The sequence below is a fragment of the Sphingobacterium sp. UBA3519 genome, assembly GCF_002377215.1.
In the GTDB taxonomy this organism is placed as follows: domain Bacteria; phylum Bacteroidota; class Bacteroidia; order Sphingobacteriales; family Sphingobacteriaceae; genus Sphingobacterium; species Sphingobacterium multivorum.
The window spans coordinates 115,343-230,685 of sequence record NZ_DFPI01000018.1 but is presented as its reverse complement, the minus strand read 5'-3'; the positions used below and the strand labels follow the sequence as shown (position 1 = coordinate 230,685).

The following is a 115,343-nucleotide window of genomic DNA, read 5'->3' as shown; positions in this document are numbered from 1 at the left end:
ACTTGTTTGCACCTCATAAGATAAACGCACCTGTACTTCTTCCAGGAGCCAATTTTTGCGGTCCGCATACATTTTGACGGTAATGGCTTTGCAACTCCCTAAGGATGATAACAGTAATGGAGTAGGGTTTATGCCCTGATCTTCACCGCCTATATCTTCAGGTTCATCGACCGTTATTTGATGCTTACCGTATTGTACTGTCGTTGTATAGGGGATTTTCCCTATTGAAACGATTACTTCATTGTCCATAAGCGATAGAAATTAGGATTCAACGTCTTCTAATAGACCTTCAATGATAAGGCTTCCAGTTGCAGGATTTGTTGCCAAAGGGACATTGTAAAGATCACATACACGCATAAGCATTTGAATATCTGGTTCATGTGCATGTTTTCCTAGTGGATCGCGAAAGAAAATAATGCCGTCCACTTTTCTTTCGGCGGCTAAAGCTGCGATCTGTGCATCACCACCCATGGGGCCACTTAATTTCAATTCTACAGGCAGTCCTGTCTGCCTGACATAAGAGCCTGTAGTACCTGTGGCAATGATATTGGCGCGCTCCAATAATTCCTGGTGGTCTTTGACAAATGCGACCATTTCAGGTTTTTTGCCGTCGTGGGCTATTAGTGCGATTGTTTTTTTCATCACAATATAATAATTTGTAAATAGTTGACATTGTTATAACAGCAGACCTTTCTGTAGTATAAGTATGTTATTTAAAAAATATGTATGAGATAATTATTGCTGCGATTACACCGGCTAATTCGGCTAATAATGCACATGGTAAAGCATGCCTAGTACGTTTTATGCCCACTGCACCAAAATATACGGCGAGGACATAAAAAGTAGTTTCTGTCGATCCTTGTATAACACAAGCAACCCTGGCAGCGAAGTCCATTGGACCTTTGGCATTCATCAAATCGACCATAAGTCCACGTGCACCGGAGCCGCTAAGCGGTTTCATAAAGGCTACCGGTAAAGCGTCTACAAAAGATGTGTCTAGACCACATAATGCGATGGCTTTGGAAATTCCAGCGACCATATAGTCCATCGTTCCTGATGCTCTAAATACCGCAATACCAACAAGCATGGCGACAAGATAGGGGATTATTTTTACAGAAACTTCGAAGCCCTCTTTGGCACCTTCAATAAATGAATCGTACACATTTACTTTACGGAAAAGAGCCAAACCTATGAAAGAGGTAAATAAGCTGAATAAAATAACATTACCAAATACTTTGCTGAATATTTCAATTTCTGTTTGTTGCAGTCCCGAAAAGTAATAAAGTAGTCCACCGATAAATAATCCCATTGCACCCAGGTATCCAAGAATTACACGGTTAAATAAATTGATTTTTTGATAGATGGAAACGAGAATCAAAGCCACCAATGTGGAAAAGAAGGTTGCGATCAAAATTGGCAGAAATACATCTGAAGGGTCTGGAGCACCAGCTTCCTTCCGATAAGCCATAATTGAAATAGGCAATAGGGTTAAGCTAGATGCATTGAGGACAATAAACATGATCTGTGCATTGGTAGCGGTTTCCTTATTGGGATTGAGCTCCTGGAGTTCCTTCATCGCTTTAAGTCCCAATGGCGTTGCCGCATTATCTAATCCCAACGCATTAGCCGAGAAATTCATCAGAATTGAGCCAAGTGCTGGGTGATTTCTGGGTATTTCCGGAAATAGTTTATGGAAAAAAGGGCCCACGATTTTTGCAAAAATATTGATCATACCACCTTTCTCGCCAATTTTCATAATTCCAAGGGCAAAACTCATCATGCCGATCAGCCCTAAAGAGATTTCCGCCCCCGTTTTTGCACTGTCAAAGATTGAATTTACAATTTGCTGAAAGATTTCCGTATCTCCGAAAAAGATTAGTTTTACAAGGGCTACGGCAAATGTGATTAAAAAAAATGCAACCCAAACGTAGTTTAATGCCATATAGATTTAAAATATGCGTAAAAGTAATCTTTTAGAACTTATCCATCAACTGGCTCCATGGATTTTTCTTCTTATTTTGACTCTTTTCCTTAATGAGGTGTGCAACGATATAATCCAATGTATCCTCGTGCTCACTGATCATTTTATCGGATAGGGAAATCAACTTCTGTATATTATTGGGCGAGGCTGCATCTAGCGACGCATTGATACTAGACAAGTTGGAAGGCTCTATGCGCAGATAATTTTGTTGCTTACCATTATTTTGGAATAGTTGCCGAATAAAAAATTCGGTACTCTCGGAAGATGCACTTGTCATAATGTCAACTAAAGCGGGGCCGATTTGTATAGCAAGTTTCTTCTTAAAATGTTCGTAGTTATAAGCTGTCTTTGACATTCCAGTACCTAAGGATACCATAAACATGTCGTTTATCTGCGTGCTGTTAAAAGCCTTTAAAACTTCAAGTAAACCACATATGGAGGGGTTTTGAGCAAACACACCGCCATCAATCAACGGATATCTTGTTTTTGAAAGGGAATAGATCTCTGCAACAGGAAAAAATGTGGGCGCAGCGGATGTCGCCTTGCAGACGTCTTTGAGGTAGAAATCCCGTGCTTCGCCATGCGTAATTGCTTTTTGCTGCCTGAAAAAATGATTTTTCCGTAATTCAATGTTATATGCAGTGATGATACATGGTTTGATAAGATGGCTCAATTGTGCATTTTGAAAATATTCATCCAGGACATTCGATAATGGATTCGACGAATACAGCTCACTGACCAGACCAAATCCACTCAGAAATCGACGCCATTTGGAGGCCGTGAAAATTTCAGTTCCATGGTTGACGAATAAGTTTAAAGCATCTCGAGCTGAAAATTTAGGATGCGTGGGATTGCCTTCTTCCGGATACAAGAGAATGCTCGTTAGAATTCCGCCGCTGCTTGTACCCGCAATAAAGTCAAAGTAGGAGGCAATCCGTGCATTAGGATCCATCGTCTGCTTTTGCAACTTCTCTTCGAGAGCCACAAGAACCATTGCAGGAATGATACCCCGGATACCACCGCCGTCAAGCGCGAGAATATTCTTCATAAGCTAAAAACTGATTTAGTTAACGATATGTAAATATAACAAATGTCTACAATTGGCAGGAGTCATATATTGGTGACAATTGTCAGCGATCCTGTGCTTCAATGCATAGCGAATCTATTTGTAAATACTTTTACAAATTTGCCCTAAAAAAAAAGCTGCCTCAATAAAATTTGAGACAGCTTTTTTAGCTAGCATAAATACCGATTTAATTAAACCAAGCAAATACTTCGTCTTTCGTTGGCATATTGATATCCAGTTTAAGTTTTTTACGCATACCACCAAGGTCATTAAAAACCTTGTTCGGATTGGCTTCTTTTAAAGCTTCAATGGTTGTAAAGCCCATTTTTTGTAATGCGGGAACCCAGGCTGCAGGAATACCTTGTTCTTCATAATCTTTTACTTCTGCTACTTTGACGACTTTTTCAGGTCTCATTTGTGGGAAGAAAAGAACTTCTTGGATTGACGCATTATCGGTCAAGAACATGATTAAACGGTCCATACCGATTCCAAGTCCAGAGGTCGGTGGCATTCCATATTCCAATGAACGAAGGAAATCCTGATCTATAAACATGGCTTCATCATCACCTTTTTCAGAAAGACGTAATTGATCTTCAAATCGTTCACGTTGATCAATTGGATCATTAAGTTCTGAATAAGCATTGGCAATCTCTTTTCCACAAACCATCAGCTCAAAACGCTCGGTTAAATCAGGATTATCTCTGTGTTTCTTCGTTAAAGGAGACATTTCTTTTGGATAATCCGTAATGAATGTCGGCTGGATGTAGTTTCCTTCACATTTTGCACCGAAAATTTCATCAATCAGTTTGCCTTTACCCATGGTTTCGTTTACATCGATGCCCATTCCTTTGGCAGCGATACGGATTTCTTCTTCAGATTTTCCAGTAATATCAAATCCAGTGAATTCCTTAATGGAATCTGTCATCGATATCCGTTTATATGGTGCTCTAAAGTCAATTTTATGTTCACCGAAGGTTGCTTCAGTCGTACCATTTACAGCCAACGCACAATGTTCTAACAAACGTTCTGTAAAATTCATCATCCAGTTGTAGTCTTTATAGGCTACATAAATTTCCATTGCGGTGAATTCCGGATTGTGGGTGCGGTCCATTCCTTCGTTACGAAAGTTTTTAGAAAACTCGTATACACCATCAAATCCACCAACGATTAGTCTTTTTAGATAAAGCTCGTTGGCGATACGAAGATATAATGGAATATCTAAAGCATTATGATGCGTGATGAACGGACGTGCCGCAGCACCGCCTGGGATGGATTGCAGGACCGGTGTTTCTACTTCCATATATCCAGCGTCGTTAAAGAACTGACGCATCGCATTGAAAAGCTTCGTACGTTTGATAAATATGTCTTTGTTACTTGGATTTACGATCAAATCTACATAACGCATTCTATAGCGTTGTTCTGGATCTGTAAACGCATCAAAAGTTTTACCTTCTGCCGATTTAACAACAGGTAGGGGGCGCAGCGATTTGGATAAAACAGTAAATTCTTCTACGTGTACTGCAATGGCCTCGGTTTGTGTCGTGAAGACATAGCCTTTGATACCAACGATATCGCCAATATCCAATAGCTTTTTGAAAACTACATTGTAAAGGTCTTTATTCTCATCAGGACAGACATCGTCACGCTTTATATAAGCTTGAATACGTCCGGTTGAGTCTTGAATTTCAAAAAATGAAGCACTACCCATGACACGACGACTCATGATACGTCCCGCAATGGTGATGTTCTTATAATTCAATTTATCTCTATCGTAATTTTCTAAAATATCAGCAGCATGTGCATTGACGACAAATTCGTTGGCTGGAAATGGATCAATTCCCATATCCAACAACGATTGCATCGCTTGTCTTCTAAGTTGTTCCTGTTCGGATAATACAGTACTCATTCGGTATGAATAATATTTAAAATGTGAAAATCACGCAAAAATAGCCATTTTTTTCAATTCTTTTTATGGATTTTTTTTGAAAACGCTGTAGCGAAAGGAAATGGCATTTCGTTATATGGATAAAAATAGTTAAATAGTGATATTATTACAAGGGGACATTCGGCTATTTGATGTTGAGTTTTATAATTTTAATTTCGTTATCTCCTCGAAAAAAACGTTCATCTTGAAAGGGAGAATTCGATAGATTGTTTACATGGCATATGTTATTGATTGCATATGAAAGGCAATTTGTCTAAGTTTGAAACTTAATAATTAAATGGTTTAAGTGGGTATAATTCGGTCATATTTTTATAACAAGAAGCTATCATCTTTACAGGATGCCTTAGAACGTTGCTTACGCGATCGTGAGGACGGCAAGGCCTTCGTTTATAAGAAGTATTATGGTTATCTCATGGCTATTATTATTCGTTATGTTAAACAGGATGTGGACGCGGAAGAGCTTGTAAATGAAAGTTTTGTTCGGGTATTTCGGAAATTAGAATCATTTAATAGGGATATTGATGATGAAAATCTCGAAAAATCATTTAGAGCCTGGATAGGGCGAATTGCTGCCAATATTTCGATTGATTTTTTACGAAGTAAAAAGCAGTTTTATTCGGTTGAAGATTTGGGAGAAGGGGATATGCATACTCCTGCAGTACAATTGGACAGTCGACTAGAGGTCAATGAGATTATGCGTCTGCTCGATCAGCTCCCCGAAATTCAAAAAACTATTTTTAATCTCTATGAAATTGAGGGTTATTCGCATGATGAAATAGCCCAAATGCTTAACATACCAGATAGTACGTCAAGGACTTATCTGACGCGAGCGAAACAAAAACTTAGAAAATTATACTTGGATTATACAGGCGTAGTTCAAGAAATAAGATAAATAGTGTTGTTACGATGAAAGACAATAAGAAAAAGGAATTGATAGAAGAGATCATTGGACAATTAAAGGACCATGAACTACCTTATAAAGAAGGTTCCTGGGAGAAATTTGCCTCAAGTTATGGCGTTTCAGCACATCGTTCTTCGAATTGGAAATACTGGAGTGCTGCTGCGGCCGTGTTATTGTGTTTTGGTGTGGGGTATTGGGGGCTAAAGAAGAATGTGGAGACTGATTTACCGGAAGTAGTGTTAACACATCTGCCGGAACGAGAAGATGTGTTAGGCGACAACAAAGATTTAAAAGAATCCATCCAGCGTTCATTATCGGATATTAGGGGCGGTAGGGCTTTAAGTCCAGAGGTATTAGCACTGCAAAAGCCCTATACCTATTCTGTACCAACGGCTCATCCGACAGAAAGTTTGGGTAATCACCACTTGATATTAGGTGCTGGGCGATTAATGCAGGGGCAGGATGTGACTGTATCAGCCGATTTAGGAAGACTGCAGTCCATGCAATTGAAAAATAATTCATTTTCAGCGCAGGTTGGCGTACCTGATAATGAAGCGGAACGGGCAAGCGCGTCAACAAATAACACGTTGACGAATAAAACCGTTATTGCATCGACCAATTCAGGGCTAATCCCGCCTGTTAATCAAACGCAACGTGACGCTGTAAAACTCGCGCAATTGTATGATGCGCAACAAGGGAGAACAAGAACTAGTGTTGTTCACACGAACATTCCTCAAGATAAAAAATGGGAAATGGGCGCTTTTGTATCCCCAGCCTCTACATCGGAAAGCATAACGCTCGGTGGTGGGGTCGCGCTAGCCTATAATATTTCGAGCAAAGTAAGTCTTCGTTCAGGAGCTTCCATTCAACATTATGGAGCTGTTTCGGGTAATTCACCCATTACTCCTGCAATGGGATCAAATTCTCTTAATGCAGATGCGCCAAATTATATTTCTCAATCGAATTTGAATAATTCCTTTGCGATGCGGGCAGCAGATGCAAAAGATGCAAAGAGTAATGAACGGGTTTCAGGTAAAATCCTAACAGTTGATATCCCATTGGATGTTAGATACGCGATAAACAAGAATTTCTATACCTCAGTCGGTGTATCCTATGTTGGTGTATTGGATCAGGAACGGGCAACGATCTATGAAACAAATAATACGGAGTACAGACAAAAATCTCAAGACAAAAATGTTGATGATAAAGGTGTGAACGGCTTTATTAATTTTTCAGTTGGTCGGAAACAGAAAGTTGGAAAATTATCCATTTCTGTAGAGCCTTATTATAAAGCTCCAATCGGAAATTTGAAATCATCCGATTTGAACTATAGCAACGGGGGAGTGAAAATAATTACTAGTTTTTAAATAGCATAATGTTATAAAAAAAGCCGCAGTAAGCTTGAAGTTTACTGCGGCTTTTTTTATAGTCTGCAAATTGGGGTTTATTAAATTTCATCAACGCGAACCCAACCCATTCCTGCGGCTTTCGCACCTTCAACTCCAGAGGTCCCGTCTTCGTAGACCAGGCATCTTTCCGGAGCAATATTCAATTGAGCAGCTGCCAAAAGAAAGGGTTGTGGTGAAGGTTTTCCCTCAGCTGTATCTCCAGCACAAACCAGTGTTTCCAAATCATCCCATACACCAATGGTGGTTAATGTCATGGATAAGGTTGTTCTGGTTCCTCCTGAAACGGCAGCGATGTGTTTTTTACCTTTCTGATATTTTAGATGTTCAACAACGTAATCTACAGGCTTAGTCTTGAAAACATACTCGTCTCGAAAAATAGTAGACTTTAGTGTGGAAAATTCTTGATAATCGAAATCTACCTCATAGCGTTTGCTGATTTCCTCTGCAACAGCCACAGTGGGCCATCCGGCAGTTTCATCAATCAAATTGACATCCAACTCGACTCCGTATTGTTTGGCTGCAGCTTTATAGGCTTGTTTATGTGCGTCCATATTATCTGCCAGGGTACCATCGACATCAAATAATAGTGCGTCGTAGGATTCGGCAAGAAGGTTTAGTAATTCAAATTTTCGTTGTGATTCAGGTGACATATACTTTTAATAGTGAGCAGTAAAAATAAAAAAATATAATTGGACGAGCAAAAAAGAAGCCTTTCCCTTGTTACAAGGAAAGGCTTCTTGCTGTTAGCTCCGTGGGGATTCTTCACAGAGGCAGCGTATAATTAGTGTGAACTTAAATTTTTCGCTTTCTCTTCATCGAAATTCGCTTCTAATTCAGCCAATTTTTTCTTACCGTATGCCATACGTGTAATCACAACGAATAGTACCGGAACGATAAAGATCGCTAGGAGTGTGGCTGCAGTCATACCACCAAATACCGTCCAACCGATTGTTTGGCGAGAAATTGCTCCAGCTCCATGAGATAGCATTAATGGAATAATCCCCAAGATGAAGGCAAAGGACGTCATGATAATTGGGCGTAGACGCAATTTTACAGCATCTAATGTCGCTTCATAAAGGTTCATCCCGATATCAACCCGTTCCTTAGCAAACTCCACAATTAGAATCGCATTCTTGGCAGCAAGTCCAATGATGGTGACCAGACCAATCTGTGCATAGATGTTATTATCCAATGTAGGGATTAATGTTAGGGTTAATATGGCCCCAAATACACCTAAAGGAACAGATAATAAAATAGAGAATGGTACAGACCAACTTTCGTATAATGCGGCTAAAAGCAAGAACACAAACAGGATACACAACGCAAAAATTTGGACAGTTTTTGATCCCGATTGCATCTCTTGCAGCGACAGACCGGAGAACTGATAGTCAAAACCTTCTGGTAATGTTTGTGCAGCTACTTCTTGTAAGGCTTTCAAAGCATCTCCTGATGAGTAACCAGGGGCCGAACTACCATTGATCTCGATACTTCTAAAGATATTGTAGTGATTGATGATCGAAGGCATAGTCATCAATTCATACTTAACCAGCGTACCCATAGGTACAGGGTTTCCCGACACATTATTGACATACAATTTGTTGATGTCTTCAATATTCATACGGTACGGGATATCAGCTTGTGTGACGACACGGTAACTACGACCATACTTTGTAAAATCATTCACATAGCTACTACCCAAATAGGATGATATCGTCGAATAAATACTGGAGATAGGCACGCCCATGCGTTTTGCCTGTTCGCGGTTCACTTCCAATTTGTAGTTGGGAGAGTTGGTATTAAATAGGGTATAAGCCATTCCAATTTCTGGACGTTGGTTGGCAGCCATCAAGAATTTGCCGACTGTCGCTTCGAAATCTTTGATATTTACCGTCTGTAAATCCTGTACCTGCATAGAGAAACCTCCAGATGTACCTAGACCCGGAATTGCTGGTGGCGTTACCGCCAACACCCTTGCTTTGGTATAGCCCTGGTATTTACCCATAATCATACCAGCGATATCGTTTGCCGTGCGTGTACGGGTTTCCCAAGGTTTAAGCGAAACGAACACTGTTGCACCATTGGATTTAAACGCGCGGTTCAAAATATTGATACCGGAAATTGCAGTAACATACTTGATTTCTGGAAATGTCTTGTGTAGATCGGCTTCAATCTCTTTAAGAACTTCATTTGTACGCGCAGAAGAAGAACCTTCTGGCAATGTAATACCGGCGAAAAATGCACCACCATCCTCTGAAGGAATAAATCCAGTTGGTTTGGTTGTAAACATCCAGCCTGTTCCGATAAAAATACATAACAGAATAATCAATACCAGTGGTGCTTTTTTGATAGCCTGTTTTACACCATTTGAGTACCTGATGGTCACTTTTTCAAACCAAATATTAAATTTGTAGAAAAATTTATTCAAACCTTTAGCGCCTTCATGTACTGCTGTCGGCTTTAATAAAATTGAACATAATGCTGGGGTTAACGAAAGTGCGATAAATGCAGACAGCATAACGGATACTGCAATGGTGATTGCAAACTGTTGATATAATTTACCAACCATTCCAGGGATAAAACCAACCGGAACGAATACCGCAGCCAAAATTAATGCAATTGCAATAACCGGAGCAGTGATATCGCCCATGGCACGACGTGTCGCTTCTTTTGCATCCAGTTTATAATGGTCAATATAGTGCTGGACGGCTTCCACCACAACGATGGCATCATCCACCACAATACCGATGGCCAATACAAAGGCAAGCATGGTCAGGTTGTTGACCGAAAAGCCAAACATTAGGAAGAAGATGAAAGTACCGATGATGGATACGGGGATTGCCAGTACGGGAATTAATGTTGCTCTCCAGCTTTGAAGGAAGAAAAATACCACGACCGTTACCAGAATCAATGCTTCAACCAAGGTGTGGATAACCGAAGAAATAGAGGCATTCACAACCGACACCGTCTCATAACTGATCGTATAATCTACATCCGTTGGAAAAGATTCCTTTAATTTTTCCAAAGCATCGACAATACCTTTTGCGGATTCTACGGCATTTCCTCCTGGGGTTTGATTGATCATCATCGCAGATGAAGTCATACCATTTACGGTAGATGATGTACCATAATTAAATTGACCCAATTCAACACGCGCAACATCCTTTAAGAGTACGATAGATCCATCTTTATTGGTTTTTACAACGATGTTTTCAAAGTCCTCGGGATTTGAAAGATCACTATCGGTAATGATCGGATATTCAAATACCGTCGAAGACTCTTGTGGACGTCCACCAACGCTACCACCAGGTATACGGGAGTTTTGTTCGGCAATTGCTGTGGATACATCAGCAGGAGTCATGCTCAGGTTGGCTAATTTATTTGCGTCAAGCCACACGCGCATCGAGAATGGTTGCCCGAAAGCCGTTACATCACCGACGCCTTTCACACGCAAAAGTGCATCTTTAACGTATAAGTTGTTGTAATTGGCCAAGAAATTTTCACTTCTAGTTCCTTTTGGTGAAGTTAAAGCAACCAACATCAAGATATCGTTATTGGCTTTACGGGTTGTAATCCCCAAACGTCTTACCGCTTCCGGAAGGGCTGGTTCAGCGATTCCCACACGGTTTTGTACGTCTAAGGTCGCAATATCGATATCCGTACCTACTTCAAATGTCACCGTAATTGTTGCTTGACCATTTGACGTACTATTGGACGACATATAAATCATGCCAGGTGTACCATTGATCTGACTCTCGATAAGAGTTGTCACGGTTTGTTCAACCGTCTGTGCATCAGCTCCGGTGTAATTGGCCGTAACCGTTACTGTTGGAGGTGCAATAGAAGGATACTGGCTAATTGGCAACGTGGATACTGCAATGATCCCGATAATTGAAATCAATATCGAAATAACGATTGCGGTAACTGGCCTCTTAATAAATACTTCTGAAATCATTCTATATCTTTTAGATTCTCTTTAAAAAATTAATGGTGTTATTTTCCTTGAGGTGCGCCTTTTGCAGCCTGTTGGGCAGCGACAGCAGCGTCAACTACTTTAACTCCATTTTGGACATTCATGGCACCATCGACAACGATTTTCTCACCATCTTTAACACCTTCTTTGATCACAATTTTGTCACCGGCTTTAATACCTAATTTTACTTGGCGAATTTCAGCTTTACTGCTATCATTTACGGTATAGAGGTTAAATACGCCAAGCTGTTCGAAAACGGCTTTGTAAGGAACCACAACTTCTTCCGTAGCTGAGGTTGTCGATACATTCATCGTAATATTCATACCGGCCCGCAATTCGTTGGCATTGTTGGGGAAAGTAGCGCGCACTTTGATCGTCCCGGTTGCAGGGTCAACTGCGCGGTCGATGGTTGTGATTGTTCCTTTACCTTCATACGTACTTCCATTTGGCAATACAAGAGAAAGATCCGATGATGAATGGCTACTTTGCAGTTGGGTAAATTTGGTAATATCCTTTTCATTTACCTGAAATTCAACAGCTATTGGGCTAGTTGAAGACAAGGTATTCAATAGGGTCGTACCTGGATTGACCAAGGCGCCCAAACGTACCTGTGATATTCCTACGGTACCACTAAAAGGAGCCCGAATGGTCGAACGCGATAAGTTTGTATTCGCGGTGACCAAAGCTGCACGAGCAGACTCTACCTGTGCCTGCGAAGCGGCTACATTCGAAACTGCATTGTCAAATACCTGCTTCGCAATCGCATCTTTATCGGCTAATGTTTGGTAGCGCGCTAGATCTCTTTTTTGGCGGTCCAAATCCGTTTGTGCTACCTGTAAGCTTGCTTTAGCTTGTTGGACAGCCGCATTGTAGCGTGTTCCATCAATTTCATAAAGCGCTTGTCCTGCGGAAACTACTGCGCCGTCAGAAACATATATTTTGGTGATATAGCCGCTTACTTCCGCATATAGATCTGCTTCGTTCAACGGTTTGACTGTTGCTGGATAGCTGATTGTACCTGTAACAATCTCATGTGATGCTACGCCAAAGCTGACAGGAACAACTTTTTCAGCCTGAGCCTGTGCTGCACCTTGCTTTTTTGCATCCTTATTTCCACAAGAGGTCCATACTAATGCCGTCCCAAGGAAGAAAGCGAATAATAATTGTCTTTTATTCATGATTTGTATTAGTTTCCGTTTATTAATTAATTTGTGTGGATTGCCCCAACTGCTTTCTGAACATCTAATTTACTTGATAATAGTGCATAGAGGGAGTTCAAATAATTAAGTTGCGTTGTTTTGAGATCAGTTTCTGCTGTCATTAGATCGAGGTAAGTTTTGATACCTTCGTCATATTGAAGTTTGATGGTCTCGTATACTTCTTTGGAGAGTTCCACATTTTCTTTAGCTGTTTTCCAATCATTTAAGTTAGCATTATAGGTTGCTCTTGCCAGCGAATACTCTGTGTTAATGCTATTTTCTAAATTTTTGATGTCCCAGTCAATTCTTTCTTCCTGCAATCTGGACTTATTGATTTGTTTTTTACGTTTAAATCCGTCGAAAATTGAAAAAGAAACATTTAGGCCGGCAACTGAACCCGGGAAATTATCGGAGTAAAGTTTACTAAATTTATCATTTCGATAGTTGAAAGCGTAATTATAAAAAGCACTTACACTTGGTAAATATGTCCATTTATAGTATTGCGTGCTCAACTGCTGGATTTTTTTGGATGTTTCCAATTGTTGGAATTCAATTCGATTAGAGACATTTATTCCAGCAGTTGTGTCTAACAAAATTTCTGATTCCATATTGTTATTGTCAAAGGATAGCGTCAAATTTTTGCTTTTATCCAAAGCTAGCAATTGTTTGAGGTATTCGTATTTATATTTGCGAAGCTCAACCGTTCTTTTCTCGTCTGCATTCGAATTTGCCAAAGCAATTTGTGCTCGCTTATAGTCGGTCTTATCGACTAAGCCCACATCGTATTGAGATTTTGCATCTTTCAATTGTTTTTGGAGGCGAGCGATATTTTCTCGTACAATCTTGATCTGCTCTTCCGAAGTTAGGATATCATAATAGGCTTTGCTGACCTCTACAACAGCGGTGATCTTTTTGTTCTCCGTATTTTGTTTATTGCCAAGACGTACCAATTCTGCCGCTTTCTTCGCCTGCATTAGCTCTGGATTTAGGATCTGTTGATCCGCTTGAAGCGTTAATGCACTTGCATTGTTCTGCCCCATTTTGATATTATTTCCGCCAATATTTGCTAATGGAACAATGACATTATAATTATAACTTCCTTTTAGACCCAATTGTGGATACCAACCTGAAAGAGAGATGTCAATATCCTTTTCACCGATGGTCTCGTCCAATTGCGCTTGTTTTACAGCGATTTGATTACGTAAGGCGTAATCAATCAGCTGCTGAAGTGTTGCATTTGCCGGCAAGTTTTCAGATTGCTGTTGTGCAAATCCTGTATTACTCAAAAGCGATAGGGCCGCTAAGGAATAAACGATTTTATTAAACTTCATATATGTAATTAATTATTTTTTTCTCTATTAATAGCCCCATCCCAAATAATCCCCATTAAGTCCTCCACATTTTGTTCGGAAAACTTGAGATCTTTAAATTTGATGCTGTGAACAGTTGATAGTGCCACGCCAATGTAACTTGCCACCAAAAGATGGACATCTACCTGCTTCAAAATTTTTCGATCAATGCCTTCCTGTAAAAAATCAACAACTTTGTTTTGCCCCCCCACAGGTTCTTGTATCTCAGCTTTGTTCTTCTCGTAATAAGGAGAGGAAAAAAACTGCTCAAAAAAACTAAAGATGTGCCCGTTCTCTAGATAGAACTTGACAAAGTTGCGCCAAATATGAAAAAATGAGTCTTTATAGTCGAAATCATCTTTTATACCATCAAAAATATACTCATTGAGTAGTGTTCTACAATGTTTGAACAAACCAAAAATTAGATCGTCTTTTGACGGGAAATAATGGTAGATAGTCCCAATTGCTACATCAGACTCTTGTGCGATTTTGCTCATCGGCGTTCCATGGAAGCCGTTTGTTTGTATAAGTTTTAGTGTGCTGGCAAATACTGCCGCAATTTTTTCATTGGAATTCATCAATCGAACGTTCATTCGGTTGCAAAATTAACGATTAATTTAGATCCAAAATGTCAGAATATTGTTATAAATCAATAAATATAAAACGATTTGAATCAATAATACAATAAGGAAAAAGAGATGAAATTGTTTTCGTATTTTTATTTTTTTTGATCGGTGGAGGGGAGGTAGAGGTGAAGGATCGCAAATAGAAAAGCGGTGATTTGATTAAATCACCGCTTTTCTATTTGCAACCTTTTAAACTTTTCTCAACATCTTCCAAAGGATATAAATTTTTCCCTTTGTTGATCTTGGTATTGATATAGGTTAATACATAAGCGATATCAATTGCGGAAAGATTTGAAGCGGGCATGGTATTATTAAACTTTTTACCCGCAACTTCAAGTTCACCAGAAGTTCCGTGCTTGATGATGCAAGCAAGATCTTGACGATGAGTTTGCAGAAAGGTGGTATCGGTTAGGGGCGGATAGAGATTGCCCAATCCTTCACCTTTCTCTCCATGACAATTTTGACAATGTGTTCGGTATACCTTTTGACCGTTGACCGCATATTGCGCAGTTTTGATATCAACTTCATGCTGACAGCTTATCAAGACCGCTAAAATAGCACCAATTGTTATACCTGTTTTTAAGAGAATGTGCATGTTATTTTTTATCCTTGCTCAAGAGTAAAGGTAAGTCGTTCATCAGTTTTTTTACTTGCTCATCATTTGTACCGTCGTAGGCGCCCCGAATTCGCTTATCTTTGTCTATTAAGACAAGGTACCCCTGATGATCGTAACCTCCAGGCGCATTTTTATCTTCAGCGGTATAAACCAGGTATTGATTGGCTAGACCATATATTTCTGCTTTAGTCCCCGAAACAAATTGCCAGTGATTATTGGTTACACCCAATTTATTGGCATAATCTTTCAGTACGTAGGGTTGATCGTATTTAAAGTCTATACTATGGGACAGGAAACGAACTTCTTCATTATCCTTGTATTGCTGGTATATCTTTAATAGGTTGCGATTCATCGTTGGACAGATACTTGGACAATGGGTAAAGAAGAAGTTGGCGATATATACTTTACCCTCAAAATCTTTGTCTGAAATCATTGTACTATCCTGATTGAGCAGTTTAAAAGGCGGAATAGTATGATAGACTGTATCTACGATTTGTTTTCCATCAACTGTTTTTTCTACAGCTTCTCTTTCGCCATAGATGGGTAAGCTTGTCTGGCTATTGTTTTTACAGGAAAATAAACCGAGTAAAAGACCAGTTGCGCAGTAAAATTTAGTTATGGATCTCATGTATTTAATAGTTTTGTTTGTTAAAGCTTGATTCCATCTTTACACGAACAACTTAATGTTAACCTAAAGAGGGGCGGACTGTGTTATTTGAATTTTTGGATTTAAAAATTCTTTAATTTGTCTTGGCTTTCTTTAGCAACATTATCAAATATTTTTTTCATATCACTTACTTTTTGAAGCTCTGTTTCAAAATATTTAACATCTGTTGAATCTGGGTTATATCCTTTCATCCAGTCCATCATATGGTCTGTAGCACTTTCTAAATTAGCTTTCAATGTGCTTAGCTCTTTTCTTGTTAAATTGGTGTCTAAATCAGCCTTAGTTGTTTTTAGGTTTTTTAAATTTGCCAAAATAGAATCTATCTTAACAACATCGCGGTCGAAATGAGCGATTTGAGGCATAATTTCATCATGTATCTTAATAGTTGAATCTTGCAGGGCTTTTACACCTGTTGCACCATTTCCCTGGGTTCCACATGCTGCTATTGCCAAGGATGCGATAGCTACAAACGCGATTTTATTCATGTTTTATGTTTTTTGGTAATTGGACAAATATATTAATTTCTTATGGCTCAATATTTCGATTTCTGGAAGGGAATGTAAAATTCAAGTCACGAATATAGGTTTCACAACGTACCGTGGCACAGAGGTCACCAGACTTATCTTTAATTTCCAGGGTAAAATCCTTAACTACTTTGCCTTTTGTGCGGATAATATGGGCACATTCTTCAAGGATTTCCTCTGAGAGTTGCACAGAATATTCCACGCTGGTTTTGCCGGGTTTCTTAAAGGTGATCTGTGATGATTTTAACCAAGCAACGGTTTTCTTAAAGCCAATTTTTTGAAGGTATTGGTCGATTAGGATAGGGAAGATGGGGTCTGCTGCAGAAAAGATTGTTCCACCAAAGAGTGTTTTGTTGGTATTGATGTTGAATGGTGTTTTATATATTTTTACTTTGGCACCTTGGAAGCCAGGACTAATTTTTTTTACCCAGATTCCTTGAAATAGAAAGGGCGGGTAAATACGTAATAGCCATGTTAAGGCAAGTGGACTATATCTCATGATGCAAAAATAAAACAATGTGTCGGATTATTTTTCGAAATCTTGGTTTTATAGCTTCACTATGGTATTTTTACAGATCAAAAAACCTAAAATGTCAACAATAAAAGAAAAACAACCCAATAAAAAAGTGTGGTTACTGGTTATGATTGCGTCACTGGGCTATTTCGTCGATATCTACGATTTGATTATTTTCTCCATCGTCCGTATTCAGTCCTTCACTGATATTGGCGTCCCTGCGGAAGAGATGCGGGTAAAAGGTGAATTTGTGCTCAATATGCAAATGGGCGGTTTGCTGTTGGGTGGAATTCTTTGGGGGATTATAGGGGATAAATTTGGACGTTTAAAAGTGCTTTTTGGATCGATTCTTTTATACTCTGTAGCGAATATTGCAAATGGTTTTGTACATGATGTGCTTATGTATGGTATTATTCGTTTTATAGCGGGCGTTGGTTTGGCCGGAGAACTGGGGGCGGGAATTACCCTGGTTTCTGAAAGTATGCATAAATCAAAACGCGGTTATGGGACCATGTTGGTTGCCGGTGTCGGTGTTTTAGGCGCTATATTGGCCTATTTTGTCTCGGAAGAATTTGACTGGCGGACGGCCTACTTTGTCGGTGGTGGAATGGGCTTACTGTTGCTATTGTTGCGCATTGGCTCTTTTGAATCAGGATTATTTAAGGAGCAAGATAAATCGGGTGTTGTGAAAGGGGATATTCGCATGCTTTTCACAAATAAAAGCCGCTTAAAACGGTATGTCAACTGTCTATGCATTGGTCTTCCAATCTGGTTTGTTGTCGGTGTTTTGGTTACTCAAGCTCCGGAGATCGGCAAGGCCTTGGGGGCTGCAGGTACACTGAGTGCTGGTCAAGGGGTGATGTTTACCTATATCGGTATTTCTATCGGGGATGTACTGGCAGGAATATTCGCACAGATTTTAAAATCCCGCAAAAAAGTGGTGTTTATATGTCAATTAATTATCATTGGAAGCTCACTATGGTATTTATTGAGTGATGGTATTACAGCGACGAAGTTTTTAAGCCTTGCCTTTATAATGGGCTTAGGAGTAGGGTATTGGGCAACCTTTGTGACTATCTCAGCGGAACAATTTGGTACAAATCTTAGAGCAACTGTCGCAACGACGGCCCCCAATTTTGTACGGGGTGCACTCATTCCGTCAACAATGCTATATGGACTTCTAGTAAATGCATTTGGAATTGTGCCAGCAGCAATTACAATGGTTGTCGTTCTTTCGGGTATAGCAATTTATTCGTTGACCCAGTTAGAAGAAAGCTTTGATAAAGATTTAGACTACCTGGAAGAGTAGTCAATAAATAGCTATTTTTTTCGTCCCGGACATTTTTTACAGCGTTTGCCTTCTTTATATTTTTTGCAACACTTTTTAAAGCAGGCACAAGAAAAGTCAGAAAAAGGGTTCATAGCCGTATTCCGAAACTGAAACAACCCAGCTTTATTTTCTGACTCATCGATCTCCAACACAGATTCAATAACTTCGTTCATAATACAAAGTTACAATTTGTTTAAAACAATTCTAAATAATAGGATTGTTTTTACATTTTTTTGATCAGATTTTCAATTATTTTAGGGAAGTACTGATGTTCGAGTTGCTGTCCTTTAAATTTAATAATGTCTAAAGTATCGTTGGGATCCACTTTGAATCGTGCTTGGTATATAATTTCCCCCTCGTCGAAATGTTCATTTGCGAAATGGATCGTAATGCCATGTTCCTCTTCCTTATTGGCCAAAACGGCTTTATGTACATGGTCACCATACATACCTTTGCCACCATATTTTGGTAGGAGAGCAGGATGTATATTTATAATTTGATTTGGAAATGCTTTCAGCAGGTTATTTGGAACGAGCCAAAGAAAACCCGCCAAAACAATCAGATCAATATTTAAGTTTTTAAGAATGTTGACAACGTTGTCGGTTTTGTAAAATTCGTCACGATCAAATATATGTGCAGGTATTTCAAAATTGTCGGCTCGTTGAATAACGTAAGCATCAGGGTTATTGGATAAAATCAAGGCAACCTCAGCTTCATCTGAATACTTGAAATGTTCCATTATTTTTTGAGCATTGGACCCTGAACCTGAAGCAAAAATAGCAATTCGTTTTTTCACGATTAATAAGTATTAATAGATTTGATCGATTTAAAAATTAGCCCAAACTTACGGATTTTTTGTAAAAAAACTAAAATAATAGTTGACTGAAGCGCATTTTTAAGTATTATTGATTAAAATTAATTGAATAGTCACTGTTGGTTTAAATTTCTTTAACATGAGGTTCCTTTGTTCCCTATTTTTTGTAAGTGTATTTTTCTTATTTAAACCTGTTTTTGCACAGGCACCCAAAACACTTCCATCGTTTACTTTTGAGGAGGTCTATCAGGCCAGCAAGTTTAATTCAGACAGGCTTCCAAAATCGGGCTATATTGTGTTGGATTTTTACGACCCGGGTTGTGGCCATTGCCAGAAAATGGGGGCTGGTATCGCACGCAATTTGTCCAAATTCAAGAATGTATCCTTCTATTTTATCTCCATGAATGATAAGCCTTATGTCGATGGATTTATTAATATGCATGCGAAGGCATTGAAAAGTGCCCCAAATGTCAAATTCTTGTTTGATGCTGGAACTCAATTTATTGAAAAATTTAAGCCAGGCAATTACCCATCGCTCTATATCTATGACGCAAAAACCAAAGTATTGGTACAGCATTTGGACGGCGAAGACGATGTAAACAAGTTGTTAAAAGCTTTAGGTATTACAGGTTAAATGTTTAAAAATTAACAATAAAAAAAGAACGTCCGACAGTACTGTCGGACGTTCTTTTTTTATTGTTCTTGTTTATTGATGAACACAAATTTACCGTCGAATACATCCAGACGAATAATCGAATCGCGATTTACTTTTCCGGATAAAATTTCCTTTGATAGTTCATTTAAAATTCGTTTTTGAATAACACGTTTTAGTGGCCTAGCCCCATAAATTGGGTCATAACCAAGCTGTGCCAACCAATCCATTGCTTCATCAGAAGCCGTAATGAATATATTTTGTTCGGCCAGCTGTTTCTGAACATGTGCAAATTGTAAACGAACAATATCTCCAATTTCGTCTCGACTTAATGGCGTAAACATAATCACTTCATCGATACGGTTCAAAAACTCGGGGCGAATCGACTGTTTTAAAAGATCGAAGACCTCATTGCGTGTTTTGGCGATAATTTCATCCCTATTATCATCGGTCAGATGACTGAAATTCTCCTGTATAATGGTTGACCCCGTATTGGAGGTCATGATGATAATGGTGTTTTTGAAGTTTACCGTACGACCTTTGTTGTCTGTAAGATGGCCATCATCCAATACCTGCAATAGGATATTGAATACATCGGGATGAGCTTTTTCAATTTCATCTAACAAAACAACAGAATAGGGTCTTCTTCGGACTGCTTCAGTCAACTGTCCGCCTTCATCATAGCCGACATATCCCGGAGGCGCTCCGATTAAACGAGACACGGCGTGTCGTTCTTGATATTCCGACATATCAATACGAACCATGGATTGTTCGTCGTCAAATAAGAACTCGGCAAGTGCTTTTGCAAGTTCGGTTTTTCCGACTCCGGTAGTCCCCAAAAATATGAACGATCCTATTGGTCGTTTCGCATCATTTAATCCAGCACGTGATCGACGAATGGCATCGGAAATAGCTTCTATTGCTTCATCCTGACCGGCGACACGTTTATGAAGCTCTTCCTCCAGATTCAATAATTTTTCGCGTTCTGATTGAATCATCTTGCTCACAGGTATTCCTGTCCATTTTGCGACAACATCAGCAATGTCTTCTGAAGTAACTTCTTCTTTGAGCATACGCTTGCTTTCTTGTTTTTCAGCGAGTTCAGCCTTTAGTTTGTCCACTTTTTCTTGCGCTTCTTTAATTCGTCCATAACGAAGTTCTGCTACCTTTCCATAGTCTCCGGAACGTTCGGCCTGCTCAGCTTCGAGTTTGTAGTTTTCAATATTCTCAATCTCTTGATTGACATTGTCAACAAGACTCTTTTCTTCTTGCCATGACGCTCTTAAGGTATCTCTTTCCGCAGATAGATTAGCGATACTTTCCGATAATTCTGCAACTTTTTTATCGTCATTTTCACGTTTCAAAGCTTCACGCTCAATTTCCAATTGCATGATACGACGTTCAAGCTCATCGACAGCTTCCGGTACAGAATCCATTTCAAGGCGCAATTTGGATGCTGCCTCATCAATTAAATCAATCGCTTTATCTGGTAGAAAACGATCGGCAATATAGCGCTGTGACAATTCCACGGCAGCAATGATAGACTCATCCAGAATGCGTACCTTATGGTGTGTTTCGTAGCGTTCTTTTAGGCCACGGAGAATGGAAATGGCATCTTGCGTGTCAGGTTCTTCAACCATAACTTTCTGGAACCTGCGCTCCAATGCTTTATCTTTCTCAAAGTATTTTTGGTATTCGTTTAAGGTTGTCGCTCCAATTGCACGTAGTTCACCTCTAGCTAACGCCGGTTTGAGGATATTAGCCGCATCCATTGCACCTTCACCACCTCCAGCACCCACCAATGTATGGATTTCGTCGATAAAGAGTATGATGTCTCCATTGGAATCGGTAACTTCTTTTACAACCGCTTTTAGACGTTCTTCAAATTCACCTTTATATTTAGCTCCGGCAACCAAAGCGCCCATATCTAAGGAAAATACAATCTTAGATTTTAAGTTTTCAGGTGCGTCGCCTTTAATAATTCTGTAAGCAATACCTTCCGCGATAGCCGTTTTACCAACCCCAGGCTCACCGACAAGTATCGGGTTGTTTTTGGTACGACGGGAGAGTATCTGCATCACACGTCGAATTTCCTCATCACGGCCAATCACAGGATCCAATTTTCCGGATTCGGCATATTCATTTAAATTTCGGGCATATTTTCCCAAAGCATTGTAGGTGGCCTCCGCATTTTGATCAGTTACCCGACTGTTTCCGCGCAATTCTTTTAGGGCGGTCTTTAAGTCTTTTTCTGTAACGCCCTGTGACTTAAGTAATGTTGAGGTTTTATCAGAAGTTGCCAGAATACCCAATAATAAATGCTCTACCGAGACAAATTCATCATTGAATTCTTTGAGATAGCCCTGTGCTTTCTGAAGTGCATTGTTGGCATCGCTACTTAAATAAATATTGCTGCCACTAACCTTCGGAAAACCTTCAATTTGTTTGTCAAGTTCAGTCCCGAGATAGCTGATGTTGACATTTAACTTTTTTAATAAGTGGCTGACAACATTTTCATCCACTGTGAGTAAAGCTTTTAAAATATGCGCTGTCTCAATCGCCTGTTGTTGATGACCAGCCGCAATTTCGGAAGCTTTTTGTATAGCCTCTTGGGCTTTAATTGTATAGTTGTTAAAATTCATTTTTATTCTCTTATTTAAAGTTTCGTTGATACATATTGGTTATAACAATTGAAGTGCCATTCGGGTTTTAAGCTATACTTCGGAAAAAATGGCAATAATTTTTATTGAATCATGACAAATTTTCAGTTGTCAAAAATAATGCGCTTGATTTTTAAATAATTGGCTTAGCAGGGTATAAAATTCTTGAAATCGACTTGCATTTTTGGTTTAAGCTTTCGATATTTGCAGCATCTTAAAACGGTCAGACGTTATAAGATTGAAAAGAAGTAACGCCTCTTTAGCTCAGCTGGTAGAGCAACTGACTTGTAATCAGTAGGTCATTGGTTCGATTCCGATAAGAGGCTCTTTTAAGCAACATGCATTAAACTTCTTTAAAAAGCCTCTTTAGCTCAGCTGGTAGAGCAACTGACTTGTAATCAGTAGGTCATTGGTTCGATTCCGATAAGAGGCTCTTTGAGCGACACTCATTAAAATTCATTTGAAAGCCTCTTTAGCTCAGCTGGTAGAGCAACTGACTTGTAATCAGTAGGTCATTGGTTCGATTCCGATAAGAGGCTCATAAAAAAGATCCCCAAGATTTCTTAGGGATCTTTTTTTGTTTAGTCCAAACTAAGTTTTGCTGCTGTAGCGATTTTCTTTGGTATATCTGTGTTATCCATTTTCTGACTGAATTGCTCGGAGCCAACACCGATCGCATATACCGGTGCATAGGCGGCCGAATGGTTGTTAGAGGCCCAGCTTATTGATCCCATCCGATTTAAGATTGAAATACTCAGTGCGGCTATTTTGTCGTCGCTTGCGTAAAGGCTTTTTGCGGTTTCATTTTGGTGATCGACAAAGCTTTTTTGATAGGCAGCTTCTAAAGCACTACGATCAGTTTCATGGATTGTAATTTTGGAAAATAAACCAGTTTGAGCAGCAATGAGATTCTTGAGATCGTCCCATGTTGCATTTGGATTATTCTTACGAAGGTTGCCTATTGCGTTCGAAAGTTCTGCATGCGAGGTTTTTTGGTGGGACAAGAATTTTGTTTTCAGCGAAGAACTTCCATTACCGACACCTAATCCTCCTGTTTCATGGTCCGCTGTAACGACTATAAGTGTTTCATTTGGGAATTTTTTATAAAAATCATAGGCGAGTTGTACGGAGGCATTGAAATCCAATACTTCCTGAATCGTTGTAGCCGCATCATTTGCATGGCATGCCCAATCAATTTTTCCACCTTCAATCATTAAAAAGAAACCATTTGTATTGTTTTTATGCAGTGAAGTGATAGCTGCAGATGTGATATCTGCCAATTTTAAATCATTTGGCTTTTGGTCTATGGCATATTTAAGGGCATCTATGGGACTGCCATCTGAATTCATCAATATGATCTTATCTGATTTATTTGGTAGTTGTGCATAAGCATCTTTTCCTTTAAGCACGTTATAGCCGGCTTTTTCTAATATGGGGAAAAGCGATGGCGCCTTTTTATGATCAAATGTTGTTTCGGGTTTGAGAAAATTGGATCCGCCAAAAAAATCAAAATTGGAAGTGACAATTTCTTTACCGATTTCATAATACATGTCGCGGTCTGCTTGGTGCGCATAAAATGAAGCCGGGGTAGCGTGGTCTATGCTGACGCTTGTAATAATACCGACTTTCTTTCCTTTTTGCTTTGCGGCATAAGCTATACTCTTATAGGGGACAGTTCCTGTACTATCCATACCGATAACGCCATTTTTGGTTTTTTTTCCAACGGCTAATGCGGTACCTCCAGCGCCTGAGTCCGTTACGCCATTTGAGAGTGAATGTGTGGAGGCAAATCCAACATGAGGAAATTGGGTAAACACAAGTGGGATGGGGTTATCTTTATGCTGTACTTCAGCTTGATGAATTTCGGTGAGATTAACCTGGTTGAGGCCCATGCCATCACCAATTAAATAAAAGATGTATTTTGCTTCTTGGCCAAAAGAGGGGAGAACATGTACAAAAACGAGGAGAAACAGAAATAAAACGTGTTTTTTCATTTGAATGGTTGTTATTTTAAAAAAACACAAATTACAGCCTTAGGATTAGTTTATTGTTAATTCAATATTATGAATTACTATTTAGGCGATTCAACTGGTTTCTGTTGCTAATTTTTGGATATCTTTAACGTTTACAGTGTGGATACCTATTGTGTAGTGATTGATCGCCTGTAAAATTGCGGAAGCAACTTGTGCTACAGACAGTGGCTTATAGGATTTGAATAATCCTATCGTATTAAGGATACGAAGGGCAGTAATGGCTGTTTTTTCACCGAAGCGATCTGTGTTTGGTCGAATTAATCCTCCCGGCTGGAAAATGATAAGCCGATTGAAATTAAGTGCTTTAACATCCTGTTCAAGGGTTCCTTTCATGCGGTTATAAAAAATTTTTGATGCAGGATCCGCAAGAACTGCCGATAATAAGAGAAAGGTAGGAAAACCATTTTTTTTGGCCAATGCCGCAAATTGCAAATTAAGATCATGATCTATTTTCCATTGTGCATCTTTACCGCCTGCATCCTTTAATGTGGTGCCAAGGCAGGAAATAGCGATGTCGCCTTGGATCTCGCGCTCAAAATCCGTTAGATTTTCAAAATCTACGATAACCTGTTTCAATTTAATGTGCTCCTCAAACGACACACGTCTTAAAAGAACAACGATTTCCGTAACTTCCTTAGATTTCAACATCAATTGAATGAGCGCCCTTCCTGTAGCACCAGAACCGCCAATTAAAACTACCTTCATTATTTCATTACTTATTTTCTTTACTAATTATCTTGAATGAATTGCTTCACGGAGAGTTATTGCCCAGATGATTGAGTATGCAATTAATCTTTATAATTAGGCTTGCCAGGAGTAAAGCGAACAATAGATTGATCCAATCGGAGGGTGTTTGCTACAGTGATTAGATCTTCTTCGACAATAAAATTTTGATCAATAGCGGTTTTTATTGTTGTAAAGTCCTCTTGATCGGCATCTTGGAAATAGAGTAGGGATTGAATTGTAGATACTGCCACCAGTTCGAGTAATTCGTCTTCACCTTCGTATCCAACGTAGAAAAAATCTGCCATAATATTGATATTTAATGTTATACGAATATACTTTTTTATTTTTAAAATTTGTCAAATAGCGTGAGAACTTCTTGAAGAGTGATAGACACTATGTCAAAAAGTTGTTGAAATTTGACTTTCTTTTATCCAGTTGTGGGCAGCCAGTGTAAAATACATTATATTTGATATAGTCATTTTAAAGATAATTAACAATAAGTTTTAATAACGATGGATAAAGAGCAGATACAAAATTGGTTAGATAATGGGTATGATATACTTCATCATGGAAGACCAGTGAAGGTTGAAGGTGATTTGTGGGATTACATCGATGGATTGGGAAGTTATGAAAATGTGTATGTTTTACGAGAATTAATCTACTGGACGGAAGAAGAGTTAGCAAATATTGGTAAATAGCGTTGAGACCCTGAAAATCCGTGTTCAGGATCCCTTCGGTTGTTTCTTGTGCTAGAATATAATATTACGTTTGAAAGCACAGCCTAATTCGATAAGGGAGTCTGTCTTCGCAATTCCTGGAATGCTATCGATTTTTTCATAAAGTAGTTGTCGCATATGTTCATGATTTTTAGCAATAATTTTCACATATAACGTGTAGTTGCCCGTAATATAGTAGCATTCTGTAACTTCTGGTATTTTTTTGAGCTCTTCAATAATTCTGCTCGAATCATGATCTTTTTCTAAACTTAGCCCGGTAAAAGCACCCCAATCATAGCCTAGCTTCTTTTCATTCAATACGGGCTTTATACCTGTCAGTATCCCTTGTTCCGTCAAACGGTTGATTCGTTGATGGATCATGGTATTGGATACGCCCATGGCTGTTGCTATTGCAGAGTAGGCCATCCGTCCATCTTCGTCTAAATATTTTAAAATCTGTAGATCAAAGTCATCGATATTATTCATTGTAGAAAGTGGTTTAAAAGTTAATTTTAATATTTATATGCTAATTTAGTGTTAAATTTTATTTTTCAGTCAATAAAAAAGTAAATATTGTATATTTGTTCTTATTAGAAAAAACTGAATTATGAGTACAGTAGCTAAACAAGGTAAGGGCGAGATGTTCATTGCCAAAGAAGAAAAATATGGAGCGCACAATTATCATCCTCTTCCGGTCGTCTTGGAACGAGCTGAAGGAGTTATGGTGTGGGATGTTGATGGAAAGTCTTATTTTGATTTCTTATCTGCATATTCAGCTGTCAATCAAGGACACTGCCATCCACGGATTGTACACGCTTTAAAAGAGCAAGCCGAGAAATTAACATTAACATCCAGGGCATTTTATAATAATAAACTGGGTGATTTTGAAGAAATGCTTTGTCATCTTTTTGGATTTGATAAGGCTTTGGTGATGAATTCGGGCGTTGAAGCTGTGGAAACAGCAATGAAGCTTTGTCGTAAATGGGCCTATCAGGTGAAAGGTGTAGCAGCCAATCAAGCGAAAATTGTCTTTGCCAAGGACAATTTCCATGGTAGGACAATCTCTGTGATATCGGCATCCAATGATCCTACTGCAACACATGAATTTGGTCCCTTTTTAGATGGCATAGTACTCGTTCCCTATAATGATGTTGATGCACTAGAACAGTTATTCAAAGCAGATGAAAATATCGCCGGTTTTATCGTTGAGCCAATTCAGGGCGAAGCGGGTATTGTCGTTCCTGATGAGGATTATCTGATACGCGTGAGACAATTATGTACAAAATACAATGTATTGTTTATTGCAGACGAAATCCAAACTGGTATTGCTCGGACGGGAAGCATGTTGGCATCCTATGCTATTGATGATGCGCAGAGTCAAAGCAAACCAGATGTTCTGATTTTAGGGAAAGCTTTATCGGGCGGTGTATTGCCGGTATCGGCAGTGTTGGCAAATGATTCCATTATGTTGTGTATTAAACCGGGCGAACATGGTTCGACTTATGGTGGTAATCCCTTAGCCTGTGCAGTAGCTATGGAAGCGCTAAATGTTGTGCGGGATGAAAATTTGACGCAACGGGCGCTTGAGATGGGGGCCTTGTTTTTGGATGGATTGCGTCAGATTGCTGCTAAGTTTACGTTAATTACAGAAGTGCGAGGAAAGGGGCTCTTGACTGCCATTGTAATTGATGCGGATGAAGAAAGTGATTTGGCCTGGAATATCTGTCTCAAATTTAAAGAAAATGGACTTTTAGCGAAGCCTACACATGGTAACAAAATTCGATTGGCTCCGCCGCTGGTTATTACAAAAGAGCAAGTCGATACTTGCTTAGGGATCATTGAGCGATCGTTGACTAATTTGAAATAGTGTATGGAGAAAATGATTGAATTGATCAAAAACAGATCGGATATAGGAGCAGGGACTAGGGGTTCAGATCTGGGCATCGACGCCATCGAGATAGCTGCAATTAATAAAGGAAGTCAATATTTCATTAACTATCCATTTGTTGATGTGCCGACTCGAAATAGCTCCATTTATCAGAATGATAATCATCCTTTTGCGAAACATATTCAGCAGGTTTATGAACAATGCAAACAAGTAGCTTCCACCGTTGAAGATAGCTTATCTTCCGGCAATTTTCCATTGGTGTTTTCAGGGGATCATTCCTCCGCAATGGGGACGATCAGTGGTTTAAAGTCCGCTTATCCTGATAAACAACTCGGTGTGATCTGGGTAGACGCGCATGCCGATATTCATTCTCCGCACACAACACCTTCTGGTAATATGCATGGAATGCCTTTAGCGGCGATGTTGAGTGAGGATAATATCCCGTGTAAAATCAATAAAATAGACGAATCGACACAAGAATTTTGGAATAAACTAAAACGAATAGCTGGCCCAGTAGGTAAAATACTATCCAATCATTTGATTTATTTTGGTGTAAGGGATACGGAAGAACCGGAAGATCAGGTCATTGAACGACTTGGCATTAAAAACTATCGTGTGGAAGATACGAGACAGCGCGGAATAACCGATTGTGTGGCTGAAGCATTGAAAATCCTAGAAGCATGTGATATGATTTATATCTCTTTTGATGTGGATAGCATGGATAGTGAATTGATCTCGGATGGCACCGGAACACCAGTACCGAAGGGGTTTTTGCCAAGGGAGATTGTGTTGATTTTAGAAGAGATCATCCGATCGGGTAAGGTGATTTGTTTTGAAATTGTTGAAGTTAATCCACTATTGGACAATAAGGGTAACAAAATGGCAGAGGTGGCATTTGATATATTAGAACGGATCACTCCGCTCATTGAATTGAAATCGAGTAATTAACCGGTTTTGGGATTGTCTATTTTCAAGCCCTTTTATTGATGTGTATCGTCAATAAAAGGGCTTTTTTAATAGTATATCGTTGAGCTTGGTGGATAAAAATAAGTCAGCCTTCCTTATGTTAAAACTCGTATTACTCTATGTGATTTAATATTGTGTTAACATGTTTCATGTACATTTGCAATTCGATTATTTACATGAAATATGAGGATTTCTGATAAAATTATTTTGTTTCTACTTTTTTTAATACAGCTTTTTTTGTGGCAGCCAGGTACTGCGCAGGTTAAATCCTTTAAAGATATCAGGGCGTTAAGTCAAAACCATCCGGATTCTGCAATTATGCTCGTAAAAAAACGTTATGCAAAAGCTGTTACGGATAAAGACTTATTATTACAAGCCAATTGTTTACAGGCGATTGGATGGTTATGTGTTAATCAGGGGCATTATGGACAGGCGCAGGACTACTATTTTCAAGCTGATCGAATCTATACGCAATTAAATTCAAAACAGCATCTTGCTTCGAATTGGAGTGATATCGGGGAGCTCAATATTTTCAACAAACAACATGATCTAGCGAAAGTTTATTTTAACAAGGCGCTACATTCTTTCCGAACAGAAGGGGATAAAAATGGAGAGGCAGGTACATTAGGGAATATAGGTCATTTATTTGAAAAGGAAGCGAACTACGACTCCGCCTTTGTCTACCAGAATCTTGCTTTGTCCATTTATAGCAGTATTGGGAATAAAAATGGAGAAGCTAAGATCCATGAAAATTTAGGCAGTATTTATGAAGATCTTGCAAGATATGACAGCGCTTTTTTTCATTTTGAAAAAGCACGTACCCTCTATACGGAAACAAAAGACAATTATGGAAAAATTGTGGTCATAAATAATATGGGCGATATTTTTAGGAAGACCAATAAATATCCAGAAAGTATCAAACTCACGCAATTGGCTTATCAGATGGCGGAAAATTTGGGTGATGTGTATCAAATGGCTGCTACGACAAAAGATTTGAGTAGGACCTACGCCTTGCGCGAGCAGATGGATAGCGCCTATTTTTATGCAGAAAAGAGCCGTAAGTTGGTGCTTGAGCTTTATAGTGTGGATGGTGCTCGCCATACTGCTTTTTTTCAGGCACTCTACGATATGAATCAACAAGCCGAAGAGATCGAGAAATTACAAGTAACCAAAAGAATCAACTTAATCATGCTCTGGGGAACAATCGTGGTTTTAATTTTGTTAATTGTGCTATCCTATGTATTGCATAGTCGCCAGAAAATTAAGATTAAAAACCAGATCTCCGATTCCCGAAAACAGGAGGCCGAACGCGAGTTGACCGAAATTGCACTTAAAAACCAGTTGCTTGAAGATAAGCAGCTCAAACAAGAACTGTCGCTCAAGCAAAAGGAATTGACATCCCATACCTTAAATTTAATCCGTAACAATCAATTTTTGGAAGAACTTCGTGATGAACTGAAAGGTATGGTTAAGGACGAACGCCGGGATCAAAAACGACAGATGCAGAAGTTGGTGTTGCAGATCAATGAAAATATCACACAGGGTATTCATTGGAAAGAGTTTATGGGAACTTTCGAAAAGGTGCATCACAGCTTTTTTGAAAAACTTATTCAACGATTTCCAGATTTGACGGCAGCGGATATGCGGTTAATCGCATTGCTTAAAATAAATTTGAATAATATCAATATTGCCGTCTTATTGGGCATATCACAAGATAGCCTTCGTGTTGCCAGACATCGATTGCGAAAAAAACTAAGACTGGAACAAGGAGAGGACCTCGCGGGCTATCTTGTTGGGATTTCATAATTTTTTAACACAGGAGTAAAAGAATGTTAATGGCGCTTGAATTGCATTTAAACTGCTGTTTATTAGTTGTTTAGTAGTGCTTGTTTCCTCGCTGTATAGCCCACTTTCTACCTTGTTTCCTCATTGTAACGCTCGATATTTTGTGTGATTAAAGTTGGCTGCCATCTTTGCGACAACAATCAAAGATTCATAATAATCTAAGCAAAATGAAAAACTTTTTAACAGTATTACTTGCCTCCAGTATTTCGGTCAGCGCTGCTTATGCGACCAAAATCAAAGGTAAGGTATTGGATGGTCAGACTGGTGAAGCTGTTGCTGGTGCAACAGTTTTCTTGGAACAAAGTGGGCTATCGACCAAAACACAATTGGATGGTTCGTTTGAATTCAAAGGATTATCTGCAGGTGTGGATAAGGTCCATATCAAGCATATGGCTTACGCCGAACTAATTAAAGAAATCGAGATTCAAAAAGAAAATACCCCTCATTTTATTTTTCAGCTGACATCGACCGAACAAACATTAATGGAAGTAACTATAAAAGGACGTCGAAACGGTGGGGATGACGATCCTAGCGCGCGGCGTTTGGAAAAGAATGCGTCACAAATTATGAATGTTGTTTCGGCGCGCGCAATAGAGATTTCTCCCGATATCACCGTCGCAAATGTTATACAGCGTGTTTCGGGTGTATCCATAGAAAGAAATTCGAATGGCGAGGGGCAATACGCAATTCTGAGAGGGATGGATAAACGTTACAACACGACTTTGGTGAATGGCGTAAAAGTTCCGAGTCCAGATAATAAATACCGTTATGTGCCTTTGGATTTATTTCCTTCAGATATGTTGGAACGCTTAGAAGTCTACAAGTCGCTAACACCAAATATGGAAGCCGATGCAGTGGGTGGGGTTGTCAATATGGTTATGAAATCGGCGCCGACAAAGCTATTGCTTCAAGCAAATTTGGCAACGGGTTATAGCCAACGTTATTTTAATCGGGATTTTGGAAGCTTTTCAACAAGCGGAACCTCGGCAAAATCGCCATATGAACAGCATGGGAAGAATTACAATGCAACCGCTGCTGATTTTAATAAAGGTGCATTAGATTATACTTATAAAAAGCCCCTTCCAGACCTTGTCGGCAATTTGACAATAGGCAATCGGTATTTGGATGATAAATTGGGCGTTATTTTGGGTGCGAGTTATCAAAATTTACATCGTGGCAGTCGTTCTATTTTCTACAAATCGGCTGTCGTTGGCGTAAATCCCAATGCGGTAATTACTGAGCAGAGTGATCGTCAATATGATGAACAGCAACAACGCTTAGGTTTGCATAACAAGATCGACTATCGATTTAATCTGAATCATCGGATTAGCTTCTATCAAATGTATGTGAATTTAAATAACATGCAATTGCGTGATGCTGTGAATACGATATATAATGGCCAGTATGATCCCAGTATTGGTAAAGCCGAACTGACCTATGTGACAAGAAGTCGAAAAACACAGCAACAGATCTACAATGGTACCCTACAGGGGGATCATCATTTTTTAGATAATCGGCTGAATGTCCGTTGGTCAGGTGTGCTTTCTTCAGCGCGCAATCAATTGCCACAAAATACGATGATCAGTTTGGATGGCGTAGAAGAAAATTTTGAACGTAAAAGAACTTCTCTCGTCAATAAATCTCCTGTAACCTATCGTTTGGAGCGTAATACGGATAATGATCATGCAGGTTATTGGGATGTAGCTTATAAAGTTCCAATGGAAAACAGTAAGCTGGAGCTATCGACCGGAGGTCTGTATCGTGATAAACAGCGTAGTAGTTTTTACAATAACTACAACTTATCACCAGCTTCTGCAGAAGAGGCAAAGTATAAATACGGTATGGATTTTCAGCGCTATACCGATCTCAATCTGACTGTCACCAATCCTACTGGAGCTGTCGCAAATCCACTAACTTACGACGCTGGTGAGAAGACCACAGCATTGTACGGCATGTTCAATTATGAGAATGACAAATGGCAGATGATCGGTGGAATCCGGATGGAACACAGCAATCAGAATTATAAATTATTGTTTCCTGCAGGAGAAAAAAGACCGGAGGGATCACAGATTTATACAGAATGGCTGCCAAGTTTGACCATGAAATATCATTTGGACGAAAAACAACAGCTTCATGCGGCTTATTATCGCGCGTTAAACCGACCTGGATTTTATGAAATTGTACCCTCAAGTGTGGTTAATGAAGAGTTTTTAGAAAAAGGAAATCCAGATTTAAAACATGCCTTAGCAGATAATTTCGATTTAAGGTATGAATTATTCCCTGAAGCTTCTTCCCAATTTCTTGTCGGTATGTTTTATAAGAAAATCAAAAACCCAATTGAATATACCTTTCAACCGGATGAGGTTCGTAAGCAAGATGTATACTACACTCCAGGTAATTTTGGTAATGCCAACAACTTTGGTGTCGAGGTTGATTACATCAAGTATATCCAGAAATTTGGTGTTAAGGCCAATTATACCTATACACATTCACGTATAACGACCGCTAAGATGTCGCGTCGAATCAATGAAACCACACAGGACCCAGAAGCGATAATCGTGGATCAAACTAGACCATTATATGGGCAAGCTGCACATGTGGCCAATCTATCATTGCTTTACAAAGATGCTAATAATGGCTGGGAAGGACAGTTGGCTGGATCTTATACCGGCTCACGGATCAATACAGTATCGCAATTTTTGAACGATGATTTATGGCAAAAGGGATTTGTTCAGTTAGATGCTTCTATTGAGAAAAAATTTAAAGCAGGTTGGGCCGTTTTTGCCAAAGCCAACAACATCTTGAATACACCCATGGAATTGTATGTGAAAGGAACAAATCCCGAAAATGAGAAGATCGCTGAAAAGCTTATTGAAGACGGAAATACATTGATTAGAAAGGATTTGTATGGACAGAATTATATCCTTGGTTTACGTTATTCGTTTAGTAAATAATAGACCCGCGTAAAACACAACATGTTTTAATCTGAACATGTACGGTGTGAAATAACAACAGTTTGTTTCGGTGAAGCTTTCCCTTTTTTGGAACGATCAAGTTTTGAACAAGTATGATTCGCTTCATCATTAAAATTAAATATATACAGATGAAAAATAAATGTATTTTATCGTTTCTAGCATTTTTTATCGTGGTGTTAAGCGCCTGTGAAAAAGCAAATATTGATGTTGATACTTCTGATGCCGATGGAAGTGCTATCGGCGAGGTCTCCGGTGTGTGGAGTAAGGGGAGTGTGCAGCATATTAAGGGGGATATTATTATTCCCGAAGGTAAGACACTAACGATTGAGGAAGGCGTAACTGTATTGATGGATTCTGTCAATAAGCCTGAAATTGTTGTTTTGGGTAATTTATATGCGTTAGGTACAGCTGAAAATCCTGTCAAGTTTACGGTTGAAGATGGGTATAAGACGAAGACGAATGAATTTGGCAAATTATGGGGAGGAATTTTAGCCGCTCCAAGCTGTCAGGAACTTGTTTTGGACAATACCATCATAGAGTATGGGGGTGCAATTACATCAGACGCGTCGACTTCTGTAAAGATGGGCTTGTATAAAAAAGTGTCTGGTGAAGCTTTACCAGCGCTATGGTTTTCTAATCCAAATGGAAAACTAGTGGTTCAAAATAGTACGGTAAGTCATTTTCACGAAGACTGCACGTATATTGAAGGAGGAAAAATCATTTTTGCTAACAACCGTTTCTTTTCCAATGGGGTGACAGGTGGCGAAGCGATGAATTTCAAATCCGGATGTCTTGCAGATGTTGCTTATAACCTAGTGTATAGTGTAAATACCAATGCATTAAAACTGTCAAATTCAGGAGACCGTACACCCCAGGCTTATATTATTGTTTACAATAATACCATGCTCAACACGGGATGGCGCAGACCGACAGCCAAAGGAGGTTCGATTTGGTTAGAAGCATCTGTCAGAGCCGAGATTTACAATAATCTTTTTGCTAATACGCGGTTTGGAGTCAAGCGCGATCCGAAAAAGCCAGAAGATAACCGTTCTGTGTCAAGTAATAACTGGTACTATGGTTACAGCCAATTGAATGTAGATCAGTTTCAGGTGGGCAAAAATGATATTGTAGGCGGTAGTAATGATATAAGAGGTAAAGTGGCAGGAGATAATAATCCTAAATTTATAGCCTATCCTTTGGAAACCTCAGTCGACAACTATCTGTTTGACTCCACCTGGGATTTTCATCTCCAAGGGAATTCACCTGCATTAAAGGCTGGTACCCTTGCTTTTAAACCTCATTTTACGAGTGGCCTGGTGATGTCAAACGGTCTAATCTATAGTTCTCCCCAGCCAGCAGCATATGTTGGGGCATTCGGTTCCAAATTCTAATTTACTTCATATAATGACAAATTTAAAAACAATACTAACACTAACTTTGGGAGCATCAACCCTGCTTCAAATGGCATGCGAAAATGCGCAAACAAATAATATAGAATCAGTTAAGCCCGTTATTGTGACTGATGCTGTACGTTATGATTCGGATGATCCCGCAATTTGGATCAATAAGAGCGATCCGAGCAAGAGTTTGATTATAGCAACGGATAAAGATGCCGATGGAGCTTTATTCGTGTACGATTTACAGGGTAAAACGGTCAAAGAAAAAGTGGTTTCCAATTTAAAACGACCAAACAATGTTGATGTAGCCTACGGTTTGGTATTGGGAGGGAAACCTGTCGATATCGCCGTCACAACAGAGCGTATGACCCATAAATTGCGTGTCTTTTCATTACCCGATATGAAACCGATCGATCAAGGGGGACTGGATATGTTTGTTAGCGAAACTGAACCGGAATTTAGGGATCTGATGGGGATTGCCCTATATACTTCCCCAAAAGGAGAGATCTATGCTATTGTTGGACGGAAAAATGGACCAAAAGAAGGCTATTTGGGTCAATATTTATTGGAGGATAATGGTTCTGGTACGGTAAAAGCTACATTAGTTCGCAAATTTGGTTCATTTAGTGGAAAGAAAGAGATCGAGGCGATAGCGGTGGACAATGAGCTTGGATATATTTACTATTCGGACGAACAAGTTGGCGTAAAACAATACTATGCCGATCCAGCAAAGGGAAACCAACAGTTGGCATTATTTGCTACAACAGGTTTTAAAGAAGATCATGAAGGTATTTCGATTTATAAATTGACCGATAGTACCGGATATATCTTGGTGTCGGACCAGGGTGCAAATCGTTTTCAGGTCTTTAGTCGCGAAGGAACCCAAAGCAATCCTTTCGAACACAAATATCTGAAGACTGTACCGGTTATGGCAACACAAAGTGATGGTTCAGAAACGACCTCCTTTAATTTAAATGAAACCTTTAAACATGGCTTGTTTGTTACTATGAGCGACGATAAAACATTCCATTACTATCGATGGGAAGATATTGCCGAAGCGGATTTGAAAAAGAAATAGGTTATAGAATAAGTGCTAGAGCAACAGTTGTTATTTGATTTCAGCTGTTGCTTTTTTTTGCTATTGGTAATATTTGTTTGCTATTGGTAATATTTGTTTAAAATACCTCGCGTTATGCTTTATGCACTGAGCGGAATTTTAAACCAAAAGGTTGATCCTTGACCAATCTGGCTGTTGACACCAATTTCTCCTTGATGTTTTTGAATAATTTCTTTGCAAATAAACAGCCCAATGCCAAATCCCGACGCGTAACAATCTGCATCGTCATTTACACGATAGAATTTGTTGAATATTTGTTTCTGATCCTTGTGATTGATGCCTTTTCCTTGGTCTTTGATATCGACTTCAAAATAACCTGATTGTATTGCCACATGCAGGGTAATTGTTGAATTAGTGGGTGAATATTTAATGGCATTGTCCATGAAGTTGATTAGCACTTGTTCGATTTTATCACGATCGGCAATAATCTCCAAATTCGAATCTATTGCTCCAGTATAATGGATGAAGTGCTTTACCGATTTTAAAGAATAGATATTTTGAATATAATCGATTAAAGAGCAAATGTTAAATGTCTTTTTGCGAAGCACTAGCTTACCCTCATTTAATTGAGTAACATTTAAAAAGCCGTCAATTAAACCGCGCATACGCGTTGCTTGCTCATTCGATTGGTGGAGATATTGCATGCGCTTTTCGGTGCTCAGTGTACCTTCTTTGGCCTGAAGTAATTGGATATAGGCAATTAGTGAGGTCAACGGTGTTTTAAGTTCGTGACTTGCGATACTAATAAAGTCTAGTTTTTTCCTTTCTTCTTCCTTGTCATTGGTGCTGTCTATTATAGCGCCGTAGATCATATGTCTTGTTGTATCCGATTCCAATTGACTTCCACCTATTGACCTTAACCATTTTATCTTACCTGTTTTTTTATCTTTTATTTCACATTGACAATCGAAAGGAGATTGTTTATGTGTTACTTCCAGAAAAACATCATGGATGATAGTTCTGTACTGAGGCAGTATTTGGTCGAAAAAGTCAGCTTCTTTGATGTTGTCTTGCTGATCGAAGCCAAATAATTCACGGCAGCGATCATTGAGTTCCATTGTTTTGGTTTCCATGTCAATAGAAAATATACCGATACCGGCGGCTTCTACGATCATTCTAAACTGTTGATCTCTTTTGGCGATAAGTTGATGAATTGCTTCAAGCTTTTCGTGTTCTTGATGCTGGGTGGTAATATCTATAGCGGTACCTGCAAACCATTCGGGTTGTTGGTCTTGGTCAAAGTATACTCTTCCTTTACAGTGCAACCACCGTAACTGAAGATCTTGTGCTCCAATGGTTCTAAACTGTACGTCATAAACACCTTTGTTTTGATAAGTCAGTGATTTTTTTACTTCCTGATCGATTCTATTCCTATCTTCTGGATGAATATATTTAAGGACTTCATTGTATGGAACATACTCACCTTTCGCAAACCCAAAGAGTTCCCGAGTCCGTTCATCCCAATTTACTAAGTAATTTTTACAATTTAAGGTCCATGTTCCCATCTCGGCCGACTGTAAAGCAAAATGATAATGTTCTTCACTCTCAATGATTTTCTTGAGTGCCCCCTTAAGTTTTTCATTGAGATCTTCAGTATGTTTAGATGACAAGGTGTAATTATTCGTTGGGCTCTTATAGTGTTTTCCTGCTATAAGATATTTTTGAGTTAATAAATCTTGTAGCAATTTTCGTTCAATGGTATTTTTTTCCTGCGTTTGTGGGTACTTGTCTTCATTTTCAGGTATCAGTCTAATTTGATTAAATATGCCATAAATTTCACCTTTTTCATCGATGAGCGGATGATATTCAAAAGTGTGCGTATAACCTAGTGAAGCCTGATTTTCCGTTTTGAGTTTAATCCTTATCTTTTCAATGACCGCAGTTTTTCCGTTTATCCAGACATTTTTCAGGAGGGGGATATAGGGTGTTAAATCTTCTCGTTGAAGACAATTTTCAAGACACTGCCCAATAATACGCTGATCACAACCCCAAAGTTTTAACATGTTAGTGCTTGCATAAGAAATATGGAGTTCTGCACTATCCTAAATTGAGCAGGCATCCAATGAAGAGGTGAGAACGGCTAAAATATCTTTATCTGAACATATCATAACATAGCAAAAATTAAGTATTGATTAAAGCGATATCGCTATAGCTTGATTTAATAGCATACAAATATTGTTCCTTTCTCATGAGTTTTCGCTCTATCCATAAATGACCGGAGTTGTCGTAAGGGATGAAATCCACTATTTTATTTGCCAGTTGATCCTGTGGGCTGTTTAATGTGAACTCATCATGTCGACAGTAGACTGGATAGAAAGTTGTATCTTTATTTTGTTTATGCAGTCTGTTTCTTTTTTATTTCAAATAGCGAATATGATAAATTATCGTTGCAGTATAAGTTTGGAAGAAAATAGAATTGAAAGTTTTTATTTAAATGCCATAGAAGATGAATACGGTTAAGATACTATTGGTTGAAGATCACATGGTCGTACGGAATGGTATTAAACTACTTTTAGAATCCCAGGGTGAATTTACGGTGATAGGCGAGGCATCTGATGGTGCAGAAGCGCTGTCTATATTGGCGAATGGTTTAGCTCCTGATATTGTTTTAACTGATATAAACATGGAGCATATGGACGGGATGGAGCTTTTAAAAATCATCAGTCAAAAATATCCATTGGTCAAAGTTGTGATATTGTCTATGCTAAATCAAATTCATTATGTTGTTGAAGGTTTTGAACATGGTCTTTCAGGCTACCTGTTGAAAAATATAGGTTATAATGAATTACTTTTTGGATTAAAGCATGTCGCTGAAGGCGGACGCTATATGAGCGAAGAAATTAGTATAGCCCTGCTTGAACAAGTTTCTTCCGGTCAAGTTTATAGGGATGCGGGCTCGAATATCATCCTCGATCTGGAAATAAACGATCGCGAGCTAGAAGTATTAGAGTTAATCGCTGACGGTTTTACAAATTTAGAAATTGCAGATAAAATCTTTTTGAGTAAGCGTACTGTTGAAGGATATCGGCAGAGCTTGATAGATAAAACAAGGGTAAAAAATACCGCGGAATTAGTAAAATATGCTTTTCAACATGGCTTATTAAAAAAGTCATGATAACCATTTCTGTATTTGGTGAGCATGACGTAGCGGGCTATTATTGGAAGTCCGCGCATGCTATTACGTTATATTCGGTATTCTTTCTCGACAACGATTGAAAATAAATAGACCAGCTCCAATAAGAATGAAGCGTATACTAAGCAGCTGTCCCATATTGATCAATAAGGAGTCTTCAAAATGCTCTTGATTGATTTTCAAAAACTCATCTAAAAACCTGAACGAAAACAGCAAAACCAACAGCAAGGCGAAATAGTTTCCATTGTTACGTCGAAGCTTGTTTTCTTTCCATAAACGATATAACAATACGAATAATAAGAGACAAAATAAGGCTTCATAAAGCTGTGCTGGATGCCGGGGGATAGTATCGATATGGGTAAACACAAAGGCCCAAGGTAAGCTACTTGCTGTGCCAATCATTTCAGAGTTCATTAAGTTGCCCAATCGAATGCAAACACCAGCTAAAGGGACGACCAAAGCAATCCGATCTGCAAGCCAGAGAAAAGGAAGTTGCTGTTTTTTTGCAAATAAATAGATTGCGATTAGTATGCCTATACCACCACCGTGGCTTGCCAGCCCACCTTCCCATATGGCTAATATTTTTAAGGGATTATTGAGGTAATAACCGGGATCGTAAAATAATACATGCCCTAGTCTAGCGCCAATGACAGTACCAAAAACAATATAAATGGTTAGTTGATCTAAAAACTCGGGTGGCCGACCTTCTTTCTTAAATAATGATCCTAATATCTTATAACATAATACAATACCCAATAACCAAAATAGTCCGTACCAGCGAATAGGGTGTTCAATAAGTGGAATAACAAAGATATCACTATCTATAGTCCAGTTTATGTAAGTAAAGATTAGGTTATTTACCATATTACGTTTTAGCGTGATGCTTTATGATATAAGTATGTGGTATGGCTATTTCGTTACACGTTTTGATAAAAAAACGAAATTCTCTTTATCGATGCAAATATTGAGTCATATATTGCGATTATTAAATAGTAAGTTTTCATTGTTGACCAATTTGTATGTTTGTAGGAAGTAAAAGAAAATTAACTCTATCTGCGATCAATAATTGCACTCGGTGTTTTTACTGAGGAAGAATATTAACATAAGTATCAGTGGGGTTAAATACTTTTGAAAGTATATATTGGTTTTTTTGATAATATTCCGATATTCGACAATAGATAACATGATATGGATAGTAGTGCCTTGCCTATTTTTTTATAGCTGTTGATATCTTGTGAAAGCTTATTATAGTTAATGAAGGAGGTAATGGAAAAATATAAGACCTTCATGTAAATTTAAACAGATAGTTATATTCTGATGATACGAAATTTGACAAGATTTACTTTTTGTTTTTTATCTCTCGTGCTAATGGCACAGTTACTTTCTTGTTATCAAAGTGACCGTCAGACGTCTAGAAATAATGCGCATACTGAAGATAAGGCACTTGATTTAACCTATCAGGACACATTATTAAAATTTCTCGCTCTACAGGATTTTAGGGATCAATCTATTATAGCAAAGAAGACAACGGAGTTTGCTAAGGATAGATATTTTAATATTTCTGGCTATAATTGGATTTTTTTGGCGTATAACTACTTGTTGGATGATAAAATTGATTCAATAGAAATTGCGCTGAAAAACCTTGATGGGAGAACAATGTCTCCCGATTTGCATGTTCTGAAGGATTACTTTAAAATAAGAGCTAATTTTAGTTTTAATGATGTGACTACTATTGGCATCATGGAACAAATTATCGATGCGAAAGAATATGCATTAGCAAATAAAAGTAGGTTTAGTTTTCTTTTTTTTAATCTATTGGCCAATGCAAATTATCGCCGCGCTGATTATAACCAGGCACTCAAAGATAACGAGTCGTGGTATTATTATCATCCCAACAGATCCGACCCACATGTTGCACAGGCCTATCAGGAGATTAAATTTATACAGTATATTGAATTGCATGATTTTGAGAAATTAAAATTAACACTGGATAGCTGCAGATATTATGCAAATAAAACGGCTGATTCTGCTATTATTATGCGCATGTATAATTTACAGGCGCAGTATTTTTTTAGCATAGGTAATAGTCGAAAAGCAGTAGAGGCATCCCAAAAGTATTTTAATTATTTATCTTCAAGCAAGGCGCTCAATGCCTATGCGTATGCGAATTTGGCAAAAAATTTTTTGAATAATCATCAAGTGGACTCGGCGATCTATTATTTCAATGCTGGATTGCAGTTTATCAAAACACATAAAGGCAAGCAAAATAAATTATTCTATTACCAGAATCTACAAGTAGCACACGCATTAAAAGGAGATTATGAACGGGCTTATTTTACCTTAGATTCAGCCTATCAGGATTATAAAAATAGCACAAAAAGTATTGAAAATGATCGTATCAATGAGATCAATACACGATATGAAACTGAAAAAAAGGACCAGGCTATTCAGCTTTTAAAAACAACAAATGCCTTCAACCATCAGATTATGGTCCAACAGCGTTGGATTTTTGTTATTTTATTTGCGCTGATCTTTAGTATTGCATTCTTCATTTATTATCGGAATAAACAAAAGTTGTTGAAAAATATTAATCAGCGTATAGTTGCCGAAAACAGACAATTAATTTTAGAGCAAAAGACACGACAAAACCAGCTTAATCCGCATTTTATTTATAATGCTATAGCTAATTTGCAAGGTTTGATCAGTAGTGAACAAAAAGCAAAAGCAAATCAATACCTCATCCTGTTGTCCCGTCAAATTCGTGATATACTCGAATTAAATAGGGAGGAGTATATTTCTTTGGATCAAGAAATTAAATCATTAAAGAATTATATACTTTTACAGCAGATGCGCTATCAAGATGTATTTGATTTTGAAATTGAGAGCGGTAATTTGGATGTGGACGATGTCATGATTCCCCCCATGTTGATTCAGCCGTTTGTTGAAAACGCTATTGAACATGCTTTCAAAAATTTAAATTATCGCGGACAGTTACAAATTCTTTTTAATCAGCAAGCAGATCAATTGCATATTGTTATCAGTGATAATGGTTGGGGAATGCGCACAGATAAAAAAGAGAATGCGCACAAGACATCTCTTTCACAGGTGATTACCAAAGAGCGTCTTGAACTTTTATTTACTGATCCAAAGCAAAAAGCAAGGATTGAAATAAAACCCAATTATAAAGAGGATAAAAGTGGATATCGTGTAGAAATTTATATCCCACTTGTTTTATATTTTAATTAAATACTTGAAATTATGAAAGTTTATATTCTTGAAGACGAGCATAACATCTATCTGTATATTAAGTCTCTGTTAGATGCGATACCCTATGTTCAGATAGTAGGTTATAGTCCCTCTATTGCCCAGGCAGAACGTGAATTGCTTGAATCTAATCCAGATCTTATTTTAGCCGATATTCAATTGAAAGACGGATCCAGTTTATCCTTCCTTTCAGAACTGAAATTGGATATTAATACCATCTTTATAACAGCATTTAACCAGTATGCCATAGAAGCCCTAAATATAGGTGCCATTGCGTATTTATTAAAGCCATTAGTCCCAGAACAATTTATGGAAGCTATTGAAAAATGTTATAAAAAAAATACGGAATTTAAGTTCAATAGCATGCAATTAAGCATGGCCGAAAGCTATCTGAAATCTCCAAGTAGACCTCGTAAGATAGCGCTTCGTACATTTGAATATACCCAGATCGTGAATATTGATGATATTCTTTATTGTCATGGAGATAAAGGGTATACTACATTTTATATCAAAGACAATAAACCGATGATGGTTTCAAAAGTCCTTAAACATTTTGAAACGATGCTTCCTGAATCTGAATTTATTCGTTGTCATCAATCTTATTTAATCAATGCCAATTATATTAAAAAATATTTCAAGGATGGCCAAATAGAAATGTCTGATGGTAAAATGATTCCTGTTGCGACCAGAAAAAAAGATGTCATCCAACAATTCTTGAATGATATATAAGAATTGAAATAGTAAAGATTCCGTTTTAGCACTGTGTTTATTTGCTAAAAAATATAGCTTTCGTCTTTAATACTAAAATATTTAGTATTACATTTGTATGTACTATTAAATAGGAGGGGCTATGATGTTAGATGATAAACAAGCTTTGATTAGCAAACTTAAAAAAGACTTACTGTCGTGGCAGGGAGTAGCTCAAAGTTTGAATGATGAATGCGCTATAGATTTGGGGCCTTTGGAAAAAGCTTTTCCAAATGGAATCTTTCCCAAAGGTGTTATACATGAATTTGTTAGCTTTAACCGCATGGATAGTGCTGCTTCCTGTGGATTTATTGGTGCTTTGCTTGGAAAACTGATGCAAAATGATGGGATTTGTATTTGGATAGGCTCTATTCAAACGGTATTTCCTGCTGCTATCAAATCATTTGGAGTTGATCCGGCCTCGATTGTTTTTGTCTCCATGAAACGGGAAAGAGATGTTTTATGGGCAATGGAAGAAGCGTTGAAATGCCATGGCATAACAGCCGTATTGGCTGAAATACATCAGCTGGATTTTATTCAGTCAAGGCGCCTTCAACTTGCCGTAGAAAAAAGCCGGGTGACAGGATTTATACTTCAACATAACCCCAAGATCTTGTTGGCGACGAGTTGTGCTGCACGTTGGAAGGTTACTTCTTTACCTAGTCAATCGGATGATGGATTACCTGGTATTGGTTACCCCTGTTGGGAAGTAGAGCTGCTTAAGGTAAGAAATGGTAATCCAGCCAAAGGACAAATTATCTGGTCTCCACAAGGATTTAGAACATTCCTCAAAAAAGATGTGCAGATCACAGATTGGACCTATAATTATCAAAATTTAGGCTAGCCATGAAAAAAAGATTTGCGTCCCTTTGGTTTCGTTACTTAAAAACAGATTGGCTTACCGTCTGTAAGCCACATTTGCAGGATGTTCCTGTTGTTTTGTCTGTCGCTGTCCAAGGAAAATTAATCGTTAGTGCGTGTAACGCATTTGCAGAGCAAGCGGGGATACACGCAGGTATGGCTATAGCAGATGCACGGGCATTTATTCCATCACTTAAAATCATCAAAGAGCAAGCTGGATTGGCTGAAAAATTACTCCATTCCATAGCAGATTGGTGCATAAGGTATACACCATGGGTTTCATTGGATGAGCCCGATGGAATTATGCTCGATATAAGTGGTTGTGCACATCTTTGGGGTGGAGAGGCAACTTACTTAACAAGTATTGTTTCTCAATTTAAACAACATGGTTATACTGTGCGCATGGGCATTGCTGATACCATTGGGGCCGCATGGGCTATCACACATTTTGGTTCTGAAAATACGATTATAAATGAACAGGCGCAGTCAGAGGCACTTTTTCCCTTGCACCCTGCAGCACTACGATTGGAAGAGGTTCAATTGAAAAGGTTGCAATCGCTTGGACTACAGTCAATAGGAAGTTTTGCAAAAATGCCGCGTTCAGTCTTGCGTAGAAGATTTGGTGACAGCCTATTGCTTCGACTGGATCAGGCCATGGGGCTGGAAGATGAATTTGTTCTTCCTATAAAAGCTAATTTACCGTATGAAGAGCGATTACCTTGTCTCGAACCCATCTGTACAGCACATGGTATTGAACTGGCGCTGGAAGAGTTATTAAACAAGTTGTGTAAACGTTTGTCGGGAGAGGGGAAAGGATTACGTGCAGCTGAATTGAATTGCCACCGCGTGGATGGGAAATTAGAGACAATCAGCATTGAGACTAATCGTGCTACTGCCCAGGTCAAACATATCCTTCAATTATTTGTCCTAAAGATTCCACAGATTGAACCGGCATTGGGGATTGAATTATTTACTTTGGAGGTTTCTAAAGTTGAAATTGCAGATCCTATTCAGGAAAATCTTTGGAACCATAGAATTGGCCTCAAAAACCCGGCAGTTACCGAACTGTTAGATCGCTTGAAAAGTAGGGACGCCAATTGTGAGATTTCACGCTATGTTCCGTCTGCACATTACTGGCCCGAGCGATCCATGAAAATAGCGACTACACTAGATGAGGTTGCAACTGTTGACTGGCAAATGGCAAGACCACGTCCGACGCGATTATTGAAGGTTCCGGAACGTATTATTGTTACAGCTCCCATACCCGATTATCCCCCCATCTTGTTCCGTTATAAGGGAGACACCTATACGATCAGAAAAGCAGATGGCCCCGAACGTATTGAGCGTGAATGGTGGATTGATCCAGGCGAACATCGGGATTACTATGCGGTAGAAGATCTGCAAGGCCGGCGTTTTTGGCTGTATCGTTCGGGGCATTATGACGGGCATACGGATCAATGGTTTATACACGGTTTTTTTGCTTAAGCATGGGCTATTGTGAATTACAGATAACAAGTAATTTTAGTTTTCTCGAAGGTGCTTCACACCCTGAGGAACTGATCGAAAGGGCTGCTCAATTGGGGTATCATGCTGTTGCAGTAACCGACCGTAATAGCCTTGCTGGGATCGTTCGTGCGCATATCGAGGCTAAAAAAGTAGGTATACGACTTATTCCTGCCTGTCGTTTAGATTTACAGGATGGCCCAAGTTTATTGGCCTACCCAACAGATAAAGAGGCTTATGGCCGACTCTCAACATTGTTAACTCTTGGAAATTTAAGGACCGAAAAAGGAAAATGCGAGTTATATAAAAACGATGTATTTCAATACGCTGAAGGGATTATATTCATTATTTGTCCACCTGAAAAATTGGTCGTGGGGTTTGAGCTTGAACATTCATTTATTGAGTTTGTTCAGGAATGTCAACAGCATCTCCAGGGCTATCTTAATCTAGGAATAAAAAAACTCTATCGTGGGGATGATGCTAAATTATTGTTTCGGATAAATCAGCTTGGCGAACAATTGGATATCCCGAGGGTGGTACTTGGTGATGTATATTATCATGTCCCTGAAAGGCGTGAATTGCAGGATATTTTAACCTGCATTCGTGAAAAATGTACGATACATACGGCTGGATTTCATTTACATCCTAATGCGGAGCGTTATCTCAAATCAATACCTGAAGTTGAACGTTTGTTTAGGCTGTATCCTGAGGCCGTAGCACAGAGTGTAAAAATAGCCAATGCTTGTCGTTTTGCCCTAGATGATTTGAAGTACATCTATCCAGATGAATTATCATCCCATGGTCGAACGACGCAGGAGGAATTAACTTATTTAACCTGGGAAGGGGCAAAAAAACGATTTGATGGTGATATTCCAGCAACAGTTCGTGAAACGATTCTAATGGAACTTGATTTTATCGAACGCAAAAATTATGCTTCTTATTTTTTAACTGTATACGATTATGTCCGGTTTGCAAAGGAAAAAGGAATTTTATGCCAGGGACGTGGATCGGCAGCAAATTCTACGGTCTGTTACTGTTTGGGCATTACTTCTGTTGACCCATCAAAATACAGGCTTTTATTTGCACGATTTATGTCCGATGCACGCGATGAACCTCCGGATATAGACGTCGACTTTGAACATGAGCGTCGAGAAGAAGTGATCCAGTATATTTATGAGAAATATGGTCGAAATCGTGCTGCTATCGTAGCAACTGTCACACAGGTACGCTCCAAAGGCGCAATACGTGATGTTGGCAAGGCGATGGGGCTTTCCACGGATGCGGTAGGGCGTTTAGCAGGGGTAGTGAGTAGCCATTGGGACGATGATATCAATTTGGAACGTTTGGTTGAACAGGGCTTTAATCCCGAAGATCAACATTTGCGAAAAATTCTCGAATTGACGCACCAATATATTGGCTTTCCACGTCAATTGGGGCAGCATACGGGCGGCTTTGTTATTACGCAAGGTAATTTGCATGAGCTTTGTCCCTTAATAAATGCCCGTATGGATAATCGGACAAATCTCGAATGGAATAAAGATGATCTTGAGGCACTGGGTTTTCTAAAGGTTGATGTACTTGCTTTGGGGATGTTGACCTGTATACGCAAAGCTTTTGACCTCGCTAAAAAGCATTATGGAAAAGAGCTTACCCTGGCTGATATTGGGGCAAAAGACGATCCAAAGGTTTACGATATGATCTGTCATGCGGATACCTTAGGTGTATTCCAGATCGAAAGCCGGGCCCAGATGTCGATGTTGCCGCGATTAAAACCGCGCGAATTTTATGATCTGGTTATTGAGGTGGCTATCGTACGGCCTGGACCAATACAAGGCGATATGGTGCATCCTTATTTGCGTCGGCGAAATAAAGAGGAAGATGTCGATTATCCAAGCACAGAGATCCAAACCATTCTTGAAAAAACCTTGGGCGTCCCCCTTTTTCAGGAGCAGGCCATGGAAATTGCCATTGTTGCTGCGGGATTTACACCTGCAGAGGCCGACGAATTGCGCCGAAGCATGGCTACATTCAAAGCCAAAGGGCAGGTGTCGACTTTTCACAAAAAGATGGTCGATGGTATGGTAAAGAAAAACTATACGGAAGAGTTTGCAAATCGAGTTTTTAAGCAATTGGAAGGTTTTGGCAGTTACGGTTTTCCAGAGAGTCACGCAGCGTCTTTTGCATTACTGGTGTATGTGTCCTCATGGCTTAAGTATTACTATCCGGATATTTTTGCAGCATCCTTACTCAATAGTCAGCCCATGGGGTTCTATCAGCCAGCACAAATTGTTATTGATGCACAGAAACACGGGGTAAAAGTACGCCCTATTGATATCAATCATTCTTTGTGGGACAATACCTTAGAAGGAGAAATTGGAAAACCACATGACCTTCGATTAGGCTTACGTCAGATCAAAGGATTTTCAATGGAAGAGGCTGCTGTGCTGACACAAGGTCGGCAGTCTGCTTATGCATCCATTACTGGTATGATGGATGTTGGACTATCTCTTACTGCGTTGGAGAAGTTAGCTGATGCAGATGCCTTTACATCATTAGGTATTGATCGTCGGCAAGCACTTTGGGAAATTACAGCATTGGCGGATCGTCCGATTGCATTATTTGAAGGTCAACCCTCTGAAAGTATAGTAGAAGGACAGATCGAACTGCCATTGCTCACGAAAAGCCAACATGTAGTGGCCGACTATGCAAGAACCTCACTATCCATTAAAGCACATCCCGTGAGTTTCTTGCGCGGTAAGCTTGATCTACTCCATGTCGTGCCTACAGCAAAATTAGGTCTGATCAAAAATAATATACTCGTGAAAATATGCGGATTGATTACGGTTAGACAACGACCAGGAACCTCTAAAGGTGTTTTATTTATCACCATTGAAGATGATACCGGTTTTGCAAATATTGTCGTTTGGAGTACTGTATTTGAAAAATATCGAAAAGAAATTCTTCGCGCAAAACTCCTGATGGTCGCGGGTAAAATTCAAGTTGAAGGAGAGGTTATTCATGTAATAGCAGAACGATGCTTTGATATGTCAGGTTTGTTAAAAGATCTGACAACAGTTGGCGACAATGCTGCAGGTATTTTTCATAAGGGAAGAAATTTTCATTGATCTTTCATTTATTAATCTGATTTTTGATCTAAAATGGTTCAGTGCTAATCGATAGCGAAGCAATCCATAGAAATTAAACGGTATGACTAAAAATATTCTCGTAAATACAATCGAAATTGATAAAGCAACTATTCGTGAATTAATTAAACAGGGCGATGTCAATGCCGCAATTGATCTGGTTGCCACAGCGGCAAATGTAAAGTATAAAGCTGCCCGGGATATAGTGCAAATGTTTCAAGAAGATCATATTGATCTTTTTGATGGTAAAGACTTATTTTTAGGCGATTATGACCGGATTGAAAATCGTGACGATGCTGACAGAGCAGATCACAAAAGATCTACATTTTTGGAAGTGGAAACAAATGAGCATAGCCGGACCAGTATTTGGAAGGCACTTTTTATTTTTTCTGTCCTTGCACTATTTGCTTTTGTTATCTTAAATTACGTTGTTGGTTTTAATCAAATAGGACATCATATTTCAGAACTTACGCAGTTATTCGATAAAAATGAAAGCTCAGCTGCTGCAGATGCTGACACATCCAAACAAAATATCGCCTTAAGTGTTGGAGCCACCCAGGTGGACGATGTTGAAGACCTCCATCCCGTAGATACAAATCTCTTACCAATGGATGTGAGGCAGGCCGAAATAGCACGAATATATCAGGCTCAGTTCGACCGATTGAACCCCGCAAAACATTCGCCAACGGATGAAGATGCACAGCTTGCTTTAATTCACCTTACCAAAGGACGGTTGACGGACCTTATTATTCAACAAAAATTAAGTGTAAAAATAGGGAAGTGTTATGAAAACCTGGCCATGAAAGATAAGGGAACTTGCGTGAGTTGCATGATACTACTTTATAATAGAGCGCAGAAAAAATGGCAAGAAGCACCCGATGGGGAAAATTTCCTGCGTAATGCTTATGACTTTTACTTGTCCCCTGATTCAGATTTGTGGGAAGCTGGTCCCTTGAGTATGCGCATACCCTATGATTATGCTTTAGTGAACAAATATAAGGCAGCAAATTAGCGGCCTTAACCCTTATATAAAATAAGATAAAACAGCTAAACCCTATACAAATTACCTGCTATTTTACCTTTTGTGAAGGTAAATAAGCTATAAAACTTAGGACAAATAAGAGCAATATGACCGATAGTGCGATCGAGTAGCCATAAGCTGATGAAATATGCTGCCAAATGAAAAATTTATTTTCTTTTTGATGTAGAAATACACCGACGATAAATGTGATTCCCAGGCATATTGATAGTTGTTGTATCGTAAGATAGATGGCAGATCCGACTGAAATTAATTTTTCATTGAGGTCTTTTAAGGCAAGAGTCATTAATGCAGGTAGCACACTACCGCAACCAATGCCGTATAAAAAGAACAGGGTATGTATCTGGTAGTTATTTAAAAGCATCCTATTAAAAATGAAAAGATGTGCAACCAATCCCAAAATCATGATGCCTAATCCATAAAGCACCACAATTTTTCCATGACGCTGTATCAACTTGCTGACCATAACGCTTGCCAATACATAACCTATACCTTGATAAACAAAGGCAATTCCGGTCATTGTTGCTGTATAATTCTTTTGATTTTGAAGGTAATTGGAATTTATGATAAAATAAGCGTCCTGTACCATATAGTAGGCTAATGCGGCCAGCAGACCCAAATTGAAAACCCGATTATTGAATAAGGTGAAATTGAGTACGCTAGGATAGCCCATCTTTTCTAATTTACGCTGTTTTTTTAGAAATAGCTGGACAAAAACAAGCGTTGTTCCCAGGACAAGCAGTGACCATATTGGCCATTTCAAGTCAGGCCCCATGATTAATGGAAAAATTATTCCCATTAAAAGCGTAAATAATGTTACCATTGGTTTAAAAGAAACAGCGGATTTAACGTAGACTTGATCGTTAGCTGTATAACGATAGACAGCAAAGCAGGCGACCACCCCAATGGGAACATTAATTAAAAAGATAAGACGCCAGCTTTCATGTATCCAGGTCTGGTCGGGAAGTATTCCTCCCAATAATTGACCGATGACAGAAGCGATGCCTGCTATACTCCCATAAATACCCAATGCCATTGATCTCTTCTCGGGATTTTCAAAACGTAAGGTGATCAATGCGATACCCTGTGGAACCATCAATCCAGAACTAATCCCTTGGATCAATCTTCCGGCCAATAAAATGTAAAGATTATCGGCTAAGCCACATAAAAGAGAGGCTACTGTAAAACCAGCCATGCCAATTAAATATAATTTCTTCTTTCCATAATGATTTCCGGCATTCCCTGCATTGATTAGAAGACTTGTGTAACCAATGATATATAGTATTATGATCCATTGCGTATCACTATTGCGTAGATGTATCGCATGTTGAACCGTGGGAAGAGAAACATTAATGATAAAAAGATCGATGACGAAAAGAAATATACCCGTTGAAAGGAGGAAAATATGAAGTAGATCCTTAATTTGAAAGCGCATATAGAAAGTTTTTAATAATTTTACGATTAAAAATAGTTTGGATATTTTTTGCAATCAAGTAGTTATAAATGATGTACTTGGTATGTTTTTATGAACTAATGGTCAGTATGAGGAGATTATGAAGGAAAAAAAAAGTGAAAATTTTGGAGCCTGTTGTGATGTCAACGGAATTTTTAAGATAATTGGCGGAAAATGGAAAGTTTTGCTCATTAAGGCTGTTGCCAAACAATGCCCCAAAAGATTTGGAGAACTACGGCGGGAAATGGAAGATCTGGCGCAAACGACCTTGACCGTTCAACTCCGTGAGCTCGAACGTGATGGTATTTTATGTAGACAGATTTATGCTGAATCTCCACCACGTGTGGAGTATAAACTTAGCGAATTAGGTAAAACTTTACTGCCGGTCATTGAAAGACTTGATGAGTGGTGGTGTGATTACAAACGCGAAAGGGGATAGGCATTTAGTTTATATTCCCTTTCGCTACTCATTTTTGCTGATGCCTAATGAGACAATTGTACCGATGATACAACAGTTTGCATCCATTCTGTTTCTTTAAAAGGTGCATTTAGCCACAACATTGCTAATAGCGCTACCTCAAAATAAATTTGATGGGAAGTCTTGTTAAAGCATGACCTCGGCGTCAGTGATTCCTTTGGTTGATAGGTCTGAGATGCTCCTTAGTGTTCTTTGCGAAATTTCGGTTAATGCTTCTGTGGTGAAAAAAGCTTGGTGTGCCGTCACTAAGACATTCGGATAACTCATCAATAATTGTATTGTTTCATCTTCAATAATTGTTGTCGATAAGTCTTTAAAAAACAACTTTTCCTCTTGTTCATAGACATCAATACCCAGTAAACCAATTTTTCGTTCTTTGAGTGCTTTAATGACATCTTGGGTGTTGATCAGATTGCCTCTGCTTGTATTAATAATAGTAACGCCGTCTTTCATTTTCCCCAATGACTCGCTATTGATGAGGTAGTGGTTCTCGGAGGTTAGGGGACAATGAAGTGAAATGATATCTGATTCTTTAAAGAGCTCATCCAATGATTTGTAATTGACACCCTGTGTTGTAAGCTGCTGATCGGGATATAAGTCATAGGCAATTATTTCTGCCCCAAATCCCAATGCAATTTTGATAAAGGCCTTTCCAATTTTTCCCGTTCCAATAACGCCAATTTTTTTCTGGTGAAGATTAAATCCTAAAAGGCCATTCAATGCAAAATTTTGCTCCCTTACGCGGTTATAGGCTTTATGGGTTTTACGATTCAATGTCAATAACATTGCCATTGTATGCTCTGCAACTGCTTCTGGGGAATAAGCCGGGACCCGACATACCTGAATGCCAAACTCCTTTGCCGCCTCCAGGTCAACATTGTTAAAACCAGCACAGCGTAATGCAATCAGTTCGACACCTTTTTGAGCAAGTACTTCAATCACTTGTCGGTTTAGTTTATCATTGACAAATGCGCAGACCACTTTCTCATCTTCAATAGCATTGACAATATGTGGACCTAAATGCGTTTCAAAAAAATTAAACTGAAATCCGTAAGCGCTGTTTTCCTGTTCAAAGAATAATTTGTCGTATGGTTTAGTCGAAAAGAAGGCGATTTTCATAAAATTGTTTGTTACGTAATAAAATACCATAAATATACAGTATAAATAGCTTATTTGGAACTTCCGTTGTAGGATGTTTCCCAATTGTTATCACATCATTTAACAAAAAATAAGCTAAATTAGACGCATTACTTCGATCGTTATACAAATTTTAAGACTATTAAATTGTCCCGATATGCAGTGGTCAAATCAACTCACAAGATCAATAGGTATTGAATATCCGATTATCCAAGCTCCAATGTTTGGTGTTACGACACCAGAAATGGTCATTGCAGCCTCGCGTGCTGGAGCGCTCGGTTCGTTATCTTTGGGTGATCTGCCGCCAGAACGTTGCAGCGAACTTATTCGTTTGACTGCCGAAAATCTAAAGCGGCCTTTCGAGGTCAATATTTTTGTCAATAATATTCCCAAGGTTTCATTCGATTTAAGGAAACAGTATAGTGAAACAAAAACTTTCGTGGAGCAATTAGCCGCGCAGCACGACTTGAAAGTAACCTTACCCGAGCTTGATAGTATCCATTTGACCGATTACAGGGAACAGATTGACGTAATCACCACCCATCGGTGTAAAGTTGTGAGTTTTACGTTTGGAAATTTGGATACAGAAAGTATAAAACGATTGAAAGACAATGATGTTACTCTTATTGGTACATGCACCTCGGTGGCAGAAGCAATCGCTTTGGAAGAATCTGGCATTGACATCATCTGTGTACAGGGACTAGAAGCAGGGGGACATCGCGGAAGTTTTGACGAGACTCCAATACCGGCGATTGGCGGACTTTCACTACTACCGCAGGTAAAGGAGCATGTCCATGTTCCCCTTATTTATGCCGGTGGTTTATACAACGCTAGTACATTGCATGCTGCAAAGTTCTTAGGTGCCAGTGGCTTCCAGGTGGGTAGTTTATTACTCAAATCTAAGGAGAGCGCGCTCCTGGACTTTGAAAAAGCGCGTCTTTCAGGCGTTAATGAATCAGACATCGTATTAACGAGGAGCTTTTCAGGGCGCTACGCCAGAGGTATAAAAAATAAATTCATTGAAGCTTTAGAAGCCGCTCAAAAGATTTTGCCCTATCCTTATCAAAATAAACTCACAGGCGAATTAAGAAGAGTAGCAAGGATAAATAGAAATGCTGATTTTATCAACATTTGGACCGGACAATCGATACATTCTTACAGTGAACTTTCTACTGCAGATATTATTCGTTCCTTGATCGAAGAAGTTGAAATTTTACATACTAGTTTAGTTGTTTAACAATAAACACGAAATAAGCTATGTCAATATATTGTCATTTTAAGAGATAACAATCCTTAAAACCTGCGTTTAAATTATTTAAATCCACCTGTAGTTGTTAATCTACAAGACATTTTCTTTTTTTTTCGAAACTTTGTCTCACCGTGAAAAACTAAAAATCTACCGCTATGGAGAACGAAAAAAAGAGAATTCTTGTTATCGAAGATAATGAAATTCTATTGAGCACAATGCAGTTTGTTCTTGTAAGAGAAGGGTATGACCTCTTACTGGCAAAGTCCGGTAAAGAAGCCCTTTCGCTGGTTTCGGATGAAACCATTGATTTGGTCATAACAGATCTGGCATTACCCTTTGCTAATGGTTACGAAATAATCGATCGCATTCGGAAAAGCAGTACGAATAATCAGGTGCCCGTTATTATTATTTCAGGCTATCGAGATGACAACAGCATTGTTGAAGGTTTCGAAGTAGGAGCCAACGATTATATCAAAAAACCTATTTCGCCGTCTGAACTGATATCCCGTGTACGATTAAGAATAGGTCATGCTTAGTAAAATAGAACATACGATTCATAGCATCCGATCCTTTTTTGAGGGTGAGGGTTGGCCTATTTTGGTTACGATAGCGCTTGTGTTGAGCTTTCTATTTTGGGTAAGCTGTCTTGTCGGTATTGCTATCTTTTATTATCGCGACTATCGGTATCGCCTATATCATGCTAAATATATCCTGTATTGCGAGATTTTATCTATGAACACATTTTGATTGATAATAGGAATAGCCATTATCCGGTGGATAAACTAGCGTTGGATCTTCATAAGCCGATCATTCAGAAAGTGGTCCGTCAAATATTGCATGAATATATTTTTACTATCGGTGGAGAGAAAGGAAAAAATATGCGGAGTTTATTTAATGAATTGGGCTTCGATAGAGAAGCCCAATACGAAATAAGACACGAGAGCCACCATGTGGCAGCCACGGTAAGATCTTTGGCCGATTTAGCATTGATGAAGGTCGAGATCCAGGATGCGGTTTTGATGCAGCTGATGAGTAGCCCACGCATTGAAGTTCGGGTAGCGGCCTTTAAATATCTTTTGCAGGTGCGGGGTGAAATATCCTTCGATCAGGTTTTTTCTGGTATTGCAGGAATTACTGACCTGGATGCACTTGATATCTATCAAACAATTGTCTCAACCGATTATGTGGGATCTTACGTCTTCTCTCAATGGCTCGACGGCGCTCAATCTTTTTCAATCAATAGCCTTATGATGGACCTCATGGTCTATTACCAGCAATTAGATGAAGAAAAATTATGGCAGCTCATCGTTTCAGCTCAGGATGCTAAAACGCTACACAAAGCGATCAACTCATTGGGCAAACTCCTGGCGAGAGATAGCGAAAGTCGGTTAGTTGATTTTTACACCGTCGAGCAGCCCTTAAATGTCAAGATAGAGATTGTAAAAGCATTGGGGCGTCTTGGTCAAGGCAAATCGATCGATCTTTTAGAGAATATCTTCAACGACAAAAGTACAGTATTGGCACTACGAAAACACGCTTATTGTTCCCTGCTCGCGCAAAAGCCTTACAGTACATCAAGTTTAAGTAAAATTGAAACTGCTGAAAATTTGGACGATTATAAGCTTATACGTTATGTTAGTCACCCTATGGTTCACTATATATAGATTGCTAGGTATTGGTTCCATAACACAAAAGTATTGCATATGAAACATTTTATATTTTCAATAGAATTTGTTTTCGGATTTTATTGTCTCTTGCTGTTGATTGTATACGTCATGTTGTTTCGGATGTCATCCATATCGATCCGGAAGAATCTTCGGAAGCGAAATTCCCGACGTGTGCAGACATTAATGGAGTCTGAAATTGCTCCAGGGGTAAGTATTGTCGCACCAGCATATAATGAATCGGTTACAATCGTGAACAATGTACGTTCGCTGATGACACTGTTTTACTCCAGATACGAGGTCGTTATTGTGAATGATGGCAGTAAAGATGATACATTGGAGAAGCTCATTAAAGAGTTTGATCTGGTCCAGGTAGACTTTTTGGTTGACTATTTGGTGCCATGTAAGGAGATTAAAGCAATCTACAAATCCAGGGACATCTCTCATAAACGACTAACGATCGTTGATAAAATAAACGGGGGCAGTAAGGCCGATGCGGTAAATGCTGGAATTAATGTAGCTTCCTTTCCTTATATTTTAAATACCGATGTGGATTGTGTGCTCGCTAATGATACCCTCGTTCAATTAATCGAAGCTGTACTGGATTCGAAGGAACGTGTAATCGCTGTGGGCGCAACACTACGGATGTCAAACTCCAGTTATGTGGATTCCGGTATGTTGGTGGAAGCTGCATTACCCAAACCCATATTGGCCCGTTTTCAGGAAATGGAATACATTCGATCATACCTGTTGGGTAAAATGGGCTGGAATTACCTCAACTGTATTCCCAATGTTTCTGGGGGATTGGGATTGTTTGATAAAGAGATTCTCATTGCTGCGGGCGGATATGATTCTAATTCCTTGGGTGAGGATATGGAGATGGTAACCAGAATGTGTATGACCATGTGTGACAATAACCAAAAATACGAGGTCAAGTATATTCCGCAGACGCTCTGTTGGACTGAGGGGCCTGACAGCCTCAAGATGTTAACGCGTCAACGTGTACGCTGGGCGCGGGGTTTGATGCAAATTATGCGCACACATCGTAAGGCCTTTTTTAATCCAAAGTACAAAAGGTTTGGACTCATCGTTTTTCCATACAATGCCATTTTCGAATTTTTTGCCCCTATTATGGAAATTTTAGGTATTTTCTTTTATATCTACCTCATCCTAACACATGGCATTAATTGGCCAATGGCTATTCTTTTATTCATCTTCGTCTATATGTTTTCGGTCTTTCTGACAAGTTTTTCCATTTTACTGGACAATTATGTCTATAAATATTACAAACGGCGAAAAGATATTATAAGCTTATGCCTCACCGCATTTATAGAACCATTTGTATATCATCCCATTATCGTTTATAGCTCGCTGGGCTATGTCCAAGAACTTTTTGGGAAAAAGCATGCCTGGGGGGAAATGACGCGAAAAGGCACCTTAACTCCTTTGCCATCTGATCACATTAAAAAGTAGAAAAATGAAAAAATTAATCCTATCTGCGCTAATTTTTTGTTTGCTATTTTTGTCGCAAGTTGTACATGCGCAGGTTAACTGGCAAAATAAAACATACGACGTTGACAGCTTGGTTCCAAAAGCCGCTGGCTACCTGCGAGCAGGAAGAGTGGGGGAATCCATTGCATTGAGCCAAACCGTATTATCAAAATATCCTAAATACACGGATTTTAGGTATATCTTGGGATTGAGCTATCAGAAGATGGGGCGAGCCGACTGGGCGATTCCCTATTTTGAAGCAGTGGTTTCGAGCGAGCCCAGCTACAGAGACGCGTATCTTTCATTAGCTGCACTATATGAGTCTTCTAATCAGCCTGAAAAAGCAACGATTACCTGGCAATCCGCACGTAAACGGTTTCCGATGGACGCTGAAATCATCAGGTTGTATAGCGAATTTGAACATAGGAAGTTAACACGTGACCGTGATGCGTGCATCGATATCTGGTATAAAAGGGGACGGAATTTCGTCGAAAAGGGAGATGTATTTCAAGCATTGGCTTATTCGGACAGTATACAACATGCCGATCCTGCAGACAATCGTTTCTTATACCTGCGATCAAGTGCTTTTATGACGAATAGAGAATACGGGAAAGCGAAGACAGATTTCGAAACTTTATGGAGCAGAGGTGACAGTTCGATTTTTGTTACCGAACAATTAGCAAACATTGCCGCACTAAACAAAGATTATTCAACGGCATTGGGTTATATGAATCAGCTGGTAGCGAAGATGCCGGAAAATTTACAATATCAGCATTTGACCAAAGTTTACCGCGAGAATATGCCTTATAAGTTTTATGTTGGAGCAAATCATATGCAAAGTTCGCAAGATCGGCCAAATGGACATTTCTTTATTTCAGGTCTGGAATATGGCCAAAAATTAGGGGAGAAAAATACACTTATCGGACAGTTTAATTACGGGAATAGACGTGGTGAGAAAGGTTATCAGGTCGGTTTGGATGCTTGGCTTAACTACAGTAAAAATATATATGCCTATCACCAGATAGCTTGGGCTGATGGCAGTGTTTTTCCAACGTGGCGCGCATCTTATAGCCTGTATCGGGAAGCGGGATTGTGGCTCTTCGATTTCGGAGGAAGGTATGTTCGTGCAAATGACAATACAAATAATTACGGACTTGTCGCTTCGGCAGGCCGATATTTTGGGCCAACTTTTGTCTATTTAAGGGGATTTTTGTTACGTGATGAACAACGATGGAACCAAGCCTACTCCCTCGCGATCCGACATTATTATAACAGTGAAAAACCGGATTCCTATGTCACACTAATCGGTAATGTGGGGACTTCGCCAGATGATCCATCGCGTTATCAATTCCTAAACAACCGTTTCAATTTTTTATCCCGATCAATTAATGCAGGCTGGCAACATCACATAGATGCTTGGGGTTTTACACTCATGGGCGGTTGGAGCTATTACAAAGTTGCTGAAAATAGATTTATGAACCAGTATGATCTAAATCTATCATTAAGGAGATATTTTTAATATGATGTGGAAGTTTATGTTAGGTCTATTGTCTTTGGTAACGATAGTTCAGGGTAAGGAAAGAATGGTATTGGTGGACAATGGGAAAACGGATTATGTTATCCAGGCGGATGCAAATGATCCTGTTGTACAAAAAGCTGCTGCGGTGATAAACACCTTTACAAAAGAAAGCACAGGTGTAGATTTTGCAATACAAGCTGAAGTTGATGGTACACATGCCATTATTTTGGAAAGAAGCCCAATAACAAATGCGTCCCCTGAAGACAGTTATTCGATTGAAGCTGTCGGAAAAAATATTTACATCAAGGGAAGTGGTAGAGGTGTAATATTTGCGGCGTACCGTTATGTCAGGGATGTTATTGGTGGGCGAAAGTGGTATACAGGTAAAGAAAATACCGATGTTCCAAAGTGTACTGCGTTATATGTGGATGCCGATTTAAAAATCTTTTCAAAGCCTAATTTTCAGTTTAGAGAAGTTTATTTCCCTGTGGAATTGGATCAGGAGTACATGGACTGGTATGGCCTACATAATTTGGAAGATAGATGGGGGGACTGGGGCCATACCTTCAGTAAAATATTGCCACCATGGATTTACTTTAAAGATCATCCGGAATATTACGCGCTGTATGATGGGAAGCGTCAACCGAATCAGCTCTGTCTTTCCAATGAAGAAGTTTTTAATCATACAGTCGCTTACTTTAAGAAAAGGATGCTTGAAAATCCAACGGCTATCTATTGGTCCATAGCAGCCAATGACGACATTGGAAGCTGTACTTGCGATCTTTGCCAAGCCATTGATAAGCGCGAAGGAGGAGCACAGGGCTCCTTGATTCACTTTGTGAATAGGGTGGCAGGAAAATTTCCAGACAAGAAATTTACGACGCTGGCGTATCTCGAATCGGCTAATGCTCCAGCGCATCTTCGCGTCGCAGATAATGTTTCGGTTATATTAAGTAATATCGATGCTTTTCGGAAAAATGATATCAGTAGTGAATATTCTGCAACAACTTTCCGTAGACAATTGGGCGCTTGGAAATCAAAAGCGAAGCATGTGTTTGTATGGGATTATTTGACTCAGTTTACCAATTATCTTGCCCCGTTCCCCATTCAAGGAACGATGCAGAAAAGCATGCAATATTTGAAAGGACAAGGGGTAGAAGGGGTATTCTTACAAGGTGGCGGAGCGACCTATAGTGATATGGCGGAGTTAAATGCTTATATTTTGGCTAACCTTGCCTGGGATACAGATGGTCGTTCAGAAGAGCAATTGACAGATGAATTTATTGAGGGCTATTATGGTAAGGCAGCGCCATTTATTAAGAAATATCTCGATCTGCGAAGAAATCACTTGCCTGGAGCGTCCTCCGCTTTGTCGATTTATGGAAATCCAATTGATAATAGAAAGGATTTTTTGAGTCCCGAAGCTATGGATCAATACAGTACATTGTTAGAAAAAGCTGAAATTGCAAGTGAAGGAAATCCTTTATTAGAATCGCGTATTAGACGTGTCGGTTTAGGCTTGGATTACACCTACTTGCAACAAGCACGGTTCTATGGTCCGCATCGGCATGGTATCTTTGAGCAAGACGGCGAACATTGGGTTGTGAGGCCTAATGTAAGCCGTAAAGTGACTCAATTTATTAAAGACGCCAAAAGGCTAGGGGTAATAGAACTTGCCGAAGGGGGGGCGTCACCTGATGCTTATGCAAAAGAGTGGAGCGAAATATTCAATGCTGGAGTCAGAACGAACAAAGCTTCACAAGCAAGTATAAAACTGAAAAATCCATTCGATCCTTCCTTCCCTGCCAATGGTCTGGAAACCCTCTCCGATAGTGTCCCAGGATACATGGATTATAGCTACAACTGGTTGCTATGGAATGGGGAGCCAATGGATATTACGTTTGATTTTGAACAGGAAAAACACATCGATACGATAGAGCTTAATTTTCTAAAGGATGCCCGACATTGGATATTTTCACCAAAGGAAGTCCGCATTTCGGTATCCCAAAATGGCGAAGATTTTCAAGATGTGCTGCTGAGGAAACTTGAATCTCAGGAGGAAGATTATACAGTGGAGAAGGTTCGCTATCGAGCTTTGATAAACGACCGTGTTAAGGTCATTCGAGTCTATGCTGAGCCCTTAGCAAAATTACCTGAATGGAGGTATCATCCGAAACGGAACGCGCTTATAGCCTGTGATGAAATATGGATAAACTGATGTTGAAGATGTATCTATAGAACTGATTTTAATGGTGTGTGGATATTGTTCTACAATAAATTTTTTAGTGGTTTAATTTAATACGGAAAATGATTAAATTAGAGTTAACTAAGTTATAAACAGATTCATATGGAAATTAAAACATCTTCAAAATTTGTTGCCGAACTAATTGGAACATTTGGTTTGGTACTTTTTGGTTGTGGAGCTGCCGCTATTGCAGGGGCCAATACCACAGCTGGACTTTCTGGCCTTGGCCTTTTGGGTATTGCAGTTGCCTTCGGCCTTTCGGTCGTGGTTTTTGCTTATGCGATCGGAAGAATCTCAGGTTGTCATATCAATCCTGCCGTTACGGTTGGTGTATTATTGGCGGGTAAAATGTCTGCTAAGGATGCAATTGTGTATATCATTGCTCAATTTATTGGCGCACTTTTGGAGCATTTGTTCTTCAACAGATTTTGAGTGGACAGCTGGCCGGCTTTACTGCAGGTGAATGGGCCTATGGCTCCAACGGATGGGGAAAGGGTTATCAAAACGAGTATGGTACTGCTTCTGCCTTTCTGATCGAAGCAGTGTTAAAGTTTCTTTTTCTATTTGTGATATTAGCGACAACCTCTAAAGTAGGTAACAGTACAATGGCTGGACTTGCAATCGGTTTTACACTGCTATTAATCCACCTCGTTGCTATCCCTGTAACGGGTACATCCGTTAACCCAGCACGTTCATTTGGTCCTGCCATTTTAGCGGGGGGGCAAGCTTTGTCTCAGCTATGGTTATTTATCGTTGCGCCGCTCGTGGGTGCTGCAGTTGCAGCGGTTGTTTGGAAAGCGTTGGAACCTAAAGACTAATTTTTTTCATTTTATCGGATGCGTCCAATGGGTACAACATACCTATTGGACGCTTTCATTTAGGAGTGATTGATAAGCCTAGAGGCAGGATCACTAAGATTTCAATATGGCCTCCATAAAACTTGCAACCTGCTCCTCGTCGGTGGCCCAGGAGGTAATCAGGCGAATAGCAGCATAATCATTATCTATTTCCTTCCAAATATAAAACTGGTATTTCTGACTCAATGTCTCTATGACAGATTTGGGTAAAATCGGGAAAATTTGATTAGTGGTTGAGTCTGTCAAAAATGAATGGCCTTTTTCTTTGATCACCTGAGCGATCCGCATAGCGTAGGAATTTGCTTTTTGCGCTAGTTCAAAATATAAATCATCTTTAAAGAGCTCGAGAAACTGAATGGATAAAACCCGGCCCTTGGCAAGCAAAGCGCCCTTCTGCTTGATTGCATAGTCAAAATCCAGTGCCAATTCGGGTTTATTAAACACTACGGCTTCACCTAAAAGCGCACCGTTTTTCGTCCCGCCAATATAGAATACGTCAGCATAATTTCCAATGTCTTTCAGTGTTAGATCGTTGTTTTCAGCCATCAAAGCATGCCCCAACCGAGCTCCATCCAGATAAAGTAAAAGATGATGTTCTTGACAACATACATAAAGTGCTTCCAATTCTGTCAGCGTATAGATCGTGCCAATTTCAGTCGAATTGGAAATATACACTATTCTTGGCTTTACGACATGTGGTGCCAGTGCATGTTCCTTTAACGTTTTTGTAATATCCTTCGGCGTTAGTTTTCCATCAAGTGTTTCGACAGTAATGACTTTGTGTCCAGTTGCTTCGATAGCGCCAGTTTCATTGGCCGATATGTGCCCCGTTTTTGCGCTAATTACGGCTTCATGGATACGTAAGAGAAAGGATAGCACAAGTAGATTGGTCTGTGTTCCGCCAGATAAAAAGTAAACAACAGCTTGCTCGTTCGCTATCTTTTTCTTCAAAATGCTTTTTGCTGCTTTAGCATATTCATCTTCGCCGTAGCCGGCTTGTTGTATCAGATTTGTTTCAATAAGTTTATCTAAAATGCGGGGGTGCGCCCCTTCGGAATAATCGTTTTTAAAATTATACATAACGCTGTTTTTTACTTCAGATGCTATTTACTAAGTACGTCAAACGCATTACCAGGATGATAAATGAATCTTGACCGAGTCAAATGTATAAATACAATATCGTTTTTTAACAATCTGAGCAGGAAAAAAATGGGATAAAAGCTATGAATATAACATTCTGAGCGTATAAGAAAAGAATATGTTGTTTTGCACTGTAAATGTTTTTTCAAAACTTATGATTAAATTTGGGAGAGGAGGTAGAAATAAATATTTATCCTTATCAAATTATGAAAAGAGTCGTATTTGTTGCGAGTATTTCGCTGGCGTTTGGAATGGGGTACGCCTTTAATACCATGAGCAATTTGAACCGACCTGTCGAGTTAAAAAGAGTAACTGGTATAGGCGGAATTTTCTTCAAGTGCAAAGATCCTAAAAAATTAAGAGCCTGGTATGCCGATCATCTGGGACTGGCAACAAATTCTTACGGCGCTGTATTTGAGTGGTATCAGGGTGCTGATAGTACGAAAAAAGGATTTACGCAATGGAGCCCTTTTAAAGAGAGTACAAGCTATTTTGGCCCCTCGGAAAAAGACTTTATGATCAATTATCGGGTTGCCGATATTGAACTTCTAACCGATCAATTGAAGAAGGAGGGAGTTACGGTACTTGATAAGATCGAGTCCTTTGACTATGGCAAATTTGTTCATATCATGGATATTGAAGGAAATAAAATAGAGCTTTGGCAGCCGAATGATCTTGCTTATGAAAAGATGGGCATCGATATGGGGGCCAAAACGACAAAGTAGGTCTATTCAGTTCACAACGCAGGGTCTGTTTTTAGCAAATGATTTTTAAGATAATCAAGAAATGCAGCTCCAAGCGCTCCCAAGCAATAAGCCCCTAAATCTGACCAGAGAAATCCTTGTCCAAATACGAGGCGCAAAAGTGAATTGCTCCTTATCCATAAAAATAGGGGCAATTGGACAAGTTGTAAAAATTCAATGGTAAAACAGAATAGAATGGTAATGATACAGTAGGAGAACAGTGATTTTTTAATAAATATTAAGCGTGATAACCAATACACCATCATGGCATAAAGCACATCGCCACATATAGGCGATATGACAGATATTTTACGTGAGATTAAACCCAAGAGTAGAGTTGTCACCATTAGGACCAAATACTGAATTTTTGCCGCGCTTTTCATTTCGTATATCGATGCCAAATTTATTGCCTGGAATAGGAAATTGTTTCAACAGGATTTCCAAAGATCTTTTTGTTCCCCTTTGTCTTCACAAATCTACCCTGTTGTGCTATTGCACTAGCGATGGAGAAAATGACATTTGTGTCGTTTTGGGGGTGTATTGTAGCGAGTAGCTGTCTATTTTGATCGAACAGCTGAAGCTGGTTAACCAAAGCATGGTTTATTTCCATGATGTAGATCTCTTTCAGTGGAATAATGCTATCCTCTTTTTTCGGCTGCCTGATAGATAAGTTCGCACTGTCAACTTGTACTTCAATCTTGGGATTGATCAATTGCAAGATGACGACGAGTGGACCAATGATAACAACCGCAACCAATATCCCTAAGCCCTTCGCCGAACCAAAGTTATTTGCCGCATCGGCCATCCCATTTATACCACCGAAGATCATATAACATAGTATAAATACAACAACTAAATAAATTAATCCAAAGATTAAGCCCTTTTTAACCTGATGTGATTTAAACTGAAAAGTCTTCATACGATACGCTTTGATTTTTTACAAATATATTAATTAAAGATATTTATATTTATGCAATCAGAGAGATATTATGTTAAACATTTTTTCATTTTGTTCGAGCAGGTAGTGGAAAACAGCATTGAAATTAAGAGAACCAACTTCCAACGGAAATCAGATTATTTTCAACTGCTGATGTATATGCTATGCTCAGTGCTGGGTGTTGTCAGTATATTTTGGGATTGGAAAGCAAGTATCCCAGCTGTAATGTGTACAATTTTTGTGTTAATAATACGACGTAAGGTTGACATTTTGTCTAATATGAGCTGGTTTATTTTTGGATTTATTGCTGTTGCATTGCTTTTGTCCTGGATTTTTCATCTGTCTTTTGGTCTGTTTGTGCTTCAGTGTGCATTATTTGCAACCGTTAAACTTGCCATATCAAAATTTAGAGAGATTGGTCAAGATCACACTGATATTATCTTCTCTTTAAATGCCATTGAGTTCTCTTGTCTATGTCCCGAAAACAGCGATTATAAGGGCTATGCAATAAATCCCATGGGCTATAAAAAGCGATTTCAAATGGCAGATATTCGCTCTGTACAACGCGATCGCAAAAATCTACTTATCGTATTAAAAGAACAGATCGTCCGCCCCCGCGAACTTAGACAGGAAGAGATAGAGCTCATTCTTACGTATTTTAGAAAAAATAAGGCCGATCTTATTCATGCGGTAACCACCGAAAGGATCCTCCAGGAAGAGGATCGTGTCTATTGGATCAAGCTGATTGTTTTTGCTTTGCCCTGTCTGTTGGCGGTATGCGCAATCTATATTTTTGCTGATAACGGGCGAAATTCATTAATCAGCGTATGTATCATTATTGGGGCAATACTTGTAGCGGTAATTTTATTAAAAATCACGAATTTGATTTATCATCATGGTGAGAAAAAGTAATTTTTTTATTTTAAGAAGTCCGCATACCAATGCCCAGAGGATTTGATGATACGTTGTTGATTTTTGAAATCAACATACACCAGTCCAAATCTTGGCCGATATCCTTCAGCCCATTCGAAGTTGTCAAGAAAAGTCCATACAAAATAGCCCTTGACATTTATACCTTCCTGTTTCGCACGATAAACTTGTTGCAATGCTTCCTGTAAATAGGAAACTCTTTTAGGATCATGTACTATACCATTCTCGGCTTTATCCGGAAACGCGGCGCCGTTTTCGGTAACAATTAAAGGCGGCATGTTTTGGTAGGTACTGAATTTTTTGAGCATATGATAGATGGACGCTGGGTAAACCTCCCAGTTCATTTCAGTTAAATCAACTTTACGCTCTTTTGCGGATACTATTTTTGCTTGGAGATAAGGAACGAACATGGCGTATCGTATAACCTCCCGCGTATAATTCTGTATCCCAATGAAATCCATATCAAATTTCAGGTCTCTTTCATCATTCAATTTAATATACTTCTCAATTCTATTCAGTATTTTAATCTCCTGAGTAGGATAGCCCATTCCTAAGAGAGGTTCTATAAACAGACGATTGAGTAATACGTCTGCTTTTTTTGCTGCTTTAATGTCCTTGTCTCTCGATGTGAATGGTTCGACATGAGAACATGAAAATGTAGTTCCAACCTGACTGTCGGGCTGGATCGATTTGATGATTCGACCTCCCTGTGCTTGTGCCAATGCCGCATGATGCGCGGCGGCCAAAAAATTACCCAGACCTTTTCGTTCCGGTGCATGCACGCCAAAGAAATAACCTGCGGCAGTGAATACGGTAGGCTCATTGAGAACCATCCAGTTTTTAACACGATCACCGTAGGTATGCACACATTTGGAAACAAATTCGCCAAACCAATCTTTTACATCACGGTTCACCCAGCCACCTTTTTTTTCTAATGCATGGGGAAGATCCCAATGGTATAAGGTAACCCAAGGGGTGATCCCTAGTTCGAGCGATAGGTCGATCAATCGATCATAAAAATCCAAACCTGATTGATTTACTTCACCGATTCCACCCGGGAAAATACGGCTCCATGATAAGGAGAATCTATAATTAGGAATATGCATTCCTTTCATTAGATGGAGATCCTGGACGTAGCGATTATAAAAATCGCAAGCCTGATTACCATGTTGATTTTGAAATATACGGTTCCTTTTTTGTACAAAGATATCCCAAATAGAAGGACCTTTGCCATGTAAATCATGCGCACCCTCGATCTGATAGGCAGCTGTAGACACTCCCCAAATAAAATCTTTGCCAAAAGCATCTTTGGTTAAAAGCATTTATAAAATAAAATTATCGGACCTCAATGCCGTTTAAAAACAATTAGGTCTTGTGGAATCTCAAGGGTGAATAGAATGAACTGAATCGACCTAGAAAGATCCTAAATATAATTCGCTGGAAAAAATAGTTTATCGTTTTCATAATAGATACATTACTCCGTTGATTACATTGAACTATTGTATGATAAAGTAACGAAACGAAAATGAACTGTATATAAACTATGTGTTAAATATACGAAAAAAACACCGCGATGAATCATGGTATTTAACTTAGCCGTATGCTAATTCTAAGCAAGTTTTATTCGTAAGTACGATCTTACCAGAATGTCTAATTGGCGTAGATTCTTAATCCCAATTTTTGAGCTATCTAATTTCAAATTCCGTATATATTGTCCTTTTAAATTCTAAAACTTCGGGGGCTACTTTAAATCCTTCGCCGCCGTAACCCTTGTTGAATGTTTCTAACGCCATCCCTGTTCTAAACTGCGTCGATTGGTTGGATGCGCTTCCGTCGTTCGACAAAAACAGCAGTTTGCCAATTTCGACATCTGCCCGAGATGCAAGTTTTTTTGCAGATTTTAATGCATCATCATAAGCAATAAGATCCGCTTCTCTTAAAATACTGTCTGCTTTGGAATGATCGAATGAGATGGAGCCTATTCCGCTTATTTTGGTCTCTAACAACTTGCCTGTTAATTCTGTAAATTTCGATAAATCATGTAAAACAAAATCGATTGTTTGTTGTGCTTGATAACCAATAAATTTATTGGTATTTCCGATGTATTGATAATCCTTATTTGCTGATACGCTGCTTGTTTTAATGTCTTCCTTTTTATTGCCGTATTTTTGGAGCAATGCAATGACCGTATCGACAGTTGCTTGAGTCTCTCTAACCGCGTCTACCATCCTCGGTTTTGTGAATGCCGTATTGATTGTCAACGTGACTTGATCGGGCATTATCCTAATCTTTCCTTCACCACTGACACGAATTCTATTTTCACCTTCTTTTGCTGCCCGATCACAGGACAATACTACCATAATGCCACTCAAGCATATAAAAAATAAAGTGATTAACTGTTTTTTCATACTTTTTGATGTTCAATCTATTAAATCAATAAGTTGTTCCCTAAATATCTAAATATAATGAATAACTAGGATATCCGCTAGGGTAAAATGCAGTTGAAGAATAGGAAGGTCTAAGTAATGGGAAATAAGATAAAAAAGCAGGCTAAATACCTGCTTTTTTTATCTTGAAAAGAGACCATTTTTTAATCGATACTTTTTGAATAAATCTTTAGGTGTTTTTGCAGTGCTTTCCTGGCCATATGTATACGTGTTTTGACCGTACCCTCCGGGATTTGCAGATGCTCTGCAATTTCATAATATTTAAATCCTTCCAAAAACATTGCAAAGGCGTTATAGTAATCTTTTGATAAACTATTGAGTGCGTGTTGTATATCAGAGGCTATAAAATTATTTTCACCGCGATTGGTTGTTATTTCATTATGATAACCTATACTTACATATTCATTGCGGTAATTCTCCAATCTTTTATTTCGAGTATATTGGTTAATATATGTATTTTTCATGATTATATAGAGCCAGGACATCAACTTTGGATGTTTCAGGAATTTTTCAATAGATCCCAATGACCTTACCATGGTCTCCTGAACCAGATCTTCTCGTTCATCCGGATCGTTTGTAAATTGCGCTGCCAAATATTTTAATGTAGGTCTTTTTTCCTTAAACAGTTGATCGATTGTTAAATTTTCCATATTATCAAGTTTTAAGTGTCTATCTTGCCTATATCACTACAATTAAGGTGCTAGAAAATAATTAAGAGGAAATGCGTTGACGCTGAATGGATCAAGCTGTTTTATTACTTGTTTTATTTTAACAATCAGTTAGTCAATGTTTTATGTAGAATAACTATTCAGCTATCAGGCTGATGCTAAGCGTTATTCTGCATTAATAACAAGTGTTTTCCTGTTTCATTTCCCCCTTTTTTCTTTTTGTCGCACGTATTTATACGTAGTGTTTTAATTGGTACATTTTTAATGGCTAAATAGATGTGAATATTTAAAACTGTTGATACCTTTAAATGGTTATTAGTTATGACATGTAATGAAAAACAATATGGGGGACGAAAACAAAAAACTATATTTTGATCTATCAGAAGAGCCTGTGGGACGGTTGGAGAACCTCAAAGAGCCTTCGGAACTAAAGCAGGTATGGGATGGTAGTCAAGAAGATTTTTATAAATCGATTATTAGGAATCAACAAGATGATATTGGAAAAATAGGACGGTATTTCCGCGATGAATTGGCTCAGGAACTTTACGGAATGCGTATATCTCTTCAGAATTTTACAAATCGCTATGGTGATTTTGAAGAATTACGTTGCTTACGTGATTCATTAAGCACGTTGGTTATGGAGATTCGTAATAAAGCTGTATTGCTCTACAATCCGATACTGAATGATCTTGGCATTTTTCATGCAGTTGATGAGGCTGTGGCGAGTTATAGAAAACAATCGGGTTTTACAATTGACACCTTGCTAGATCCGCATTTAAGAGAATTGCATCATGAGGCACAAGTTCAGCTGTTTAAGTTACTTACTGCTATATTCCAGTATTTAAATGATGAGATTCCTTCACAGGCTATTTCAGTTTCGGTACAGGTGATTGAATTTGAGATTTTAGTTAAAGTGTCACCTTTTTTTAGCCAGGGGAGATCGCTGTCAACAATAAAACATAAACATAGTCCAATGCGTTTGATGAAGATTGCTGAACTCTATAATGCACGGATTATGAATCATACGCCGGAGACAGGTATTTTACTTAAATTAACTATTTAAAAAAAGAATAATGATAAAAATCCTATTGGTTGAAGACCACATGGTTGTACGTAACGGAATAAAATTACTATTAGAATCGCAAGATGGATTTGAAGTTGTTGGAGAGGCGTCGAATGGAAAGGAGGCTCTTCAGTTCTTAAATTCTAATCCTGTTCCTGATATTGTCTTAACAGACATCAGCATGGAGGAAATGGATGGTATTGAACTATTACATAAATTAAAAAAACAGTATCCGTCCATTAAAGTAGTAATACTGTCCATGTTGAATCAGATCAACTACGTTGTTGAAGCATTTGAATCTGGTCTTGCCGGATATTTGGTTAAAAACGTTGGCTATAACGAATTGCTTTTTGGATTAAATCATATCGCAAATGGGGGACGATACATGAGCGAGGAAATCGCAATGATACTATTGGACCAAGTTCGCTCTGGACAAAGCTATGCACAGGTATCAGGCGAGCTACAGACAGATTTTGATATCTCCGATAGAGAGCTTGAAGTACTCAAATTAATTGCAGAAGGATACACAAATATTGAAATTGCCGATAAGATATTTTTAAGCAAGCGTACAGTTGAAGGACACCGTCAAAACTTAATCGATAAAGCGGGCGTAAAAAATACAGCTCATTTGGTCAAATTTGCATTTGAAAGAGGCATTTTGAATTAAAAATTTCCTGATAGCCCCATCAGGAAATTTGAAATCTACACCACTATATTTTATGCAGTTAGTTTGTTACACGCAATTGCGCAAAGTTCACATAATTTAGCACAGTGCTGGCAATGTTCATGTGGATGCATAAAGCACTCCTCTGCACAGAGTGTACATAATTCAGCGCAAGTCTTGATAAGTCGTCGGCTATAGTAACTTTCCATAGCAAGAAGTTCGGCCACTGCTTTACAAACGACTGCGCATTCCATATCCAATGCAATACATTTTGCCATGGCTTGAAGGTCACTTTCTTTTGTGCAAGCATTCGCACAGGTATGGCAAGCAGTAACACATTGCCAACAGGCTTCTATACACGATTGTTCGATTGAATTTATCATAAGTTTGTCGTTTTGTCTCGCTGATTGCGCCTTACATAACTGACTTGGCAGCTTTGATGCTATCTTCTAAATAGCCCATTATACCGTCATGATCAGCTTGGGTAATTTTGCCATTCCTTAAATTTTCCAAAACATCTTTTTTAATTCGAGCGATGGCTTGTTCTTTTTCCATCGCTTCTACTGCTGTCTTTGCATTGATTCGATCGACAATGATTTTGCCGAGTTTGTTGTATATCCTTTCAGCTTCCTTATTGGACAACGCTGGAGCTGGAATCCCAGCAACAGCCTCGTTAGCAGCAGCTATATTTGCATAAATGACTGCTTCGGTATTCTTTGCTGCCGCAGCTTCAGCTCTCGCTATAGCTTGTTCACTGGCTGCCGCTGCTTTATGTTCGGCCTCCTCCATATGACGGGAAGCTTTTTCCTGAGGAGTTTTATGATTACACGATATCAACAGCAGACTGGTTATTAAGGAAAAGAAAAAGATGTTATTACATATCATGACCTACGCTCTTAATTAAGTATTTGATTATTTTAAATAGAACAGGTCTCAGAAGTAAATGGTTTGTCAATTAAATGAAACAGTTGCATTTAACTAAACTTGGTTAGAGAAATGGTTTTATGATACAAAATGATGTTCAATTGATACAATATTACCGGCAATTGAGCGATTAATTATTGAATTTTAGATATCTGTATACCAAATAGCTATTCAATTCAATGAACAAAATATACCTTTTAATTAGTGCCCTTTTTCTGTCTTTTGTACAGACGACAATCGCACAGCATACCACAGCAGTATCGATAGGAAAGGCGAATATTCCAATAGACGGAATTTTTCAGGCTGATCCAACCGTATTCTTTTACGGGGGATATTATTATCTGTATGGTACGAATGGAGATTCTGAAGAACAGCAGGGGTTTAAAGTGTATCAATCTACAGATTTGAAACATTGGAAGGTCCCGGCAGGCACAACTTCAGGTTTTGCCCTTTTAAAAGGAGATGCTTTTGGATCGACGGGATTTTGGGCGCCACAGGTATGGTTTGAAAAGGGTAAATTTTATATGGCTTATACAGCAGATGAGCATATAGCAATTGCAGTTAGTGATAGCCCTGTAGGTCCTTTTAAGCAAACTTCCAAAGCACCACTTGAAGTCGGGCAAAAGCAGATAGATCCATTTGTATTCAGCGATCGCAATGGGAGGAAATACCTGTTTCATGTCAGATTAACGCAAGGAAATAGAATTTTTGTCGCCGAATTAAAGTCCGATTATTCGGGAATAAAAGGAGAGACGCTAAAAGAATGTGTCCATGCGGAATTACCCTGGGAAAATACAGCAAATGCAGAGTGGACGGTTACCGAAGGTCCTACTGTTATCCAGCAAGGCCAGTATTATTATATGTTTTATTCGGCAAATGATTTTCGAAATAAAGACTATGCTGTCGGCGTGGCAATCGCGGATAATGTCTATGGGCCTTGGAAAAAACTGGAAGGTCAGCCGGCATTAAGCCGAAAAAATAGCGGTTTTGCCGGAACTGGACATGGCGACGTTTTCAAAAAAGGAAAGCAATGGTATTATGTCTGTCACACACACTTTTCAGATGAAAAAGTGGCACCTCGGAGAACCGCTATCATACCGTTTAATTTTGCATCAACTGGTGATGGTATTCCGGTTCCTCGGTTTGATACCGCAAAGTTTCGCTTCCTGGCTACAGATCAGGGATTGACCCGTAATGGAAAATCCTATCAAACGGATGTAGCCTTTGGCGATCCCTTTATTGTATTTGATCCCCCTACCGATCGATATTATTTATATGGCACAGGTGGAACTGAAAACGGCTTTATTGCTTATAGTTCCAAAGATCTGAAAACATGGACGAAGGAAAGGAAAGTATATGATGCCAACCAGCCTAATGGCTGGGGAGAAAAAGATTTTTGGGCGCCTGAAGTTTACCGGGTCAATAACAAATACTATATGTATTATAGCGCCCATTGGAAAGATAATCCAAAACAACATATTGAAAACTATCGCATCGGGGTAGCTGTGGCGGATAGTCCCTTAGGGCCATTCAAAGACCTTACTGGAAAACCTATTTTTGATCCGGGATATCCAATTATTGATGCGAACGTTTTTAGAGATACCGACAATAGGAATTATCTGTTTTATTCGCGTTGTTGCTATGAGCATCCGGTGGAGTCGGAGGTTGCGGATTGGGCGAAGCAGAAGTATGGCTATAGCAGGATCGAAGAGAGCTGGGTGTATGGTGTTGAATTGGACAGCAGTATGACTAAAACGATCGGGGACCCAGTCCTTTTAATGCGACCTCCAGTTTCGATGAATGACGCACAGGCTGAATGGGAGAGTAGGTCAGTCACTTCGGGTGAGATAAATAGACGATGGACAGAAGGTTCTTTTCTAATGAAAAAAAACGGACAATATTATATGATGTATTCCGCCAACTATTTTGCTGGAGCCAATTATGCGGTAGGCTATGGAACGGCAACTGCCCCATTGGGAAGCTATGAAAAGTCACCTGCTAACCCAATCATTGAAAAAAATATCCATAGCGGGGGAGTAATTTCGGGTACCGGACACAATAGCCTATTTAGCGATAGAGAAGGAAAGCTCCGCTGTGTGTATCACGGACGTACTATAAAAACGGGTGATAAACGCATGGTGTTTATCAGCGACGTTTTCTTTAATGAAAATGGCCAATTGCATATCGTTACAGATTGACCCACGGGTCAATCTGTCTTTTTGGGTATTGCCGGATTTTCGACATTTTCATCCCAAGCAGCGGACGAGGCCGCTCTAGCACTTGTTCCGTCGCTTGTTTGTGTCTTTTTATGGGCATAATTGACATTTTCTTCTTCTTCAGGATCGGTTTCATCCACGTCCGGTTCAGGACGCTCAATTGGATCAGTATCATTGGGATCCGGAATAGTATGTTGCCCGAATAATCCTTTACGATACCATATGTTACTAAAGTAATAGGCAATAATCAAACCTCGTTTTACTACTGCATGTTGCAATATCTCTTCCATGTTTTCGATTTCGTTTAAGTGGTACAACCCTCTTTATTCGCGTTGTATTCTCTCGAATAATGAACAATATCAGCAAGGAAATAGTTTGCGAGATTTCAGGATGCTGCATCAGGTTAATTGAGCAACATTTGTTCGGGAAATGGCTTAACAATTGGAAAGTAAAGATGAACTGTTGTACCCAAACCGACTTCCGATTCAATTTTTATATTTCCTCCCAACCGCTCCATAATGCGCTTTACGAGTGAAAGACCAATGCCCGTACCGGGTATGGAGCCCACGTTATCCGCCCTTGTAAACATTTCGTATATGTGCGGTAGGTGTTCACTGGGTATGCCAATTCCATTATCCTTGATTTGATAATGGGTATAATCATCTTCATGCGAACTATCTATGGATACCACAGGGCTGTCCGACTGGGCTGAATATTTTATAGCGTTGATAATTAAATTGGAAAAAATTTGATAAGCGGCACTTTTCTCGCCCCAAATAGGCAATAATGTACCAAAAGTGGGCCGACAATTATTGACGTTATATAGAATACTGTTTTCTTGGAATATACGCTGAATGGTGTAGGCCATTGGAAGTGGCTCTTTGTCTAAAATGCTGGATCGGTGTTGACTTAATTGTACCATATTGTTGATAATATCCTCAATGTTGGTGACACTTCGGCTGAAATTCTGATACCATTTATTGATTTTTTTAAAATCGATATTGTCGGGGTGTTGCTGAAGAAATTGTATGCCCATTTTTAAGATGGACAGCGGGTTTTTCAAATCGTGGGAAAGCGTATGGGTAAACATTTCCAATTCATTGTTTAAGCTGAGAAGTTCGTCATTGAGGAGCTGGCGTTCTTTCAATTTCGCAAAGATGGATTCTTTGATGATTTGATTTAAGCGAAGCACAAAGTTAATTTCAGCATCATTCCATGGCTTGGCAACATCATAACGCGTATCTTCCCAGATTTTGAGCTGCTTTTTACCATCCTGTTCTTCTTTTAACTCCATTTGCATGACCTGACTGCTATTTTCTCTTCTAAACCAAACGATGTAATAATCGTTCTCCAAGCCTACCTTTAAATACATTAGACCGGCAAAACCAAGCTTTTCTTTAAAGTTTTCTTGATGATTTAGACGAAAGTTGTAGTCTTTAAAGAGGGCTTTGTCGGTATGTTTCTGCAGGAATTGAATGAGTTCATAAAACTGTGCTTTAGGAGGAGACTGCCCATAGCTAAAAACGTCGCCCTGATTGAAAATCGCCAAACCGTCTGCATCCACAAGCTGAGTTAGGATGTCCATATGTTGTATCAAGGCACAATTTACCATCTTATTTTCAGAGAGACTTTTCTTTAATTCTTCTTCTGCGAGCTTTAGAAGCTCTGTTCTTTCCAAGAGATTCTGTTTGACATGACTTTCATATTTGCTGGTTGCCGCCTGGATGGCAAACGTGCATAGTTTTCGTTGTTGTAGGTCGACCACACGCTTTTCGTTATGCTGCGCAACCACAAGTCCCCAAAAATCATCATCAATACAGATTCGAAAAAAAAGGGCACTTTGAACATTTATTTCTTTCAAAAAAAGTTGATGGAGTTCAGGCAGAGGAGATAATAGGCTCGAAAGGGGATCGATGGACTCATCTTTATAATAGAATTCTTGTCCCTGATCGTCCATGTTGGGAGCGTATCGATACGAATAACCGCGATAATAAGACAAGACTTCCTCGGGCATAAAATCTTTGGAGAATTCCTTGCCTTTGAAAGAAGACCGTCCATTTGCCGTATGCTCAGCAATCACCGAACTATACCCTGTTTCTTGAATTTGCAAAACGAAAACAAGATCATAATTCAATATCTTGTTGATGGCCGAACAAACGCGATTCCAATTATTTGGCTGAATGGTATCCAACAAAAAATTGAGTTCGTTAATTTTTTTAGCGGGAATATATTTTTTATGCTGTTGTTCCCATTCAATGTAAAGATATTCATCATGTCTACGTAATTTTACATAAACCCGGTCGTTTTTAATTTTAATGGGTAAAATGTGGCGCGACTGTCCGTTTTCAAGAAGTTCCATCACAGCATTCCTCACTTTTAACAAAGCTTCGCTGAAGATATGGCCAAAGCTATGAAAAAAATGAGTTCCTAATAGAGCTTCACTGGTATAATGTTCTTTTACGACAGACTCCGTTACTCCGACGATCGTAAAGTGCCGATCTAAAATGACCAGTTTGCCAAAAGATTGAAGCTTAATAGCGGTTTGATTGCTCGATTGGATTGTATGATTCATAGTACCCCAAAACTCCTAATGTATACATAAATGTACGAAAAAAAATTACGACAACATAGATCGAATCTTTAATATTAGAACGTTGGAAAGTAGATAAAATTGCTTTATTGGCTTCTTTTTACTTTGGAATTAAAAATGGTACCATTTTCTCACATGTAACATACTATAAATGGGCATTAAATTCTTTGGCAACAGCATTCGCCATTCCTTTAATTAATGATTTCCACTGCGGATAGGAGGCTCCTATTTTCGCCGCCAAACCGACGAGATAGTTCCGAACATTATCGCTAAAATTTTCATTGTCAACGTTTATGATCTCGTTTCTGCCAGCATATTGAAACAATATACTGTTTCTACGCTGTTCGATCAGGAAAGTTGACGATGAAATTCCTTCGAAAAAATGAGCTGTATTTTTATCGCCGGGATGGCTTGGATCGGGACAAGGCTTTAAGGTTAGGGCAAAAACTTTATAATCATCGGTTTTGTCTAGCATGAGGTTAACGACATGCACCCAGTCATAACCACCGCTACTTGGAAGTCCCGGTCCGGGGATATCCAGTCTGATATAATCATGTAATTCGAGTAAGCGATCTATCGGTGTACCATAACCGCCTGTCAATTGAAATGTGGTAGCGGGTAATTGGGCTAACGTGTACCAATGGTTGACCTTTCTCAGGTTCTCTACGCCCAATTCAAATGCTAAGTTAGCGATATCTTCACTTGCAAATTCAAGTGATTCAAAACAATCAAGTCTTTTCCCTTCTTTTTGTTCCGGTATGATATTTTTCATCGTTTTTCCATTTATGTTTAAAATACTGGATTTCTTATTCCTGCTTTTAGCTTCCTTGAAGGTAGCTAAGCCACCTAGGTTTTTATGTCGGTGCGTCTTAACCCAAGCTCGCTTTTAGTTTGGCAAGGAGATCGTCTGCTTTTGTATGCTCAACTTTCATTTTTCGGATGGTTGGGCGTTTTCCCTTGTCTTTTTGCTTGATAATTTTTAGGAGCTCGTCCATGTATTCATTTTTATATTTACTAATATCAAAGGACTTACTGTGCTGCTCAATCAGCTGTGTCGCCATGTCCATTTCCACCTTTTGAATTTTTATTGTAGTGGGCAATTTAAGGTCGTCCAAGCCCCTAATCTCCTGCTGATAGCGAATTTTATTCAATACCAATGCATTACGATAGGGTTTTATAAGGGCTAGATGTTCGACATTTCGCATCACAAATGCTCCTAAACCCGCCATTTTTGTTTTTTCTAAAGCTTTGACAAGCAGCTGATAAGCTTTCTCACCGCCCTTCTGTGGTTCGAGGTAATAAGGTGTTTCAAAATAAATACTGTCAACATCCATCAGTTTTACAAATGCATGCAGATTGATAAGTTTTGATTTCTCCGGACTTGCATCTTCAAAATCGGCGTCTTCCAAAACTACATAGTGGTCTTTCATAAAGTATCCTTTAACAATATTGTCCCACTTTACTTCTTTACCAGTCTGTTCATTTACCCGTTTGAATTTAATATTGGATAAATCTTTACGATCAAGCATGTCCAAATCGAGACTTGCATTTTCAGTTGCACTATATAATTTTATGGGAATATTAACTAAGCCAAAACCAATAGCCCCTGTCCAAATTGCACGCATATGTTGTCCATTTATTGCTAATACGATAACCTTCGCTATGGAGGAATGGTTTGAAATTTAATAAAATAGCTGGCAAACTATTCCTAAAGGAATCGGTTATATACTGTAAAGCTGCTATTATTATCATGGATTTAAAGTCAAATGAGCCATTTTGGTTGGTGAAGAATGGTCTCTTAAATACCTATCCTTCCTTACAAAAAGATATAAGCTGTGATGTACTTATTGTAGGAGGGGGGATCACCGGAGCCTTGATTGCGCATCAATGTATGGCCGATGGAAAGAAATGTGTTCTTATAGATAAGCGGGAAATTGTGAATGGGAGTTCGGCGGCAACAACTTCCATGTTACAATATGAGATTGATATTCCCTTATATAGATTAAAGGAATTAATCGGCATTCAGGGGGCAATTGCGAGCTACCGAGCCTGTGGAGAAGCGATTGATAAATTAGGTAGACTTGCCAAGAAAATCCGATCGAAAGCTGGTTTTAGAAGCAAACAGTCACTCTACTATGCGGCAAAGAAAAAGGATATAGCTTGGCTAAAGGTGGAGTTCGAAGCAAGGCAAGAAGCTGGCTTCGACGTCAAGTGGCTGACGGAGCGGGATATCAGGGAACGTTATGCAATGTGCGGTGCTTATGGGGGTATACTTTCGGATCTAGGGGCAAGCATTGACGCCTTTTGTTTCACACACGAACTATTGGCATATAATGTTAACCGAGGGTTATCTATTTTTGACAAAACAGCGTTGGAAAAAGTGTTTTATAAGTCTGGTTATAATTCAGCGATTACTTCAACAGGGGCTAAAATCAAAGCGGAAAAGATTATCTATTGTACAGGATACGAAACAACAAATCTCATTTCCGAAAAATTTGTTGACCTGCTAAGCACATTTGCTATTGTATCGGAAGCTGATAAAGAACATAATCAGCTATATCGCGACCTTCTCATCTGGAATACGGCCACGCCCTATTTGTATATGCGAACAACAGACGACGATAGGTTTCTGATTGGAGGAGAAGATGAGACCTTTAGAGATCCCATCAAGCGAGATGAGCTCATTGCAAAGAAGTCTCATAAGTTAGCGCAGTCATTTAATAAAATTTTTGTCGATAAAACCTTCCGCACTGATTTTACTTGGGCAGGTACATTGGGGACGACCAAAGATGGATTACCTTATATCGGAGAACATAGAAAGTTCAAAAATTCATATTTTGTATGTGGCTTCGGCGGAAATGGTATAACCTTTTCTGTTGCAGCAATGGAGATGGTTGCGAGTTGGCTTCATAAGCTAAACCATCCATTGGAAGAATGGTTTAGATTTGGCCGGTAATTTCCTGCTTAGCCATGCTTACGTAAAAATCGGAATACTCTCTCTTCAAGCTTCGCTAGTGGTAATTTATCTTTTATAAAGGGGAACTTTGCTTCCATAAATACCTGTTGTATGGCCGGATGGATATAATAAGTCTGCGAAACAGACTTCGTATTACCAAGTTGCTCTGCAACCTTCTTGATGACGCTATTTAATTGTCTTTTCCGTGCACTGAGTGATTCCGCCTGTTTTATTTGCGCAAGCTGATAAAAGGCTTCACGACTGGCGCCCCAAATGCGAATACTCTTGCAACTGATCTCACCTGTACAATTCTTCCGCAGATACTGATTAAAAGCGGAGCCACAGAAAGTGCTTTCGCAACTTGCACTATCCATTTGGAATATCCTTTTGCCTTTCATTTTTAGTAATTCTTCCAAAAGTTTAGCTTGTTGTTTGTTGGTCCAGGATTTCTGCTGGAAAACCCCCTTTTTACCTTTATAGGCTAGCGATATCTGATTGCCTTCAATGCTGACGTGTCTTTTTTCCAAAGTACTCAGCCCATACGATTTATTTGTCAGTGTATAACGCTTATTGCCAATACGAATCAATGTACTGTCCATTATTTTAAAAGCAACTGCACAAAGTTTATCCATGTCCCAAAATTCGTGTTTGAGGTGTTTGGAACTGATATTTCTCAACTCTTGTAAGTATTTACCCATATAGAGGATATTGCTAAACTTTGCAGCTTGCCGTTGGCCGACAAATTTGGAATGATAGATATATTGTTTGCGTCCTTTTTGGTCGAAGCCAAAAGCCTGTAAATCGCTTTTTGAGCTTTTAGCGATCCAAACATCTGTCCAATTTGGTGGAATAACGAGTTTTGCGATCCGCTCTAAAATCTTTTTATCGGACACTTCCTTTTCCGAAGCGTCGAAATATTTAAAAGACTTACCTACTTTTCTTCTTGTATACCCCGTTCTTGCTTTCATAGTGCATTTACCCTTGTAAAATATGTTGATAATAGGTTAAGACGTAGTGGCCTTGTCTCGTAACGTTTTAATATATTCGTGAGCTTCGAGCTGTATACCAAGTTGTTTTTCGATGAGCAGGAGCAGATCATGGCTGATTTCCCAGTCTTCATGGTCAACAACATCCTTATAGGTATGTGTAAAGGCATCTTCACCTTGCTCACAGCTGCATAGTAAACTCCTTTCATCATTTCCTGAAATGGCGGATTTTATCTCCATCCAAATTCTGAATAGCTTGCCACTGATCATCGTTCCTCCGATTGAGTCGTCTTCCCGCGGAGCTAGGTAGGGTTTTAATTCTTCAATAAATACCTCGGATTGGTTCATAAACTCAATAAAGGTGTTATTTAAATGTTCAAGATGGAGGCGTGTGGCTATTTCTACAGCTTTCTGATAGCCTGCAATCCGATCGTTGTTGATCTGTATAAGGTCGCTGATTAATGTACGATCATTTATCGTATTGTTTTCCATTTAATGTCGGCTTTGTGAATTTCTATTTTTCACTTAAGAACGCCTCAAGTAGCCCTGCAGTTTTGTGAAAGAACAGGATAGGTATAATTTCATCCATGAAGGCGATTTTATACTGCGTACCATCAGTAGATTGTTGCACGATAGCTGGAGCGAAACGCAAAAAAAAAACGGCTGCTTTAAATTGCTAAAGCAGCCGTTGGACGGTAATTGCTATCTTTATTTTTTATTAAAAGAAGTTTTTTTACCTTTTTCCGTATCGACCTTAATCTGTTTCTTGTCTACTGATTCCGAAACTTCTGGTTGAACAATGGTTTTGCTATTTCCTTTTCCTATCGGACCGCCGCAGATAATTAGCGCAATGACCATTGCTTGCTGATCATTTATTTTAACTCTTGATTTCATATGTTTACCATTTAACGAATTGTTGTGATGTCGGTTAGCTGCTTCTAGATAGATAACCCTAGAACCACCTTTTTGTTTTTTATTTGAGCCTGTAAATTTTAAGTTGCTTTTGAAGTTTCTTTCTTGTCATGTGGATCCTGGTTTTTATAGTGCCTTCGGGCATGTCAAAATAAGAGGCTATCTCATGATACTTGTATCCTTCGAGAAATAATTGAAACACTTGATAATTTTCTTCCGATAAACTGCACATCGCTTTTTCAATATCATCCGCGATGAATTTATTGTCACTTTTATTTGTTTCTATTGTGTTGGTACTTTCGAGACCGATGTAGGTTTCGTGGATATCATTCGTACGCTTCGCTTTGCGGTATTGATTGATGTATACATTTTTCATAATAACGTAAAGCCAAGACATTAACTTGGGGTGACGGATAAAATCATCGATCGATTTTAATGCGCGGATAAGTGTTTCTTGAATCAAATCCTCTTTTTCATCAGGATCATTGGTGAATTTTCCCGCGAAATGTTTCAAAAGACTTCTTTTTTCTTCGACTAACAAATTTAAATTGGAATTGTTCATAGTACCTTTTGTTAAATTGACTGATGTGTATTCGATAAACAGAGGTACAATTAAAGTGCTAGTTTTGCGATTTAGAGGTCATCCAAACCTTGTTTAAACAGGTATATGGGAAAAATACGTAACGCTGCGTATCCTTGATTTTGTAGTAGAAACACTACAAAAAAGCGGGATTAAACGTGTCGCAATAAAATTTACTGCCATGAATAGCTTTTTTTAATTGGGTATTTGTTCCTAAAAAAAATGTCTTTATTACGGGTATTACCTGTTTTAATGCCATATACTAGTGTCCATTTTTTTAAGCAAGTTTTTGAATTTTTTGTTTTTATCAGCTTTTATTGAACTAATAAGCTTTGAATGTGGTTCTTATCGAAAAAGATTAACGCAAAATAAAATAGACTATGAAAAAGAGCAAAAGATTCACATTAACTTTAGGAGCGATATTATGCGCTACACTATTCTTTTCGTGCCAAAACTCGACCAAAAATCAAACTGAAGGAAGCGGTCAGTCAGACAACATTGCACCTACTGATGCCGACGAAACCCGGTATAATTTAAGCGAACAGCAAAAAATGACCATGCAGAAAGATACGAGTTTAGCAGACACACTTAGGAAAGACAGTATCAATAATAGTAAATCAAAACCGTAACCATCTCGTCGACCTATCAATATATCTGATAAAAAAACTCCCTTAATTAAGGGAGTTTTTTTGCTCTTTCTTTTGATCCGGATCAGCACCATAAATATCTTCTTCTGAATGGTCCGGTTGCTCTTTCTTTTGATCCTCTTCTGTATTAATTTTTTCTTTATTACTACGATCGCGTTGTTCTTCTTCGCTTGGATCAGGCCCCTCTGCATTTTCAGGATAGTATAGGTCAGGAGTTACGTCTTCTTGGGAAGGGACTTGAGGCTGCTTCCGTACAGAAGTACCATCGTCGGTACTTGGATCGTTGTCTAGAGGGTCTATTTCGTTCATGTACATGGAGTTTCTCCAATATGATTGTGAAATAGAATCACCAAATTGAATTGCTGTATTCATCATCTTTTTAATAAAGAACAGCAATTAAAACTGAATGGTTGTTTTTTTTATTAAAAAGTGGTATCCATATTTTAATGATAAATTTAAAACTTTTCATTTATTGACCTTGTTATTAAATTAAAGTAATTTAGAACATACATATATATGAAAAAATCGACACTTCTTTTATTAATAACTGCAGGTATTGGGTATCAGGCCTATGCGCAGAAAATTGAGACCACGCCACAGATGTCATCGGAGGTAGGCATCGAACCTATAAAGCAAGGAAACTGGATGGTCGGTGGATCGATCGGTAATCTAGGCTACAGCTTTGAAGCAAAATCGTTTAACATTGCACTTCAACCGAGAGCGGGCTATTTTGTTTCGGATGGTTTGGCCATCGGAGCGCAAGCCAACTTAGGTTTGGCCACGGTAAAGGATGCTGATAATGAATGGACATATGGGGTTGCACCTTTTGTACGCTATTACTTCCCCAATGCAGGTTCCACTACAGGGAGATTCTTTGGACAGGGAGACATCGGGATTTCGGGTAGCTCGAAAGGGAAAGATGTTGCACTGGCCGTAGGAGCGAATGTGGGTTATGCACATTTTATTACCAGGACAGTGGCTTTGGAAGCCACCTTCGGTTATAACTACAGTAAAGCCAATATCAATACGGGTAGTGGAGCGAGTGGATTGGGGGTAGGTTTGGGTTTTCAGATCTATCTGCCTGGCAAAAGATAGATTAATCTCGTACAGACTTAATAAAAGCATGTTTTCAAACCATAATGGTGAAAACATGCTTTTTTTATATAACGTGTTTATACTTGATACTGTGTATAAAAGACGCATTTTTGCTGGAATCAGCAAATGATGCAAACATTTAGACAATTACTGATGTTCCCTTTTTAAGAAAGGAGCAAATTACGATGACTGGAACAAAAAATATTGGGTTGGTACTAAAAGATAAAATGGGGAAATGGTCTTCTTATGATATACCATTGCTTAAGGAATGTCATCTAAATAATAAACTGGTCAAAAGTAACGAGCAGGAAGGTATTTTTGTGGTGGGAAGCTTGGCAACAGGATTATATATTTTCTCATTGTATAAGAACCGTTTTATAGATTTAATGGGTAAACAAATTGGGGTGGAAGAAATCTGTGAGCATTTTGATCGCTACAAACAGACCTTAATATAAGCGCCTGTAAATATAAGCACCGATAGCGCTTTCGAATGCTCAAACCGAAGGTGTTAACCTGACTTTTTAACACCTTCATGTTTGTTTTATGTTAGTGAAAAATTGGTTTATCCAATTTTATCGCTAGGCGGTAAACAGCATTCATCAATCCAACGTGGCTATAGGCTTGAGGGAAATTACCCCATTGGCTACCGTTATCTTCCGTAACATCTTCGCTGAACAGACCTAAGTGATTGCTGTAGGTCAGCAAACGTTCGAGAATCTCTTTCGCTTCTTCCACACGCCCTACGCAGGCCAAGGCTTCTACATACCAAAATGCACAGACCAAGAACGTGGATTTGGGGCGGCCAAAATCATCTTGATGCTTATACCGATAAAAAAGTCCATTTTCGCCTTTTAATTCTTTTTCCAGCATCTCGAGGTGATGACGTGCACGGTCCGATTTTGGGTCAAGATAATCCATAACAATAAGCTGTAAGGTGCTTGCATCTAAATTTCGGCTGTCTAATGCGTTTTGATAGACTTTTCGCTCCTCGTCATAACAAGCTTCAATGTAAGCTTCTGCCTTTTTTAGGAGAACATTCGCGCGATCCTCCATATCCTGATAACCATTTTGGCGTGCAATTAATAGGGCAGCTTTGCATCCAACCCATTGGAAAAGATTCGAATAGCAGTGATGGTTGGCAAAGTTCCGGAACTCCCAAATGCCGGCATCTTTTTCCTCGATTGTGGCTTCTATTTTTTCCAGAATAAAATTCACCCAGCCTAAGACATTTTTGTTTTCATGGATTTTAAAACGCTGATCAGTGAAAAGAGGCAACAATGCAATCATAGCCTGACCATAGACGTCATTTTGGATATGTTCAAACGCCTGGTTCCCGATTCGCACTGGACCGCTTTCCTGATATCCTTTTAGATAGGGTAAAATATGTTCCGTAAGCTCGGAATTGCCGAGAATACCGTACAATGGTTGAAGCCTTCCCGGATTACGATGTGTGATGCCGGCAATATAGTTTGCAAAGCTTTCCATTTCTTCAAATTGACCGATATGCGTCAGTGCCGTTAGCACATAGTAGCTATCCCGTACCCAGCAATAGCGGTAGTCCCAGTTTCTGCCAGAACCAGGGTACTCGGGCAAGCTTGTTGTTGAAGCTGCTATAATTGCTCCTGTGTCCTCATATTGATGGAGCTTTAGCACCAAAGCGGATCGAATAACTTCTGTTTGATAGATGTTGGGAATACTACATCTTTTAATCCATCGCTGCCAATAGCTAATTGTCTTATGGAGGAAATCTTCGCAGGTACCTGCGATAGCTGATTCGAAAGCAGCATCATAGGTCAATACAAGGTATTTATTCTCACTGATGATGGTCCAGCTCTCCTCTTGAAAGAAATGAGAAATGGGCAGATCCGTAGTAAGGCGAATTCGTTCCCCTATCTGGTCGTTACTGTACAGGATATGATTGCTTCCACGGGTTGGTTTAAGTGCCAATCGGCCATAGTCGCCAGTAGGATGACACCTAACGTTTACACTGGGGACCCCATATAAAGGTTCGATCTTCCGGACCAACATCAAAGGTTTAAAATATCGTCCGAATTGTTCAAATCGAGGGGCAAAATCCGTAACGCGATAGGCATAGGACGCTGTATGGATTTCCGTGCAGAGCACGTTGGAGTTTTTGATGTAGTATTGCTTGGTTTCGACAATAGGTTCCTCTGAGCTGATCTCAAAGCGCCCGCCTTGCTGTTTGTCGAGCATACTGCCAAATACAAAGCTATCTTCGAAAGAGGGCCAGCACAGCCAAGATATATTGGTATCCATACCGACATGCGCAATATAGGAACAATTGCCAATGATTCCAGATTGATAGGTATGTCTTTTTTCCATTGTATTTTCGTTCATTATTTTATGATAAGTTGATTCAAAAATTGAAGAACATCTTCTTGTTCATCCAGATAATATTTTGCCGCAGACTTATTGCTACCAACTTTAATACTTATCGTCGATTGAGGAAGATAACGGAATAGGTCTTCATCGGTAATGTCGTCGCCAATGGCCAACATAAAATCTGCTTTTATATGACCTGCAATTTCCAATGCTGCTTTACCTTTGTTAACTTCCGTATTTTTAACCTCAATGACCGCATTTCCGTCAAGTAACTGTAAGCCATAATCATTCAGCATCGGGTTTAAAATCTCTTTTAATTCAGTGGCTTTAAGTTCGCCCAAGCCTAATTCTACTTTTCTATAATGCCAGGCCAACGAATAAGGCTTGACTTCAATAAATGCGCCTGGAGTTTGGTCGGCCAATTTTTCCATCAATTTTTTTACTTCGGGCATCCAATGAAGTGCCAGTCCTTTTTTATATGACCAGTTGAAATTTGGGAAATTTGACCAAATGCCATGTTCGGCAACCAAATAGTAAGACCGACCGTCAAACCAAGACGATAAGCTTTCTTGCGAGCGCCCGCTTATGATGACCAAGGTATTAAGTGGGTCTGAAATAATATTATCCAAGAGGTTGTACAATAAGGTCGTCGGAGTTGCTTTTTGGGCGTGGTTCTGGAATTTGACCAAAGTGCCGTCATAATCCAGGAAAAAGAGCCTATTGCTGCTTTTACTGTATCGTTCCGAAATACTACTGAACACTTTATCTGAAATCCGCCTTGCCCATTCATCACGCTGGATGGCTTTGGTTTCAGCCAGGCGATTGGTAAATAGTTGCACCCAATGCTGTACATTAAACTTCTGTATAATCTGAATATTGGCATCGGTACGTTCCTGAACTTCTTCGGGCGGCATTTTAAGCGCTTGGTAAATACTGTCAGCAGTTTCCGTTCGATTATAGGGGTTGATAATCAAGGCGTCAACAAGTTCTTTGGAAGCGCCCGCAAACTCACTTAAAATCAACACACCTTTTGATAACGTTTTACTGGCGATATATTCTTTACTGACAAGATTCATCCCATCGCGCGTCGATGTAATCATGCAGATATCAGATGCAACATATAATCCAACCAGTTCCTCGAATGGAAGTGATTTGTAAAAATATAATACTGGCGTCCAGCTTAAATTTCCATAAATGGAATTGATTTCACTCACCTTTCGGTTAATCTCGTCTTTCAGCTTCTTATATTGCGACACTTTATCCCTTGATGGCACGATAAGCATATATAAGACAACTTTTGTATGCCATTCGGGGTATTTTTCAAGGAAGGTGAGAAAAGCACGTAATCGCTCTAATATCCCTTTGCTATAATCGAGCCTGTCGACCGATATAATAATCTTCTGGTCGGGAAAGTGGCTTCGAAATTGGCTTGCAATGGATTGAATTTTTGGTTGATGGCTGACTTGGACGAATTTATCAAAATCAATGCCCATCGGAAAGGATTCCACAAAGATATGGCGATCTTTATATATCAGCTGATTATAACCAGATGATACATGCAGTATTTTTTTGCAGGCGTTTAGAAAGTTCTGGCTATCAGCGAACGTATGAAATCCGATGAGATCCGCACCCAATAAACCTTCGACCAATTCTTTACGTTGTGGAATGTTCATGAAGAGCTCTTCAGAAGGAAAGGGGATATGGTGAAAATAACCGATGTTGAGTGTTTGGTTTTCTGAACGCAGCAGTTGCGGGAGCAGCATAAGCTGATAATCCTGCACCCAGATAAAATCCGAAAGTTGATCGATGGAAAGAGCGGCTTCGCAAAATTTTTTATTCACTGTGACATACGTAGACCAATATTCGCGATCAAAATGAATGTAGCTCGGCTGATAGTGACAGATAGGCCAGAGAACCTCATTGGAATAACCTTCGTAGAAATTGCGGATTTCATCTTTTGATAAGAAAACAGGAAGTAAGCTCATCGGTTTGAGAAGCTCAACAATCTTTTCTTTTTCCTCTTCATCTTTCGGAACGATTCCCGGCCAGCCAACCCAGAGTATTTCGTCGCTATCAAAAGCGGAGTTTAACCCAGTTGCAAGTCCACCCGCACTCGGCTTGATGATTAATTTTTCTTTTTTTCGTTCTATTTGTATCGGCAGTCTATTTGAAATTATTATTTTCTTCTTTTTCTTCATAAGAATATTAGATCGATTTATTTGCAGTGTGGAAGAGTTATATTGACTATAACGATGGGCTTGTCATCCACTATCTGAACAACCTCGGCGAAGAATAGTTTCGATAAATTCAAATTAGAAGGACGGTAGGGGCAGCTGTTGAAGAAAGAACAAGGTAGTTTATTGGAATAATGCTGGGGAATTTGGGCAGCGGTACGGCCCAAATAGCAACAAAAAAGACCTCTATTTCTACAGGTCTTTTTGTTATCTCATTAACTTACGATATAGGGACAGCAGCAGCTTTTTCGTGATTCAATTTTTTCATAAATTGATCGAGGATGTCTCCTAATCTCCCTGAAATTTCCCCTAAAATGCTTTCCCAATCTTTAACGGTACCATCACAATTGTCTGAAACAATTTTAATGCTATGAAAGGTGAGATTTTTTTGAAAACAGAAATTCGCTAGGGCATAAGATTCCATATCAAATGCCAGAGGATTAAAATGTTTGATATCCTGATAAAAAGCCGTATTTACATTGATAAAACGATCCGATGTCAAGAGTGCATCTTCGTAACGAAATTCATCGCGTGAAATGGATTCCAAAATCCCTTGCCCTTTAAAAAACAAGGTGTTTTCCAGAAAAAAACCATCTGTATACGCGTCTCCTTGCGCATAGTATGCCGGATAAAGAACATGTCCTATCGGATGTCTTGTACAGCCCACAGTGCCCACATTGAGAAGAATAGGATTGATCCCTAAAGCTTTGATGTCTTCATAAAGCGTAGCAACGGCTAGGAGAGCATTTACTTTACCTACACCAATTTCGTAGACAAAAGTCGATTCAATGGTCGGATTAAAAGATAGCTCATTTTTATTTGCTACCAAGATAATCGTTTCAATATCTTTATTCAGGATCATTTAGTTTTCTTCAATATATGGATACTCAAAAGCCAATTCTCCGGCAGTTATCAGATTTAAGAAGTTAACACAAGCCTGCTTTGAGGTGGGAAAATCCATAAATGTGTAGTTTCCGCAGCTAATCGGGTTTTGGAAAGGTACTTCGTATCCTTCTGTAAGAATAGTCTCTAATACTTCTTTCATCAATTCCGCCACATTCTGAGGAGTTTTCGCTGTTCCAGCCAATACAACATAAAATCCCGTGCAACAGCCCATTGGTCCAACATAAATAACCTCATCACCTAAGATGGTTCTAATTTCTGTTGCAAAACAATGCTCTAAGGTATGCATGACTTCAGGCGATAGCATACGCTCAGGAGAATTCGGTCTGATCATGCGAATGTCGTAAGTTGTATAACTTTCAACATTGCTGTTATTGGTGGTAGAAGCTTTAGCGTAGATCCCTTGTTTTAATTTGGTATGATCTACCGTAAAACTATTTACTTTTGCTTTTTCTTTTGTGTACATCTTGTTCTGTTCAAAGCTGTAACGCTTGCGACGCTACAGGGGTTAAAAGTTGAATATCAAAAATTTCTACAAAGATACTAGATTATTATAGAAAAAGGACGATAAAACTACTATTTTAACACTTCATAATGTTCGACTGTTGGAAACGGATCGTAGTAATGATGTAAAAGTTTTTCCCATTCCTTAAATAATGCAGATTCTCTGAAACCGATGGTATGATCTTCCAACGTTTCCCATTCGACCAATAGAATGTACTGGTTGTCTTTCTCAATACATTTACGTAGTGAATGCGTTATATAGCCTTTACTCGCACTAATATACTGGCAAGCTGTTTTATAGTCTCTTTCAAAATTGGATTGTTGTCCTTCAATAATTTGCAATACAGCTACTTCTAAAATCATAATTTGTTTTTTTATCAAGTTTAGTAAATAACTCAAACTTAGAAAATTTGTTTCTGATATGCAATACACGAACAAGCTTACCGAACAATTTATTCTTTATTGTTTTAATATGGACTTAGACCTTAATTATCCCGCTTTGACGTATTATATCCGTATTTTAGTTGTGAAGTAATGATCTGGGTGACCAATGGAATACCCGGGTTGCGATTTTGTGCATTCCAAACTAGAGAGAGCGTTGTTCGTTGTGGTAAACCGTTCAATTCAAGGAAGGTGACATCAACATGGTATCCGTTCTTTAAAGACGAAGGAACAATGGCAACACCCAATCCCTGAGCAACCATATTGAAAATGGTCAAAGCATTCACAGTGCGCAAAGTAACTTTGGGGATAAACTTATGATCACTAAAGATACTCATGACGAGATCATAATAAGAGTGGCTATAGTTTTTGGAAAATAAGATAAATGATTCATCTTTTAAGGCGTCAAGACTTGCTTTCGGCGAATTCAATAGGGGATGATCGTTGGGTAAAACGAGACTAAAATGCTCGGTATGTATAGGCAGGCTACATAGGCCAGGTGGCGTTTCCGAAAGACGAACAAAGCCTAAGTCCAATTCTTTTTTCTCCAGCAGATCCAGCTGGGTTTCATTCGCTAGTTCGTGAAGTGATAACTCGATATCAGGTTGCTGCTGTTTTAAATTGAGTAGTAGTTCCGGCAGGATGGTCTGAACAGCCGACCCAATAAACCCCAGCTTTAAGGTACTTATTTTACCATTGGCAAAGCTTTGAAGTTGAGTTTCAATCTGATCCAAGTGCCTAAAGAGTTCTTTCACCTCCGCAAAGAGATAGATCCCAGCTTCCGTCATTTGAACATTTCGTTTATTACGCTCAAAAAGTGCTACGCCATAGGATTCCTCCAGCTGCTTAATTTGTCTGCTCAAGCCCGGCTGCGCAATAAACAATTTTTCGGCAGCCCTTCTAAAATGCAGCTCTTCTGCCAATACTTTAAAATACAGTAAGTGTCTTAGTTCTATTTGATAATTCATGGTTATCAATTGATGATAAAAATGGTATTTCTAATTATCAAATATAGCAAGTACATTTGAGTAAAGCAGATAGGAAGATGGAAAAATTTTTATACGGCAGTGGGCAGCTAACATGCTCCGTAGCCTTAGCCATAGTAAAAGGAACGGTTACGGGGGAAATATCACCCGGAGTCAAGAATAAGATCGAGCAGAGCGCCAGTTATGTCCGTAAAATAGTCGAGCGTGGTGAGGTTGTCTATGGGATTAATACCGGTTTTGGTCCCTTGTGTACCACACTTATTGACGCAAGCCAAACGCAGTTGCTACAAGAAAACATTCTAAAAAGCCATGCTGTCGGTATGGGCGAACCTATCGCCAATGATTTGGCCAAATTGATGCTTATTCTTAAAGTTCACGCGCTTTCTCAAGGATTTTCGGGTGTTCAGTATGCGACAATTGAACGGATTATTTGGCATATCGAAAACCATATCATTCCTGTGGTACCTAAGCAAGGCTCTGTCGGCGCATCGGGTGATTTGGCGCCATTGTCACATTTATTTTTACCCTTGATTGGCTTAGGAAAAGTCAACGTAGAAGGGGAAATTATGGAAACAGCTACCGTTTTGGAAAAATATGGTATGGCTCCGATGCACTTGGGCGCAAAAGAAGGTCTGGCTTTGATCAATGGAACTCAATTTATGGCAGCCCATGCTGTGATGGCTGTTGCTGAGTTAAATCGTGTACTTCAGAATGCTGATATTATTGCGACCTTAATGATTGAAGGTTTAAACGGCTCAATAAAACCATTTTTTACTGAATTACATCAATTACGCCCGCATGCCGGAAACCGTTATGTCGCTGCAAGCATTTTTAACATGCTTCATGGCTCCGCCATTTTAGAAAGCCACAAAGACTGTTCCCGCGTACAAGATCCCTATTCTTTGCGCTGTATCCCTCAAGTCCACGGAGCATCACGCAATGCTTGGCTTCATTTGAAGGAGACCATAGAAATCGAAATAAATGCAGTGACCGATAATCCTGTGATCATTAATGATGAAATAACCATTAGTGGCGGTAGCTTTCACGGACAGTCAATCGCTTTGCCTTTGGATTATGCCACACTTGCTGCATCGGAAATCGGCAATATTTCGGATCGAAGGGTTTACTTGTCTTTAGAAGGTCAAACCAACGGTGTCCCAAAATTGTTAATGAAATCAACCGGTCTCAATTCAGGATTTATGATCTTACAATATAGCACAGCCGCGATTGCAAGTGAGAATAAAGGGCTTTGTTTTCCTGCAAGTGCAGATAGTATTCCTACCTCTTTAGGCCAAGAGGACCATGTCAGTATGGGATCTATTTCCGGTCGAAAATTACTACAGGTCATTGACAATGTTGATAAAATATTAAGCATTGAACTGTTATGTGCGGCACAGGCAAAGGATTATCATCAGCCATTAAAATCGACTGCAGCATTGGAAGCTATTCATGCGAGAATTCGTCAGTCCATTCCGCATATCGAATCCGATCAACCGATGGAAGAGCTGTTGACTGAAGCATTAAGGCTCGTAAAATCGGGCGAACTGATCACATTGCATCGTCAATATGCGACGGGCGAAATTGCTGCGGATTTGAAACAAAGATTTGAAGAGTTTTAGACGAAGAAGGATGGAAAAAGAGCTAAAATTAGTTGGACCTTTTAGGCAGATATTAACCATGTCAAATATGCCCGTTAATGGGGCGCTCCATGATAAACAAATAGTTATTATTAAAGATGGAGGTATTTTAATAGCAGGTAACGATATCATGGAAGTGGCGGACTTTGAGGGATTACAACTGCAATGGGGAAAGCAAGTGGCACTTGTACATGTAGAGGAAGATCAAGTCGCCTTGCCAGGCTTTATTGATTGCCATACGCATATTGCTTTTGCCGGTAATCGAGCAAATGATTTCGCCCTCCGAAATGCAGGCTCAAGCTACCTGGAGATTGCGGCAGCTGGGGGAGGGATTTGGAGCACGGTATCACACACAAGGGATTGTGATGCAGCAGAATTGATTGATCTCACGATCCAGCGTGCAAATTTTCTGTTAAGGCAAGGAATCACAACAATTGAAGTTAAAAGCGGTTACGGTCTTAATGTTGAAGAAGAGCTGAAGATATTACGTGTCATTCAGGAGTCGGATCGTCGTACGGCATCAGACCTTGTTCCAACTTGTTTGGCGGCACATATGCTCCCGCGAGACTTCAGCGGATCGGCAAAGGATTATCTTCATCGAATTACAACAGATCTTTTTCCGCTATTAAAATCAGAAGGGCTGTCAAACCGGATTGACGCATTTATAGAAAAAACAGCGTTTCAAGGAGAAGACATTGTGGCATATTTACAAAAAGCAAAAGCAATGGGTTTTGACCTGACTATTCATGCCGATCAGTTTTCAACTTCGGGAAGTCAGATTGCAGTTGAACTCGGTGCCCAATCTGCGGATCATCTTGAGGCATCAACAGCAATTGAAATTGACCTTATTGCCCATTCAGATACAGTTGCGGTGGCGCTACCTGCGGCTTCCATCGGACTTGGATGTGGTTTTACGCCAGCTAGAAAGCTGTTGGATGCAGGTGCATGTTTGGCCATAGGAAGTGATTGGAATCCGGGTTCTGCACCCATGGGACAATTATTGACGAGTGCGAGTATTTTGGCAACAGCAGAGAAGTTGACGAACGCTGAGTTGCTTGCTGCATTAACCTATCGTGCCGCCAAAGCTTTAAACCTGTCGGATCGCGGCGTGTTAGCCAAAGGCATGAAAGCAGATTTCAGTATATTTAAAACAGCTAATTATCAGGATATTACTTACTACCAAGGAAGTTTGCAACCTACAGCAGTATGGAAAAATGGTCGGGAAGTATTCTCATTATAACAACATGGAAGATACATTTAAGAACGAGGTGGCGGAAGGTATTCCGACCGTATTGCCCCCAAAAGTAGAGCGAGATCATACCATAAGTCATGCCCCCCGACGAAAGGATATTCTCACCCGGTCGGAAGAGAAGCTGGCTTTACGGAACGCATTACGCTATTTCCCCAAACAATGGCATACCGTTTTAGCACCTGAATTTTTAGAGGAGCTCCGTAGTTACGGCCGAATATACATGTACCGCTTTAGGCCCCAATATGCAATGCACGCGCGACCGATCGCTGATTATCCAGCAGAGAGCAAGCAAGCGGCAGCGATTATGTTGATGATTCAGAACAACCTTGATCCAGCTGTAGCGCAACATCCTCATGAACTGATTACGTATGGTGGGAATGGAGCTGTTTTCCAAAATTGGGCTCAATATCGCCTCACCATGCAGTATCTTGCACAGATGACAGATGAGCAAACTTTACATCTCTACAGTGGTCATCCCATGGGTCTTTTCCCGTCGTCACAACATTCACCACGCGTTGTTGTAACGAATGGCATGATGATTCCAAACTATTCGACACCGGATGACTGGGAGCGTTTTAACGCCTTAGGCGTTACGCAATATGGACAGATGACAGCAGGTTCCTATATGTATATTGGTCCCCAGGGTATAGTACATGGCACCACAATTACTGTCATGAACGCTTTCCGAAAACACTTAGCAGCAGATGATACAATTCAGGGCAAGGTATTTTTGACTTCTGGCTTGGGGGGAATGAGTGGCGCACAACCTAAAGCAGGTAATATTGCCGGCTGTATCACCGTATGCGCTGAAATAAATCCCGCTGCGGCAAAGAAACGGCATGAACAAGGTTGGGTAGACCGATTGATCGAAAACATCGATGAACTTGTTGAACAGGTACGGTTGGTGATGGATCAAAAGGAGACCGTATCCTTTGCCTATATCGGTAATATTGTCGAAGTGTGGGAAGCCTTTGATAACGAAAATATTCACATCACTGTCGGATCTGATCAGACATCATTACATAATCCTTGGTCTGGAGGCTATTATCCAATGGGGCTGACCTTTGCAGAATCCAATGCTTTGTTGGCGAGTGATCCTGACAGATTTAAGCAATGTGTACAAGAAAGCCTTGTACGACATGTTGATGCCATCAATAAGCATGTATCCAAAGGAACTTATTTTTTTGATTACGGTAATGCGTTTCTCTTGGAAAGCAGTCGCGCTGGTGCAGCCGTATGGAATAATGACAAGGATCAATTCCGCTACCCATCTTATGTGCAGGATATTCTTGGTCCAATGTGTTTCGACTATGGTTTTGGACCTTTTCGGTGGGTTTGTACCTCAGGAAAGGCTTCGGATCTTCAAAAATCAGACGAAATAGCCATGACAGTTTTGGAAAATCTCCGAAAAGAGGCCCCAGTGGAAATTCAACAGCAGATGCAAGATAATATACAGTGGATTAAAGAAGCTGGAAAAAATAGACTTGTGGTAGGCTCTCAGGCTCGTATCCTGTATGCAGATTCCAATGGACGAATTGCAATAGCAAAGGCTTTTAATGACGCTGTAAAAAGTGGCTTATTTGAGGCACCTATTGTTTTGGGAAGAGACCATCATGATGTGAGCGGTACCGATTCACCTTATCGGGAGACCAGTAATATTTACGATGGAAGTCAATATACAGCAGATATGGCTATTCATAACGTCATCGGAGACAGTTTCCGCGGGGCCACTTGGGTCTCTATTCACAATGGCGGCGGAGTTGGTTGGGGAGAGGTCATCAACGGTGGCTTTGGTTTACTGCTAGATGGCTCAGGGGAAGCAGCTGTTAAATTGGAAAAGATGCTGTATTTTGATGTCAATAATGGGATCGCTAGGCGTGCTTGGGCTAGAAATAAGGAAGCTAATCAGGCGCTAGATCGTGCAATGGAGGGAAATACGGCATTGCAAGTTACGCGCGCGCAACTTGTAGATGACGATATTATTGAACAATTATTTGATCTGAACGAATGAACTTTTTGTTGAATAATCCAGAAATATACAGCAAAGGTGACCAAGCGGTATGGAAAGGGCGTATCGATGGCCAGGATCGTGAATGGATGCGTTGGCATCAATTAATGGATTGTGTTGATCTTCTCGAGCAGCCTGATTTAAGACAGTCCTTCGCTTTTCTGGGATTCTGTAGCGATGAGGGGGTCGGACGCAATCAAGGTCGTGTAGGAGCCAAGGACGGACCCACAGCACTTCGGAATGTCTTAACAAACCTTCCTGTACATTTTTCAGATAAATTACAACTTAAAGATTGTGGTGATATATTGATAAAAGACAGTGATTTAGAGCTGTCGCAGCAGGGTTTAAGTTCTGCCTTAAATTGTATTCTTGAACAAGAAGGATTTCCAGTCATCTTGGGTGGCGGCCATGAAGTAACCTATGGCCATTATTTGGGTGTTAAAGAATTTCTTAAGAGCCGTGATCAAAGTCTAGGCATTATTAATTTGGATGCCCATTTAGACATCCGTCCATTGCACGACGGCAAAGGGAATTCGGGAACGGGCTTCTATCAAATCGAGCAGGACCAGTCTAATGCAGGTTTGCCATTTCATTACCTGGCAATTGGTATTCAAGAAATTAGTAATACCAAAGGATTGCTCGACTATGCCAAAGCGAAGAAAGTACAGATTATAGGGCGACAGGGTCTGGTCGTTGAGAAACTTGATTTCATTCGCGACAAAATTGTACGTTTTGCCAAATCAGTAGATTATGTATATTTGACGGTTGATCTTGATGCTTTCGCTGCAGCTTATGCGCCGGGAGTAAGTGCATTGGCATTTAACGGTATAGTGCCCGATCATTTGTTCTTTACGATCTACGATATTCTACTGGATCTGCCCAACTTAAAATCTGTCGATTTTGCTGAATTTAATCCCCATTTTGATATCGATTCTAGAACGGCGAAATTAACAGCTGATCTGATCTTCAAGTTGATAAACAAACTTGCCATTAAATTTGATCAGCAACTAGCCAGTAGATAAACAGAAAAAAAGATGGGTAAATTGCGACAGCAATCTAACCATCTTTCTGCATATTGGTCGAGGCCTTAAAAAAGCACATCGGCCAATGTCGGATCCTTATCAAAAACTGATTTTGCAAAAGGACATAAAGGCATAATTTTTAAATTTTCTTGACGTGCATAAGTCACTGCCGCCATCAATAGCTGTTTACCTAGCCCTTTTCCTGCATATTCAGAACTTACTTCCGTATGATCTATAATGAATTTTGTGGGGCCAGCCCAGGTATAAGTCATTTGCGCAACTGATTTTCCTTGATCGATAACCTCAAAGCTACCATGTTTATCGTCATTTTTTTGTATTACTTCCATGAGCATGATTTAATGAATGAAAAGTACAAATTAAACAAAATCCAGCAATATATAACATGACATTAGTTGAGAAAAACAGCTGTTTTACCAGTTAGATGGCATAATTTGCTTTTGTGTTTTGTAAAATTGCAGCGATTCTTTTAAATAGCTAATATTTTTAGTATGTTTGCTTTGCGTTATGAGTGTAAATCAAAGCAAAAGACAAGAATTTGCCATTGTGGACATAGAGACTACAGGTGGCCATGCAAAATCGAGCCGGATCACCGAAGTTGCCATTATTATTCATGATGGTAACCAGGTTTTGGAACGTTGGGAGACCTTGGTTAATCCAGGGAAAGAAATTCCAAATTCAATTTTTGCGCTTACGGGAATAGACAATGATATGGTGAAAGATGCTCCATTATTTGATCAAGTTGCCGAACACATTTATGGAATGCTCAAAGACCGTATTTTTGTTGCGCATAATGTAAACTTTGATTATTCATTCATTCGGTTTCAGCTTCAGGAATCGGGCTTCGAGTGGTCAGCAATAAAATTATGTACAGTACGCTATGCCCGAAAAATCAAGCCCGGATTATTGTCCTATAGTTTGGGACGTCTATGTGATTATTTAGATATCCCAATTGAAAATAGACACCGTGCGGGTGGCGACGCCGATGCAACAGCCATTCTCTTTGCTTATTTGAAAGTGCTAGATACCGAACAGGTATTTCAGGATATGATTAAACATAAAGCGCTAGACCAACGTTTTCCACCGCATTTAAATCCCTTGGAATATGAACAATTGCCCAATGATCCCGGGGTCTATTATTTTCATGACAAAGCTGGAAAAGTAATTTATGTTGGCAAGGCTGTAAATATAAAAAAAAGAGTATTGTCCCATTTTACAGGGAATAATATTCAAGCGCAAAGGCAACATTTCTTAAAAGAAATTCATCATATAAGTTATGAGTGCTGCGGAACTGAGCTGATGTCATTGTTATTGGAATGTGCGGAAATTAAAAAGTTCTGGCCAAAATATAATAGGGCACTTAAACGGTATGAGCCTAAATTCGGTTTATTTTCTTATGAGGACCAAAATGGCTATCTCCATCTGGCTATAGGGAAGACGACAAGGGGACAAGCATGTATTCAGCTGTTTCAGCGTGAATATGACGCTATTCAGTTGCTGCAAAGCTTTATTCAGCATGACGCTATTAATCCGCAATTTTGTCAGTTTGGGCACGCCAGTTTGTCTACGAAATCCATCAAGAAGACCGAATTGCCCGATCGAGACCTACACAATACCCGGGTGGAACGTTGTATTGAGGATTGGCTCAAACAGCAGCCATCGTATGTATTGATCGATAAAGGACGTAATTCTGATGAAAAAAGTTGCATTGTCATTGAAAATGGTATTTTTTATGGAATGGGATATATGGATCAATACGGCCAGTACAGCGGGTTTGAAGATATAAAAGGACAAGTTAAAAGATATCAGAGCAATCACTACATGATGGAATTGGTCAAAATGGCAGCAGAAAGACATCCCGCTAAAGTACATTTCTTAACAAAATCAAAGATTTTACCTGACGTTGCGGCAGAGCCCACTTTCTCTTACGAGAAATTGACTCCGAATAGTCTATTTAATTTCTATTAACAGCATATTTTCAAGTCATATTTTGGGAATTTTTTCCGTTTAGTCATTTCAATCTCAGTAATCTGTTAAAGAAATGTGAAATCGCAAATCGCGCGCGATTTTGGTCAAATAGTTGAAATATTCTTTGTGTAGAATATTAAAAAAAGACTTTTCATAATTTAGGTTAATAATTGGTTAGTTAAAAACCTGGGGCTCCCAACCTCAGGTTTTCTTTTTTTTATATTTCCGAACAAGAATTTTAGGTGAAGTATTCCTTTTATTTTGATTATTCAAAATAAATCAGTGTTTTTTTTTATTTGAAGTGTATGTTTCAATTTATTGGTTTTCAATTGATTAATATTTGTCCCCCTTTTGTCCCCCTAAGTTTTTTCTCTCTATAGTTAGTTTAAGTTACTTTAGTGTCAGCGTACTGTAATAGCGGAATTAGTAAAACAAAGATGGGGCGTTTTCTAAAAGTAGCTGCGGTATATCTTATCCATATCTTTATATATAAAAAGGGCCTTTGGCCCTTTTTTTATTCCTAATTCAGATTCCCTTATTTTAACCCAAAGATACCTTGACCTAGATTTTGATATAGATCTTTTTCTTTCGTAAATAATAGGCGATCAACCAATTCAAAGCGACAAATAGCAATGCAAATAGGGCGGAGGATAATTGTTGATTATGCCAACCAACAAACAGGAAATGATAGCTAAAGTTCCAAAGGTTTTGATGTTTATCCCCAATGAGAATAAATGAACAAATCGTAGGGATTAGTCCGCTAAGACAATAGATAAATAGTGTATTCCTGCCGAAGTCGTCAAAGACAGTATAAAATATCCCTCTGATGTTTTGAAATTCGATGAGATAGATTAATATACCAAGAAAAGAGATGGCAATACCCGTTGTGAATACGCAGTAACTGCTGGTCCAGATTTTCTTATTAATAGGAAAAGCAAATGACCATAGATAGCCTACTAAAATAAAGACCAGGCCTACGACAAATAGGTTCATCAGTTCACTTTTGCCGGTCAGTTTTTGAATAATGTATTTTCCTGTGATATACCCGAATATCGTTTGACTGATGGCCGGAAATACGCTCCAGACATCCTCTGGATCAAATGCTGTTCCTTCGCCGTGATAGAGGTGGGATGCACCAAAGATTCGGATATCTAGTGTCGTTCCAAACCAACCTTCCAGACTGTAAGGATCTGCTGGATTACCGTAATAGCAAATTAGCCAATAGAGGAGTAGCAGGAAGATACTAATAACTGCAGCACCTTTAGCCCTAAAATAGTATAGTATCATTGCCGTGCTGAAATAGCAGATTGCAATACGTTGCAGCACCCCAAAATACCTGTACTTGGCAAAGGGAATCCACTCGAGCTGGTGAAGACTATTCCATTCCGCAAAGGGGAAAATATTTAAAAACAGACCAAGTAGAAAAAGGATGATTGTTCTCTTGAGAATTTTATTCCAATATCGTGTGGGGGCTAACTGGTCGCTGTTTTTTAAAGAAAATGCCATAGCGTTTCCGACAGCAAATAGGAAAAATGGAAATATAAGATCTGTAAACGTACATCCATGCCAAATGGAATGTTCAAGTGGAGGAAATACATGATGATAGTTGCCAGGATTATTGACGAGAATCATAGCCGCGAGTGTAAACCCACGGAAAATATCCAGTGATTTAAAACGAGTCATAATAAAGTGTATTGGTAAAAAAGGCTGTTCAAGGATACTCCTTTGAACAGCCTATGTTTGGTCTAATTAATAGCCTGGATTTTGAGTCAGGCTCGGGTTTGCCTGCAGTTCCAATAATGGTATTGGAAGGAGCAGGCTATTTTGGTTAAAATTATACTTAATCAACGTAGGGCTACTCTGCTTGCCGTTATCGCATGTAAATTTGATTTCATTTAATTTATTCATCACATCTACTGTGACACCATAACGGTTTAAATCATCCCACCGTTGCCCTTCAAAAGCTAGTTCTAATCGGCGCTCGTTGAGAATGATGGCCTTTAGGGCACTGGAGCTGATACCGGATAAATCGGCGAGCCCTGCGCGATGACGGATGACATTAAGGGTATTTATTGCCCCTGAAGTATTTCCCAGTGCGTTTTGAGCTTCTGCTTTGAGCAGAATGATGTCCGCAAGTCGTAAAAGGTAAAAATGATCGCCACTTTGGAAGCTGTTGGCATGTTTTTGCTTTACGTTAAATGGGATTTCTGTCGCAGCATCTCCGCAGGGATTCCAAAATTCATCCGCCCAAGGAACTGAATAGAACCAAATGTTGGCGTTCTTTCGTTCGGTGTCGCCAGCATTGTCATAAGCTTCGACAAGATCTTTCGATGGTGTTCCATATCGGCGCCATTCGTTTTCGTTGATTTTGCCATTTTCATCAAGATCCGGGAAAAAGAATGCGCCACCCCAGCAGCTTAGATTGGGACTGCCGGCGATATAGGGAATCTCAATGATAGATTCACTATTATAGTTGTGTTTGCCGTCAAAAAGATCCGCATAGTTTTGAAGGAGCTGGTAACCACCTTTTCCAGCGATCACTGCATCGGCGTATTGCAATACCTTATTGTAATCTCGATCAGGGCGTTGTGCCCATATCTTGGTCAGTAAGGCATTTGCAGCCCCTTTTGTTGCTCTGACCTTGTCAATGGAAGGTTGCCCAAATCCATCGGGTAGGTTGTTTGCAGCAACTTGCAGATCCGAATCGATAAAATCATAAACCTCGGCTACAGTTGATCGCTTGATGCGTAATACTTCTGCATCTGTACTGTTGGAGTGTTTTTCCAAGGGCACACCACCATAAAGCTTGACCAATTGATAATAATGGAAGGCCCTTAAAAATGAAGCTTCTCCAAGAATTTGTTTGCGTCTTTCATCCGAAAAAGTAGGATCTGTGACCTTATCAACGTTGTCAATAACGATATTGCATTTTGAGATTGCTCCATACAGTTCTTCCCAGTCCCTGCGTACCATTTCATTGGTATTGGTGATGTTATTATAGTCAATTTGTGCAAAATCTATTTCGCCACCACCGGCAGCATGGGCATTATCAGAGCGAATATCTGTTTGCAGAATCATTTCCCATTGATAATAATTGGCATTGCTACCTGGACGAGTGCCATTGCCTATAAAAGAATTATAGGCTCCGTTTAATGCTTTCTCAATATTGTCTCCTGTGAGATAGGCATTTTCGCTCGTTACCGTGGAGGTAGGCTGAAGATCTAAAAACTTTTTGCAGGAATTTAGAGTAAGCGATGTCAATAAGGCTATGGCCAATGAAGTATATCTAGTTGATTTCATTTTTTGTAAGCTAAAAGGTTAAAAAGTTAGGTTTAAACCAACAATAAAGGTGCGTGCCTGCGGCGAAGTACCAAAATCGATACCGGGCGCCATATTGGAGCTCACGGTTTGCTGATTAGTTCCCCCATACATGCTTACCTCAGGATCCAAACCTGAGTATTTGGTGAATGTTAACAGATTCTCGCCCGTCACATAAAAACGGACCTTATTGAGCTTCCATCTTTCAAGCACTTGTTTAGGTAGCGTGTAGGCCAGGGTCATCGATTTTACCCTGAGGTAAGAACCTTTCTCTACAAAACGGGAGGAAATTTGTGAATTGTAGTTGTCATCTGTATTGTTTAGATCCGGACGTGGCATAGTACTGTTGTTGTTATCAACAGTCCATCTGTTTAACACGGCAACACTTTGGTTTCTCGGTTCCCACATACCTTCTGTATAAATACGCGTCGCATTAAGGATATCATTTCCCTGTACCCCCTGTAAGAAAAAGGAAAAGTTGAAGTTCTTATAGCTGAAATCATTGGTCATGCCATAAGAGAATTTTGGTGTAGCATTCCCGATGATAGCCATATCACTCGTTTGAAGACCTGTTTCCGGATCAGCCATCTGATAGATCATATCTCCGGTCTCTGGATTGACGCCTTTTGCGATATAGCCCCAGAAGGACCCCAATGCAACGCCTTCTTTTGCAATCGTACTATTACCCCGACCATCGATATTTCCGTCATAATAGGTTCCGCCATCAATATTCAGGACTTTATTGCGATTGAGCCCAAAGGTCACAGTTGTATTCCATTTGAAATCGTGAACGAAATTTCGGCTACTCAATTCGAATTCAAAACCTCTATTTTGTAGGTCGCCTAAGTTTTTCAGCGCAGTTCTATAGCCCGAACTGTACGGAACCCTTGAGCTGAGAAGTAGGCCTACAGTCCTTTTTGCATAATAATCTGCACCAAATATCAATCTCGAATTAAAGAAACTGGCATCCACACCAATATCGGTCTGATTTGTTGTTTCCCATTTTAAATTGGGATTGTCCAGGGTAGCAGGCGTATAACCGGGTACAACTTGGTCGCCGATGTTATATGATCCTGTCACGTCGACTAAACCGAGATAGGAAAAGGCCGGAATTTGGCTATTTCCAACTTTACCCCAACTCGCACGGATTTTCAAATCGTTTACGGTGTTTTTCAGCGAACTGAAGAAATCTTCATTGGATAAACGCCAACCGGCAGAGAAAGAAGGGAAGTAGCCCCAGCGGTTATTTGGGCCAAATACAGATGATGCGTCAGCCCGCAGATTTGCTGTAAATAGGTACTTGTCGTTATAATCATAACCAATTTTTGCGATGCCAGATACAGTGGATACAGCGGCGTCTACTGCCGTAGGCATCGCTGTGATCATCGAACCACCATTGACCGTGTGGATTGCTGGATTAGCAAAATTTTGCGTAGCAATATTTGAGGTTGTTGTTTGTGTTTTCGTTGTAATATAGCCTAATAAGCCTGTAAAATGGTGCTTGTCACTAAAGGTTCTATTATAGTTTAATGTATTTTCGGACATCCAATACTGATTGTCCTGCTGCTGGAGCGTTGCCATACCCTTATATTTTCGACCTTCCGTTGTACGAAAAGGATCTACGAAACTGCGGTACTGGTTGTTAAATTTCTCATACCCAAACAGCGATTTGAATTTTAATCCAGGTAGGATATTGGCTTCCACAAAGGCATTTCCTGTAAATCTGTTGTTGATATAGCTGTGCTCGTTGCCTGTTGCCAATGCAACGGGGTTGTCAAGATCTGTATAGAATGGATCTACTGTGAAAGAACCTTTGTCGCCATATATTCCGATTACTGGAGAGCCCAGATAAGCATTCATGATGACTCCATTTCGGGAGTTCTCGGTAATATCCACGTCGTACCAACGGTTGTACGATAAGCTGGTCCCCACCTTAAAGATTTTATTGATCTGATGATCCAAATTAACCTTGAAATTGACCTTGTTTACTGTATTTGTGATGACCGTACCATTATCTTTTTGATAAGATCCCGAGATGTAAAACCCTGTCTTTTCATCTCCACCGCGTACTGAAGCCTGGTATTTTTGGCTGTGACCGGTGCGGAATAGCTGATCTGGCCAGTTTGTATCAGCGGTATATTTCGACCAATCCAAGGCTTCTCCCATCTCAGTCATTAATTCTCTATATTGTGCCGCATTTAGAACACTAGGCTTTTTTCTGATGCCTGAAAATCCTTGATAGGTTTCGAAATTTACCTGTGTCTTACCGTTTGTTCCTCTTTTGGTTGTAATCAATACAACGCCATTTGCGCCAGAAGATCCATAGACAGCGGCTGAAGCAGCATCCTTTAATACAGAAATGCTTTGAATATCGGATGGATTGAGCTCCGATATGTTTTCAGTAGGAACACCATCTACAATGTATAATGGATTGCTACCTGCAGTAATTGTTGAAGTTCCGCGAACGCGAATAGAGAAACCAGCTTGAGGTTGTCCGGAAGATTTTACAATTTCCACCCCCGCCATTTTGCCCTCCATAGCACTCGCTAATTGGGTCACAGGGCGATCTTCAATATCTTTTGTACTCATGGTTGCAATGGCTCCCGTGATGTCTTTTTTCTTCTGTGTTCCAAAACCGACCACAACGATCTGTTCCAGTTGGTTGTTGGCAGTTTTTAGCTGTATATTGAGGTAACTATTGGAACCTACCGTACTACTGATAGTCTCATAACCTATTGAACTAAAGCTGAGTTGATGGGTAGTAGTCGCTTCAATAGAAAACTCACCTTTACTGTCTGTTTCCGTTTGTTTACCTGTTGTTGTATTGCGGATGGTGACCCCTGTTAATGCTTTACCGTCGCCATCGGTAACGCGCCCTTTGACAAGCTGTTGTATATTGATCGTGTTTCTTAAAGGTATGTCATTTATTTTCTTTTTTAGGACAATGGTGTTGTTGACAATTTTGTATGAATACGACAGCTCTTTCAGGTTGTCATCCAGAATTTCAACAATAGAACCATCTTTATGGTTTATGCGGATTTTTTGGTTATCATTAATCTGTGAGTTATCGTACAGAAACACATAAGAACTCTGACGCTCGATTTCTTTAGCAAACTTTGCCAAAGTGTATTCCTTGTCTTGTAACTTGATTTTAGATTGGTTTACATTCGCCATCGCCAAATTATTTGCATGGGAAACGCATTGGATAGCAAGTAAAGCAGCAAATAGTTTTGCCTTTTTACCAGCCCCTTGGATGGTTTTAAGTTTGTGCATAATTAGTTGGGTAAGTTTGTTTTATATTAGATAATTTAGAGTTCAACTTCAATTTTATTGTTTTCCAATCGGCATTTTATATCCAGAAAGTTGAGGGTCTCAACCAGTTGCTGGGCAGTTGAATTGCGTTTTATCTTACCTGTCAGTTCACGCTTTTCATTTGTTCCTTTATACACGATATCCACATTATACCAGCGTTTTATGGCGGCAAGCGCATCTTTAATGGGTGTCGATTCGAAATAGAAAAAACCATTTTTCCAGGCCATTGCTTCTTCGATATTGGCTTCTGCTACGATAAGATTCCCGCCAGTGGTAAATGCTGCTTGACCAGGTTTCAGCATTTTTGACTTACCGAATTGCGAGACTTGTACAGAACCTGCTATAAGTGTGGTTTTATTGTTTTCATTTGGATAAGAGCGTACATTAAAATGGGTTCCGAATACACGAATGGTCTGTTCATTGGATCGCACATAGAAGGGGCGCTTGCTATCGTGGCTGACCTCAAAATAGCCCTCCCCAGATAATTTTACTTCCCGGCTATTCGACGCAAAAGATTCAGGAAACGTCAGCACGGATCCAGCATTTAGCCACACCTTACTGCCATCGGCCAAAATGATCGTATACTCTGTTCCAATCGGGGTTTCAATGGTATTGGTACGGCTTGTAGCAGTTTTCCTACTGGCTGTAAATTGATATTGCACGGTTCCGGAAGCAGTCGTAATTACTTTCACCTGTTCATCCTGATGGAGAACGCTCTGTTGCTGGGCAGAAAGATCAATTTTAGTTCCATCGGCTAAAGTTAATACGGCCGCCTTAATGCCCGGGTGAACCTGTTGTTGCATCTTCACGGCTACCCGCTGGCTATCTCCAGATGTTCTTTTAACAAGGTAAAGGGGTAATATAAACAACAGTGCCAAAGCAGCAGCTATTCCACCCAACTTCACCCGTTGCGGAATTCGCCTGATTTTTGACGCTTGGATTTCCTGCTTTATATTGGAAAATAACAGCTCTTTGAGTTGTTGTTCATCGGTTGCCAGCCCCTCAGGAATAGGGAGAGGTTCGCCATTACTTGTTTCATACCACTCTTGCAATTCGGCTTCCTCTTCAGGGGTACATGTGCCTTGAAGCCATTTGTAAGCCAATTGCTTTATCCGGAATTGATTATGATCAACCATATTTAGGGGTTATTTATATATAGAGTCCCTAGATTGGGTTGATACCCTGACAAGTAGAGAAAAAAAATCACAAAGTAATCAGAAAGCGCTGAATACCAGCGCGTATTTTTTTTAAGGCACGGCTTAATTGGGTTTCGACCGTTTTCACAGAGATGTTCATGTGCTCAGCGATCTGTTTATAAGTGAGTCCTTCTTCGCGGGATAATTTGAAAACAAGCTGGCATTTTTCGGGCAGTTCCGAAACAAGCTGATCCAGCCGAACTCGAAGTTCTTCAAACTGAAGCCAATCTTCCGTCGAGTTATCGAAATCGGCCCATTCCGTATCGTGTTTAAAAACTTCCTGCTTGTATTGTTGCGCCAGATATTTAAAGACTTTGTATTTAACGGCCACAGCGAGGTAGGAGGCGAGATTGCTTTCAATTTGGAGTTGATGGCGTCTCAGCCAAAGCGAAGTAAAGATGTTTTGAACGATTTCCTGCGCGTCTTCCAGCGAATTTGTTTTGCGCGCAGCCTGGTAATAAAGCTTTTTCCAATAGCGATCATAAAAAGCTTCGAAAGCTAAGCTATCGTCTTGTTGAACCAATACAATCAACTCTTCATCTGAATGGCCTCCAAAATCTTTCATGCAAGACAATAATTTGTTTTTCTACGGTTAACGACGTGTAATGCGAATCGCGCCATAAATGTAGGGACTAAATTGGCAATAATGCAACTTTAATCTGTAAAAGCTGGTTTTGAACAGCTAAATACCTATTTTACAAAGACCAAGGGGAGGGCAAATAGGCAAAAAAAAAGAGTATCTGTTGATTCAGGTACTCTTTTTTTACGGGTACTTCTTAGAAGTTTGGTTTCAACAAGTATTTGTCGTAGAATCGGAAAATATGATCCGCAGCCTCTTCGGCAGTATCGACAATACGGTATAGTTTCAAATCTTCTTCGCTGATATATTTGTTAGGAATCATTGTATTCTGAACCCAGTCCATCAACCCTTTCCAATATTCAGAGCCAACCAACACGATCGGAAAACGTGCAATTTTGCCGGTTTGAATCAATGTGATTGCTTCAAAAAGCTCATCCATGGTTCCAAAGCCTCCTGGCATAACAATATAACCCTGAGAATACTTCATGAACATCACTTTTCTGACGAAAAAGTACTTGAATTCAAGTAGTTTGTCGCGATCAATATATTTGTTGTGAAACTGCTCAAATGGTAATTCAATATTTAGACCAACAGACTTTCCTCCGGATTCATAAGCACCTTTATTGGCTGCTTCCATAATTCCAGGTCCACCGCCCGAGATAATACCATAACCGCGTTCTGTCAATAAACTGGCAATATCGACCGCCATTTGATAATATTTGTGTTCACGTGGCGTACGTGCTGATCCAAATATCGATACACAGGGACCAATTTTTGCCAATTTCTCAAATCCGTCCACAAACTCTGACATCACTTTAAAAATCTGCCATGAGTCCTTAACTTTAATTTCCTGCCATGTTTTGTTTTCAAATGCGCGGATAATTTTATCTTCTTTTGTAATGTCCATATATAACGTTATACATTTAATTCTAAATTCCAATTTTTCAAAAAGGAATACAATATAGCTATTTTTTTAATAGTAGCTACTTTTTCTGATTATTCTTACATTTGCATTATGAATTTTTCTTCTAAACTTCTTGAGAATGCCGTCGCTGAATTTGGAAAACTACCAGGCGTAGGGCAAAAGACAGCATTACGACTGGTTTTGCATCTGCTGAAGCAATCCGATGCGGATGTAGCCCGTTTTACAGCCGCTATTGATCGCTTGAAAGAAGATATTCAGTATTGCCAGGAATGTTTCAATATTTCGGATCACAGTATATGTGAGATATGTGCCTCCTTTAAACGTGATAAAAGCTTGATTTGTGTTGTGGAAGATACACGTGATGTGATGGCCATTGAAAATACAAATTCCTATCAAGGTGTATATCATGTATTGGGTGGGTTAATTTCGCCAATGGACGGTATTGGTCCTGCGGATCTAAAAATTGAGGGATTACTCAATCGAATTCAAAGAGGTGAGGTGGAAGAAGTTATTCTGGCACTTTCAGCAACAATGGAAGGGGATACCACCATTTTTTATTTATATCGCAAATTGCGTGAGTTTGATGTTAAAATTACAACCATTGCCCGCGGTATAGCCTTTGGTGGTGAATTGGAATATGTGGATGAACTGACCTTAGGACGGTCCATTGCGACACGGGTGCCTTACGAGCGCAATGTTGGTTAATTGTATTTCAGATAGATTTGTTTCACACCCTCGTGTATCTTTCTTCCTTTGTCAATCTGTTGTTGTCGCCATAGGCTGTCGGTGATCATATGATTTGCTTTTTTATTTTTTAAGATATTCACATAAGCGATTTTACCGAGTACCGTTTTCCTTAAACCAAGTAATGAACACGAATAGTCTCCCAATAGATAATGATTGTAGTAGAGATGAATTTCACGCATAAGCTTTCGTCCCCATTTGTTTGTGGGGTAGGCTGCTTTAATGGGCTCTTCCATGAGCGCTTTTGCTAAGGCTAAACTATCCTGATCTCCTGATTGTTGGGTCATCGTCCAATAATACAACGCTTCAATAGCTTGCTCCTCGGTGTCGGGTAGCAATTGCGTGGGAATGCCCAGCAATGTCCCAATAAATTTCCAAACATGGAATAAACCATCAACCTCGCTTTTCAATATATTGAATTTCATGCGTTTTAGCCCTGTTAGATAAACAAGAGAGAATCCGAGGTTGGTCGCTAGCATATCCCAAGTGTTTAAAGGGATGCCCCATTTTTCTGTTTGCCACTGACCGTGCTTTAGAATATTTAACCGAGCATACGAATGGATACATCGGGTAAGTAGGATGGCCTCAATGCCGATATTACCCTTTTTCAGTGCATTGTTACCTGTGACGTCAACCCAAAAGGTGACCGTTTCGGTGAGCCTTTTGACAGCACCTTTTTTTAACGCACCTGTAAAAATTAGGGGTTTATTGATGGCACTGGATTCATAGCCCCCCATGAGGACATAGTCCCGTAATACGACAAGTCCTGATAAGCCCGAACGTTGGCTGAGGCCAATGCCTTGCTCTATTTTATCCCAATCTAACCAAGAGGGACTGAGATCCAATGTCTGTAGAAAATTCTGCAATATGGGTTCGTATGCGGCATCAATAGGCTTTCCTGCAAGTGCATCTTTAAGCAGTTGTTGACCTTGAGGGAAACCAATTTTTAGGTGGAGCTGTTCGACAAGCTGGTCGCAGCTATTGTCAAATTGATCGAGTAAAGGTACAAATTGATCGGCAGCAGCGATCGAAGGTTTAGTCGGCAATTTGCGAAGCAATTCCACGCCAAGACCTCTCGACCAATAGAAAGAAAATGAACTTGTATTAACTTGATAACGCTCGGGTATTCGCCTCTCTTTTATTGAGTTGTCCAAGATATATAACCTCCTGTTAATGTGATTGTATTGTTCGATTTATTGAATTTAAAGTCTATATAATCCGTTTGACAAGATAAAAGATCACTGCAGCAAAATTGACGGTCAATTTTAAAATGAAGTCTAAAAGAGCCACCTGTCTGATCAGCAAAAAAAGTCAGCCTGTTGACGCTAAAGTCACTTAAATGCGGGCCGCCATCTTTATCTTCCAATTGATCGATAACGTAATCATTGATTTCTTTCTGATGTTTGTCGACGAATGGTAGGAGCTCTTGATCGGTGAACGGTATGATTAAACTGTCTTTTTCTATCGCTATTCTGATGCTAATTTCTGCCATTTTATTATAGTGTGCTAATAAAGATCTCTCCAGTTTGGGATATATAGATTGAAAATTGCTTCTGTTTCCTTTCGGGTCTTATCCGCAAATTTACAGAAAGCCTTTAGAATAATTAGATTGATGTGTTCTTTTTTAAAATCTATGAGTCGATTTGAAAATTGAAATCCACCTTCAACGATTCTAAAATCACTTTTGGGTAGTTTACGGATGGTTACTGTTGCCACATCATATATATCCAATTGCTCCTCCCAGTAAGCAATTTGCTTGACGACTTCATGGTAGAGTAATTCCTGGCACCATTTGTACAGTAAGTTCAAGGTATTTGTGTTCTTCTTTTGATATACACATATGCTCGTTGCTGTCAATTCAACAGTTGGTAGCATTGCGGACGGATAAATCTTGACCAAATAAGGTTTTCCAAATAGGTAGTAGGGATCTTCCAGATAGGAATAGGATGAATCTTCCGATTTATTTTCTGGAGGATTTAGCTTAATGTACTCTTTGAGGAAAGCAACATCGCAATGCGCTGGAGCATATACACGATAGGGTGATGAACTACCTAGAATCTGGATGTAATCTTTATTCCAAAGTACTATTTCGTAAAATATACTCCCTATTTCAATTTGCATGTTTCGATCTTAAGTTGGAAATGAGGCATAGGCATTCGACCTAAATCAGACCCTATAAACTATTTCAAAGTAACGTTTTTTTGATATTAATCAATAATGATAATCGTAACAATTTCTGTCAATAATTGCGGGCAAGCTTAAGGGCTTCGTTAGAAAAAATTATAGCCTATTAGTAATCAACTTCGGACTGTAAGCAGTATGTCTGTACGATGAAGCCATGGTAGTTGCACATAAAAAAGGTGGACTCAACGTGGACTTACTGTGGACTCACTGTGTTTACAGTATGAAGCTGGTCATAAGTTGGAAGTAATTTTTAGTATTGTTACCAGCTCTCACTAGCTTTTGTTTTTTGTTTTAATATTTAGATACTATCTTTGGAATACTGTTTATGTATCAACCCAACGACCATTTTCCAATACTAGATCTGCAAAAATTCCAGGAAGGGATTATTGCGGATTGTGACCTGCTTTTTCACGAACTTATTGGTCCTCGGGAAATTAATGAGCCGCATAAACATGATTTCTTTATTCTCTTATTATTTGAAGAGTCTGTAGGTACGCATACCATAGACTTCGATCACTTTACGCTTGGATGTAATCAATTACATCTCGTTTTTCCAGGTCAGGTACATCAGTGGAAGATGGACGACTCGACCCATGCATTGCAGCTCATGATCAGCAGACGTTGGTTCGAAAGCTTATTACCTGCATTGCGATTTCCTATTTCTTATTATCTAAAGCATTTGGTCATTGATCTTTCAGCGATCCACTTTCAGTCGCTATCGGCAGAATTTAAAGCAATTGCAGCTGATCTAGCGGACGATCATATCCTATGGGAATTGATTTACGCGCGGGTTAAAGTAATTGCCCTTCTGATTAGCAAGATCGTTCAGGATAATTATCATGATTATGAACAACATCAGGATAATCCGATTGTGGCAAAATTTGTTCAGCTTATCGATGAATGGTATAAAAGTGAAAAATCCGTTGCTTTTTATGCCGAGAAGCTAAATATATCCGCAAACTATCTGAATGTGTTAAGTAATCGGGTGTTACACAAGTCAGCTTCATTTTTGATTCAGGAACGCGTGTTATTGGAAGCAAAGCGCTTGCTTAAAATTTCGGATAAAACGATCAAAGCTATTGTCTTTGATCTGGGATTTTACGATAATGCAAGCTTCAGCAAGTTTTTTAAATGCCATACAAATATGACACCAAGTCAGTTTAAAGCGCAGCCATAATTTCTACACAAGCTGTGATAATTCATACAAGGATCATTGTCCCAAATCACTTAGCTTTGGTGAAAATGATTTAAGCATGAATGAAATCAATCAAAATCAAGATACTTATTTGTTGAGGAACGTATTGCTAGAAACAGGCTTTCTTTATGAGAAGGAAGAAATTGTTGCTACGAAAACGGCATTATTTGATATTCAAATCGAGGCAAATAAAATAAAAAATATAGAGCCAGCGCAATCGGGGATTGACGGAAAAGGCTTCGACATGAAAGGTAAATTGGCCTTACCGCCATTCCGTGACATGCACATTCATTTAGATAAAACTTTATACGGCCTGCCCTGGAAGGCGGTATTTCCAAAAAACAGGACTGTAAAAGATATGATTGCCAAGGAACAGATCATCATCCCTGAATTGTTGAAAACCTCTGTCGAACGGGCCGAAAAATTGATTGCGCTATTGCAGGGCTACGGAACAAATTTTGCGCGCGCACATTTTAATGTAGACCCAACATCGGGGACGAAGTCATTGGAACATCTGTTACAGGCACTGGAACATTTAAAGTATTCCTTTGCTGCAGAACTGGTCGCATTCCCCCAACATGGTCTATTCTATACAGAATCCGCGAAGTTAATGGAGGAAGTTGCAAAATGGGAACAGGTGGATTTTATCGGTGGTTTGGATCCCTTTAGTATTGACGGCAGTATCGAGAAACCGATGGACTTGACGGTTCGACTTGCATTGGACAATAACAAGGGAATCGATATCCACTTGCATGAAGGTGGAGAATCAGGTGTTAAAACTATGGAATATTTGATTGATAAAGCATTGGAAAACCCCGCATTACAGGGACGCACATTTATCAGTCATGCTTTCGCCTTAGGCTACCTGCCGAAAAAAGACTTAGAACACATGGCCGAACGACTGGCAGAAGCGAAAGTCGGTATATGCAGTTCGGTTCCTTTCCGCAATATGTTGATGCCATTTCGGGAACTGAAAAAGGCGGGAGTGGAAGTTTTTGTGGGGAATGACAATGTTCAGGATCATTGGGGTACTTTTGGTAGTGGTAATATGCTTCAGAAAGCTAATCTAGCCGCGCAATTATATGGTTATGAAACTGAATTCGAGCTATCTCGTTGCCTTTGTTATGCGACCAATGGCAAAATCCCGCTTGATGACCACGGGAATTCGGTATGGCCGAAAGTAGGAGATGATGCTAGCCTTCTTTTTGTCGACGCGAGTTGTTCAGCAGAAGCAGTTTCTCGGATCTCGACCGTCCATGGGCTTATTCATCAGGGAAATCTCGTCAAATGGAACAATAGTTCACAAGCTTTATTAAAATAGCACATAATAAGAACATTTGACATGCCAATTTATCGTCTGGGGAATTGGCATGCTCATTTTTTAGGAGGGATTACGGTTAATGTAGGAAAGTCGTCTTGCAGTAGTCTATTTTATAAGAACCTTGCTCATGGACCAATTGAACCTCGTTTTTGGTTCGGATATTATCGCCGTAATCAATAAATACGATAAACTTGCTCTCCGTTATTTTGTCGATTTTAACATCCTTGATATCCAATGCGTCGTCATTACCTCTTCCAAATAACCAGGTTTCCGCTGTATATAAGGGATAGATTTTTTCCCATTTAGCTTTGTAAGCTGCTTCAGCTTTGGGCAGTTCTTCATCTGTGAGGTTAGATGGCCCGTAAATTTCATTGGCATCTTTTAAGAACGCCTGAAAGCGTTTGGTACATAAGGCATCTTCTTTGTCCAGATAGTAACAATATTTGCCGGATGCAGAACTTTTACATTTAAAAATCTCTTTTAACCAATCTTCCGCTTGCTGATGCTGAGCAATTGTCGTGTTTTGCTTCACTGTGCCTGTGCCGTCGTTGATTAAAACCTGCTTTGCAGGATGTTCCACTGCAGTGCTTTTATGGTTTTTCGTTGGATTTATACAGCTCGCTAGCATGTAAAACAGCAGTATTGTTGCATACAAACTTTTCATCTTTTGATATCGTCTTTTATTTGGGTGTAAAATTAGGATATAAATCCCATAACACGATCACGGATTACCGCTATATTTCTACAGCATATTTACCAAAAAATCCTATTTCCCATTCTTGTTGAAATAAAGCAAAGCTCTGTGTGCCGATCGTGTGGCGTATAAACGCAATACATCTGCGTAGTTAAGAGTCCCTTGTTTCTTTCTGATGCTAATTATTTATTTTTAATTGCTGTATAACAGCATTTTATGTTTTCTCTATATTTTTTTTACTTCTTTTTTTTTCTACGCAAATTCCCTGCGCATTAACCCAACGATATTTGTAATGTCAACAATGACAAACGTTCTTTGATGAAATTATAGCGAATAGCTTTAAGATATATACTTCTTGATGAAGTATTAAAGAAGCCTTTCTTCTTCAGTGGCATCCTGGTCACCTGTTTCAGTATAGCAGGTTAGTATTGTTCTCTATGAGAATCAATATACTGATAAAACGAGAAGTTGAAAGGAAAGTGCTCGTGTTAGAGGTTCGAGTCCTCTCCCGTAAAAAGGTAGCTCAAGGGTAGAGCAGAGCAGATAGTTGTGGGTCGTAGGTTCGATTCCTACTCCTGAGCAATCAGGATAGTTCAGTCTGGGTAGAACAACAGCTCAATCGTGTGGGTTCGAATCCCACTTCCATTTTCGGATGGAATAGCATAAGGGTATTGCACCGAACTGTCCATTCGGACATTCAAAGTTAAGACCTTCTTTAAAAAGGTCATTTGGTAGAAGCTTGCTATCTTTTTATCCTGCTTATGCGCTGTTTTCATGCGACTATGCAATTGATTGATGGCCTGAGATTCCTAAGATGTGGTATTTGAATTTATACTAAAAAGTCGTGACCAATAAGATGGGGTATTTGTTCACCGACTTTTGATTTTAAAAGCGGATACTTGGGCTTTTGAATCCCGCTTGAGGTCAAGGGATAAAAAATAGCAGGTTTTATAATAGCAATAATTAAAATTTAAAAGAATATACAAATGAAAAGAGTACAGATAACTACAGCGGAAATCGGATTGGTTATTAAAAACAATATGGTGGTCCGTGTTTTAAAATCCGGTAACTATTGGTTGGGATTTGGTGAAAAACTGGAGAAATATACAACTACTCATTCATTTCCTTCCGATCGTAATATCGATGTGCTTTTGCAGTTGGCAGGTTTTAGTGAATTGGTTGACATCGTTGAGGTGGGCGATACGGAGATTTGTCTTGTTTTTTTGAATAATAATTTCGAAAAGACGTTAGCCTCCGGCAGACATGTTTTTTGGAAGGAATTGCGTGAACGCAGATTTCAACTGGAAGACATTGCGGAGATTGAGGTTCCGGCATCTTTAAATCGTCAGTTGTTGGAGAAACAGAGTTTGAGCTATTATGTACGTCAGTAT

Annotated in this window: 103 protein-coding genes, 4 tRNA genes and 1 pseudogene (2 of these 108 running past the window's edge); 49 read left to right on the top strand and 59 right to left on the bottom strand. The window is 39.3% G+C overall.

Annotated elements, in window-relative coordinates; genetic code table 11:
* The 5 genes from B3297_RS09275 to lysS form a co-directional block, all read right to left on the bottom strand.
* Nucleotides 1–249 carry the 5' portion of an OsmC family protein gene (locus tag B3297_RS09275; protein ID WP_070568864.1) on the bottom strand. 153 nt of this gene lie to the left of the window's left edge, so the window shows 249 of its 402 coding nt (coding positions 1–249); it begins with the start codon at nt 247–249; its stop codon lies beyond the left edge, outside the window.
* Nucleotides 250–261: 12 nt separating this feature from the next.
* Entirely contained in the window at nt 262–642 is a 381-nt protein-coding gene (locus tag B3297_RS09270; RefSeq protein ID WP_046673562.1) for a methylglyoxal synthase, read from the bottom strand.
* Nucleotides 643–709: 67 nt separating this feature from the next.
* The gene (locus tag B3297_RS09265) at nt 710–1,942 is read right to left on the bottom strand and encodes a nucleoside recognition domain-containing protein (RefSeq protein ID WP_046673561.1); all 1,233 of its coding nucleotides are present in this window, start codon (nt 1,940–1,942) and stop codon (nt 710–712) included.
* Between the two features lie 31 nt (nt 1,943–1,973).
* Complete coding sequence (locus B3297_RS09260; protein WP_070568862.1) at nt 1,974–3,029, bottom strand: patatin-like phospholipase family protein; 1,056 nt, start codon at nt 3,027–3,029, stop codon at nt 1,974–1,976.
* 205 nt (nt 3,030–3,234) lie between these two features.
* The gene (gene lysS / locus B3297_RS09255; protein WP_070568858.1) at nt 3,235–4,953 is read right to left on the bottom strand and encodes a lysine--tRNA ligase; all 1,719 of its coding nucleotides are present in this window, start codon (nt 4,951–4,953) and stop codon (nt 3,235–3,237) included.
* Nucleotides 4,954–5,278: 325 nt separating this feature from the next.
* Here lysS and B3297_RS09250 point away from each other — a divergent pair, with 325 nt between their 5' ends.
* Nucleotides 5,279–5,884, top strand: a complete 606-nt coding sequence (locus tag B3297_RS09250) for an RNA polymerase sigma factor (protein WP_046673558.1) — start codon at nt 5,279–5,281, stop codon at nt 5,882–5,884.
* A 14-nt stretch (nt 5,885–5,898) separates the two neighbouring features.
* Nucleotides 5,899–7,260 carry a hypothetical protein gene (locus tag B3297_RS09245; protein ID WP_070568854.1) on the top strand — a complete coding sequence of 454 codons (1,362 nt, stop codon included), beginning with the start codon at nt 5,899–5,901 and terminating at the stop codon, nt 7,258–7,260.
* 80 nt (nt 7,261–7,340) lie between these two features.
* On the opposite strand, the gene B3297_RS09240 is transcribed toward B3297_RS09245, so the two are convergent.
* The 9 genes from B3297_RS09240 to B3297_RS09200 all read right to left on the bottom strand — a co-directional run bounded on the left by B3297_RS09240 (nt 7,341) and on the right by B3297_RS09200 (nt 16,752).
* Nucleotides 7,341–7,952, bottom strand: coding sequence for an HAD family hydrolase (locus tag B3297_RS09240; protein WP_286778814.1), 612 nt, complete (start codon nt 7,950–7,952; stop codon nt 7,341–7,343).
* Nucleotides 7,953–8,083: 131 nt separating this feature from the next.
* Nucleotides 8,084–11,254 carry an efflux RND transporter permease subunit gene (locus tag B3297_RS09235; RefSeq protein WP_286778813.1) on the bottom strand — a complete coding sequence of 1,057 codons (3,171 nt, stop codon included), beginning with the start codon at nt 11,252–11,254 and terminating at the stop codon, nt 8,084–8,086.
* A gap of 38 nt (nt 11,255–11,292) precedes the next feature.
* On the bottom strand, nt 11,293–12,450 hold the full coding sequence (locus tag B3297_RS09230) for an efflux RND transporter periplasmic adaptor subunit (protein WP_046673554.1): 1,158 nt from the start codon (nt 12,448–12,450) through the stop codon (nt 11,293–11,295).
* Between the two features lie 26 nt (nt 12,451–12,476).
* Complete coding sequence (locus tag B3297_RS09225; RefSeq protein ID WP_286778812.1) at nt 12,477–13,802, bottom strand: TolC family protein; 1,326 nt, start codon at nt 13,800–13,802, stop codon at nt 12,477–12,479.
* A gap of 8 nt (nt 13,803–13,810) precedes the next feature.
* A complete protein-coding gene (locus B3297_RS09220; protein WP_046673552.1) occupies nt 13,811–14,413 on the bottom strand; it encodes a TetR/AcrR family transcriptional regulator in 603 nt (200 codons plus the stop codon).
* A gap of 208 nt (nt 14,414–14,621) precedes the next feature.
* Nucleotides 14,622–15,041 (bottom strand): c-type cytochrome, encoded by a 420-nt coding sequence (locus B3297_RS09215; protein WP_070563810.1) that lies wholly within the window; start codon nt 15,039–15,041, stop codon nt 14,622–14,624.
* Between the two features lies 1 nt (nt 15,042).
* Nucleotides 15,043–15,690, bottom strand: a complete 648-nt coding sequence (locus B3297_RS09210; RefSeq protein ID WP_070563813.1) for an SCO family protein — start codon at nt 15,688–15,690, stop codon at nt 15,043–15,045.
* A gap of 101 nt (nt 15,691–15,791) precedes the next feature.
* Nucleotides 15,792–16,214 (bottom strand): hypothetical protein, encoded by a 423-nt coding sequence (locus B3297_RS09205; RefSeq protein ID WP_070563816.1) that lies wholly within the window; start codon nt 16,212–16,214, stop codon nt 15,792–15,794.
* 40 nt (nt 16,215–16,254) lie between these two features.
* A complete protein-coding gene (locus B3297_RS09200) occupies nt 16,255–16,752 on the bottom strand; it encodes a PaaI family thioesterase (protein WP_070563819.1) in 498 nt (165 codons plus the stop codon).
* A 91-nt stretch (nt 16,753–16,843) separates the two neighbouring features.
* Between B3297_RS09200 and B3297_RS09195 the strand changes: the two genes are divergently transcribed.
* On the top strand, nt 16,844–18,076 hold the full coding sequence (locus B3297_RS09195) for an MFS transporter (protein WP_070564477.1): 1,233 nt from the start codon (nt 16,844–16,846) through the stop codon (nt 18,074–18,076).
* Between the two features lie 244 nt (nt 18,077–18,320).
* Here the strand turns inward: B3297_RS09195 and purN are convergent, their stop codons facing one another.
* Nucleotides 18,321–18,893, bottom strand: coding sequence for a phosphoribosylglycinamide formyltransferase (purN, locus tag B3297_RS09190; RefSeq protein ID WP_070563826.1), 573 nt, complete (start codon nt 18,891–18,893; stop codon nt 18,321–18,323).
* Between the two features lie 157 nt (nt 18,894–19,050).
* Between purN and B3297_RS09185 the strand changes: the two genes are divergently transcribed.
* Nucleotides 19,051–19,545, top strand: a complete 495-nt coding sequence (locus B3297_RS09185; RefSeq protein WP_070563829.1) for a TlpA family protein disulfide reductase — start codon at nt 19,051–19,053, stop codon at nt 19,543–19,545.
* Nucleotides 19,546–19,604: 59 nt separating this feature from the next.
* Here B3297_RS09185 and clpB read toward each other — a convergent pair whose 3' ends face one another.
* Nucleotides 19,605–22,205 carry an ATP-dependent chaperone ClpB gene (gene clpB / locus B3297_RS09180; RefSeq protein WP_070563832.1) on the bottom strand — a complete coding sequence of 867 codons (2,601 nt, stop codon included), beginning with the start codon at nt 22,203–22,205 and terminating at the stop codon, nt 19,605–19,607.
* A 271-nt stretch (nt 22,206–22,476) separates the two neighbouring features.
* Between clpB and B3297_RS09175 the strand changes: the two genes are divergently transcribed.
* The 3 genes from B3297_RS09175 (at nt 22,477) to B3297_RS09165 (ending at nt 22,762) form a co-directional block, all read left to right on the top strand.
* Nucleotides 22,477–22,549: transfer RNA gene (locus tag B3297_RS09175), tRNA-Thr, on the top strand.
* A 34-nt stretch (nt 22,550–22,583) separates the two neighbouring features.
* Nucleotides 22,584–22,656, top strand: a tRNA-Thr gene (locus B3297_RS09170).
* A 33-nt stretch (nt 22,657–22,689) separates the two neighbouring features.
* Nucleotides 22,690–22,762: transfer RNA gene (locus tag B3297_RS09165), tRNA-Thr, on the top strand.
* Nucleotides 22,763–22,804: 42 nt separating this feature from the next.
* On the opposite strand, the gene B3297_RS09160 is transcribed toward B3297_RS09165, so the two are convergent.
* From B3297_RS09160 to B3297_RS09150, 3 genes are all read right to left on the bottom strand, one after another.
* Nucleotides 22,805–24,217, bottom strand: a complete 1,413-nt coding sequence (locus tag B3297_RS09160; protein WP_070563835.1) for an alkaline phosphatase — start codon at nt 24,215–24,217, stop codon at nt 22,805–22,807.
* A 90-nt stretch (nt 24,218–24,307) separates the two neighbouring features.
* Nucleotides 24,308–24,961, bottom strand: coding sequence for an NAD(P)H-binding protein (locus B3297_RS09155; protein ID WP_083295848.1), 654 nt, complete (start codon nt 24,959–24,961; stop codon nt 24,308–24,310).
* An 83-nt stretch (nt 24,962–25,044) separates the two neighbouring features.
* Nucleotides 25,045–25,287: a hypothetical protein gene (locus B3297_RS09150; protein ID WP_070563841.1), complete on the bottom strand. Its 243-nt coding sequence runs from the start codon at nt 25,285–25,287 to the stop codon at nt 25,045–25,047.
* 207 nt (nt 25,288–25,494) lie between these two features.
* Between B3297_RS09150 and B3297_RS09145 the strand changes: the two genes are divergently transcribed.
* Nucleotides 25,495–25,680: a hypothetical protein gene (locus tag B3297_RS09145; RefSeq protein WP_046673540.1), complete on the top strand. Its 186-nt coding sequence runs from the start codon at nt 25,495–25,497 to the stop codon at nt 25,678–25,680.
* Between the two features lie 51 nt (nt 25,681–25,731).
* Here B3297_RS09145 and B3297_RS09140 read toward each other — a convergent pair whose 3' ends face one another.
* The gene (locus B3297_RS09140) at nt 25,732–26,184 is read right to left on the bottom strand and encodes an Lrp/AsnC family transcriptional regulator (protein ID WP_046673539.1); all 453 of its coding nucleotides are present in this window, start codon (nt 26,182–26,184) and stop codon (nt 25,732–25,734) included.
* 121 nt (nt 26,185–26,305) lie between these two features.
* On the opposite strand from B3297_RS09140, the gene rocD reads away from it, so the two are divergent.
* The 6 genes from rocD to B3297_RS09110 all read left to right on the top strand — a co-directional run bounded on the left by rocD (nt 26,306) and on the right by B3297_RS09110 (nt 35,847).
* Entirely contained in the window at nt 26,306–27,565 is a 1,260-nt protein-coding gene (rocD, locus tag B3297_RS09135; protein WP_070563844.1) for an ornithine--oxo-acid transaminase, read from the top strand.
* Between the two features lie 3 nt (nt 27,566–27,568).
* A complete protein-coding gene (locus B3297_RS09130; RefSeq protein ID WP_070563847.1) occupies nt 27,569–28,534 on the top strand; it encodes an arginase in 966 nt (321 codons plus the stop codon).
* Between the two features lie 255 nt (nt 28,535–28,789).
* Nucleotides 28,790–30,358, top strand: coding sequence for a tetratricopeptide repeat protein (locus B3297_RS09125; RefSeq protein WP_070564480.1), 1,569 nt, complete (start codon nt 28,790–28,792; stop codon nt 30,356–30,358).
* Between the two features lie 206 nt (nt 30,359–30,564).
* Complete coding sequence (locus B3297_RS09120; protein WP_070563849.1) at nt 30,565–33,351, top strand: TonB-dependent receptor; 2,787 nt, start codon at nt 30,565–30,567, stop codon at nt 33,349–33,351.
* A 149-nt stretch (nt 33,352–33,500) separates the two neighbouring features.
* Entirely contained in the window at nt 33,501–34,763 is a 1,263-nt protein-coding gene (locus tag B3297_RS09115; RefSeq protein ID WP_070564482.1) for a right-handed parallel beta-helix repeat-containing protein, read from the top strand.
* A 13-nt stretch (nt 34,764–34,776) separates the two neighbouring features.
* Entirely contained in the window at nt 34,777–35,847 is a 1,071-nt protein-coding gene (locus B3297_RS09110) for a phytase (protein ID WP_083295850.1), read from the top strand.
* A gap of 119 nt (nt 35,848–35,966) precedes the next feature.
* Here the strand turns inward: B3297_RS09110 and B3297_RS09105 are convergent, their stop codons facing one another.
* Nucleotides 35,967–37,889 (bottom strand): sensor histidine kinase, encoded by a 1,923-nt coding sequence (locus tag B3297_RS09105; protein WP_286778811.1) that lies wholly within the window; start codon nt 37,887–37,889, stop codon nt 35,967–35,969.
* A 443-nt stretch (nt 37,890–38,332) separates the two neighbouring features.
* Between B3297_RS09105 and B3297_RS09100 the strand changes: the two genes are divergently transcribed.
* Entirely contained in the window at nt 38,333–39,001 is a 669-nt protein-coding gene (locus B3297_RS09100) for a response regulator (RefSeq protein WP_070563855.1), read from the top strand.
* Nucleotides 39,002–39,064: 63 nt separating this feature from the next.
* On the opposite strand, the gene lgt is transcribed toward B3297_RS09100, so the two are convergent.
* Nucleotides 39,065–39,883 (bottom strand): prolipoprotein diacylglyceryl transferase, encoded by an 819-nt coding sequence (gene lgt / locus B3297_RS09095; RefSeq protein WP_286778810.1) that lies wholly within the window; start codon nt 39,881–39,883, stop codon nt 39,065–39,067.
* Between the two features lie 504 nt (nt 39,884–40,387).
* On the opposite strand from lgt, the gene B3297_RS09090 reads away from it, so the two are divergent.
* From B3297_RS09090 to B3297_RS09065, 6 genes are all read left to right on the top strand, one after another.
* Nucleotides 40,388–42,265 (top strand): sensor histidine kinase, encoded by a 1,878-nt coding sequence (locus B3297_RS09090; protein ID WP_070563861.1) that lies wholly within the window; start codon nt 40,388–40,390, stop codon nt 42,263–42,265.
* Nucleotides 42,266–42,277: 12 nt separating this feature from the next.
* The gene (locus B3297_RS09085) at nt 42,278–43,012 is read left to right on the top strand and encodes a LytR/AlgR family response regulator transcription factor (RefSeq protein WP_046673530.1); all 735 of its coding nucleotides are present in this window, start codon (nt 42,278–42,280) and stop codon (nt 43,010–43,012) included.
* 121 nt (nt 43,013–43,133) lie between these two features.
* Entirely contained in the window at nt 43,134–43,874 is a 741-nt protein-coding gene (locus tag B3297_RS09080; protein ID WP_070563863.1) for an ImuA family protein, read from the top strand.
* Between the two features lie 2 nt (nt 43,875–43,876).
* The gene (locus tag B3297_RS09075; protein WP_286778809.1) at nt 43,877–45,376 is read left to right on the top strand and encodes a Y-family DNA polymerase; all 1,500 of its coding nucleotides are present in this window, start codon (nt 43,877–43,879) and stop codon (nt 45,374–45,376) included.
* Between the two features lie 2 nt (nt 45,377–45,378).
* Nucleotides 45,379–48,519, top strand: coding sequence for an error-prone DNA polymerase (locus B3297_RS09070; protein ID WP_286778808.1), 3,141 nt, complete (start codon nt 45,379–45,381; stop codon nt 48,517–48,519).
* Nucleotides 48,520–48,601: 82 nt separating this feature from the next.
* Nucleotides 48,602–49,549, top strand: a complete 948-nt coding sequence (locus B3297_RS09065) for a hypothetical protein (RefSeq protein WP_115048765.1) — start codon at nt 48,602–48,604, stop codon at nt 49,547–49,549.
* Between the two features lie 58 nt (nt 49,550–49,607).
* On the opposite strand, the gene B3297_RS09060 is transcribed toward B3297_RS09065, so the two are convergent.
* On the bottom strand, nt 49,608–51,011 hold the full coding sequence (locus B3297_RS09060; protein WP_286778807.1) for an MFS transporter: 1,404 nt from the start codon (nt 51,009–51,011) through the stop codon (nt 49,608–49,610).
* 118 nt (nt 51,012–51,129) lie between these two features.
* On the opposite strand from B3297_RS09060, the gene B3297_RS09055 reads away from it, so the two are divergent.
* The gene (locus tag B3297_RS09055; RefSeq protein WP_112375470.1) at nt 51,130–51,468 is read left to right on the top strand and encodes a winged helix-turn-helix transcriptional regulator; all 339 of its coding nucleotides are present in this window, start codon (nt 51,130–51,132) and stop codon (nt 51,466–51,468) included.
* A gap of 165 nt (nt 51,469–51,633) precedes the next feature.
* Here the strand turns inward: B3297_RS09055 and B3297_RS09050 are convergent, their stop codons facing one another.
* On the bottom strand, nt 51,634–52,626 hold the full coding sequence (locus tag B3297_RS09050) for a 2-hydroxyacid dehydrogenase (RefSeq protein ID WP_046673609.1): 993 nt from the start codon (nt 52,624–52,626) through the stop codon (nt 51,634–51,636).
* A gap of 175 nt (nt 52,627–52,801) precedes the next feature.
* Between B3297_RS09050 and B3297_RS09045 the strand changes: the two genes are divergently transcribed.
* From B3297_RS09045 to B3297_RS24710, 8 genes are all read left to right on the top strand, one after another.
* The gene (locus B3297_RS09045; RefSeq protein WP_286778806.1) at nt 52,802–53,881 is read left to right on the top strand and encodes an NAD(P)H-dependent flavin oxidoreductase; all 1,080 of its coding nucleotides are present in this window, start codon (nt 52,802–52,804) and stop codon (nt 53,879–53,881) included.
* 167 nt (nt 53,882–54,048) lie between these two features.
* Nucleotides 54,049–54,429 carry a response regulator gene (locus tag B3297_RS09040; protein WP_046673523.1) on the top strand — a complete coding sequence of 127 codons (381 nt, stop codon included), beginning with the start codon at nt 54,049–54,051 and terminating at the stop codon, nt 54,427–54,429.
* 237 nt (nt 54,430–54,666) lie between these two features.
* A complete protein-coding gene (locus tag B3297_RS09035) occupies nt 54,667–55,557 on the top strand; it encodes a HEAT repeat domain-containing protein (protein WP_286778805.1) in 891 nt (296 codons plus the stop codon).
* A gap of 39 nt (nt 55,558–55,596) precedes the next feature.
* Nucleotides 55,597–57,030, top strand: coding sequence for a glycosyltransferase family 2 protein (locus B3297_RS09030; protein ID WP_286778804.1), 1,434 nt, complete (start codon nt 55,597–55,599; stop codon nt 57,028–57,030).
* 4 nt (nt 57,031–57,034) lie between these two features.
* Nucleotides 57,035–58,567, top strand: coding sequence for a YaiO family outer membrane beta-barrel protein (locus B3297_RS09025; protein ID WP_286778803.1), 1,533 nt, complete (start codon nt 57,035–57,037; stop codon nt 58,565–58,567).
* A 1-nt stretch (nt 58,568) separates the two neighbouring features.
* On the top strand, nt 58,569–60,785 hold the full coding sequence (locus tag B3297_RS09020; RefSeq protein ID WP_286778802.1) for a DUF4838 domain-containing protein: 2,217 nt from the start codon (nt 58,569–58,571) through the stop codon (nt 60,783–60,785).
* 129 nt (nt 60,786–60,914) lie between these two features.
* Entirely contained in the window at nt 60,915–61,244 is a 330-nt protein-coding gene (locus B3297_RS24715; RefSeq protein WP_312129143.1) for an aquaporin, read from the top strand.
* Nucleotides 61,241–61,630 (top strand): aquaporin, encoded by a 390-nt coding sequence (locus tag B3297_RS24710; protein ID WP_312905628.1) that lies wholly within the window; start codon nt 61,241–61,243, stop codon nt 61,628–61,630. The genes B3297_RS24715 and B3297_RS24710 overlap by 4 nt, the downstream gene beginning before the upstream one ends.
* A 93-nt stretch (nt 61,631–61,723) precedes the next feature.
* On the opposite strand, the gene B3297_RS09010 is transcribed toward B3297_RS24710, so the two are convergent.
* Complete coding sequence (locus B3297_RS09010; protein ID WP_070563890.1) at nt 61,724–62,749, bottom strand: threonine aldolase family protein; 1,026 nt, start codon at nt 62,747–62,749, stop codon at nt 61,724–61,726.
* Between the two features lie 266 nt (nt 62,750–63,015).
* Here B3297_RS09010 and B3297_RS09005 point away from each other — a divergent pair, with 266 nt between their 5' ends.
* Nucleotides 63,016–63,534, top strand: a complete 519-nt coding sequence (locus B3297_RS09005) for a VOC family protein (protein ID WP_217493517.1) — start codon at nt 63,016–63,018, stop codon at nt 63,532–63,534.
* 11 nt (nt 63,535–63,545) lie between these two features.
* Here the strand turns inward: B3297_RS09005 and B3297_RS24860 are convergent, their stop codons facing one another.
* Nucleotides 63,546–63,899: a DUF2809 domain-containing protein gene (locus tag B3297_RS24860; RefSeq protein ID WP_414711982.1), complete on the bottom strand. Its 354-nt coding sequence runs from the start codon at nt 63,897–63,899 to the stop codon at nt 63,546–63,548.
* Nucleotides 63,900–63,955: 56 nt separating this feature from the next.
* On the bottom strand, nt 63,956–64,471 hold the full coding sequence (locus B3297_RS09000; protein ID WP_070563896.1) for a hypothetical protein: 516 nt from the start codon (nt 64,469–64,471) through the stop codon (nt 63,956–63,958).
* Between the two features lie 297 nt (nt 64,472–64,768).
* Between B3297_RS09000 and B3297_RS08995 the strand changes: the two genes are divergently transcribed.
* Nucleotides 64,769–65,401, top strand: coding sequence for a hypothetical protein (locus B3297_RS08995; RefSeq protein ID WP_286778801.1), 633 nt, complete (start codon nt 64,769–64,771; stop codon nt 65,399–65,401).
* A 5-nt stretch (nt 65,402–65,406) separates the two neighbouring features.
* Here the strand turns inward: B3297_RS08995 and B3297_RS08990 are convergent, their stop codons facing one another.
* The 3 genes from B3297_RS08990 to B3297_RS08980 all read right to left on the bottom strand — a co-directional run bounded on the left by B3297_RS08990 (nt 65,407) and on the right by B3297_RS08980 (nt 68,516).
* Nucleotides 65,407–66,741, bottom strand: a complete 1,335-nt coding sequence (locus B3297_RS08990; protein WP_286778800.1) for a GH1 family beta-glucosidase — start codon at nt 66,739–66,741, stop codon at nt 65,407–65,409.
* A 363-nt stretch (nt 66,742–67,104) separates the two neighbouring features.
* The gene (locus B3297_RS08985; protein ID WP_112374075.1) at nt 67,105–67,827 is read right to left on the bottom strand and encodes an SIMPL domain-containing protein; all 723 of its coding nucleotides are present in this window, start codon (nt 67,825–67,827) and stop codon (nt 67,105–67,107) included.
* A gap of 182 nt (nt 67,828–68,009) precedes the next feature.
* Nucleotides 68,010–68,516 (bottom strand): RNA polymerase sigma factor, encoded by a 507-nt coding sequence (locus B3297_RS08980; protein WP_070563905.1) that lies wholly within the window; start codon nt 68,514–68,516, stop codon nt 68,010–68,012.
* A 349-nt stretch (nt 68,517–68,865) separates the two neighbouring features.
* On the opposite strand from B3297_RS08980, the gene B3297_RS08975 reads away from it, so the two are divergent.
* Together B3297_RS08975 and B3297_RS08970 are read left to right on the top strand one after the other, a co-directional pair.
* Entirely contained in the window at nt 68,866–69,597 is a 732-nt protein-coding gene (locus tag B3297_RS08975) for a hypothetical protein (protein ID WP_286778799.1), read from the top strand.
* Nucleotides 69,598–69,607: 10 nt separating this feature from the next.
* Nucleotides 69,608–70,264, top strand: a complete 657-nt coding sequence (locus B3297_RS08970; protein WP_286778798.1) for a response regulator transcription factor — start codon at nt 69,608–69,610, stop codon at nt 70,262–70,264.
* A gap of 58 nt (nt 70,265–70,322) precedes the next feature.
* Here the strand turns inward: B3297_RS08970 and B3297_RS08965 are convergent, their stop codons facing one another.
* Together B3297_RS08965 and B3297_RS08960 are read right to left on the bottom strand one after the other, a co-directional pair.
* Complete coding sequence (locus tag B3297_RS08965) at nt 70,323–70,571, bottom strand: hypothetical protein (RefSeq protein WP_286778797.1); 249 nt, start codon at nt 70,569–70,571, stop codon at nt 70,323–70,325.
* 104 nt (nt 70,572–70,675) lie between these two features.
* Nucleotides 70,676–71,146, bottom strand: a complete 471-nt coding sequence (locus B3297_RS08960) for a hypothetical protein (RefSeq protein WP_286778796.1) — start codon at nt 71,144–71,146, stop codon at nt 70,676–70,678.
* A 218-nt stretch (nt 71,147–71,364) separates the two neighbouring features.
* On the opposite strand from B3297_RS08960, the gene B3297_RS08955 reads away from it, so the two are divergent.
* Nucleotides 71,365–73,383 carry a glycoside hydrolase family 43 protein gene (locus tag B3297_RS08955; RefSeq protein WP_070563913.1) on the top strand — a complete coding sequence of 673 codons (2,019 nt, stop codon included), beginning with the start codon at nt 71,365–71,367 and terminating at the stop codon, nt 73,381–73,383.
* An 8-nt stretch (nt 73,384–73,391) separates the two neighbouring features.
* Here the strand turns inward: B3297_RS08955 and B3297_RS08950 are convergent, their stop codons facing one another.
* The 4 genes from B3297_RS08950 to B3297_RS08935 form a co-directional block, all read right to left on the bottom strand.
* Nucleotides 73,392–73,691: a hypothetical protein gene (locus tag B3297_RS08950; RefSeq protein ID WP_046673508.1), complete on the bottom strand. Its 300-nt coding sequence runs from the start codon at nt 73,689–73,691 to the stop codon at nt 73,392–73,394.
* A gap of 113 nt (nt 73,692–73,804) precedes the next feature.
* Nucleotides 73,805–75,973, bottom strand: coding sequence for an ATP-binding protein (locus tag B3297_RS08945; RefSeq protein ID WP_070563918.1), 2,169 nt, complete (start codon nt 75,971–75,973; stop codon nt 73,805–73,807).
* Between the two features lie 163 nt (nt 75,974–76,136).
* On the bottom strand, nt 76,137–76,763 hold the full coding sequence (locus B3297_RS08940; protein WP_286778795.1) for a hypothetical protein: 627 nt from the start codon (nt 76,761–76,763) through the stop codon (nt 76,137–76,139).
* Between the two features lie 97 nt (nt 76,764–76,860).
* Nucleotides 76,861–77,616: a Ku protein gene (locus B3297_RS08935; RefSeq protein WP_070563924.1), complete on the bottom strand. Its 756-nt coding sequence runs from the start codon at nt 77,614–77,616 to the stop codon at nt 76,861–76,863.
* Between the two features lie 125 nt (nt 77,617–77,741).
* Here B3297_RS08935 and B3297_RS08930 point away from each other — a divergent pair, with 125 nt between their 5' ends.
* A complete protein-coding gene (locus tag B3297_RS08930) occupies nt 77,742–78,947 on the top strand; it encodes an NAD(P)/FAD-dependent oxidoreductase (RefSeq protein WP_286778794.1) in 1,206 nt (401 codons plus the stop codon).
* Between the two features lie 8 nt (nt 78,948–78,955).
* On the opposite strand, the gene B3297_RS08925 is transcribed toward B3297_RS08930, so the two are convergent.
* The 4 genes from B3297_RS08925 to B3297_RS08910 all read right to left on the bottom strand — a co-directional run bounded on the left by B3297_RS08925 (nt 78,956) and on the right by B3297_RS08910 (nt 81,407).
* Nucleotides 78,956–79,915: a DNA topoisomerase IB gene (locus B3297_RS08925; protein ID WP_070563928.1), complete on the bottom strand. Its 960-nt coding sequence runs from the start codon at nt 79,913–79,915 to the stop codon at nt 78,956–78,958.
* 36 nt (nt 79,916–79,951) lie between these two features.
* Nucleotides 79,952–80,425 carry a PA2169 family four-helix-bundle protein gene (locus B3297_RS08920; protein WP_070563930.1) on the bottom strand — a complete coding sequence of 158 codons (474 nt, stop codon included), beginning with the start codon at nt 80,423–80,425 and terminating at the stop codon, nt 79,952–79,954.
* A gap of 216 nt (nt 80,426–80,641) precedes the next feature.
* A complete protein-coding gene (locus B3297_RS08915; protein ID WP_286778793.1) occupies nt 80,642–80,827 on the bottom strand; it encodes a hypothetical protein in 186 nt (61 codons plus the stop codon).
* Nucleotides 80,828–80,906: 79 nt separating this feature from the next.
* Complete coding sequence (locus B3297_RS08910) at nt 80,907–81,407, bottom strand: RNA polymerase sigma factor (protein WP_070563934.1); 501 nt, start codon at nt 81,405–81,407, stop codon at nt 80,907–80,909.
* A 398-nt stretch (nt 81,408–81,805) separates the two neighbouring features.
* On the opposite strand from B3297_RS08910, the gene B3297_RS08905 reads away from it, so the two are divergent.
* Nucleotides 81,806–82,054 carry a hypothetical protein gene (locus B3297_RS08905; protein ID WP_070563936.1) on the top strand — a complete coding sequence of 83 codons (249 nt, stop codon included), beginning with the start codon at nt 81,806–81,808 and terminating at the stop codon, nt 82,052–82,054.
* 42 nt (nt 82,055–82,096) lie between these two features.
* On the opposite strand, the gene B3297_RS08900 is transcribed toward B3297_RS08905, so the two are convergent.
* On the bottom strand, nt 82,097–82,447 hold the full coding sequence (locus B3297_RS08900) for a hypothetical protein (RefSeq protein ID WP_147282038.1): 351 nt from the start codon (nt 82,445–82,447) through the stop codon (nt 82,097–82,099).
* Between the two features lie 141 nt (nt 82,448–82,588).
* On the opposite strand from B3297_RS08900, the gene B3297_RS08895 reads away from it, so the two are divergent.
* A complete protein-coding gene (locus B3297_RS08895; protein WP_070563942.1) occupies nt 82,589–83,167 on the top strand; it encodes a hypothetical protein in 579 nt (192 codons plus the stop codon).
* 185 nt (nt 83,168–83,352) lie between these two features.
* Complete coding sequence (locus B3297_RS08890; protein WP_046673496.1) at nt 83,353–83,622, top strand: hypothetical protein; 270 nt, start codon at nt 83,353–83,355, stop codon at nt 83,620–83,622.
* A 91-nt stretch (nt 83,623–83,713) separates the two neighbouring features.
* Here the strand turns inward: B3297_RS08890 and B3297_RS08885 are convergent, their stop codons facing one another.
* From B3297_RS08885 to B3297_RS08860, 6 genes are all read right to left on the bottom strand, one after another.
* Nucleotides 83,714–85,525 carry a glycoside hydrolase family 15 protein gene (locus B3297_RS08885; protein ID WP_070563945.1) on the bottom strand — a complete coding sequence of 604 codons (1,812 nt, stop codon included), beginning with the start codon at nt 85,523–85,525 and terminating at the stop codon, nt 83,714–83,716.
* A complete protein-coding gene (locus tag B3297_RS08880) occupies nt 85,525–87,708 on the bottom strand; it encodes a bifunctional alpha,alpha-trehalose-phosphate synthase (UDP-forming)/trehalose-phosphatase (RefSeq protein WP_115048735.1) in 2,184 nt (727 codons plus the stop codon). The genes B3297_RS08885 and B3297_RS08880 overlap by 1 nt, the downstream gene beginning before the upstream one ends.
* A 256-nt stretch (nt 87,709–87,964) precedes the next feature.
* Nucleotides 87,965–88,606, bottom strand: coding sequence for a hypothetical protein (locus B3297_RS08875; protein ID WP_070563951.1), 642 nt, complete (start codon nt 88,604–88,606; stop codon nt 87,965–87,967).
* The gene (locus tag B3297_RS08870) at nt 88,607–89,113 is read right to left on the bottom strand and encodes an S-ribosylhomocysteine lyase (RefSeq protein WP_046673492.1); all 507 of its coding nucleotides are present in this window, start codon (nt 89,111–89,113) and stop codon (nt 88,607–88,609) included. It lies immediately after the preceding gene.
* Between the two features lie 110 nt (nt 89,114–89,223).
* Nucleotides 89,224–89,514: an antibiotic biosynthesis monooxygenase family protein gene (locus B3297_RS08865; RefSeq protein ID WP_046673491.1), complete on the bottom strand. Its 291-nt coding sequence runs from the start codon at nt 89,512–89,514 to the stop codon at nt 89,224–89,226.
* A 122-nt stretch (nt 89,515–89,636) separates the two neighbouring features.
* Complete coding sequence (locus B3297_RS08860) at nt 89,637–90,560, bottom strand: LysR family transcriptional regulator (RefSeq protein WP_070563954.1); 924 nt, start codon at nt 90,558–90,560, stop codon at nt 89,637–89,639.
* Between the two features lie 77 nt (nt 90,561–90,637).
* On the opposite strand from B3297_RS08860, the gene hutH reads away from it, so the two are divergent.
* From hutH to hutG, 4 genes are read left to right on the top strand one after another with little or no spacing between them, the layout of a single operon-like run.
* Nucleotides 90,638–92,197: a histidine ammonia-lyase gene (gene hutH, locus B3297_RS08855; RefSeq protein ID WP_286778792.1), complete on the top strand. Its 1,560-nt coding sequence runs from the start codon at nt 90,638–90,640 to the stop codon at nt 92,195–92,197.
* A 58-nt stretch (nt 92,198–92,255) separates the two neighbouring features.
* Complete coding sequence (hutI, locus tag B3297_RS08850) at nt 92,256–93,455, top strand: imidazolonepropionase (protein ID WP_286778791.1); 1,200 nt, start codon at nt 92,256–92,258, stop codon at nt 93,453–93,455.
* Nucleotides 93,456–93,459: 4 nt separating this feature from the next.
* Nucleotides 93,460–95,478, top strand: a complete 2,019-nt coding sequence (locus B3297_RS08845; RefSeq protein ID WP_286778790.1) for a urocanate hydratase — start codon at nt 93,460–93,462, stop codon at nt 95,476–95,478.
* Nucleotides 95,475–96,497, top strand: coding sequence for a formimidoylglutamase (gene hutG, locus B3297_RS08840; protein ID WP_286778789.1), 1,023 nt, complete (start codon nt 95,475–95,477; stop codon nt 96,495–96,497). The genes B3297_RS08845 and hutG overlap by 4 nt, the downstream gene beginning before the upstream one ends.
* Nucleotides 96,498–96,562: 65 nt before the next feature.
* Here the strand turns inward: hutG and B3297_RS08835 are convergent, their stop codons facing one another.
* On the bottom strand, nt 96,563–96,844 hold the full coding sequence (locus B3297_RS08835) for a GNAT family N-acetyltransferase (protein ID WP_112374089.1): 282 nt from the start codon (nt 96,842–96,844) through the stop codon (nt 96,563–96,565).
* Nucleotides 96,845–97,022: 178 nt separating this feature from the next.
* On the opposite strand from B3297_RS08835, the gene B3297_RS08830 reads away from it, so the two are divergent.
* A complete protein-coding gene (locus B3297_RS08830; protein ID WP_286778788.1) occupies nt 97,023–98,483 on the top strand; it encodes an exonuclease domain-containing protein in 1,461 nt (486 codons plus the stop codon).
* Nucleotides 98,484–99,044: 561 nt separating this feature from the next.
* On the opposite strand, the gene B3297_RS08825 is transcribed toward B3297_RS08830, so the two are convergent.
* The 6 genes from B3297_RS08825 to B3297_RS08800 form a co-directional block, all read right to left on the bottom strand.
* The gene (locus B3297_RS08825; protein WP_286778787.1) at nt 99,045–100,166 is read right to left on the bottom strand and encodes an acyltransferase family protein; all 1,122 of its coding nucleotides are present in this window, start codon (nt 100,164–100,166) and stop codon (nt 99,045–99,047) included.
* A 66-nt stretch (nt 100,167–100,232) separates the two neighbouring features.
* Entirely contained in the window at nt 100,233–101,783 is a 1,551-nt protein-coding gene (locus B3297_RS08820; protein WP_070563972.1) for a RagB/SusD family nutrient uptake outer membrane protein, read from the bottom strand.
* Nucleotides 101,784–101,801: 18 nt separating this feature from the next.
* Nucleotides 101,802–105,074 (bottom strand): TonB-dependent receptor, encoded by a 3,273-nt coding sequence (locus B3297_RS08815; RefSeq protein WP_286778786.1) that lies wholly within the window; start codon nt 105,072–105,074, stop codon nt 101,802–101,804.
* 35 nt (nt 105,075–105,109) lie between these two features.
* On the bottom strand, nt 105,110–106,249 hold the full coding sequence (locus B3297_RS08810; protein ID WP_070563977.1) for a FecR family protein: 1,140 nt from the start codon (nt 106,247–106,249) through the stop codon (nt 105,110–105,112).
* Between the two features lie 67 nt (nt 106,250–106,316).
* On the bottom strand, nt 106,317–106,874 hold the full coding sequence (locus B3297_RS08805) for an RNA polymerase sigma-70 factor (protein ID WP_070563980.1): 558 nt from the start codon (nt 106,872–106,874) through the stop codon (nt 106,317–106,319).
* 211 nt (nt 106,875–107,085) lie between these two features.
* The gene (locus tag B3297_RS08800; protein WP_046673602.1) at nt 107,086–107,790 is read right to left on the bottom strand and encodes a TIGR00730 family Rossman fold protein; all 705 of its coding nucleotides are present in this window, start codon (nt 107,788–107,790) and stop codon (nt 107,086–107,088) included.
* A 114-nt stretch (nt 107,791–107,904) separates the two neighbouring features.
* Here B3297_RS08800 and recR point away from each other — a divergent pair, with 114 nt between their 5' ends.
* Nucleotides 107,905–108,519: a recombination mediator RecR gene (gene recR, locus B3297_RS08795; RefSeq protein WP_046673482.1), complete on the top strand. Its 615-nt coding sequence runs from the start codon at nt 107,905–107,907 to the stop codon at nt 108,517–108,519.
* On the opposite strand, the gene B3297_RS08790 is transcribed toward recR, so the two are convergent.
* From B3297_RS08790 to B3297_RS08780, 3 genes are read right to left on the bottom strand one after another with little or no spacing between them, the layout of a single operon-like run.
* A complete protein-coding gene (locus B3297_RS08790; protein WP_236560205.1) occupies nt 108,516–109,712 on the bottom strand; it encodes an oxygenase MpaB family protein in 1,197 nt (398 codons plus the stop codon). The genes recR and B3297_RS08790 overlap by 4 nt on opposite strands.
* Entirely contained in the window at nt 109,697–110,050 is a 354-nt protein-coding gene (locus tag B3297_RS08785; protein WP_070563983.1) for a hypothetical protein, read from the bottom strand. The genes B3297_RS08790 and B3297_RS08785 overlap by 16 nt, the downstream gene beginning before the upstream one ends.
* 14 nt (nt 110,051–110,064) lie before the next feature.
* A complete protein-coding gene (locus B3297_RS08780; protein ID WP_070563987.1) occupies nt 110,065–110,679 on the bottom strand; it encodes a hypothetical protein in 615 nt (204 codons plus the stop codon).
* Nucleotides 110,680–111,067: 388 nt separating this feature from the next.
* Between B3297_RS08780 and B3297_RS08775 the strand changes: the two genes are divergently transcribed.
* Both B3297_RS08775 and B3297_RS08770 read left to right on the top strand, forming a co-directional pair.
* On the top strand, nt 111,068–111,919 hold the full coding sequence (locus tag B3297_RS08775; protein WP_070563990.1) for an AraC family transcriptional regulator: 852 nt from the start codon (nt 111,068–111,070) through the stop codon (nt 111,917–111,919).
* A gap of 76 nt (nt 111,920–111,995) precedes the next feature.
* Nucleotides 111,996–113,258: an amidohydrolase gene (locus B3297_RS08770; protein ID WP_070563993.1), complete on the top strand. Its 1,263-nt coding sequence runs from the start codon at nt 111,996–111,998 to the stop codon at nt 113,256–113,258.
* A gap of 76 nt (nt 113,259–113,334) precedes the next feature.
* Here B3297_RS08770 and B3297_RS08765 read toward each other — a convergent pair whose 3' ends face one another.
* The gene (locus B3297_RS08765; RefSeq protein ID WP_236560204.1) at nt 113,335–113,922 is read right to left on the bottom strand and encodes a hypothetical protein; all 588 of its coding nucleotides are present in this window, start codon (nt 113,920–113,922) and stop codon (nt 113,335–113,337) included.
* A 547-nt stretch (nt 113,923–114,469) separates the two neighbouring features.
* Between B3297_RS08765 and B3297_RS08760 the strand changes: the two genes are divergently transcribed.
* A tRNA-OTHER gene (locus B3297_RS08760) sits at nt 114,470–114,531 on the top strand.
* A gap of 14 nt (nt 114,532–114,545) precedes the next feature.
* Here B3297_RS08760 and B3297_RS08755 read toward each other — a convergent pair.
* Nucleotides 114,546–114,728, bottom strand: a complete 183-nt coding sequence (locus B3297_RS08755) for a hypothetical protein (protein WP_046673477.1) — start codon at nt 114,726–114,728, stop codon at nt 114,546–114,548.
* A gap of 210 nt (nt 114,729–114,938) precedes the next feature.
* On the opposite strand from B3297_RS08755, the pseudogene B3297_RS08750 reads away from it, so the two are divergent.
* Nucleotides 114,939–115,343: pseudogene (locus B3297_RS08750) on the top strand (slipin family protein) (it continues 690 nt past the right edge of the window).

Bases quoted from the DNA above. Each gene is read 5' to 3' on its own strand.
- B3297_RS09270 (WP_046673562.1), bottom strand. From the start codon at position 642: ATGAAAAAAACAATCGCACTAATAGCCCACGACGGCAAAAAACCTGAA.
- B3297_RS09265 (WP_046673561.1), bottom strand. From the start codon at position 1,942: ATGGCATTAAACTACGTTTGGGTTGCATTTTTTTTAATCACATTTGCC.
- B3297_RS09260 (WP_070568862.1), bottom strand. From the start codon at position 3,029: ATGAAGAATATTCTCGCGCTTGACGGCGGTGGTATCCGGGGTATCATT.
- lysS (WP_070568858.1), bottom strand. From the start codon at position 4,953: ATGAGTACTGTATTATCCGAACAGGAACAACTTAGAAGACAAGCGATG.
- B3297_RS09245 (WP_070568854.1), top strand. From the start codon at position 5,899: ATGAAAGACAATAAGAAAAAGGAATTGATAGAAGAGATCATTGGACAA.
- B3297_RS09240 (WP_286778814.1), bottom strand. From the start codon at position 7,952: ATGTCACCTGAATCACAACGAAAATTTGAATTACTAAACCTTCTTGCC.
- B3297_RS09235 (WP_286778813.1), bottom strand. From the start codon at position 11,254: ATGATTTCAGAAGTATTTATTAAGAGGCCAGTTACCGCAATCGTTATT.
- B3297_RS09230 (WP_046673554.1), bottom strand. From the start codon at position 12,450: ATGAATAAAAGACAATTATTATTCGCTTTCTTCCTTGGGACGGCATTA.
- B3297_RS09225 (WP_286778812.1), bottom strand. From the start codon at position 13,802: ATGAAGTTTAATAAAATCGTTTATTCCTTAGCGGCCCTATCGCTTTTG.
- B3297_RS09220 (WP_046673552.1), bottom strand. From the start codon at position 14,413: ATGAACGTTCGATTGATGAATTCCAATGAAAAAATTGCGGCAGTATTT.
- B3297_RS09215 (WP_070563810.1), bottom strand. From the start codon at position 15,041: ATGCACATTCTCTTAAAAACAGGTATAACAATTGGTGCTATTTTAGCG.
- B3297_RS09210 (WP_070563813.1), bottom strand. From the start codon at position 15,690: ATGAGATCCATAACTAAATTTTACTGCGCAACTGGTCTTTTACTCGGT.
- B3297_RS09205 (WP_070563816.1), bottom strand. From the start codon at position 16,214: ATGAATAAAATCGCGTTTGTAGCTATCGCATCCTTGGCAATAGCAGCA.
- B3297_RS09200 (WP_070563819.1), bottom strand. From the start codon at position 16,752: ATGAGATATAGTCCACTTGCCTTAACATGGCTATTACGTATTTACCCG.
- B3297_RS09195 (WP_070564477.1), top strand. From the start codon at position 16,844: ATGTCAACAATAAAAGAAAAACAACCCAATAAAAAAGTGTGGTTACTG.
- B3297_RS09185 (WP_070563829.1), top strand. From the start codon at position 19,051: ATGAGGTTCCTTTGTTCCCTATTTTTTGTAAGTGTATTTTTCTTATTT.
- clpB (WP_070563832.1), bottom strand. From the start codon at position 22,205: ATGAATTTTAACAACTATACAATTAAAGCCCAAGAGGCTATACAAAAA.
- B3297_RS09160 (WP_070563835.1), bottom strand. From the start codon at position 24,217: ATGAAAAAACACGTTTTATTTCTGTTTCTCCTCGTTTTTGTACATGTT.
- B3297_RS09155 (WP_083295848.1), bottom strand. From the start codon at position 24,961: ATGAAGGTAGTTTTAATTGGCGGTTCTGGTGCTACAGGAAGGGCGCTC.
- B3297_RS09150 (WP_070563841.1), bottom strand. From the start codon at position 25,287: ATGGCAGATTTTTTCTACGTTGGATACGAAGGTGAAGACGAATTACTC.
- B3297_RS09145 (WP_046673540.1), top strand. From the start codon at position 25,495: ATGGATAAAGAGCAGATACAAAATTGGTTAGATAATGGGTATGATATA.
- B3297_RS09140 (WP_046673539.1), bottom strand. From the start codon at position 26,184: ATGAATAATATCGATGACTTTGATCTACAGATTTTAAAATATTTAGAC.
- rocD (WP_070563844.1), top strand. From the start codon at position 26,306: ATGAGTACAGTAGCTAAACAAGGTAAGGGCGAGATGTTCATTGCCAAA.
- B3297_RS09130 (WP_070563847.1), top strand. From the start codon at position 27,569: ATGGAGAAAATGATTGAATTGATCAAAAACAGATCGGATATAGGAGCA.
- B3297_RS09120 (WP_070563849.1), top strand. From the start codon at position 30,565: ATGAAAAACTTTTTAACAGTATTACTTGCCTCCAGTATTTCGGTCAGC.
- B3297_RS09115 (WP_070564482.1), top strand. From the start codon at position 33,501: ATGAAAAATAAATGTATTTTATCGTTTCTAGCATTTTTTATCGTGGTG.
- B3297_RS09110 (WP_083295850.1), top strand. From the start codon at position 34,777: ATGACAAATTTAAAAACAATACTAACACTAACTTTGGGAGCATCAACC.
- B3297_RS09105 (WP_286778811.1), bottom strand. From the start codon at position 37,889: ATGTTAAAACTTTGGGGTTGTGATCAGCGTATTATTGGGCAGTGTCTT.
- B3297_RS09100 (WP_070563855.1), top strand. From the start codon at position 38,333: ATGAATACGGTTAAGATACTATTGGTTGAAGATCACATGGTCGTACGG.
- lgt (WP_286778810.1), bottom strand. From the start codon at position 39,883: ATGGTAAATAACCTAATCTTTACTTACATAAACTGGACTATAGATAGT.
- B3297_RS09090 (WP_070563861.1), top strand. From the start codon at position 40,388: ATGGCACAGTTACTTTCTTGTTATCAAAGTGACCGTCAGACGTCTAGA.
- B3297_RS09085 (WP_046673530.1), top strand. From the start codon at position 42,278: ATGAAAGTTTATATTCTTGAAGACGAGCATAACATCTATCTGTATATT.
- B3297_RS09080 (WP_070563863.1), top strand. From the start codon at position 43,134: ATGATGTTAGATGATAAACAAGCTTTGATTAGCAAACTTAAAAAAGAC.
- B3297_RS09075 (WP_286778809.1), top strand. From the start codon at position 43,877: ATGAAAAAAAGATTTGCGTCCCTTTGGTTTCGTTACTTAAAAACAGAT.
- B3297_RS09070 (WP_286778808.1), top strand. From the start codon at position 45,379: ATGGGCTATTGTGAATTACAGATAACAAGTAATTTTAGTTTTCTCGAA.
- B3297_RS09065 (WP_115048765.1), top strand. From the start codon at position 48,602: ATGACTAAAAATATTCTCGTAAATACAATCGAAATTGATAAAGCAACT.
- B3297_RS09060 (WP_286778807.1), bottom strand. From the start codon at position 51,011: ATGCGCTTTCAAATTAAGGATCTACTTCATATTTTCCTCCTTTCAACG.
- B3297_RS09055 (WP_112375470.1), top strand. From the start codon at position 51,130: ATGAAGGAAAAAAAAAGTGAAAATTTTGGAGCCTGTTGTGATGTCAAC.
- B3297_RS09050 (WP_046673609.1), bottom strand. From the start codon at position 52,626: ATGAAAATCGCCTTCTTTTCGACTAAACCATACGACAAATTATTCTTT.
- B3297_RS09045 (WP_286778806.1), top strand. From the start codon at position 52,802: ATGCAGTGGTCAAATCAACTCACAAGATCAATAGGTATTGAATATCCG.
- B3297_RS09040 (WP_046673523.1), top strand. From the start codon at position 54,049: ATGGAGAACGAAAAAAAGAGAATTCTTGTTATCGAAGATAATGAAATT.
- B3297_RS09030 (WP_286778804.1), top strand. From the start codon at position 55,597: ATGAAACATTTTATATTTTCAATAGAATTTGTTTTCGGATTTTATTGT.
- B3297_RS09025 (WP_286778803.1), top strand. From the start codon at position 57,035: ATGAAAAAATTAATCCTATCTGCGCTAATTTTTTGTTTGCTATTTTTG.
- B3297_RS09020 (WP_286778802.1), top strand. From the start codon at position 58,569: ATGATGTGGAAGTTTATGTTAGGTCTATTGTCTTTGGTAACGATAGTT.
- B3297_RS24715 (WP_312129143.1), top strand. From the start codon at position 60,915: ATGGAAATTAAAACATCTTCAAAATTTGTTGCCGAACTAATTGGAACA.
- B3297_RS09010 (WP_070563890.1), bottom strand. From the start codon at position 62,749: ATGTATAATTTTAAAAACGATTATTCCGAAGGGGCGCACCCCCGCATT.
- B3297_RS09005 (WP_217493517.1), top strand. From the start codon at position 63,016: ATGAAAAGAGTCGTATTTGTTGCGAGTATTTCGCTGGCGTTTGGAATG.
- B3297_RS24860 (WP_414711982.1), bottom strand. From the start codon at position 63,899: ATGGTGACAACTCTACTCTTGGGTTTAATCTCACGTAAAATATCTGTC.
- B3297_RS09000 (WP_070563896.1), bottom strand. From the start codon at position 64,471: ATGAAGACTTTTCAGTTTAAATCACATCAGGTTAAAAAGGGCTTAATC.
- B3297_RS08995 (WP_286778801.1), top strand. From the start codon at position 64,769: ATGAGCTGGTTTATTTTTGGATTTATTGCTGTTGCATTGCTTTTGTCC.
- B3297_RS08990 (WP_286778800.1), bottom strand. From the start codon at position 66,741: ATGCTTTTAACCAAAGATGCTTTTGGCAAAGATTTTATTTGGGGAGTG.
- B3297_RS08985 (WP_112374075.1), bottom strand. From the start codon at position 67,827: ATGAAAAAACAGTTAATCACTTTATTTTTTATATGCTTGAGTGGCATT.
- B3297_RS08980 (WP_070563905.1), bottom strand. From the start codon at position 68,516: ATGGAAAATTTAACAATCGATCAACTGTTTAAGGAAAAAAGACCTACA.
- B3297_RS08975 (WP_286778799.1), top strand. From the start codon at position 68,866: ATGAAAAACAATATGGGGGACGAAAACAAAAAACTATATTTTGATCTA.
- B3297_RS08970 (WP_286778798.1), top strand. From the start codon at position 69,608: ATGATAAAAATCCTATTGGTTGAAGACCACATGGTTGTACGTAACGGA.
- B3297_RS08965 (WP_286778797.1), bottom strand. From the start codon at position 70,571: ATGCTTGCACAAAAGAAAGTGACCTTCAAGCCATGGCAAAATGTATTG.
- B3297_RS08960 (WP_286778796.1), bottom strand. From the start codon at position 71,146: ATGATATGTAATAACATCTTTTTCTTTTCCTTAATAACCAGTCTGCTG.
- B3297_RS08955 (WP_070563913.1), top strand. From the start codon at position 71,365: ATGAACAAAATATACCTTTTAATTAGTGCCCTTTTTCTGTCTTTTGTA.
- B3297_RS08950 (WP_046673508.1), bottom strand. From the start codon at position 73,691: ATGGAAGAGATATTGCAACATGCAGTAGTAAAACGAGGTTTGATTATT.
- B3297_RS08945 (WP_070563918.1), bottom strand. From the start codon at position 75,973: ATGAATCATACAATCCAATCGAGCAATCAAACCGCTATTAAGCTTCAA.
- B3297_RS08940 (WP_286778795.1), bottom strand. From the start codon at position 76,763: ATGAAAAATATCATACCGGAACAAAAAGAAGGGAAAAGACTTGATTGT.
- B3297_RS08935 (WP_070563924.1), bottom strand. From the start codon at position 77,616: ATGCGTGCAATTTGGACAGGGGCTATTGGTTTTGGCTTAGTTAATATT.
- B3297_RS08930 (WP_286778794.1), top strand. From the start codon at position 77,742: ATGGATTTAAAGTCAAATGAGCCATTTTGGTTGGTGAAGAATGGTCTC.
- B3297_RS08925 (WP_070563928.1), bottom strand. From the start codon at position 79,915: ATGAAAGCAAGAACGGGGTATACAAGAAGAAAAGTAGGTAAGTCTTTT.
- B3297_RS08920 (WP_070563930.1), bottom strand. From the start codon at position 80,425: ATGGAAAACAATACGATAAATGATCGTACATTAATCAGCGACCTTATA.
- B3297_RS08915 (WP_286778793.1), bottom strand. From the start codon at position 80,827: ATGAAATCAAGAGTTAAAATAAATGATCAGCAAGCAATGGTCATTGCG.
- B3297_RS08910 (WP_070563934.1), bottom strand. From the start codon at position 81,407: ATGAACAATTCCAATTTAAATTTGTTAGTCGAAGAAAAAAGAAGTCTT.
- B3297_RS08905 (WP_070563936.1), top strand. From the start codon at position 81,806: ATGAAAAAGAGCAAAAGATTCACATTAACTTTAGGAGCGATATTATGC.
- B3297_RS08900 (WP_147282038.1), bottom strand. From the start codon at position 82,447: ATGATGAATACAGCAATTCAATTTGGTGATTCTATTTCACAATCATAT.
- B3297_RS08895 (WP_070563942.1), top strand. From the start codon at position 82,589: ATGAAAAAATCGACACTTCTTTTATTAATAACTGCAGGTATTGGGTAT.
- B3297_RS08890 (WP_046673496.1), top strand. From the start codon at position 83,353: ATGACTGGAACAAAAAATATTGGGTTGGTACTAAAAGATAAAATGGGG.
- B3297_RS08885 (WP_070563945.1), bottom strand. From the start codon at position 85,525: ATGAACGAAAATACAATGGAAAAAAGACATACCTATCAATCTGGAATC.
- B3297_RS08880 (WP_115048735.1), bottom strand. From the start codon at position 87,708: ATGAAGAAAAAGAAGAAAATAATAATTTCAAATAGACTGCCGATACAA.
- B3297_RS08875 (WP_070563951.1), bottom strand. From the start codon at position 88,606: ATGATCCTGAATAAAGATATTGAAACGATTATCTTGGTAGCAAATAAA.
- B3297_RS08870 (WP_046673492.1), bottom strand. From the start codon at position 89,113: ATGTACACAAAAGAAAAAGCAAAAGTAAATAGTTTTACGGTAGATCAT.
- B3297_RS08865 (WP_046673491.1), bottom strand. From the start codon at position 89,514: ATGATTTTAGAAGTAGCTGTATTGCAAATTATTGAAGGACAACAATCC.
- B3297_RS08860 (WP_070563954.1), bottom strand. From the start codon at position 90,560: ATGAATTATCAAATAGAACTAAGACACTTACTGTATTTTAAAGTATTG.
- hutH (WP_286778792.1), top strand. From the start codon at position 90,638: ATGGAAAAATTTTTATACGGCAGTGGGCAGCTAACATGCTCCGTAGCC.
- hutI (WP_286778791.1), top strand. From the start codon at position 92,256: ATGTCAAATATGCCCGTTAATGGGGCGCTCCATGATAAACAAATAGTT.
- B3297_RS08845 (WP_286778790.1), top strand. From the start codon at position 93,460: ATGGAAGATACATTTAAGAACGAGGTGGCGGAAGGTATTCCGACCGTA.
- hutG (WP_286778789.1), top strand. From the start codon at position 95,475: ATGAACTTTTTGTTGAATAATCCAGAAATATACAGCAAAGGTGACCAA.
- B3297_RS08835 (WP_112374089.1), bottom strand. From the start codon at position 96,844: ATGGAAGTAATACAAAAAAATGACGATAAACATGGTAGCTTTGAGGTT.
- B3297_RS08830 (WP_286778788.1), top strand. From the start codon at position 97,023: ATGAGTGTAAATCAAAGCAAAAGACAAGAATTTGCCATTGTGGACATA.
- B3297_RS08825 (WP_286778787.1), bottom strand. From the start codon at position 100,166: ATGACTCGTTTTAAATCACTGGATATTTTCCGTGGGTTTACACTCGCG.
- B3297_RS08820 (WP_070563972.1), bottom strand. From the start codon at position 101,783: ATGAAATCAACTAGATATACTTCATTGGCCATAGCCTTATTGACATCG.
- B3297_RS08815 (WP_286778786.1), bottom strand. From the start codon at position 105,074: ATGCACAAACTTAAAACCATCCAAGGGGCTGGTAAAAAGGCAAAACTA.
- B3297_RS08810 (WP_070563977.1), bottom strand. From the start codon at position 106,249: ATGGTTGATCATAATCAATTCCGGATAAAGCAATTGGCTTACAAATGG.
- B3297_RS08805 (WP_070563980.1), bottom strand. From the start codon at position 106,874: ATGAAAGATTTTGGAGGCCATTCAGATGAAGAGTTGATTGTATTGGTT.
- recR (WP_046673482.1), top strand. From the start codon at position 107,905: ATGAATTTTTCTTCTAAACTTCTTGAGAATGCCGTCGCTGAATTTGGA.
- B3297_RS08785 (WP_070563983.1), bottom strand. From the start codon at position 110,050: ATGGCAGAAATTAGCATCAGAATAGCGATAGAAAAAGACAGTTTAATC.
- B3297_RS08780 (WP_070563987.1), bottom strand. From the start codon at position 110,679: ATGCAAATTGAAATAGGGAGTATATTTTACGAAATAGTACTTTGGAAT.
- B3297_RS08775 (WP_070563990.1), top strand. From the start codon at position 111,068: ATGTATCAACCCAACGACCATTTTCCAATACTAGATCTGCAAAAATTC.
- B3297_RS08770 (WP_070563993.1), top strand. From the start codon at position 111,996: ATGAATGAAATCAATCAAAATCAAGATACTTATTTGTTGAGGAACGTA.
- B3297_RS08765 (WP_236560204.1), bottom strand. From the start codon at position 113,922: ATGAAAAGTTTGTATGCAACAATACTGCTGTTTTACATGCTAGCGAGC.
- B3297_RS08755 (WP_046673477.1), bottom strand. From the start codon at position 114,728: ATGAAAACAGCGCATAAGCAGGATAAAAAGATAGCAAGCTTCTACCAA.